This is a genomic window from Bacillus sp. BR3(2024) (assembly GCF_039134555.1).
In the GTDB taxonomy this organism is placed as follows: Bacteria; Bacillota; Bacilli; order Bacillales; family Bacillaceae_G; genus Bacillus_A; species Bacillus_A cereus.
On the sequence record NZ_CP152433.1, the window covers coordinates 527,501 to 642,843 of the forward strand.

Sequence of the window (115,343 nt, forward strand, 5' to 3'; positions counted from 1 at the left end):
CTCCTTTCTATGGAGAATTGATGAACGCTGTTCATCAATAAAGTTTCCGTGTTTCGTTTTGTTCAGTTTTGAGAGAACTATCTCTCATATATAAATGTATGTTCTTTGAAAACTAGATAACAGTGTAGCTCATATTTTTTAATTTTTAGTTTGGTTAAGTTAGAAAGGGCGCACGGTGGATGCCTTGACACTAGGAGTCGATGAAGGACGGGACTAACGCCGATATGCTTCGGGGAGCTGTAAGTAAGCTTTGATCCGAAGATTTCCGAATGGGGAAACCCACCATACGTAATGGTATGGTATCCTTATCTGAATACATAGGGTAAGGAAGACAGACCCAGGGAACTGAAACATCTAAGTACCTGGAGGAAGAGAAAGCAAATGCGATTTCCTGAGTAGCGGCGAGCGAAACGGAACATAGCCCAAACCAAGAGGCTTGCCTCTTGGGGTTGTAGGACATTCTATACGGAGTTACAAAGGAACGAGGTAGACGAAGCGACCTGGAAAGGTCCGTCGTAGAGGGTAACAACCCCGTAGTCGAAACTTCGTTCTCTCTTGAATGTATCCTGAGTACGGCGGAACACGTGAAATTCCGTCGGAATCTGGGAGGACCATCTCCCAAGGCTAAATACTCCCTAGTGATCGATAGTGAACCAGTACCGTGAGGGAAAGGTGAAAAGCACCCCGGAAGGGGAGTGAAAGAGATCCTGAAACCGTGTGCCTACAAATAGTCAGAGCCCGTTAACGGGTGATGGCGTGCCTTTTGTAGAATGAACCGGCGAGTTACGATCCCGTGCGAGGTTAAGCTGAAGAGGCGGAGCCGCAGCGAAAGCGAGTCTGAATAGGGCGTTTAGTACGTGGTCGTAGACCCGAAACCAGGTGATCTACCCATGTCCAGGGTGAAGTTCAGGTAACACTGAATGGAGGCCCGAACCCACGCACGTTGAAAAGTGCGGGGATGAGGTGTGGGTAGCGGAGAAATTCCAATCGAACCTGGAGATAGCTGGTTCTCCCCGAAATAGCTTTAGGGCTAGCCTTAAGTGTAAGAGTCTTGGAGGTAGAGCACTGATTGGACTAGGGGTCCTCATCGGATTACCGAATTCAGTCAAACTCCGAATGCCAATGACTTATCCTTAGGAGTCAGACTGCGAGTGATAAGATCCGTAGTCAAAAGGGAAACAGCCCAGACCGCCAGCTAAGGTCCCAAAGTGTGTATTAAGTGGAAAAGGATGTGGAGTTGCTTAGACAACTAGGATGTTGGCTTAGAAGCAGCCACCATTTAAAGAGTGCGTAATAGCTCACTAGTCGAGTGACTCTGCGCCGAAAATGTACCGGGGCTAAATACACCACCGAAGCTGCGGATTGATACCAATGGTATCAGTGGTAGGGGAGCGTTCTAAGGACAGTGAAGTCAGACCGGAAGGACTGGTGGAGTGCTTAGAAGTGAGAATGCCGGTATGAGTAGCGAAAGACGGGTGAGAATCCCGTCCACCGAATGCCTAAGGTTTCCTGAGGAAGGCTCGTCCGCTCAGGGTTAGTCAGGACCTAAGCCGAGGCCGACAGGCGTAGGCGATGGACAACAGGTTGATATTCCTGTACCACCTCTTTATCGTTTGAGCAATGGAGGGACGCAGAAGGATAGAAGAAGCGTGCGATTGGTTGTGCACGTCCAAGCAGTTAGGCTGATAAGTAGGCAAATCCGCTTATCGTAAAGGCTGAGCTGTGATGGGGAAGCTCCTTATGGAGCGAAGTCTTTGATTCCCCGCTGCCAAGAAAAGCTTCTAGCGAGATAAAAGGTGCCTGTACCGCAAACCGACACAGGTAGGCGAGGAGAGAATCCTAAGGTGTGCGAGAGAACTCTGGTTAAGGAACTCGGCAAAATGACCCCGTAACTTCGGGAGAAGGGGTGCTTTCTTAACGGAAAGCCGCAGTGAATAGGCCCAAGCGACTGTTTAGCAAAAACACAGCTCTCTGCGAAGCCGTAAGGCGAAGTATAGGGGGTGACACCTGCCCGGTGCTGGAAGGTTAAGGAGAGGGGTTAGCGTAAGCGAAGCTCTGAACTGAAGCCCCAGTAAACGGCGGCCGTAACTATAACGGTCCTAAGGTAGCGAAATTCCTTGTCGGGTAAGTTCCGACCCGCACGAAAGGTGTAACGATTTGGGCACTGTCTCAACCAGAGACTCGGTGAAATTATAGTACCTGTGAAGATGCAGGTTACCCGCGACAGGACGGAAAGACCCCGTGGAGCTTTACTGTAGCCTGATATTGAATTTTGGTACAGTTTGTACAGGATAGGCGGGAGCCATTGAAACCGGAGCGCTAGCTTCGGTGGAGGCGCTGGTGGGATACCGCCCTGACTGTATTGAAATTCTAACCTACGGGTCTTATCGACCCGGGAGACAGTGTCAGGTGGGCAGTTTGACTGGGGCGGTCGCCTCCTAAAGTGTAACGGAGGCGCCCAAAGGTTCCCTCAGAATGGTTGGAAATCATTCGTAGAGTGCAAAGGCATAAGGGAGCTTGACTGCGAGACCTACAAGTCGAGCAGGGACGAAAGTCGGGCTTAGTGATCCGGTGGTTCCGCATGGAAGGGCCATCGCTCAACGGATAAAAGCTACCCCGGGGATAACAGGCTTATCTCCCCCAAGAGTCCACATCGACGGGGAGGTTTGGCACCTCGATGTCGGCTCATCGCATCCTGGGGCTGTAGTCGGTCCCAAGGGTTGGGCTGTTCGCCCATTAAAGCGGTACGCGAGCTGGGTTCAGAACGTCGTGAGACAGTTCGGTCCCTATCCGTCGTGGGCGTAGGAAATTTGAGAGGAGCTGTCCTTAGTACGAGAGGACCGGGATGGACGCACCGCTGGTGTACCAGTTGTTCTGCCAAGGGCATAGCTGGGTAGCTATGTGCGGAAGGGATAAGTGCTGAAAGCATCTAAGCATGAAGCCCCCCTCAAGATGAGATTTCCCATAGCGTAAGCTAGTAAGATCCCTGAAAGATGATCAGGTTGATAGGTTCGAGGTGGAAGCATGGTGACATGTGGAGCTGACGAATACTAATAGATCGAGGACTTAACCATATAATATGTAGCAATGTTATCTAGTTTTGAGAGAACATAAAAAAACTTGTTGACTTTTAAAGTAAATAAGTTATAATAATGATTGTCTCAAAAGAATAATGTCTGGTAATGATGGCAGAGAGGTCACACCCGTTCCCATACCGAACACGGAAGTTAAGCTCTCTAGCGCCGATGGTAGTTGGGACCTTGTCCCTGTGAGAGTAGGACGTTGCCAGGCAATATTATTCCGCAGTAGCTCAGCGGTAGAGCTATCGGCTGTTAACCGATCGGTCGTAGGTTCGATTCCTACCTGCGGAGCCATTGGAGAGCTGTCCGAGTTGGCCGAAGGAGCACGATTGGAAATCGTGTATACGTCACAAGCGTATCAAGGGTTCGAATCCCTTGCTCTCCGCCATAGGATTTATAATATTTGGCCCGTTGGTCAAGTGGTTAAGACACCGCCCTTTCACGGCGGTAACACGGGTTCGAATCCCGTACGGGTCACCACTTTGGAGGATTAGCTCAGCTGGGAGAGCACCTGCCTTACAAGCAGGGGGTCGGCGGTTCGATCCCGTCATCCTCCACCATATAAATTTTATATGAATAGTATTATCGCGGGGTGGAGCAGCACGGTAGCTCGTCGGGCTCATAACCCGAAGGTCGCAGGTTCAAATCCTGTCCCCGCAACCAAATGGTCCCGTGGTGTAGTGGTTAACATGCCTGCCTGTCACGCAGGAGATCGCCGGTTCGACCCCGGTCGGGACCGCCATTTTAATAAGGCTCGGTAGCTCAGTCGGTAGAGCAGAGGACTGAAAATCCTCGTGTCGGCGGTTCGATTCCGTCCCGAGCCACCATTTATTTTAATAAAATACGCCGGCTTAGCTCAATTGGTAGAGCAACTGACTTGTAATCAGTAGGTTGGGGGTTCAAGTCCTCTAGCCGGCACCATGTAAGTTTCGGAGGGGTAGCGAAGTGGCTAAACGCGGCGGACTGTAAATCCGCTCCTTCGGGTTCGGCAGTTCGAATCTGCCCCCCTCCACCATTTACATAGGGGCATAGTTTAAAGGTAGAACTGAGGTCTCCAAAACCTCCAGTGTGGGTTCGATTCCTACTGCCCCTGCCAAATATATTTACACAACATGGCGGTTGTGGCGAAGTGGTTAACGCACCGGATTGTGGCTCCGGCATTCGTGGGTTCGATTCCCATCAGTCGCCCCATTTTTATTTTAAAAATTACAAATAATCTAATGGATACTTACATATAATTAAGTAAGAATTCGATGGGCTATAGCCAAGCGGTAAGGCAACGGACTTTGACTCCGTCATGCGCTGGTTCGAATCCAGCTAGCCCAGCCATTTTTGCGGAAGTAGTTCAGTGGTAGAATACAACCTTGCCAAGGTTGGGGTCGCGGGTTCGAATCCCGTCTTCCGCTCCAATAAAATTTAATATGGCGGCATAGCCAAGTGGTAAGGCAGAGGTCTGCAAAACCTTTATCACCGGTTCAAATCCGGTTGCCGCCTTTTCTTTTGTGCCGATGTGGCGGAATTGGCAGACGCGCACGACTCAAAATCGTGTTCCTTCGGGAGTGTCGGTTCGACCCCGACCATCGGTATCATGAACGGCGTAATAAAAGACTCTACACCAAATGTGTAGAGTCTTTTTATGTTTTCATCACACTATAAAATAAGCAAAATGGTGTGTTGGTGAAATGGTTATAAATGATTAAGGTAAACTTATTCATTTAGTACATGCGATACAGTTGGGGAAAGCTACAAAACAATAAAGGGATAAATTTTTATCCCTTTATATAATTTCATTATTTTATAGAGAATTTCTCCAACCTGGTGACAGGAAGTTAAATCCGACGCCACCAGTAGATATTAGTACATGATCAGCTGTTAATTTCGTAATTTCTAAGAACTTCTTTTCAAACTCTTCTCTGTTGTATTTGTACATAGTTGAGTGGCATGACCACATGTGCGTTGAAGTACTCAACCAGTCTCCTAATTCCTTTAATTCAGGAAACGACTCAAATCGAATTGGTTCATCTAATTTCATGAATCTCACTTGATAGATAGTTGGGTTTAATTTTTCTCCTATTCCTTTAAAAGCATGTGATTTTTTGTCTTTTGAATGTGTCATAATTCACCCTCCATCTTTTCTTCAAATTTTTTCCTATTTTTATTATACAACAATAGAAAACAATTATGGAAATAATATGGAAATCTTTATTGGCAATATAAAAAGACTCTAACAGAAATGTTAGAGTCTTTTTGTTAAATTATACTATGTGCTTCTAAAATTCGTAATAAACGTAGGAATTCATGTATAATATAACTTGTCGAAAGAACAAAATGATAGTGATTTATATTATGTCTGTAATATGAATCAAAAATGAACTTTTTATATTTCTTTTAAAAATGTGTTGAACACACATTATATTTCATATTAATATTTTTATGTAGATTTAAAACGGGAAAGAGAGTGGAAAGTATGGGCCGTAAATGGAACAATATTAAAGACAAAAAAGCATCAAAAGATGCAAATACAAGCCGTATATACGCGAAATTTGGGCGTGAAATTTATGTGGCAGCAAAACAAGGCGAGCCAGATCCAGAATCAAACCAAGCACTAAGAGTTGTATTAGAGCGTGCGAAAACATACAATGTTCCAAGAACAATTATTGATCGTGCAGTTGAAAAAGCAAAAGGAGGTTCAGAAGAAAATTATGACGAGCTTCGTTATGAAGGATTCGGACCAAATGGAGCTATGGTTATTGTAGATACACTTACAAATAACGTAAACCGTACTGCAGCAGATGTACGAGCTGCATTTAGCAAAAACAGTGGTAATATGGGTGTGAACGGTTCTGTAGCTTACATGTTTGATGCGACAGCTGTTATCGGCCTTGAAGGTAAAACATCAGATGAAGTTCTTGAAATTTTAATGGAAGCAGATGTAGATGCACGTGACATTCTAGAAGAAGAAGATTCTGTTATCGTGTATGCTGAACCAGATCAATTTCATGCAGTACAATCTGCACTTAAAGGTGCTGGCGTTGAGGAGTTTACAGTTGCAGAATTAACAATGCTTGCACAAAGTGATGTAACACTTCCTGAAGATGCTCAAGCACAATTTGAGAAAATGGTTGATGCATTAGAAGATTTAGAAGATGTTCAACAAGTTTATCACAACGTAGACTTAGGAGAGTAATACGATAGATGACCCTTTTCGCTTAGCGGATAGGGTCTTTTTTATGAAGTTAATTAAGGTGATGAAGTATTAAAGGTATTTTGTTGTAGGTAGGGAATATGATTATAGGGATATATAAAATATTCATTATCTCTAGGAGGCTTAATATGGAACATAAGACACCAAAGCATATCGTTGCTGTAGCCGGTTATTTAACAAATGGAAAAAATGAAGTGTTATTAACAAAAGTGCACTGGCGAGCTGATACGTGGGAGTTGCCAGGAGGACAGGTAGAAGAAGGCGAAGCGCTCGATCAAGCTGTCTGTAGGGAAATAAAAGAGGAAACAGGGTTAACGGTGAAGCCTATCGGAATTACAGGCGTTTATTATAATACTTCTATGCATATTCTAGCTGTTGTTTTTAAAGTAGCATATATAAGTGGTGAAATAAAAATTCAACCTGAAGAAATACAAGAGGCTAAATTTGTTGATTTAAATGAAGAGAACATAGATGAGTATATAACGCGTCCTCATATGAAATCCAGAACGCTTGATGCAATGAGAGCAACACATTTTATTCCGTATGAAACGTGGGAAGTACAGCCGTATAATTTAATAGGAAGATTGTAAAGAAAAGAGTAGCCGATTTGAGATACATTCGAATCACTACTCTTTTTTTGTATACTGTTTAAGAAAAAGGTCAAAATAATAATAGCACTAGTATTGATTTTGGGAACGTTTGTTCTGTATAATAAATCTATATGTTATATACATTTAGATTACTAGATAGTCAAAAGTATATATATTTGTAGATGATATAATTAAAGTATAAAGTGAAAATATAATAGTCTTAAGGGTTTCTCTTTTATTGGTTATTCGTACTTTAACATAACCTATATTCAATATTTCAGATGAATAGTAGATAAAAAAAGACTGTGATACAATACTCTTTTATCCCACTATTTGCTGGGCAGTAAGCTTGATTAATGAGGACCGATTAAAGTTTCACTTTATACCTTACAATGATGTAAGGTACGTGTAAGAGAAATCGATGGGATATTTTTTTACAACAATGTATTCTTAAAGTAAGAGTTATATGCTGTGTGGAAAAGAGGTGTTCAAGATGAAAGAACGAGTATTATCTAGGGTGAACTATCATCAAAAAGTTGCATTAAATCCAATGACTAAACTTTTTTATAAAGCCATTATATTATTATTATTGTTAAGTTGTACGTTATTATTCATTGGAAATGTAATGATTGAGAAAAGTGATATTAGTAAATTACATGTACCGGCTAAGTTAGAGGTGCCAGAATCATTAACACATGCATTTATTGCGACAGAAGATAAAAGATTTTATCATCATAACGGTTTAGATTATATAGCAATTATTAGGGCCTCTGTTGAGAATATAAAGGCTGGTGGTGTCGTGCAAGGAGGAAGCACAATTACACAGCAGCTATCTAAAAATGCCTTTTTAACGAATGAACGTACATTTTCTCGGAAGTGGAAAGAGATTTTTTATACGAAAAAAATTGAACGCACATTTACGAAGGATGAAATATTAAAATTATATGTAAGTAATATTTATTATGGAGAAGGAGCATGGGGAATTGAAAAAGCAGCAAACCTTTACTTCGGTAAAAAGGTGAACCAATTAACGTTGGCTGAAAGTGCAATGATGGCTGCTGTAGTAAAAGCACCTGCTTATTACTCACCTGCCCAAAATTATGATAAAGCAGTAGAGAGACGTAATGTCGTTTTGAGACTAATGGAGAAAGAAGGCTATATAAGCCATGATGAGTATGTTCAAGCAGTTAGTGAGAAATTGGTAATTCGTCATGATATAAAAATAGAGCAGTCGATGTTAAATAGCGCGCGTAAAAAAGCAGTAAGTTAAGAGAAGTTCCTATAGAGGAGCTTCTTTTTTTGAATAAATTGTGACAAATTGTGACACAATATCGTCACAATTATTGTGTTTTTGTAATTTATGTGAGCGTGTTCATTGCGTGACGTATATAAGTGTTGATATTATGTGTATTGTGTACAAGGCTGTATACAGAATATGAATTTAAAGAGGAATGTATATGAAATCAAATAAACTCATGGCTCTTGGTATAGTTTTTTCTATCGCAGTATTGATTGTAATTGGAACAATTGCGTATAGCATCATAAATGACAAAAAAGATAAAGGGAATGAGATGTTTGCTTATTCTACGCAACAATCTTTAGGGAAAGATGATGCTCCAGTTAAGGTAGTTGAATTTGGAGACTTTAAATGTCCTGCTTGTCGTACTTGGGATGTAACAGTATTACCTCGATTAAAAGAAGAGTATATTGATAAAGGCAAAGTGCAGTTATATTTTATTAACTTCCCATTTATCGGAAAAGACTCAGATTTAGGTGCAGCAGCTGGTGAAGCAATTTATAAACAAGATAAAGATTCATTCTGGATTTTCTATGATGAGATTTATCAAAATCAAAAGAAAGATACGGAAGAATGGATTACAGAAGATTTGCTTCTTAGCATTGTGAAAGAGAAACTTCCAAAAGTTGATGTAGAGCAATTTAAGAAAGACTTACACAGTAAAGAAATTACAGAAAAAGTACGTAAAGATTCAGATCGTGCTCAAAAATTAAAAGTTCAAGGTGCCCCTTCTGTATATGTAAACGGAAATCTTGCAAATCCTGATTTTGATAGTATGAAGAAGGCAATTGATAAAGAATTGAAAAAGTGATGAGGTCTCTCATCACTTTTTCGACTTTTTTCGATAAAATTCTTGCCTCTACTTTTTTCACATGCTATACTATTTTACATAAGTTATTCTAATATCTTATATGTAATTCATATTTGCGGGTGTAGTTTAGTGGTAAAACAAGAGCCTTCCAAGCTCTGGTCGAGAGTTCGATTCTCTTCACCCGCTCCAAATTTTATTAAATGTTTTTCTATAAATTGTGATCAACGCAGTGTTTCGTTTCCGAGATAAACGAGGCATTGCGTTTTTTAATGTTTGAAAAATATAATTACATGCGAAAATAGAAGTAAATAATAGTATTCCAAACGTGAATTACTAACCAATAGAGTGGTTACATAAGGGGATGGATTCATCTGAGGAGGCGATTAAGAGTGGATTTTGAACAATTAAAGCAAGATGTAATTGCGTATAGTAAAACAATTGGCATAGATAAAATAGGCTTTGCGAGCGCTTCTCCTTTTGAGGAATTAAAGCAGCGCTTAATCCAGCAACAACAATTAAATTATCAATCTGGATTTGAAGAGCCTGATATAGAGAAGAGAACGAATCCGCAACTGTTATTACCGGGTGCTAAATCAATTATTGCGATTGCTTTAGCATATCCTTCAAAATTAAAAAATGCACCATTAAGTAAGCGTGGAGAACGCCGTGGGATTTTTTGTCGTGCTTCTTGGGGACAAGATTATCATCTTGTTTTACGAGATCGTTTGCAAAAATTAGAGGCATATTTAATTGAAAAACTTCCCGATATAGAAGTGAAGTCCATGGTTGATACAGGTGAATTAAGTGATCGAGCTGTATCAGAGCGTGCTGGTATTGGATGGAGCGGTAAAAACTGCTCTATTATTACACCTGAATTTGGTTCGTACGTATACTTAGGGGAAATGATTACAAATGTTCCATTCCCGCCAGATAAGCCGATAGAAGATCAATGCGGAGGCTGTACGAAATGTATCGATATTTGCCCTACCGGTGCTTTAATACAGGGGGGACAGTTAGATTCGAAGAAGTGCATTGCGTTTTTAACACAAACGAAAGGATTCCTACCTGAAGAATATCGCGATAAAATTGGAAATCGCATATATGGATGTGATACGTGTCAGACTGTTTGTCCGAAAAACAAAGGAATGGATTTTCATAATCATCCTGAGATGGAGCCGGATCCTGAGCTAGTTAAACCATTATTAACGCCACTTTTAACAATTAGTAATCGTGATTTTAAAGAGAAATATGGGATTATGTCAGGGTCATGGAGAGGGAAAAAGCCACTGCAAAGAAATGCGATTTTAGCATTAGCACATTTTAAAGAAGCATCGGCAATTCCAGATTTAATTGGTGTTATGAAAGATGACCCAAGACCGGTACTACGCGGAACGGCAGCATGGGCACTTGGGAAAATTGGCGGAGATGGAGTAGGCGAAGCGATTGAGAAAGCGATGGAACGTGAGAAAGATGAAGAAGTGCTTCATGAAATGAATCGCGGGCTTGAATTGTTAGCACAGAAAAAAGAGTAGATAATATTTCCCTTTTTCATATTGTAATATGGGAGGGAGACAGAATGGTTGTAAAAACGAAGATTGAAAACCAAGTACAACAATTTTTAGCATATATAACGGAGAAAAGAACGAATGTGGATGGTATTGCTGAGGATTTACTACAAATGGCACTGAGAAAGAAACAATTGTTTCAAAGGCGTAGTGCACATATAGTGAAAGCAACTGCGGATGTTTCTTTCATTAGACAATTAAATAGTAATGACCATCAAGAAATTGATTATCAAATACATTTTAAATATTTAATTAAGCATAAAGAATTATTTTATATTGAAGAGGAACAATTAAAACGAAGAGTTTGTTTAAATAATAGTCGAATTATAGGCGATTCTGCTATTGAAGTGTCAGAAGAAATTAGAATGGGTGAGACATTAGAAAGGGATATTACGAAAGAGAAGTACGGTTCTTATCAGTATAATCGTTTAGAGGCAGTGAAATATGCAGAGCGTTGGTGGGATGACCGGAATCCTATGTATCGTAATTTCCCTGATAATTGTACGAATTTCATTTCTCAATGTCTTCATACTGGAGAAGTACCTATGAACGGGTATCCTAATATTCGTAAAGGATGGTGGCAAAGGGAGAATCAGTGGAGTTGGAGCTGGGCTGTTGCACATTCTTTTTATTGGTATTTGTCAGGTGCTACAACAGGACTTCGAGCAGAGGCGGTAGAGAGGCCAGAAGAACTTATTCTTGGAGATGTCATTGCTTATGATTTCGAGGATGACGGAAGATGGAATCATACGACGATTGTAGTAGCAAAAGATGCAGATGGTATGCCGCTTGTAAATGCACATTCAGCGAATAGCCGTCGACGTTATTGGAACTATGAAGACTCTAGTAAATATACACCACAAATGAAATATAAATTCTTTCATATTATTAATGGGTAGAGATTTTTCGCTCAAGTGGTATAATACGTAGTAGACAAAAAACAGAGGTGAATATCGCGTGGGAGTACATGTTGTTTTATATCAGCCAGAAATTCCAGCAAATACAGGGAATATTGCTCGTACTTGTGCAGCAACTGGAACAGAATTACATTTGATTAGACCGCTTGGATTTTCAACGGATGATAAAATGTTAAAGCGTGCAGGATTAGATTATTGGCAGCACGTAAAAATTACGTATTATGATTCAATTGAAGAATTTTATGAAAAAAATAAAGACGGTGAATTCTTCTATTTAACAAAGTATGGCGAGAAAGCTCATACAGCGTTTGACTATAGCAAGCGTGAGAAGGATTACTATTTTGTATTTGGAAGAGAAACAAACGGCTTACCAGCTAATGTAATCGAAGAAAACTTTGATCATTGTTTACGTATTCCAATGACAGATAAAGTACGTTCATTAAATTTATCTAATACAGCAGCAATTTTAATTTATGAAGCGTTCCGTCAACAAAATTACCCTGGATTAGATTTAGAAATCGTTTATTAAAAGTCGCCATATGGCGACTTTTTTTTATAAAATAAAAATAATATATAATCATACATTTAAAAGAGAGGACATAATCATATAGAATGGGATATATGATTAAAAATAGATAAGACGGGTTGAGATAAATATGAAGGAAGAATATAGCAATCAAAATACCTTTTTAAGTATGATAGATATGGATTTAATTAGACAAGGATTATTACATGCTATTCAAGATTTAGTATTCATATTGAAAGTTATTGATAATGAAACGTTTCAATATATGTATGTGAATAAAATAGGAATGGATTATGCTAGGTTAAGCGAAGAGTGCTATGGAAAAACTTTTGCAGAAGTATTACCAAAAGATATAGCGGGGATATTGCAAAGGCAATATGCAAAAGTAGTGAGAGAAGCGAAAGCACACACCTTTTGTGATGTAGTCAATTTACCAAAAGGTGAGATACATTATGAATCTTCACTTAATCCTGTCTGCGACGAAGAAGGAATATGTCAATTTGTTATTTGCATTACAAGAGATATTACAGCTCAAATTGAGGAGAAGACAAAGATAGAGGAAAAACAAATGTTATTTAAGTCGTTACTGGAATATAATAATGACTCAATTATATCTATAGATTCTATAGGGAGAGTTACATATGCAAATCCGGCAACGTATGAAATATTTGGATACCGGTATGAGGAATTAAATAATAAATTTATTTTTGAATTCATTAATAAAGAATATGAAAAAGATTTTCAAATTATATTTAAGAGATCGATGCAAGGAAAAGCAAAACAAATTGTTTCAAAGAAATATGTTCATAAAGAAGGGTACGAGCTATATATTTCTTTGAGAACTATCCCGATTATTGTGAACGGTGAAATTGTTGGGATTTATATTGTTACGAGAGATGTTACAAGGCAAGTATTAAACGAAATGCGAACAGAATATTTAGCTTACTATGACCAGTTAACGGGATTAATGAATAGAATTTCATGTACAAATAAGTTAAATACTTTTTTAAATGAGAGTGTAAATTTTGCGCTTGTATTTATAGATTTAGATGAGTTTCATCGTATTAATGATACATTTGGTCATAAAGAGGGAGATAAAGTATTACAAAAAGTTACAGAATGTTTAAGCAATCTAAAAATAGAAGGTATGCACTTATTTAGAGAACACGATGATCAATTTGTTATGTTGATAGAAAATATAAAGAAAGAATATGTAGAGGAAGTTGCAAAAAGCATACTGAAAAATATTAGTGAATATTTTGTAATCGAAGAAGAAGATGTATATTTAAGTGCATCAATTGGAATTGTAATGGCTCCAGCAGATGGAGAAGATGAAAAAATACTATTTCAGAGGGTCGATGCTGCTTTAGAAAAAGCAAAAGAAAAAGGAAAAGGACATTATCATTTTTATTGTAGTGGATTAGACTGTGAGCGTGAACAAAGGTTTATAATAGAAAACCAGTTACATCGTGCTATAGAAAAAAATGAATTTTTCTTATATTATCAGCCACAAATTAATATTGAAACGAAAAAAATAGCTAGTATGGAAGCTTTAATAAGGTGGGAGAATAAGGAATTAGGATTTGTTTCTCCAAACCAATTTATTCCGTTGGCAGAAAGAACAGGATTTATTATTAAGCTCGATGAATGGGTAGTAAATCAAGTGTGTCAGCAACTGCGCGAATGGTTAAATAAAGGATATGAAGTGGTCCCAATTGCGGTTAATATTTCAGCTAGACACTTTCGTTCTATTACATTAATAGAGATGATTACACGGGCTTTAAATAAGTACAATGTATCAGCTCATTTATTAGCGATAGAGGTTACAGAAGGAGCTCTTATACATAAAGATATATCAAAGAGAGTGTTACTACAATTAAAAGAACAAAATTTAAAGATTCATTTAGATGATTTTGGAACAGGCTATTCATCTTTAAGTTATTTAAAAACATATCCAATTGATACTTTAAAAATTGATCGTTCTTTTATGGAAGGTATACATATAGATGAACGTGATACGAATATTACAGCTGCAATTATTCATTTAGCTCATACTTTAGAATTGAATATAATTGCAGAAGGAGTAGAAAAAAAGGAGCAAATACAGTTTTTGAAAGAAAAGAATGTGAAGCTTGTACAAGGTTATTATTATAGCCGACCACTATCCAAATATGATATGGAAAATATGTATTATAAATAAAAAAATGATGTGCTAAAAGCACATCATTTTTTATGTGTACCTGGTTTGTCATTGTAACCGGATGTAAAAATAGCTGTAAGAAATGTGAGTGATACACCTAAAATTAATAATAATTTCATACTAATATCCTCCTTACTGTTTTCGGTTTATGAGTTTTATTTATTATCCAAAATGTATGTAAGGTTCTTAGAAGAAAAGAATTTATTTATAATGAATAGCAGTGTAAAAATGTTAATACCTATATTATACAGAATTTTCTTTGAATTTTGGAGAGAATTTTAGCGTGCTAGTATATATTTCGTTTTGATTTAAAGAATGTTTAAGGACATCCTAGCATACCTTTTATAATAATCCGATTGAACAAGGAGATGGGGGAGGAGCTATAATGGATATTCTAAAAAAGATTGAACAGCATCGAGCAGCAGAAGAACGTTTACAATGGGAAGGTACGTTTGCGGAGTATTTGGAGCTTGTGAAAGAAAGACCATGGGTGGCTCAAACAGCACACTCTCGCATTTACAATATGATAAAAGACGCTGGAATTGAAGAAGTTGATGGTAGAAGAAAGTATAACTTCTTTAGTAATCAGCTCTTTGGATTAGAGGATGCTCTAGAACGTCTTGTAGAGGAATATTTTCATCCATCTGCAAAACGATTAGATGTTAGAAAAAGAATTTTATTATTAATGGGTCCTGTTAGTGGAGGGAAATCAACGTTAGTTACAATGTTGAAACGAGGATTAGAAACATATTCAAGAACAGATCGCGGAGCAATTTTTGCAATTAAAGGATGCCCAATGCACGAGGATCCACTGCATTTAATTCCACATCATTTACGAGATGATTTCTTTAATGAGTATGGGGTTAGAATTGAAGGGAATTTATCACCACTAAATGTCATGCGTTTAGAGCAAGAATACGGATCAAGAATTGAGGATGTAGTTGTAGAGCGTATTTTCTTCTCTGAAGATCGCCGTACAGGGATTGGTACATTTAGCCCGTCTGATCCAAAATCACAGGATATTGCAGATTTAACAGGTAGTCTGGACTTTTCTACGATTGCAGAATATGGTTCAGAATCAGATCCGCGTGCGTATCGATTTGATGGAGAATTAAATAAGGCAAACCGAGGAATGATGGAGTTCCAAGAGATGTTAAAATGCGATGAGAAGTTTTTATGGCACTTATTATCGCTTACGCAAGAAGGGAATTTCAAAGCGGGAAGATTTGCGCTTATTTCAGCAGATGAATTAATTGTAGCGCATACGAATGAAACAGAGTATCGCTCATTTATAGCAAATAAGAAAAATGAAGCATTGCACTCAAGAATTATTGTAATGCCAGTTCCTTATAATTTACGAGTAAGTGAAGAAGAACATATTTATGAAAAAATGATTCGTGAAAGTGATGTATCGAATGTTCACATTGCACCACACACACTTCGCGTTGCAGCAATGTTCACTATTTTAACTCGTTTAAAAGATCCGAAGCGTCCGGATATTGATTTAATTAAAAAGATGCGTTTGTATGATGGAGAAACGGTAGAAGGTTATAATGCGATTGATGTAGAAGAATTACAACGCGAATATCAAGATGAAGGTATGAAGGGTATTGATCCTCGTTATGTCATTAACCGAATTTCGTCTACAATCATTCGAAAAGAGGTACCATCTATTAACGCGTTAGATGTACTTAGATCTTTAAAAGATGGGCTAGATCAGCATCCATCCATTAGTAATGAAGACCGTGAACGTTACATGAACTTCATCTCATTAGCGAGAAAAGAATACGATGAAATCGCGAAGAAAGAAGTACAAAAAGCGTTTGTTTATTCATATGAAGAATCAGCTAAGACGCTTATGGATAATTACTTAGATAACGTTGAGGCGTACTGCAATAAATCGAAATTACGTGATCCGTTAACAGGAGAAGAAATGAGTCCAGATGAAAAATTAATGCGCTCAATTGAAGAGCAAATTGGAATTTCAGAAAATGCTAAGAAAGCGTTCCGTGAAGAGATTTTAATTCGCATTTCTGCTTATGCCCGTAAAGGAAAACGCTTTGATTATAATTCACATGAACGTCTTCGTGAAGCGATTCAGAAAAAACTATTTGCTGATTTAAAAGATATAGTGAAAATTACAACATCAACGAAAACGCCGGACGAAAATCAGCTTAAGAAAATCAATGATGTTGTTGCGCGTTTAATTGATGAGCATGGTTATAATTCTTCTTCAGCAAATGAATTACTACGCTATGTAGGTAGCTTGTTAAACAGATAGTTTGATAACAAAACGCTGTCTCTTGTATTTTGCGGGACAGCGTTTTATTATCCGTTCATATGTGTATAAAGTGTCATACCTTGTCCAAATGTAATAAATTAAGATGCAATTTTATGAATTTATTGTCAATTATTTTTACAATATGCATATGATAGAGTAACCAACCATTCATACGAAAAAAGCCAACACAATACAATATGTTGCAAAGTAAAAATGTGTGCAACAATGCATTGTGTTTCTTTCTTATCAGTGGCTGAATATTTCTTTCTATTTATGTGAGTGGCAAAATTTTGTTTAGGATGCTCGGGGTATTGTATGAAAAACGTTATAAATGTTTATGGGATGATTTTCTGTGGGCAGTTACCTTTCAAATATTCTAGCTTGCATATTACAGAACAAAATTTATAGATTGCTGTTCATACAGGAAGACAATTACAGTAAGGAGGGAAAGGAATGGGCGAAGAAAATCAACCAAATTATACGATTTCACAGGAAAACTGGTCCCTCCATCGCAAAGGATATGACGACCAACAGCGCCATCAAGAAAAAGTACAAGAGGCAATTAAGAATAATTTACCCGATCTTGTAACAGAAGAAAGTATAGTTATGTCTAATGGCAAGGATGTTGTAAAAATACCAATTCGTTCTCTAGATGAATATAAGATTAGATACAATTATGATAAAAATAAACATGTTGGGCAAGGAAACGGTGACAGCAAAGTTGGTGATGTCGTTGCGAGAGATGGATCAGGTGGTCAAAAACAAAAAGGGCCAGGAAAAGGGCAAGGAGCAGGAGATGCAGCTGGGGAAGATTACTATGAAGCTGAAGTCTCTATTTTAGAATTAGAGCAAGCGTTTTTCAGAGAGTTAGAACTGCCTAATTTAAAGAGAAAAGAAATGGATGAAAACCGGATTGAACATGTTGAATTTAATGACATTAGAAAAACAGGATTATGGGGAAATATCGATAAGAAACGAACAATGATATCCGCATATAAACGAAATGCGATGGGTGGTAAAGCATCTTTTCATCCAATTCATCAAGAAGACTTAAAGTTCCGCACTTGGAATGAAGTATTAAAGCCAGATTCAAAAGCTGTTGTATTAGCGATGATGGATACGAGTGGATCGATGGGAATATGGGAGAAATATATGGCACGTAGCTTCTTTTTCTGGATGACAAGATTTTTACGCACAAAGTATGAAACAGTTGATATTGAATTTATTGCTCATCATACAGAAGCGAAAGTCGTTACAGAAGAAGAATTTTTCTCAAAAGGAGAAAGTGGCGGAACAATATGTTCTTCCGTATATAAAAAAGCATTAGAACTTATCGATAATAAATATTCACCTGACCGCTATAATATTTATCCATTCCATTTTTCAGATGGTGATAATTTAACATCAGATAATGCTAGATGTGTAAAACTTGTTGAAGAGCTAATGAAGAAGTGTAATATGTTTGGGTATGGGGAAGTGAACCAGTACAACCGCCACAGTACACTCATGTCAGCCTATAAAAATATTAAAGATGAAAACTTTAGATACTATATTTTAAAGCAAAAAGCAGACGTATTTCATGCGATGAAAAGCTTTTTTAGAGAAGAATCAGGTGAGAAAATGGCATAACCTCTTTTAAAGAGGTTCTTTTTTTGTAAACTTTTTATTTTTTCAGTTGACAATGATAATGAAAATCATTATCATTTATTCGAGAAATGATTACATTTTGAATTATATATTTCGGAGGAGATGTAAAGTTGAAACAAAATAAAAGAAAACGTATAAATGCAATGATTATAGCGGCGGCGTTATCACTTCCGTTTGCTGTGTATTCAACACCTGCTTTAGCGGCAGTAGCAATTGAGGCGAATAAAACTGGACAAGGTTTAGAAGATGGTACATATGACGCTGTTATTAAAGCGTATAAAGATAAAACGAATGAAGAGTCTATGGCAGCTGTTTATATAAAGGATCCGAAATTAACAATTGAGAATGGAAAGAAAATTGTAACAGCAACGTTAAGTGATAGTGATTTCTTTCAATACTTGAAGACAGAGGATATTCACACTCCAGGTGTGTTTCATGATGTGAAAGTAATATCAGAAGACAAAAAGAAAAATGGAACGAAAGTGATTCAGTTTGAAGTAGGGGAATTAGGAAAAAGGTATAATATGCGAATGCATATTTATATTCCAACAATGGCCTATGACAATAAGTACCAAGTACAGTTTGAAGTAAATACATTGAATTTAGAGAACAATGTTCCAGAAAAACAAAAGGAAAATAAAGAGGAGCAACAAGATGAAAACGGAAATGTAATATTAGATAAGCAATTACAAAAATATATTAATAAATATAACTTAAATAGAGATAATGTAGATGCGCCAATCACAAAGAAAGATTTATTACAAATTAAAACTTTATCCATTTATTCAGGTAAAGGAATAAATAAAATAACTGGTTTAGAGTATATGACAAACTTAGAGAAGTTGACGTTACGAGAGTCTAATGTAAAAGACATATCAGCCATCTCGAAGTTGAGAGGTTTGAAGTACGTTGATTTAACGTCTAATTCAATTGAAAGTATTCACCCAATTGAGCAGTTAGAGAATATTAATATGCTTTTTTTAAGAGATAATAAAATTTCTGATCTTACACCATTAAGTAAAATGAAAAAAATTAAAACATTAGATTTAATCGGTAATAACATTAAAGATATCCAGCCATTATTTACATTATCAACTATGAAACAATTATACTTAGCAAATAATCAAATCAGTGATCTTACGGGAATTGATCGATTAAATAATGTGGAACTATTATGGATAGGGAACAATAAAATTAATAATGTTGAATCTATTAGTAAAATGAGTAATCTTATTGAACTAGAAATTTCTGATAGTGAAATAAAAGATATATCACCATTATCTCAATTAGGAAATTTACAAGTGCTGAATTTAGAAGAGAATTATATCTCTGATATATCGCCGTTGAGCACTTTAACAAATTTACATGAGATAAATCTTGGAGCTAATGAAATTTTTGACGTAAGGCCTGTTGAGGAATTAGGTAAGCGAATTTCAATTGACATTCAAAGACAAAAAATCTTTTTAAATGAAGCAAGTGTAGATGAAGAAATAAAAATCCCAGTATACAACCTTAAAGGAGAGCCACTTCAAAATATTAATCTACAAAGTGAGGGGGCTACTCTGAATAACGGATTTATAAAATGGAATAGTCCTGGAGAAAAAATATATGAATTTAAACTAGATACTAATTCTACTGAAAGTAAAATAAGATTTAATGGCACGGTTATACAGAATATAGTTGAAAAACAAAAAGAAAGTCAAAATGTAATTCTCGATAAAACTTTACAACAACATATTAATAAAGAGAATTTAGGTAGAGAGAATGTAAACGCTCCTATCACAAAAGAAGATTTATTACAGATTAAAAAATTAGAGATACTTAAAGAAAAAGGAAATGAGATAAAAGATATAACAGGTTTAGAATACATGACGAATTTAGAAAAACTTACTTTAGAAGGAGTAGGCCTGAAAAATATTGAGTTCATCTCAAACTTGAAACAATTGAATAATGTGAATGTATCTCATAATCAAATTGAAGATATAACACCACTATCTTCATTGGAAAATTTACAGTGGTTAAATCTTGCGGACAATCATATTAAAGATGTAACGGTTATTGGTTCCATGCTAAACTTATTTAGCTTAAATTTAGCTGGAAATGAGATTCGTGATGTAAGGCCGTTAATACAATTAGGTCAGTGGTTTACAATTGATGTTGGAAGACAAAATATCATTTTAAATGATGCAAAAATAAACGAAGAAATTCAAGTTCCTGTATATGATTTAGAAGGAGAAAGTATTGAAAATATTCAATTGGTAAGTGAGGGAGGGACGTTTAATAACGGAGTAATAAAATGGAGTACCCCAGGTGAAAAGGTGTATAAATTTGATTTAGATTCTGATGAAATTAGCATAAGGTTTAACGGAACGGTAATCCAAAATATAGTTGAAAAAGAAGAAGTGACAGAACCAACAAAAGAAGTTGAAGAAGCGAAAGAAGAAGTAAAAGAGCCAACAAAAAAAGTTGAAGAAACGAAAGAAGAAGTAAAAGAACCGGTAAAAGAAGTTGAAGAAACGAAAGAAGAAGTAAAAGAACCGGTAAAAGAAGTTGAAGGTACAAAAGAAGAAGTGAAAGAACCGGTAAAAGAAGTAAAAGAGGAAGTAAAAGAGCCAACGAAAGAAGTTGAAGAAGCGAAAGAGGAAGTGGACGAGCCAACAACAGGAGTTGAAGGATCGAAAGCGGAGGTAAAAGAAACAGGAAAAGAAATTGAAGGTTCAAAAGACGCGGTAAATCAATCAGCAGTAGTCCAAGAACAAAACGTGAATAATCAAGTTGTGAAAGAAAATAAACCAGCTGTTAATAAGCAAGAAGAAAGTAAGAAATCATTAGGAGCGACAGGTGGACAAGAGAATACATCAACATTACTTTCAGGCATAGCGTTAGTTCTTTCAGCACTGAGTATGTTTGTATTTAGAAAGAGATTATTTAAGAAATAAAAAACGTTTTATCTTATTATAACGTAAGATGATTATATGAGTTTTGAGAAGACATTATCATGGCGATTTCATTTTGAAATATGCTTATGGTGATGTCTTTTTTAGAAGGATATAAATGGAAAAGGTGTGAATATATTAGTGAAGGAGGAGAGGTTATGTATGTCAGTTCTATTTTGAAAATTGAAGAGGTGGCAGCATTTATTGCGAATATGAATAAAGATGCTACTCATCATGTTGGCTATTGTGGAGATGAGAAAGAGGAGTTGTTACAGACAATTATTCATGATTTTTCAGATATAGGCTGGGAACAATCTTTTGTTGCTACTTATGAGAATAATAATTTAATAGGTTTATTAGGATTTGATGTGGATGAAGTAAAGAAATGTGCAGAGATATGGGGGCCGTTTATTATCGCAGAGAATTGGGAAGAAGTTGCTTTACATATGTGGAAGGAACTTATAGAAAAGGTGCCTTTTCATATTGAGAGATTTTATGGTTTTTATCATGTGGAAAATAATAATTGTGCCCGTTTAATGAGGAATTTACATGCAAAAGAACAAGGGCGACATAGTATTCTCGTTTTAAATAATATTGTGGAGCACCGTATTATATGTAATGTAGAAGAGGCTTTATCACAAGTGTTTGAGCAGTTTATCGCTTTACACAATCATGTGTTTTCTAATACGTATTATGACGGAAACGAAATTATTGAACGTTTAAGTAATACGAATAAATTATTTGTAAGTATGAAGAATGATAAGTTAGAAGGTTATGTATATGTGGAAGTAAATCCAGAGTTTCAAGAGGCGAATATCGAATTTATTGCAACCGCTGAAAATAGTAGAAGAAAAGGTGTCGGAGAGCGGTTATTACAAAAGGCAATTCAGTATATTATTTCCTTCCAAGGAATGAAGGAGATAGAATTATGTTTGAATACGAATAATGATCGTGCGATGAAATTGTACAAGAAAGTAGGATTTGAGGAGAAGGCATGTTTACAACACTATATAATAGAGTGAAAACCCATTCGTATGAAAATTATATTTCATACGAATGGGTTTTATTAATCTACTTTTCCCTCAGTTGTTACGGATTCAGAAGTAATTTGAGGTGCTAATCGTTACATAACCTTTTTTATTTTTTGAGATACTTCTTTTGTTTGCAAATTAACATCTTCTTTTCGCAGCTCCTTAAAGAGCGAAATGACCATAAGAACGACTACGATAGAAAATGGTAGTGCTGCGATGATAGCTGCGATTTGTAGTGCATTTAATCCTCCAGCTTGTAATAAAATAGCGGCAATTATCGCGATTGTTAATCCCCATATAAGTTTTAAACTATTTTTCGGTGATAAGCTTCCGTTACTCGTTTGCATTGAAACAACAAATGTTGCTGAATCGGCAGAAGTAACGAAAAATGTGGCTACTAAAATTAACCCGATAATCGTTAAAAATGTAGAGAATGGTAGATGTGAAATAACAGCAAATAATCCAATCGCTGTACCATTTTTTGCAATTTCATCAGCTATTCCAAGCGATTGGAACATTTCCATATGAATTGCGGTACCACCAAATACTGCAAACCAAAATGTACAGATAAGGGTTGGGACTAATACAACTCCAAAAATAAATTCTTTTATTGTGCGTCCTTTAGAAATACGAGCGATGAATGTACCGACGAATGGAGACCAAGAGATCCACCATCCCCAATAGAAAATAGTCCAGTTTTCAATCCAAGCAGAAGATTTTTCATTAAATGCTCCTAAATTTAATCCCATACTAGGTAAAGCGCCGATATAAGAACCGAGTGTAGATGTGAAATATTTCATAATAAATACAGTTGGTCCTAAAAGTAAGAAAGAGATGAGTAAAATACCTGCAAGAGAGAAATTCAAGTTACTCAAATATTTAATCCCACGATCTAAGCCAGTTTGTGCACTTGTTAAATATAAAACAGCGAAGATAGCTATAAGTACGAGCTGAGTAAGTAAAGTGTTATGAATGGAAGGGAATAAATAGCTTAATCCTCCAGCAATTTGTTGAGCACCAATCCCAACAGATGGTACAATGCCAAACACTGTGGCTAAAACAGCTAAAATATCAACTGTTTTTCCGATACGGGAATTTTTCGATCGATTAAATAATGGAGTAACTGTAGCCCCGATAGTGCTACCTTTTTGTTTGCGGAATGTGAAATATGCAATTGTTAAAGCGACCATTGCGTATAGTGACCACGGAAAGAGTCCCCAGTGGAAAAATGAATATTGCATAGCGAGTTTGGCGCTTTCTTCTGTACCTGCTTTTCCTGTTAACGGATCTGTAAAATGTGAAATCGGTTCAGCGATTCCATAAAAGAGGAGTCCAATTCCCATTCCTGCCCCAAACAACATGGATAGCCAAGATGGATAATTATATTTTGGCTTTTCTCCATCTTTACCAAGACGAATAGAACCGTACTTGGAAAATGCTAAATAAGCAGCCAAAATAATCATTGTAGTCATAAGTAGAGAGTAAAACCATCCAAATTTATTGAGGATAAATGAGTTTAAAGAAGATGTAACACTTTGTAAATCGTAGCCTTGTATCCAACTTGCTGGGGTAATTCCCCATATAATGAATAATGTTGTTAGCAAGAAGGAGATATAAAATACACTGTTTTCTTTTTTTATCATAGAATCCCACCCTTATTTAATAAAGTTAACAATTATAATAATCATAACAATTAAGTTTTTAATTGTCAAAAAATTCCCTTTTTATAATGTGAAAGGATGCAATTTGTTTTAGGGAGGTAAAGAGCAATGCGTTCACGATATGTACAAATTATAGGAAGAAATAATATGAAATATTGCATTTTATATTGTTACATCCTGATTTTATGTTAAATTCTTGAATGGAATATTAAAATAGGGGGTCAGGATATGAACAAGAAATCAAAGATCAATAAAGTGATGCTTAGCATTAGTACAATGGCTTTATCGTTAGGCGCACTTCAAACTCATGCAGCAGCGGAAGAAAAAGTACCGTATAACGTGTTAAAAACGAAACCGGTTGGAATTGAAAAGTCGGTAGATGAAGTTGGACATATTTCAAAAGGTGATGAAACTTTATCATTTCAAGAACGTTTAAAAGTAGGAGATTTTTCACAGCGACCAGCATCTATTACGAAGAAAACTGCAGTAAAGCAGGTTAAAGAAAGCTATTCAATGGCTGATTTAAACAAAATGAATGACCAAGAATTAGTTGAAACGTTAGGCAGTATTAAATGGCACCAAATTACAGACTTATTCCAGTTTAATGAAGATGCAAAGGCTTTTTATAAAGATAAAGGAAAAATGCAAGTCATTATAGATGAATTAGCTCATAGAGGTAGTACATTTACGAAAGATGATTCAAAAGGAATTCAAACGTTTACTGAAGTGCTGCGTTCAGCTTTTTATCTTGCATTTTATAATAGTGAATTAAGCGACTTAAATGAAAGAAGCTTCCAGGATAAATGTTTACCTGCTTTAAAAGCAATCGCAAAAAATCCAAACTTTAAGCTTGGTACAGTTGAACAAGATACAGTCGTATCTGCGTACGGTAAATTAATTAGTAATGCTTCAAGCGATGTTGAAACGGTTCAATATGCATCGAATATTTTAAAGCAATACAATGATAATTATACTACTTATGTAAATGATCGAATGAAGGGACAAGCAATATACGATATTATGCAAGGTATTGACTATGATATACAGTCGTACTTAACTGAGGCTCGTAAAGAAGCGAATGAAACGATGTGGTATGGAAAAGTAGATGGGTTTATTAATGAAATAAATCGTATTGCTCTTCTAAATGAAGTAACGCCAGAAAATAAATGGCTCGTTAATAATGGCATTTATTTTGCTAGCCGTTTAGGGAAGTTTCATATCAATCCAAATAAAGGATTAGAGGTTGTTACACAAGCGATGCATATGTACCCGCGCTTAAGTGAACCGTATTTTGTTGCGGTAGAACAAATTACAACAAATTATAATGGTAAAGATTATAGCGGGAATACAGTAGATTTAGAGAAAATACGTAAAGAAGGAAAAGAGCAATACTTACCAAAAACGTATACATTCGACGATGGATCAATTGTGTTCAAAACAGGAGATAAAGTATCAGAAGAAAAAATTAAGAGACTATATTGGGCTGCGAAGGAAGTAAAGGCACAGTATCACCGTGTAATTGGAAATGACAAAGCGTTAGAGCCAGGAAATGCGGATGATGTATTAACGATCGTAATTTATAATAGTCCAGATGAATATCAGTTAAATAGACAATTGTATGGATATGAAACAAACAACGGTGGAATTTATATTGAAGAGACAGGTACATTCTTTACATATGAGCGTACACCAGAGCAAAGTATTTATAGTTTAGAAGAGTTATTCCGTCATGAATTTACTCATTACCTGCAAGGTAGATATGAAGTACCAGGTCTATTTGGAAGAGGAGATATGTATCAAAATGAAAGGTTAACTTGGTTCCAAGAAGGAAATGCAGAGTTTTTCGCAGGATCTACTCGTACGAATAACGTTGTACCAAGAAAGAGTATAATTAGCGGATTATCATCTGATCCTGCAAGCCGTTATACAGCAGAGCGTACACTATTTGCTAAATACGGTTCTTGGGATTTCTATAATTACTCGTTCGCATTGCAGTCTTACTTATATACGCATCAGTTTGAAACATTTGATAAAATTCAAGATTTGATTCGTGCGAATGACGTGAAAAATTATGATGCATATCGTGAAAATCTAAGTAAAGATCCTAAGTTAAATAAAGAGTATCAAGAGTATATGCAGCAGTTAATTGATAATCAAGATACATACACTGTACCAGAAGTAGCTGATGATTATTTAGCTGAACATGAAACGAAGTCATTAGCAGCGGTGAAGAAAGAAATTAGTGATACGTTGCCTATGAAAGATACAAAAATGACAAAACATAATTCTCAATTCTTTAATACATTTACATTAGAAGGTACGTATACAGGTAGTGTCACAAAAGGTGAATCAGAAGATTGGAAAGAAATGAGTAAAAGAGTAAATGAATCTTTAGAACAATTGGCGCAAAAAGAATGGAGTGGCTACAAAACTGTTACAGCATACTTCGTCAATTATCGTGTGAATAGCTCAAATGAATTTGAATATGATGTAGTCTTCCATGGAATCGCAAAAGATGATGGAGAAAATAAAGCTCCAACGGTTAATATAAATGGCCCTTATAGTGGTCTTGTAAAAGAGGGAATTCAATTTAAAAGTGATGGCTCAAACGATGAAGATGGAAAAATTGCTTCTTATTTATGGGAATTTGGAGATGGAAGCACAAGTGCAGAAGTGAATCCAGTACATGTATATGAAAGAGAAGGTTCTTATAAAGTATCGTTAAGAGTAAAAGATGATAAGGGAAAAGAGAGCAGAAGCGAAACAACTGTTACGATTAAAAATGGAAGTTTAACAGAATCAGAACCAAATAATCGTCCAGAGGAAGCAAATCGTATCGGGCTAAATAGTACTATAAAAGGTAGTCTTATTGGCGGGGACCACACTGATGTTTATACATTTAATGTAGCATCAGCGAAAGATATCGACATTTCTGTTTTAAATGAGTATGGAATTGGGATGACATGGGTACTTCACCATGAATCAGATATGCAAAATTATGCGGCTTACGGTCAAGCTAATGGGAATCATATAGAAGCAAAATTTAATGTAAAACCAGGTAAGTATTACTTGTATGTATATAAATATGATAATGGCGATGGAACATACGAATTGTCAGTAAAATAAGTGCTTTTCCAATGTATGTTTAACTTTACTTTTTGTGGAAAATAGTATATTATATAGATATATAATATATCGGTTATTTTCTAGGAGGAGCCTGTCACAATAGGTTTCTCCTGTTCTTTTTTAGAGGCCTGTCTTACAGGCTTTTATTTAAAAGATAAATGACTGAAAATTAAGAACAATAATCTTTGAAAGAGGTGGGGCATACACATAACAAAAAAGGGATTGTTTAAGAAAGGGGGATAAGAAATGGTCTTGTTTGGTTATCCACTTGAAACAATTTATTTATATGGATTTATTATTGCTACTATACTCACTGTTATTTATATCTTCTTTGGAGATATATTTGAATCGATATTTAGTTTTGGGGGCGGATCTGTATCCGTTGTTACTTTATTACTTAGTTTCTTCGCCATGTTATGTGGGCTTAGTTATATAGGAGAGTACTTATTTTCCTTTAATAGTATTACTATTTTCGGGGCTGCATTTGCTATATCTTTTATCGGTGTTTTCATCATGAAAATACTAATTTTAAAACCGATTGCAGAAGCAGAACAAAATACCGTACAACGTATGGATGAATTTATCGGTTGCAAAGGAGAAGTCATTACGACAATTCCTACAGAAGGATTTGGTGAAGTATTAATTTTATCCCAATTTGGAAGTAATGCAATCCCAGCTAAAACTGTTGGAAAAAAAGATATTTCGCAAGGAACAGAGGTTATTATCGAGGGAGTCCAAGATGGTGTTTTACTTGTACAAAACATCGCTTATTCTTTAAAAAAACCAAAATTATAAGGGGGAATTTACATGACGATTCCATTAATTATCGGTGGAGTTTTACTGGCAATTTTAATTCTACTCATTTTAGTATTCATTACGAAGTATCGTACGGTTGGTCCAGATGAAGCGTTAATTGTTACAGGGAACTGGCTTGGTGGAGGAAAGAATGTTGTTACCACTGATGATGGAAAGAAGATTAAGATTATCCGCGGGGGCGGTACTTTCGTAGTTCCAATTATGCAAAGAGCAGAGCCTTTAAGCCTATTAAACTACAAATTAGAAGTTGGTACACGTGATACGTATACGAAGCAAGGTGTTCCAGTTACAGTAAATGGTGTTTCTATTATTAAAGTAGGTTCTACAATTGAAGAAGTATCTACTGCAGCTGAGCAATATTTAGGAAAAGAAACAGAAGAGTTAAAAGTAGAAGCAAAAGAGGTTTTAGAAGGTCACTTACGTGCAATCTTATCTTCTATGACAGTAGAGGATGCGTATAGTAATAGAGAGCAATTTGCTCAAAAGGTACATGAAGTAGCTTCTACAGATTTAAAGAAGATGGGACTTCGCATTGTTTCTTTCACAATTAAAGAAATAATGGATAAAAACGGATACTTAGATGCGCTTGGTCAGCCGCAAATTGCGACAGTTAAGCGTGATGCAACAATTGCAAATGCAGAGCGTGAAAAAGAAGCACGTATTGAAAAAGCACGTGCTGAAAAAGAGGCAAAAGAAGCAGAATATCAACGTGATGCACAAATCGCTGAAGCTGAAAAACATAAAGAATTAAAAGTACAGTCCTATAAGAGAGAACAAGAGCAAGCACGTGCAGATGCGGATCTTTCTTACGAATTACAACAAGCGAAAGCACAACAAGGTGTTACAGAAGAGCAAATGCGCGTTAAAATCATTGAGCGTGAAAAGCAAATCGAGTTAGAAGAAAAAGAGATTGCGCGTCGTGAAAAGCAATACGATGCAGAAGTTAAGAAAAAAGCAGATGCAGATCGTTATGCTGTTGAGCAATCAGCAGAAGCAGAAAAAGTAAAACAAATTAAAAAGGCAGATGCGGATCAATATAAGATTGAAGCTGAAGCGAGAGCTCGTGCGGAAGAAGTACGTGTGGAAGGTTTAGCGAAGGCGGAAATCGAAAAAGCGCAAGGTCAAGCGAAAGCGGAAGTACAAAAAGCGCAAGGTACAGCAGAAGCAGATGTTATTAGATTAAAAGGTTTAGCAGAAGCAGAAGCGAAACAAAAAATTGCTGAAGCATTTGAATTATATGGTCAAGCGGCAATTATGGATATGGTTCTTAAAATGCTTCCAAGTTATGCGAAGGAAGTTGCAAGTCCGCTTAGTAATATTGATAAAATCACAGTTGTCGATACAGGCGGCGGTGGTAAAAATAGCGGGGCCGGAAAAGTTGCGGGCTATGCGACTGATTTAATGGCAACGATGCAAGAAACGTTAAAGGCTTCTTCTGGAATTGACTTAAAAGAGCTATTAGAAGGATTTGCAGGAAAAGGAGCAGTGCAACAATTATCAAGTGATAAACCTGTTGTATCTGTAGTAGAAGATAAGAAAAAAGAAGTAGAAAAAGATAAAGAATAATAAGGTGGAAAGAACCTCTAGTAAGTGAAATACTAGAGGTTCTCCTATGAATTATAATATTTCGAATAATATACATTTTTATACATTGTTTTAATTATTTAATTTATATAGAATGAAAAAGATATGTATCAATTCTTTAGATGTATAAAAAGATAGAGAGTCTCATTGATACATTTAAATCGTATTATTTTTATAGAAAGATTAAATGTTAATTAATTACATTTAAAACGGTATGGAGGGGTAGAAGTATGTTTCAAGGGAAATTAAGGAGTAGTAGTTTAAAAACAAAGTTACTTGTATCATTTATTATTATTTTAATTCTTCCAAGTATTGTAATTGGTTGGACGTCTTATCAACAGGCGAAGACGAATTTTAATGAAACGATTTTAAACTCGGCGAAAGATAATATAAAAATTTTGGATAATGTAATTAATAAAGAATTGGATAGTAAAAAAGTAGATGCAACTTATTTTACGAAATTATTCACACAATCAAGTTACCAAGCAGATCAAATTCAAAACATACAAAATAAACTAGAAGAATACAATAAACTGCATCCAGAAATGGAAGCAATCTATACAGGATCTAGTAATGGACAGTTCATTCAATCACCAGCTATTCAGATGCCAGATGGATATAATCCTACAGAAAGAGATTGGTATAAAGAGGCCGTGAAGAAAAGTGGAGAGGTAATTGTAACTGCTCCATATAAGTCAAAAACGACAGGGAATATTGTTATTACACTAGCAAAACAAAACGAGGATAAAAGTGGAGTTCTTGGGATTGACTTAATCATTAATAATATTGTTACTACTTCCAAGATGGTTAATATTGGTAAGGAAGGATATGTAGCGATATTTGATCAAGATAAAAATGTAGTAGCGCACCCGAAAATGAAGCCAGGAGAGAAATTAGAAGAGAAACTTAGTAAAGAATTGTATAAACAGGAAGCTGGGGATTTTCATTATTCATTAGATGGTGAAGATCGCAATATCACTTTTAAAACGAATAAGAAAACTGGGTGGAAAATAGCAGGAATTATGCCTTCCAAAGAAATTATCGAAGCGGCTGAACCTATTTTCTATAAAACAATAACTGTTCTTGGAATTTCACTAATAATCGGTGGGATTGTAATTTACTTCATAATTGCGTCTATTATTAAACCGTTAAAACAACTTGTCATATCATCGAAGAAGATTAGTGAAGGTGATTTAACAGAATCAATTACAGTTCATTCTAAAGATGAAATTGGACAGCTAGGAGAAAGTTTTAACGAGATGGCTGCATCGTTACAAAGTGTCATTTCCAATATAAACACTTCAGCAAGTCATGTAGCGGCATCTTCAGAAGAATTAACAGCTAGTATGAAGCAGACAAGCGAAGCAACGGAACAAATTACACAGGCGATAGAGCAAGTATCAAGTGGTGCAGAAATACAAACGAAAGAAGTTGAAGAAGGAGCAACATTGTTAGAAGAAGTTACAGAAGGAATTCAGCGTGTTGCAGATAGTTCTTCATTAGTATCTACAGCCTCTATGTATACGAAGAAAAAAGCTGAAAATGGTGGGAAGTTAGTTGAACAAACTGTGAATCAAATGCAATTAATTCATGAGTCTGTTTCACAGTCAGACAAAATCATTGGTTTGTTAGACGATAAGTCGAAACAAATTGGAGCAATCCTTGAAGTGATTCAACATATTGCAGAACAGACAAATTTATTAGCGTTAAATGCGGCAATTGAGGCTGCGAGAGCTGGAGAGCAAGGAAGAGGATTTGCAATTGTAGCAGATGAAGTGCGAAAGCTAGCAGAACAATCAGGACAGTCTTCTACGGAAATTGGGAAACTAGTGAAAGAGATTCAATTTGATATAAAAGAAACAGTAAGCTCTATGAATCAAGTTGGAGCAGAAGTACAATCAGGACTTGTAGTTGCAAATGAAACGAAGCAAAGCTTTGCCGAAATATTGAAGTCTACAAATGATACAGTTGTACAAATTGATAGCATGGTAGATGTAGCAAAACAAATGACGGTAGATGCAAAACAAGTAAGTGCATCTATTAATGAAATTGCAGCCACAATTGAAGAAAATGCAGCAAGCGTTCAAAATATTGCTGGTTCTTCAGAAGAACAATTAGCTTCAGTAGATGAAATAAATGCAGCAGCAGTCCATTTATCACAAATGGCAGAAGAATTACAAGAGATGATTAGTAAGTTTAAAGTGTAATAACAAATATTAAGAAACGAGGTAATAATTTTACTTCGTTTCTTTTTTTATGAAGAGAAAAAGAAAGAAATATAGAGTAACCGTGTTATGATTAAGTATAATTAAAGAGACTGTATATTCTTTAAATTCTATCTTTAATCATGTTAGGGGAATGGTTTTGAAATTAAAAAAATTAAAACTCCAACCGAGAATTACATTAACTATTAGTACACTTATTTTAGTGGTACTTCTGCTAACGAGTTATTTATTTTATTACATATTATCTGAAACGGTAGAAGAGCAAATTGGGAAACGGGCTTTGCATGTTGCGAAAACAGTTGCCGCGATACCAGAAATTCAGGAAGCTTTTCAAAAAGAAAATCCAGCTTCTATTATTCAGCCAATCGCAGAAAAAATTCGAATGGATACAGAGGCTGACTTCATTGTAGTTGGAAACAAAGAGGGGATTCGTTATGCGCATCCTGAGCGAGATAAAATAGGAGAAAAAATGGTTGGCGGAGATAATAAAGGCGTTTTATTAGAAGGAAAATCATATGTTTCGAAAGCAACTGGATCATTAGGCCCTTCATTACGCGGAAAAGTTCCAATCCGTAATCAGGAAAATGAAATCATTGGTGTGGTGTCTGTTGGATTTTCAATGGCTGATATTCATGGAGCGGTAGAAGTGTATGGAAAGCGTGTATTTTGGATTACAATAATAGGGCTATTAATTGGAGTAATCGGCTCTATATATTTAGCGGCAAGTATAAAAAGAATGATGTTCGGGATGGAACCAGAAGAAATTTCATCTTTATATGAAGAGCATAGTACAGTGATTCAATCTGTACGTGAAGGGATTATTGTAATCGATAAAAATGGCATGATTAGTTTAGTCAATCAAGCAGCTTATGATATTCTTTCGCTAGATAAACAACAAAATATTATTGGGGAATTTATTTTAAATGTAATTCCTAATTCAACGATACTAGATGTACTTCAAACTGGTGAAGAACAGTTTGATCGCCAATTAAATATAAAAGGACAGGCTGTTATTGCGAACCGTCTACCTATTAAAGTAAAGAATAAAGTAACTGGTGTTGTATCGAGCTTACGTTTGAAATCTGAAATGGATCAGTTAACAGCAGAATTATCTCAGACGAAGCAATATACAGAGGCATTACGAGCGCAAGCGCACGAATATAATAATTTATTGTATACGCTTTCAGGTCTTATTCAATTAGAATCATACGAAGATGCTTTAGAGCTTATTCATAAGGAAACAGCGGTATATCAAGATTTTGTTCAATTTATTATGAAGCGGATTCAAAATCCATGGCTAGGTGGAATTTTAATTGGATTTTATAATAGAGCACGAGAGTTGAAGATTGATTTTATGCTAGATAGAGAAAGTGGTTTAGAAAAATTAAGTCCACATATTGAGAGTAATTATGTCGTTTCTATTTTAGGAAATTTAATTACGAATGCATTTGAAGCAATTGAAAAAAATGAAGAGAATGATAAGAAAGTAAGGATGTTTGTAACTGATATTGGAGAAGAAATATTAATTGAAGTGGAAGATTCAGGGCAAGGGATTCATGATGAAATAATTACTAGCATATTCTATAAAGGCTTTTCGACGAAAGAAGGAGGAGAGCGAGGATATGGATTAGCAAAAGTGAAAGAGTTAGTAGAAGATTTAAATGGAAGTATTGCAATTGAAAAAGGGGATTTAGGTGGTGCGTTATTTATTATTGCACTACCGAAAGAGAGAGGCGAATAGTAATGGGTGAGGAGATTGAAGTATTAATTGTAGAAGATGATATTCGGATTGCTGACATTCATCGTCGTTTTACTGAGAAAATTGAGGGATTTAAAGTAATTGGAACGGCAACGACTGGAGAACAAGCGAAAGAATGGCTAGAGCTTGTGAAGCCACAGCTTGTTTTATTAGATGTGTACTTACCTGATATGCAAGGAACGGAACTTGTCACATATATTAGGCATCATTTGCACGATACAGATATTATTATGATTACAGCGGCATCGGAAACAGATGTAGTGAGGCACGCCCTGCGGGGCGGAGTAACAGATTATATCGTAAAGCCACTAATGTTTGATCGATTTAAAGCAAGTCTGGAAGGCTATCAAAAAAAGATTATACAGTTAAAGAAAAATAATCAATTATCTACGGAGCAAATTGAATATTTATGGTCTCAAAGAGGGGTGAAGGGAGATCAAATAGAATATGCCCCGAAAGGGATAGATCCTTTAACTTTAGCGAAAATAAAAAAGCATATGTTAACAGTTAATGAAGAAGGGATTACAGCAGAGGTGCTAAGTTCAATGGTAGGCGTAAGCCGATCAACGGCAAGGCGTTATTTAGAGTATTTGATATCTGGGAAGAAAGTCCACGCAGAGCTAATATATGGAAGTGTTGGGAGACCCGAGAGACGTTATTTTCTTGTTTCTTCATAATAAAAAACAGTAGAGGATTTTATTCCTTCTACTGTTTTTTTTGCATCTTATATTGGAATAATCCCAATTACAATTCCGGTAATTAACATAACCATTGTCGTTCCAACGGCCCACAATAAAGTGAAGCGTTGATGTTCACCGAAATCAACTTTTGCCATTCCGACCAATAAATAAGTGGAAGCGACAAGAGGACTTAATAAGTGAACGGGTTGCCCAAGTAAGGAAGCGCGTCCCATTTCAGCTGCACTAATTCCGTAAGTAGCAGCAGCTTTCGTCAAAATAGGTAATACCCCGAAGTAAAATGCATCATTAGACATGAAAAATGTGAATGGCATACTGAGAAGTGCTGTAATAATTGGCAATTGTGGTCCAAGTGCATCTGGTATAAGAGTTACTACACTGTTAGCCATTGCATCTACCATTTTTGTTCCAGATAAAATACCAGTGAAAATACCGGCAGCAAATACGAGAGAAACAACTGCTAATACATTCCCAGCATGAGAAGCAATACGTTCTTTCTGTTGCTCTAAGTTTGGATAGTTAATCATAACAGCGATAGCAAAAGCGACTGTAAATAAAACAGGTAATGGCATAACTTCTAGTATGAGACAGACAAGTAATGTGGCGGTTAATAAAAAGTTAATCCATAGAAGTTTAGGGCGTTTATGCACTGCTGCTTCGACAGTTGCAGCTTGCTCATCCATTGTTTGCATTTGTTTTAAATACTGTACATCCATAATTCCTAAACGTTTTCTTTCTTTTTTTCCAAGATAGTAGGCAACGAAAACAACCCAAATTGCACCAGCAATCATTCCTGGAATAAGAGGTGTAAATAATTCGGAAGCCTCAAGCCCAAGTGCGCTCATAACACGAGCTGTGGGTCCACCCCAAGGTGTAAGATTTGTTACCCCTGCCCCTAACATAACAACTCCAGCTAATATGAGGGGGTTCATTCCAAGGCGCTTATATAGTGGATACATTGCGGAAACTGTAATCATGTATGTTGTTGTACCATCACCATCTAGAGAAACGATAATAGTCAATATAGCCGTTCCGACAACGATTTTTAAAGGATCTCCTTTTACAAATTTTAAAATCTTACTAATGACAGGATCGAATAAACCGCTATCAATCATAATCCCAAAATATAAAATAGCGAACATAAGCATAATACCAGTAGGTGCTAATTTTTGGATCCCCTCTAACATCATAGGTCCCATATCGGCATAGAATCCGCCAATTAATGCAAAAACACTCGGAATTAATATTAATGCTACTAGCGCTGACATACGTTTCGTCATAATTAAAAACATAAAGACAAATACCATCGCAAATCCAAGTAGTGCTAACATGTAATTTCCCCCTCAAAAGAATGATTGCGCTTTCAAAATAGAATAAAAATTCAGAAAAAGGTTTTTTATTTATAATAAAAGCATCTATTCAAATGGTAAATAATTTGAAAAATAACATCATTAGAAGCATAATTTTTATTTTGTTCATTTTGTTCACGGTAGTTAATTTGAATTTTTAAAAAGTAAGCTGCTTCTCGTAAGAATGGTAGAATAAGATGAAAATAGTGAAGTGTGAAATAGGGAGTAGATGTTATATGAAAACGAGAATTGAAGAGATTTATAGCTCTTATGAAGGAAAAGTAGAGGAGATTTTTATTAATGAATCTTCTTACGTATATGAATGGGAAAAATTACTGATGATCCGAAAAAATGACGGTGAGCTTAAAAAAATTGCAGTCGGGATTAGTGGAAATATAAGATTGGTAAATGTAGAAGTTGGACAGGAAATTAGTGCGGATACATTATTAGTTAAATTAGAAGATGATTTGTTAATTACAGGTTGCGAGTGATGAGAGATGTGTAGAAATAACTACACATCTTTTTTTGTTTCCTATATTACAAAAAGCACATTGTTTTTTCACAAATCTCACACAACCTTTTGGTATTCTTTTCGTGGAGTATACGGTTTCTAGGGAGGAATATTGATGAAAGTAAAACATGTCGTACTTGCTATATGTTTATGTTTCGTATTTACGGTAGTCGGGTGTGGGAAAAAGGAAACAGCAGCTGTTGCCATTGATGAGAAACATGATAAATGTGATATTTGCCAAATTGGGGTAACAGATAATCAATTTGCAACAGAAATTATTTTAGAAAATGGAAAAGCGTTAAAGTTTGATGATATCGGTTGTATGTATAAATGGATGGAGATCAACTCAGATGAAAAGACGAAAGAGAAATTTGTCCGAGATTATGATTCGAAAGATTGGATTTCGTTAGAAGACGCTACTTACGTATATGATAAAACAATAACGACACCGATGGCTTATAATGTCATTTCATTTAAAAATAAAAAAGATGCAGAGAGCTTTGTATCTAACTATAAGGGGAAAGTTCTTTCGTATAAAGAGCTAGCAGAGCATAAATGGGAAATGAATAAAGAGATGATGGGGAAACCGAAAGCAGGAAATCATGGTGGACATCATTAATAGAAAAAGACAACTATGTAGTTGTCTTTTTCTATTATTACTCAGGTGCAAATATAGAAAAGGTGTAAAATTTTTAGCAGAACGGTTACAATGGAATATAGTAACCTAAAGCAATCATTTATGTACTTTTTAGAAATGTATACAAATGCGGTAAAAACGTGCTAAACTAATTGCTTCATAATGTTAATGATGGGGCCATCAGGCGTATCATTTCAATAGGTTGAGAAACATAGTATAAGCTTAAGATAATCCGATTAAAGAAGGAATCTAAAGGGCTTATGGATAAATGTACTCAAGAAGAGTTATTGTATGTGATGGAGGAATGGTTAAGAAAACATTATCTTTCATAGGAGCTGTAGTTGTGAGAAAACAAAAAATTTTATTATGTATTTTATTAGGACTTTTAATGACGGTAGTGGCTTGCGATAAGCAAGAAGAACCAGAATCGAAACCGGTTCATGTGAAAAATGAGAAGAAAAAAGAGAAGCATAAAGAACAGGAAGAATCTAAAGAAGAGAAAAGTATAAATTTAATGGACAAACAGTTGTTACTTTCAGCTACTCTTGGAGACACAGAGACAGCTATGAAGTTGATTCAGGATGGAGCGAATATAAACGTAGAAGGTGACAACGGAGAAACGCCTGTCCTTGCAGCGACCTACCAAAATCATGTAGAGACAGTTAAAGCATTAATTGGTGCAGGTGCTAATATTGAAATTAAAGATGAGAAAAAAAGTAATCCACTTCTTTATGCAAGTAGAGAAGGATATACGGATATTGTAAAAGTATTAATTAATGCAGGAGTTAATACGAAAGAAACGACTAGGTCAGGTGGGACAGCACTTATTTCTGCATCTGAGCGTGGCCATGTAGAGGTTGTTAAAGAATTATTAGAGCATACAGATATTGATGTGAATTATAAAAATGAACGTGGTGGAACAGCGTTATTAGAAGCAATTGTATTAGGAAATGGTAGTGAAAACCATAAGAAAGTAATTCAATTACTTATTGATCACGGTGCAGATGTAAACATGGCTAACAAGGAACATCTGACGCCACTGCAATACGCTGAAAAAAGAGGTTTTAAAGATATTGTAAATATGTTGAGGGTAGCTGGAGCGAATGAAGTAGTACAGCCACAACAACCAGTAGAGTAAAAAACGAAAAATAATCCCATTTAGATAGACAGAATGAAGAAATCAGTTAGTATGATGGATTCAGTAATGTGTATTTGAATGGGATTTTTATTTTGAACATGAAAAATAGATTATGAATGGATGGTAAATGGAGTAAATAAGGAGGCAACCTTATTTGGCAATTGTAAAAAATGAAAAAGTAGTTTCTGTTTGTTGCAGTGCCAGAAGTACGCCCGTAGCTGCTGAGGCAAGTGTGGAAACTTTAGCGGAGTTTCAAGGGAACGGATATGGTACTGATGTTGTTACAGCCTGGGCCATATCAATACAAGAGAAAAGGCGCATTCCACTTTATAGTACTGCTTGGGATAACTTTAGTTTGCAAGCAGTGGCAAGCAAACTAAAAATCATTAACTATGGAATGAATTTACATATTGATTGAATTTTAAGTATTGTTTCGTTCTATTTATTTATATTTTAATATCTAGATTAATGTAAATAATGATATGGTGAATATTAACATTCGATTAACACCTAATTAACAATCTATCAAAACTGACTTAATAAATGCGTAATATAGTAAAGGTAACAAAATAACTAGGGTAGAGAACATTTGAGAACACCCACTTACATATAATGTGCCACTTTCTTAGGTGTGCTCTATTCCCTAGAGTTCAAATAAGGAGAAAGGCGTTCTATGTAAGTAGGTGTTTTTAGTTTGGATAAAAATAGAACAGTTAGGTGGAATAAATGTTTAAAGAACCTTATATTGCGATGATAAAGGATTGGAAAGGATACAAAGCATACAAAAAATTGCCGAAAACAGTTTTTCTTATGACTGGTTCAATGCTGGAATTACCAGAGCGTGTATATGAATTGCAGAAACATGGACATGATGTATTTCTTCATTGTGATTTTATACAAGGCTTAAATACGAATACAGAGGAAGCGCTTTTGTATATTCAAGATGTTATCGGGGCACAAGGTATTATTTCAACAAAGGGTTCAACAATTTGAAATGCTAATAAAATTGGATTGAAAACAATTCAACGTATTTTTATTGTAGATACTTTATCTCTTACTAAATCAATTGAAAATTGTAAAACGACTAAACCAAATGCAGTAGAGATTATGCCTTCTATTATTAAGCAGCTAGTAGAGGAAATAGAGTTTCCTATTATTGCAGGAGGGCTGATTCAAACGCGAGAAGATGCGGAAATTGCAATTCGTGCAGGAGCAAGTGCGATTTCAACAAGTCATTATGAAGTATGGATACAAGAAGAAAAAAGGAGTGCAACCTTGTGATTGAATTGAAAAATGTTTCAAAGGTATATAAAAATGCAGAAGAGACAGCGGTTAAAGGCGTATCGGTTCATATTAAGAAGGGTGAATTTTTTGTTTTAGTTGGACCTTCGGGATGCGGGAAAAGCACATTATTACGAATGATCGCTGGCTTAGAAGAGATTTCTTCAGGAGATTTAATTATTAATGAACGTGTTGCAAATGATCTAGAGCCGAAAGACCGTAATCTATCAATGGTATTTCAAAATTATGCATTATATCCACACTTATCTGTAGAAGAAAATATTTTATTTGGACTTAAGGTAAGAAAAGTACAAAAAGAAGAGCGACAAAAGCGATTAATGGAAGCTATTGAAATGGTAGGACTGAAAGAGTATGTGAAAATGAAACCAGGCCAATTATCAGGCGGACAAAGACAGCGTGTTGCACTTGCCAGGGCAATTGTGAGTCAAGCGTCAATCTGTTTAATGGATGAACCACTTTCGAATTTGGATGCGAAATTACGTGCGCAAATGAGAATTGAAATTAGAGAAATTCAGCAGCGATTAGGAATTACGATGATTTACGTTACCCACGATCAAATAGAAGCGATGACTATGGGTGATCGTATCATGGTTTTAAATAAAGGAAGTATACAGCAAGTTGGAACACCACTTAACATATATAACGAACCAGCAAACGAATTTGTTGCAAGCTTTATAGGTTCTCCTTCTATGAATATAAATGATGGGGAAGTAAATAAAGAAAAAGGTGTATTACATATAGGACAATTGCAAATTCCATTATCTATTAGACAGTTAAAGCAATTACCAGAAGGAACAATTCGCATAGGCATGCGCCCTGAGCATATTGCACTGTCTGAGGAGGGACAAGAAGTGACGTTGCAATCTGTAGAAGTATTAGGGAATGAATCTATATTGAACTTTGCGGTAAATGGAACAACTTGGAGTGCGAAAGTTATCGGACAGTTACTCCTGAACAAAGGTGACAAAGTAAAATTATTATTCTCGCAAGAAAAGTTATGCTTCTTTAACGAAAACACGAATGAACGCTTAAAAGTGGTAGGTGAAGAAGAGTTGAAAGTGGTGGCGAAATAATGATCGAAGTAAGTAAGTTACCAGTTCAAACAAAGGTGTCAAAAAAGAAAAAATTATGGGAGAGAACGAAAGATTTAAGAATAGGATTATTGTTTTTGGCGCCATCTATTTTGCTATTTTCGATTTTTCTGTTCTATCCATTGTTTAGGACGATTTATTATAGTTTTTATTTAACCGATATACATGGAGAAGCTAATCTTTTCGTTGGCTTAGAAAATTATCAATATTTATTCTCTGATCCAGCCTTCTACAAAAGTATAAAATCAACTTTATTATTTGTTTTATATACAGTTCCTACGAGTATTATATTTGCTTTGTTTCTTGCATTGATTGCAAATGGAAAGGTAAGAGGTATTGGGTTATTCCGAGTTCTGTTTTCTTCGACGATGGGAATATCAGTAGCTGCTAGTGCAGTGATTTGGCTATTTTTATTTCATCCAAGTGTAGGATTATTTAATAATATATTAGCCTCTATGAACCTTCCTGCAATCGCATGGTTAACGAGTCCGGACTGGGCACTATTCTCTGTATCAGTTACAACAGTTTGGGTGAATACAGGTTTTGCATTTTTAGTTATATTAGGTGGTTTACAAAATATTGATACGTCTTTATATGAGAGTGCATCTATAGATGGTGCTAGTTATTTATATAAGCTTCGCCGTGTTACATTACCGATGCTATCACCAACTTTATTCTTTATTGTAACAGTAACATTAATTAGTGCGTTCCAAAGCTTTGGACAAATTGATATTTTAACGCACGGTGGACCAAATGATGCAACGAATTTAATTGTGTACTCGATTTACAAAGAGGCGTTTGTGAATCATCAATTTGGAACAGCAAGTGCACAAGCGATGGTATTATTTGTTTTCATTTTCGTTGCTACATTACTTCAATTTAAGTTTGCTGAGAGAAAGGTGCATTATAAATGATTGTTAAACAGTGGAAACAAAATTTCCTATTATACATGCTACTCATTATTAGTGCAGTGATGGTATTTTTTCCTGTACTGTATGCATTTTTAATAAGCTTTATGACACCAGACGATATTCAAATGAGAAGGTTATTTCCGACCCAGTTTACTTTTGATAATTTCATTAATATTTTTCAAAAAGTACCGCTTTTTACATACTTATATAACAGTTTAATTGTATCGACAGTCGTTATGATTGGACAACTTATCGTATCAAGTTTAGCAGCTTATGCTTTTGTTTTTCTTCAGTTTAAAGGGAGAAACTTAATTTTCTTCCTGTTTATTTCAACGATGCTTATTCCGTGGGAAGCAACGATGGTGCCTAACTTTTTAACGATTCAAAACTTTGGCTGGATCAATAGTTTCGCCGGGATGACAGTGCCGTTTTTTGCAACAGCTTTCGGTATTTTCTTGTTACGTCAACATTTTATGACACTCCCGAATGAACTGAAAGAAGCTGCTTTTATTGAAGGGATTGGAAATATAAGATTTTTATTCAGCGTTGTAATACCGTATTGTAAAACGAGTTTTATTACGCTTGGAGTATATAGCTTTTTAACAACATGGAATATGTATTTATGGCCACTTTTAGTGACCACTGATGAAAAAGTAAGAACAGTGCAAATCGGTGTAAAGCAGCTTCAGTCTCAAGAAGTTGCAACTGATTGGGGAAGCGTAATGGCCGGTGTTACGGTTATCGTTATTCCAACATTGATTTTACTATTTTTAGGGCAAAAGCAATTACAACAAGGATTAACAAAAGGTGCAATTAAATAACTAAGAGAAGGTGAGATTTAAATGAGTCTAGTTAAAAAAGGTGCTGCTCTATTAATGGTAGCAACAATGGCATTATCTAGTGCAGCTTGTTCAAATAGTAAAACAGAGGGAAAACCTGAAGTACAGGCAAAAGTAGCACCAGTTGAAAAAAATGGTGATAAAACTGTAATTCGCTTCTGGCATGCGATGGGTGGAAAAACACAAGGAGTATTAGATGGTCTTGTTGCAGACTATAATAAGTCGCAAAATAAATATGAGATAAAGGCAGAGTTCCAAGGGACATATGAAGAGTCTTTAACGAAATTTAGAACGATGTCTGCAACGAAAGAAGCGCCAGCTCTTGTTCAATCGAGTGAAATTACAACGAAATATATGATTGATAGCAAAAAAATCACACCAATTGATAGCTGGATAAAAAAAGATAAGTACGATACGTCAAAATTAGAAAAAGCAATTACAAATTATTATTCAGTTGATGGAAAAATGTATTCTATGCCATTTAATTCATCTACACCAGTATTAATTTATAATAAAGATGCTTTTGCAAAGGCGGGCTTAGATCCAGAGAAAGCTCCAAAAACATATGCGGAATTACAAGAAGCAGCGAAAAAGTTAACGATTAAAGAAGGCGGAAATGTAAAACAATATGGATTCTCCATGCTTAACTACGGTTGGTTCTTTGAAGAATTGTTAGCGACACAAGGTGCTTTATATGTAGATAACGAAAACGGCCGTAAAGATGCTGCAAAGAAGGCGGTATTTAACGGTAAAGAAGGACAGAAAGTATTTGGAATGTTAGATGATTTAAATAAAGCTGGCGCACTTGGAAAGTATGGAGCAAGTTGGGATGATATTCGTGCCGCGTTCCAATCTGGACAAGTTGCTATGTATTTAGATTCTTCAGCAGGTGTTCGTGATTTAATCGATGCATCTAAGTTTAATGTAGGTGTTTCATATATTCCGTATCCTGAGGATTCGAAACAAAATGGTGTTGTTATTGGTGGAGCATCATTATGGATGACGAATATGGTTTCAGAAGAAACGCAACAAGGTGCTTGGGACTTTATGAAATATTTAACGAAGCCAGACGTACAAGCAAAATGGCATACTGCAACAGGTTATTTCTCAATTAATCCAGATGCATATAATGAGCCATTAGTAAAAGAGCAATATGAAAAATATCCACAGTTGAAAGTAACAGTAGATCAATTGCAAGCGACGAAGCAATCTCCAGCAACACAAGGGGCTTTAATTAGTGTATTCCCAGAATCACGAGATGCAGTTGTAAAAGCATTAGAAGCGATGTATGACGGGAAGAATAGTAAAGAAGCGTTAGATGAAGCTGCCAAAGCAACAGATAGAGCAATTAGCATTTCAGCTCGTACGAGTCAAAAATAAGAGAAAGCCGTATCCTTAAAAGGGATACGGCTTTCTTTATAGGGAGATAAGGGATCAAAGAAATGATGAAGTCTTATCTCTTTTATATGAGTAAAGGGTCTAGAGTGAATGTTGTCCTTTTCATTATTTATTTAACTCCATTGCGACTTGTTTACCATTTACGAAAACCTCTACTACCGCTACTACAACTTCCATTACTTTTTTCATCTCTCATCTCTCCTTATTTTTTGTTTCATTTCTTACTCTCAGTATAAGGAAATACAGTAATTACAACTATCGAATTGGATGACAAGAGACTTACATTGTTGTAAGGATAATAGTTTAGTTTGTAATAAAGTGAAACTGTAATCAGTGGGGGGCTTACTGCCCGTTAATGCGGGATTTCAATTCTGAACTTTCTGTCGTTTTGAACTATAATTAGAAAGAGGGGGGATAATATGAAAAGAATTCTTGTTATTAGTGATATTCATGGAGAGATAGAAAAGTTCGAACATTTATTGGAAGAAGCTCAATATGATGCGAAACAGGATCAATTAATCTTACTGGGAGATTATGTAGATCGTGGTCCAAATGCGCGTGCTGTAATTGAAAAGGTAAGAGAATTGAAAAAAGATGGAGCACTCATTTTAAAAGGAAATCATGAAGATATGATGATTAAGGCGTTAACGACAAATGAGGAACGTTCATGGAACCATTGGGTAAAAAGAAATGGTGGAGATAAGACATTATATAGCTATGGATTTGTAGAAGAAGATATTGCGGTTAATGAGAAAGACTTCCAAAAACCGATTTTACACTCTCGTGTATTAGAGGAACATATAAAGTTTATTCAAGAATTAGATCATTACATTGAAACAGAAGAGTATATATTTGTACATGCTGGGGTTGAACCGATGAAACGAGTTTCTGAATCTGAACCATATACATTAATGTGGATCCGTAATGAATTTCATAATGGATATAGCGGTGAAAAGGTTATTGTATTTGGGCATACGGAAACAAAAACGCTTCATGGTAGTGAGGATTGCGGAGTGTATTTTGGTAGTAATCGTATTATTGGGATTGATGGCGGGGCTGTGTATGGCGGTCAGCTAAATTGTTTAGAGTTGCCGAGTAAAAAGGTATATGTAATAAAAAATTGAAAGAGATAAGAGGAATCTTATTTCTTTCAATTTTTTATTAAGCTAAATTTAAGACAAAGTTTTTATAATAAAACTTCAAAATTTTAGAAGGAAATAGTTAAAAATGAAATTACGTAATGTAACTACATTCTTTTGTTATGAAGAGAAGAAATGTAATAATAAATAGAATTGAACTATTTGATGGAAGGTGAGAGCATGCGTTTACTTGTAGTAGAAGATAATGCTTCGTTATTAGAGTCTATCGTACAAATTTTACGTGATGAATTTGAAGTAGATACGGCAATAAATGGAGAAGATGGATTGTTTTTAGCTCTTCAAAATATATATGATGCAATTTTGCTGGATGTGATGATGCCAGGGATGGACGGATTTGAAGTGATTCAAAAAATACGAGATGAAAAGATTGAAACACCAGTCCTGTTTTTGACAGCGAGAGATTCTTTAGAAGATCGGGTGAAGGGATTGGACTTTGGTGGAGATGACTATATTGTTAAGCCATTTCAGGCCCCTGAATTAAAAGCGAGAATTCGTGCTTTACTACGCAGAAGTGGTAGTTTAACAACGCAGCAAACAATTCGCTATAAAGGCATTGAATTGTTCGGAAAAGATAAAGATGTTCAAGTAGATGGAAAAGGTATGAAGTTATCATTAAAACAATATGAGCTTCTAGAGTACCTTGTTCAAAATAGCGGAAAGATTTTAATGCGTGAACAAATTTTTGATCGTGTTTGGGGATTTGATTCAGATACTACAGTAGCGATTGTAGAAGTGTATGTGCATCATTTACGTAAAAAATTAGAGCCATTCGGTTATCAGAAAGATATTCAAACCGTTCGAGGTATTGGATATATATTAAAAGAACAATGAAAAAAGGAAGTATGTTTCAAAAAACACGCATTCGTTTGACTATAGTGAACTCATTAGTATTTATTCTATTAATAGGTATATTAGGCAGTATTATTTATTCGTACACATACAAGCGTATTTATAGTGAAGTAGATCAATCTATAAAAATGATAGCTCAGTATAGAGAAAAATTAGATGTTAAAGTACCACCAAGAAAACGCATGGAGAATATCCAAATTGGAGATCCGCGAGTAACTAGAATAACTTGGAATGGGAAAATAGTGAAAATAGAGGGCGATAACCGTAAATTCCGTTCTATTTTTGAAGAGAATTTGGAAAGTTTTTCTCCCGAAAAATTAGAGGAGTTACAAGATATTGAAGTACAAGGACGATATTTTAGAGCATTTTCGCTTCAAAAAGATGGAGAAATAGTTCAAATCGTGCGAGATATAACAGCGGAAGAAGGAATGTTAAATACTTTATTTTTAATTCTCGTTATAGGTTGTAGCATAGGAAGCCTCTGTGCGATAGGTATTGGCTTTTTCCTAGCTGGTAGAGCACTCGTACCTATTCAAAGTTCATGGGAGAAACAGCAACAATTCGTTTCTGATGCATCACATGAACTCAGGACACCACTTGCAGTTATTCAATCAAAAACGGATGTTTTATTCCAGTCACCATCCGCTACGATAGAAGAAAAAGCGATGGATATTTCTACAATTTCAAAAGAATGTAGGCGGTTATCGAAACTCGTTAGTAATTTATTATTGCTAGCACGTTCTGATTCTAATCAAATTGAGATGGATAAGAAAACATTTGAACTTGATAAATTGTTAGAAGAAATAGTAGCTCCATATAAAGAGATTGCTTCTTATCAAGAAAAAGAAATGATGCTAAAAGTAGAACGTGGTGTATCTTTTATGGGGGATAGAGAGCGGATTCATCAAATGATGGTCATACTGTTAGATAATGCGATGAAATATACAAACGAAGGTGGGCATATTCAAATTGATTGCACGCAAACGAGTAGTTCAATTCGCATACAGGTGAAAGATGACGGGATAGGAGTGAAAGAAGAAGATATTCCGAAATTATTTGATCGTTTTTATCAAGGGGATAAAGCAAGAAGTACGTCAGAAGGAGCTGGATTAGGTCTTTCAATCGCAAATTGGATTGTAGAAAAGCATTACGGAAAAATATCAGTAGAGAGCAAATGGGGAGATGGCACTTGTTTTGAAGTGATTTTCCCTAAAAACCAAAAAATATAAGTAAGAAGACGACCTTGTTTTTACAAGGTCGTCTTTTTTTAAGGGAAAGTTAAGAAACTATTTATATTATGTATGGCATAAAGAAAGTTCGTTACATGAAGAAGAGACTAGGTGTATGTGAGTGGGGTTTATCAATCATAATGTTATCTCAAGCAGCGATGAGATGTATGTATAGTATTAAAAAAACTAGGGGAATGATGGGAAAGAAAGTATAAGAGGGAGGAATTAATTTTGAAAAAGAAAATGATGACGGTATTCACTATTGGAGTAATGAGTTTAAGTATATTAGGGGGTGCCTCTCCTTCTGAAACACAAAAAGGAAAGACAGATTACACGCAGCGCAGTAAAGAACAATTGAACAATGGTAAGATACATGCAGTGCATACAGAAGAAAAAGCAGAGAAACTAGGTATTGAAACGGAAGGAAAAGAACAAATTATACTAGAAAAAGAAATTCATGAAACAGAAGTAGGAAGGGAAGCAGAGCAGTTAGGCATATCGGTTGAAGGAAAAGATGTTGGGACGCTGTCAGAAGAAATCTATGAAACAAAAGTAAAGCAAGAAGCGTTAAAGCTAGGTATATCTATAGAGAATACATCAATTGTAGATTTAATTACTCAAATTAATGCGATTAAAATTAAAGATGAAGCAGATAAATTAGGTATTTCGACAGACGGAAAAGAAATCGAAGACATCGCGGAAGAAATCTACGGAAAGAAAGTAAGAGAAGAAGCAGAAAAGCTAGACATTTCTCAAAAAGGAAAAGAAATTGAAGAGTTAGCACAAGAAGTGTACGAACAAAAAGTACAAGAAGAAGCAAAAAAACATCATATTGATTTGTATGGTAAAGATATATATCAAATATTAAGAGAAATTAATGAACAAAAGGTGCTACAAATGGCAGATGAGCTTAATATGGATAAAATGAATATGAATATTCAAGAGTTAGCGGAAAAGATAAAAAAAGATCAGCCTGAAAAAGGAAAAGAACTAAATTTTGTACCGATGGTACGAACGGATGCTGACGCATTTTATTCTTATTTAACGAATTAATAAGGGTGTGAAAGCGATAAGAAAATTGAAGTGGTATATATGTACAGCTTTACTAGGTGCAGCAATATGGAGTGTATATACAAATGGAATTCCAAAGTATGTAGAGAAGTTAACATTCTCAAATATACAAAGAGGAAAAGAAACGGAGTTTAGTAATAACGATGAAAAAGTCATCTTATCAAATGTTCCCTTAATTCAGCAGTTACCAGAATTGGATAGAGGCTGTGAAGTGACGAGTTTAGCGATGATGTTACAATACGCTGGTGTTTCAGTGGATAAGATGACATTAGCAAATGAAATAAAAAAAGTTGATTTTATAGACGATGGTGTGCGCGGGAATCCAAATGAAGGATTTGTAGGTAATATTTATACATTTTCTGAATCGGGATATGGTGTATATCATGGGCCACTCTTTCAGTTAGCGGAAAAATATTTACCTAATAAAGCTGTAGACTTAACAGGGAAGAATATAGAAGAAATTTATAAGAGTATAAAAGCAGGGCAACCTGTAGTCATGATCACAAATGCAACATTTGCACCATTAGATGCAGATGAATTTACTACATGGGAAACAAATAGTGGAGATGTTTCTATTACGTATAATGAACATTGTATTGTACTTATCGGGTATGATCAGGAATCTGTATATATTCGAGATCCACTTGAGGGTAGCTTAGATGTAAAAGTACCGAGAGAAACCTTTGAACAGGCATGGGCGCAAATGGGAAGTCAGGCAATTAGTTATGTAAAGAGCGTCAAATAAATTAGGACGAAGAGTTTTAGTAATATGACTATAAGGCGAAGGATAAAGATTTGAGGATTATAAGAGAAGTTTTATAGAGTATAAGCTGTTAAGAAATAAGAGAACTTTAGTATATATAATGCTAAAGTTCTCTTATTTTTATGATTAAAATACGTATAAGGAGTGAATATGCAAAAATGCATAATTGACGAAAAATTTACATGTTATCATTATATATTGTTTTATATATGTTAATTGTATAAAATGACACAAGTATCCACATTACATAAAGGAGGCTTATTATGCAAAAAATATTTAACTGGGTTAAATGTATGAGTATCAATAAAAAATTAATCATTTCATTTTTTATTATTTTAACTATACCAGGAATTATTATCGGTGGTGTTTCATATCAAACTGCCAAAACAAATTTTGAGCATCAAATGACAGATAAGGCAAAGGAGAATATTTCGATTTTAAATACTGTTATTTCTCAAAATATAGAAGAGAAATTTGTTGATGCGACGTACTTTGCAGACATCTTAACAGAGGATACATATCTAAATGGACAAGAAGAAATAGTAAGAACGAAGTTAGCACAATATATAAAGCTTCATCCAGAAGTAGAAGGTATTTATATTGGAACAGAGACGGGAAAGTTTATAAGAGAACCATTTATTCAAATGGCTGATGGGTATAATCCAACAGATAGATCTTGGTATAAAGAAGCACATGAAAATAAAGGGAAAGTAATTGTTACTGCGCCATATCAGTCAGCATCTACAAAAAATATGGTAGTGACGATTGCGAAAGAAGTAAAAGATGGTAAAGGTGTTATAGGAATTAATTTAAATTTAGATAACATCTTAAAAATTTCCAAAATGATTAACATTGGTGAAAAAGGTTATGCAGTTATTTTAGATCAAAATAAGCAAATTGTTAGTCATCCATCTAGAAAACCAGGTGCAAAAGTTACTGATCCTTGGATTAAACCAATTTATGAAGATAAACAAGGAAATGTGTCTTATACAGAACAAGATGATAAAAAGAATTTAATCTTTGCAACAAATGAGAAAACGGGCTGGAAAGTAGTTGGCGTTATGTTTGATGAAGAAATTACCCAAGCTGCGAATCCAGTATTTTACAAGACTTTTATTGTTATTGCTATCGCTATTGCATTTGGTAGTGTATTAATTTATTTCATTACAAAGTCTATTACAAGGCCATTACGAAAAATAGCCGAATCGGCATATAAAATTAGTAAGGGAGATTTAACAGAGAAAATTACAATCCATTCCAAGGATGACATAGGGAAATTAGGGAATTCATTTAATGAAATGTCTACGTCTTTACAAGATGTTATTACCCAAATTAGCTTTTCAGCAGAACATGTTGCAGCATCGGCAGAAGAGTTAACAGCGAGCGTACAGCAAGCAAATGATGCGACAGATCAAATTACAATTGCAATGGAACAAGTATCAGGTGGGGCTGAATCACAAAGTCAAGGTGTTGAAGAAGGTGCGGCTACATTGCAACAAGTAAATACAGCAATTCAAGATGTAACTGGAAGCGCAGAGTCAATTTCTATTTCTTCATTACATGCGCGAGAAAGAGCTGAAGAGGGAGAAGATTTAGTTGAACAAACTGCAAAACAAATGCAGTCTATTTCTAGGTCGGTATCCGAGTCAGATGCTATTATTAAACTGCTTGATGAGAAATCAAAGCAAGTAGGAACTATTTCTGAAGCAATTCAAAACATCGCAACTCAAACAAACTTATTAGCTTTAAATGCGGCTATTGAAGCAGCAAGAGCAGGTGAACAGGGACGAGGATTTGCTATTGTAGCAGATGAGGTTAGAAAATTAGCAGAGCAATCAGGAGAGTCATCTGGAGAGATTGCAAATTTAATTGCAGAAATTAAGGCGGATATTGAACATACTGTTAAGGCAATGGATAATGTGAATGGAGAAGTTCAACAAGGCCTTGATGTTGTAACAAAAACGAAAGTAAGTTTTACGGAAATTTTAAGTTCTACTACACATATTGTTTCTCAAGTTAATCAAATGGTAGAAACAACGAAGAGAATTGCTGGAGATGCAAATGAAGTGACAAATGCTATTGATGAAATTGCAGCTGCTGCAGAAGAAAATACAGCTAGTATGCAAAGTGTTGCAGCTTCAACAGAAGAACAGGTTAATTCCATGGAGGAAATTAGTTCAGCTTCGCAAAACTTAGCTGAGATGGCAGAAGAACTACAAGCGATGACTAGTAAATTTAAAGTATAATAACAGCAGATAAGTAAGGTGAAAATAATATCACCTTACTTATTTTTCTATTCAGCAATTAGGGGAGTCATTAACGGGATGAAAAAAAGAAGAAGACTATGGAATTTATGGAAAACGATTACATTGTTAGTTTGTACAGTTGTAATTTTTTCTTTACTTGTGACAGATATATTAATTAGTCATAATGTAGAACGGACGACGGAGGATAGCCAAGCAGAGAAGGCAAAAACAATTGCACACATTGTGGCGAATGATTCGATTGTAATCGATGGTTTGGTTGGGAAAGCAGATACCTCTGCAATCCAAACGTATACAAATAGAATATTACAAAACACAGGTGTTCAGTTTATTGTAGTTATGGACATGAATGGAATAAGAAAGTCACATCCAAATCCTCAAAAAATAGGGCATCATTTTATTGGGGGAGATGAAGGGCCTGCATTGAAAGGAAAAGAACATGTATCGTTAGCAGAAGGAACTTTAGGTATTTCCATGCGAGTGTTTGTACCAATATTTTCTGAAACAGGTGAACAACTTGGAGCTGTGGCTGTTGGTATTTCAGCAGATAATGTAAAAGAAAGAGTTAAGGAAAGTAGACATATCATTTATATTGGTGTCGGAGTTGGTGTATTAGTCGGAATTATAGGAGCAATATTGCTAGCTAGACATATAAAGAAAAGTTTATTCGGTCTTGAGCCGCACAGGATAGCAAAAATTCTTGAAGAAAGAAATACGATGCTACAATCTGTAAAGGAAGGTATTATTGCTGTAGATAAAGAGGCTAGAGTAACATTAATTAATAATGAAGCGAAACGTCTATTTAAAAAAAGCGGACTTGAAGAAGATTTTATCGGTAAAGATGTTGAGTTGTATATGCCAAATTCACGTATAAAAGAAGTATTGCAAACGGGAGAAGTACAATTAAACGAAGAACAAAATATTTATGGAATTACGATTGTGACGAATCGAGTTCCTTTATATGTAAAAGGAGAAATAGTTGGTGCAATTGCAACATTTCGTGATAAAACAGAGATTAGAAAACTAGCAGAGGAACTAACTGGTATTAGACTATATGCAGAAGCATTACGGGCACAATCTCATGAGTTTATGAATAAGATGCATGTCGTATTAGGGCTTACACATATGAAGCAGTATGAAGAATTACAGAAGTATATAAGCGGCATGGTATCAGAGCATCAATATGAAATTGGTGGAGTTATGAAAAGAATAAAAAGTCCAGTATTTGCTGGTTTTTTACTAGGTAAGCTCAGCTATGCTAGAGAGAAAAATATAAAATTAATTATAAGTGAAGATTCTTATATGCCGGAAATAGATGATGAAAGTATTACTCATGAACTTATTACGATTGTCGGAAATTTAATTGATAATGCATTAGAGGCAGTTACGAATTGTGAAAAGAAGCAAGTTGAAGTTAAGATACAACATGGGGATATACTAACTATTACAGTACAAGATACGGGAAAAGGTATACAAGAAAAAGAAATAGAGCAATTATTTACGAAAGGTTATTCCACAAAGGGAGATAACCGCGGTTATGGTTTGTATCTTGTAAAAGAAAGTATACAGCGAATAAATGGGGAAATTCATATGCATTCATTAGTAGGTAAGGGAACAACGATAACAATTGAAATACCTAAAGGTAGGGATGAGAGGCAAATATGATTAAAGTTTTAATTGTAGAAGATGACCCGATGGTAGCAATGCTAAATACGCATTATTTAGAGCAAGTAGGAGGATTTGAACTTGTTCAAGCAGTTAACTCAGTAAAGTCGGCGATCGAAATATTAGAGAAATCACGAGTAGATTTAGTATTACTTGATATTTTTATGCCTGAAGAGACTGGTTTTGAGCTTTTAATGTATATCCGGAACCAAGAAAAAGAAATTGATATTATAATGATTTCAGCTGTACATGATATGGGAAGTATTAAAAAAGCATTACAATATGGTGTAGTAGATTATTTAATTAAACCATTTACATTTGAACGATTTAAAGAGGCATTAACTATATATCGAGAAAAACTTACTTTCATGAAAGAACAACAAAAAATTAGTCAATCGGAATTAGATTCGTTAATTTTACAAAAAGAAAAAAGGGAGCCTACTGTCACGAAAGAGCTTCCGAAAGGGTTAACGAAGCAAACGTTGCAATTAATTTGGCAGAAGATCGAGTCGTTGAATGGAAGAGTGTTTACAACAGATGAAATGGCACAATTAGTTGGAATTTCAAGAGTTTCTATTCGAAAATATGTAATGTTTTTGACTGACATTGGAGTGTTAGAAAACGAAATGATGTACCAACATGTGGGCAGACCTGTAAGTAAATTAAGATGTGTTGATCAAAAGAAAATAGAGTTTTACGTATAAGCGACTTAATATAAGTCGCTTATACTTTTTTTAATTACAAAATCAATTACAAAACTTACAAAAACTATTTTTACTATTGAAAGCGTTTTAATATTGTTATTAAGAAAACGAGGGGGTGCCATATGGGAATTCAAAAGAATGTGGAAGCGGTATCATTTTCTGAAGGAAATGAAGTACAAAGAGAATCTTTCGCTTCTAAAATTATGAATGTAAAAATCGGTGTTATACCTTTACCGTTATATGTAGTATTGGCTGCTATTATTTATGGGGCATCTGTATATAATAAATTGCCAGCAGATATGATTGGTGGATTTGCAGTTATTATGATCATGGGGATTTTCTTAGGCGATATTGGGATGAGAATTCCAATTTTAAAAAATATCGGCGGTCCAGCAATACTTTCGTTATTTATTCCATCATTACTTGTATTTTTTAACTGGATGAATCCAGCTTCAATGGAAGCTGCGACTATGTTAATGAAAAAATCGAACTTTTTATATTTATATATTTCTTGTTTAGTAGTCGGAAGTATTTTAGGAATGAACCGTAAAGTGTTAGTACAAGGTTTCGTTCGCATGTTTATTCCTTTAGTAGTAGGGACGTTAGCTTCTGTAGCAGTAGGGTTATTGGTCGGTTCATTATTTGGATTTGAAATGAAGCACACATTCTTCTTTATCATCGTACCAATTGTGAGTGGTGGTATCGGGGAAGGGATTTTACCATTGTCGCTAGCTTATAGTGATATTTTAAATGAATCATCAGCGACGTTTGTATCACAGCTTATTCCAGCAGCTATTATTGGAAATATGTTCGCAATTGTAAGTGCAGGGTATATGAAGCGTTTAGGTGAGAAGAAACCGGAGCTTAGTGGTAACGGTGTATTAGTGAAAACAGACAATCAAGCAGAATTATTAAAAGAACAAAATACAGAGAAGCCAATTGACTTCTCATTAATGGGAGCAGGTTTATTAATTGCGTGTACGTTCTTCATCTTTGGAGGATTTGCTTCTAAGTTCATCGGTATTCCTGGGGCAATCATTATGATTTTTTCAGCAGCACTTGTGAAATACTTTAAATTAATGCCAGCAAAAATGGAGCAAGGAGCATTCCATTTATATAAATTTATTTCGAAGAATTTAACTTGGCCTTTAATGGTTGGATTAGGATTGCTATATATTCCGTTAAAAGACGTAGCAGCAGTTCTTTCAGTAGGATATGTTGTTGTGTGCGCATCGGTTGTTCTTACAATGGTAGCATCAGGTTTTCTTGTAGGGAAAGTGATGAAGATGTATCCAGTTGAATCGGCGATTGTAACTGGATGTCATAGCGGTTTAGGCGGAACTGGAGATGTTGCTATTTTATCGGCTTCAAATCGTATGGAATTAATGCCGTTCGCGCAAATTTCAACTCGTTTAGGCGGGGCGGCAATGGTTGTAACGGCGACAATATTATTAAAAATGTTTTCATGATCAAACAAGCTAGCTATATTCGTATAGCTAGCTTGTCAAATTAAGGGGAGATTATAAGTATGTTAGCAAATGAAATTAATGAAAGATCATTGTTATTGCATAAAGAATTAGTAGGAAAAATTGAAATTACAAGTAAAGTGGAGGTAAATTCAGCGGATGATTTAAGCCTGACGTATACACCAGGTGTAGCGGAGTCGTGTAAAGCGATTGCGGCAGATGAAGAAACAGTGTATGACTATACAGCACGTGGCAATATGGTGGCAGTTGTTTCAGATGGAACAGCGGTACTCGGTTTAGGAAACATTGGACCGAAAGCCGCTATGCCTGTTATGGAAGGAAAAAGTATTTTGTTTAAGAAGTTTGCGAATGTAGATGCTTTCCCATTATGTTTAGGCACAACGGATGTAGATGAAATCGTTACCCTTGTAAAAAATTTAGAGCCTACATTTGCAGGGATTAATTTAGAAGATATTGCAGCACCGCGTTGTTTTGAAATTGAAAAACGATTAAAAGAAGAAACGAATATTCCTGTATTCCATGATGATCAACATGGAACAGCTATTGTCGTTTTAGCAGCTGTTATTAATGCATTAAAAGTTGTTAGCAAACAAATGGATAATGTGAAAATCGTTATTAACGGTGCGGGTTCGGCAGGAATTGCAATTGGAAAATTATTATTAAAGGCTGGTGCAAAGCACATTACGCTAGTTAGCCTAGAAGGTATTGTTTGTGAAGGTGAAACATGGATGAACGAAGCACAAATTGAAGTTTCAAAAAAGACAAATCGTGAACATGTGCGTGGAACGTTAAAAGAAGCAATTCACCAAGCTGATATTTTTATTGGCGTATCTGCTCCTAACGTATTAACGAAAGAACTTGTACAGACGATGAATGAGAAAGCAATTGTGTTTGCAATGGCGAATCCAATTCCAGAAATCTTCCCTGAGGATGCATTAGAGGCTGGGGCAGCTGTAGTAGGAACTGGACGCTCGGATTATGCGAATCAAGTAAATAATGTATTGGCGTTTCCCGGAATATTCCGCGGTGCGTTAGATGTGCGCGCAACTGATATTACAGAAGAGATGAAATTAGCGGCAGCATATGGGATCGCTAACATCATTACTGATGAAGAACGTAATGCGAATTATGTAATCCCGAATCCATTAGATAAAAGAGTTGTTCCAAGTGTTGCAGAAGCAGTAGCGAAAGCAGCTATTGATTCAGGCGTGGCACAAATTACGAAAATACCACGTTATTAATAGCGAAAAGCAGTGCCTAAAAGGCACTGCTTTTTTGAGATAAGAAATCAAAATAATGAAGAAGTGTAGAATTATTTATGTTTCTTCACTATTTATTTAATTCCATTGCAACTTGTTTACCATTCACTAAAACCTCAGTTACTGCTACGATCACTTCTATCATTTTTTTCATCTCTCATCTCTCCTCGTTTCATTTCTTACTTTAAGTATAAGAGAAGAGAGATAATTCAACTATCGAAGTACATGACGTAGAAATTACATTGTTGTAAGAAAGTGGTTTATTTTTGTCACTTTACTCAGCAGTGATTACAAACTGATCATAATATTTTTCATTCACATATATATTTAATAACCATAATCCAGATGAAGGTAGTGACATAGTGAGAGGGAGTTCGTTTGTAGTAGAATCGATTGTATTTGAAGTAGTCCAAGTTTGTTTGGAAGTTTCTTTTTGAAAGAGTACTTGTGTCGGAGTTACAGATCCTTGTTTTAGCGCAATAATAGACAATTTTCCAGTTGGTATTTCAGAATCTAGAAAGTGCCACATTATTTCATTTTGTTCATTTGCGATAATAGGACTATCAGCCATTGCGACTTTACCTTCGATGCCTTTTAAAGGCATTTTTCCTTCTACGAAAGAAGGTGTTTCTTCCCAATTTACATCTTTTAAAACACTAAGGTGAAAGAAGGAAGGTGCGTTCACTTGAGTGGATGACGTTGCTATTACGTCTTTTTTTTGTTCTTTTGAATCCGGTTGCGTTTGTGTGCATCCAGTGATGAGGAAGGAGAGAAGTAGCATAGTTCCGATTTTTTTCATGGTGCCACACTCCTAGTTTTTATTGTTAGTGTAATTGTATTTGCTAGAAGGCGGGACAATTCCTTTAAAGTATAAAAAGAGGTCGTAAGTTTTGTACGACCTCTTTTGACATTTTTATCCCGTAAAAGCCCGATTGGTGTAGGTTAATAATTAGTGGGAGATAGTCCCCACTAATTAAAGTTTCATTTTATATTTGTTCCGTTGTATAGGTTGGTTCGGTTTCTTTTTGAGGCATCGTCAAAAAAATAACGGACAGAACGATACATACGCCGCCTAATAATTGATATGTTCCAAAAGATTCATTTAGCCAAGTGATTGAAACGATGGCAGCTACAAGGGGTTCAATGCTAGATAAAATGCTTGTTTCTGTTGCTGCTAAATATTTAAGACTACCGATATATAGAAGGAAAGAAAGGGTACCACTAATAATGATAAGAATAAGCATAGAAAAAGTTTTTAGTGTAAGGGTTTGTGAAAATTGATTCCACCCGAATGAACGATTATAAATAAGTAGTGCAATTCCTCCGATTAACATCCCCCAACCAATTACTACAGTTGTCCCGCATTCTTTAATGAGAGAAGCCGGATGAAGGGTATAAAATGCAAATCCGATTGCTGTTAATAGTCCAAAAATAATAGCTTCTTTGGATAAAACAATATTTTCAATTGAGCCATTTGTAATAATAAAGTATGTTCCTATTAGCGCGGCTATAATTGCGAATAGTTGCATGGAAGCAGGGAATTTTCTTTGTTCAAATGCAACATACATGGTAATAAGAACAGGACCTAGAAATTGAAATAGCGTTGCTGTGACTGCATTACTAATATGAACCGTTTCGATAAAGGCGTATTGCGCACCGAGCATGCCGAGAATAGAGAAAATAATAAGTTGTATAGAATATCTAGGGTGTTTCCAAATTTGAAATATGTTTTGTTTCTTTATAAGTAAGAAAGACAAAATAAATATTCCTGCAAGCAACAATCGAATTGTTAAAAAATCAATTGAGGATACATTAGTATGTTGAAATAGCCACTGAATCATTGGACCAGATAATCCCCATAATGTAGCCCCTGTAATAATCATAATGAGTCCGATACGTCTACCATTGTTCATTATCATGTTTCTCCTCTCCAGTATTTGATTTTTTATGTGTGACATGATAAAAGGAATTATATATAACTTCTGGTACTGTAAAAAGTATCAGATTTTAGTTTTATTAAGGGGTCAGATATTATGTTAGAATTAACGCCTAATTTAAATGTGAATAGTAAAAAGGCATTGTATGTGCAATTGTATGAGTATATAAAAAAAGAAATTAAAGATGGATCGATTGTCCCTTTTACGAAATTACCGGCTAAGCGAAAGTTAGCGATACATTTACAAGTAAGTAAAAATACAGTAGAGGCAGCGTACGAACAATTACTTGCAGAAGGTTATATTGAGTCGATATCGAGAAAAGGTTATTTTGTATGCAAGATTGAGCAAATGGTTCATATAGAGGATAGCGGAGATAGAATAGAAGAAGTACCGTTTCAGGAGAAGAGTTATAAATTTGATTTTACACAAACAGGAATTGATACAAATGCTTTTCCATTCAATATGTATCGGAAAATTGTAAATGAAATATGGCAGCCGCATAATAACGAACTTCTCTTTCTAGGACACCCTCAAGGAGAAGCGAGCTTAAGAGAAGAGATTACGAATTATTTGTATGAATCTAGAGGTGTACGTTGTTCAGCTAGTCAAATTGTATTAGGAGCGGGAACACAAATATTAGTGAAACTATTGTTTCAATTGTTAAAGGGAAGCAATTATGCAGTTGAAAACCCAGGATATCATAGAAAGATGGTTGTTTTTGAACAGGGAGAAGCAAGAGTCCAAATGTTATCTTTAGATAGAGATGGAATTTGTATTGCAGATTTAGAAAATAGCAATGCGAATGTTGTATTTGTTACACCTTCCCATCAGTTTCCATATGGAATGATTATGCCTATTACGAGAAGGATGCAGCTTTTACAATGGGCAAAGAAAGAAGAGAGCAGGTATATTATTGAAGATGATTACGATAGTGAATTTCGCTATTCTGGAAAGCCTATACCGGCGCTGCAAGGGTTAGATACAGAGGGGAAAGTTATTTATATGGGGACGCTATCTAAAGCATTATTGCCATCGCTACGGATGAGCTATATGGTGTTGCCGAAGAAATTAATTAAAAAGTATCAACAGCAATATTTATTTTATACACAAAGTGTTTCAAGAATGGACCAAGAAGTGATTAGAAGATTTTTAAATGAAGGCTATTGGGAAAAACATATTCATAAAATGCGTGTCGTCTACCGAAAGAAGAGAGATCGACTTGTTTTTGAAATAGAGAAATATTTCTCTAATCGTGTTGAAGTGATAGGAGAAGATTCGGGATTACACATTTTATTAAAAGTGCATAATAGAATGCGGGAAGAAGAATTAATTCAAGAAGCTGCGAAACATAGTATCAAAATATATCCTGTGTCTACGTACTATAAAGACGGTACGGCGCCTGAGAATGTAGTTTTACTTGGGTTTGCGATATTATCAGAGGAAGAAATTGCGAAAGCGATTCAATTATTACACACGGCATGGTTTACAAGAAAGTAAAAAACATCCTCCAAACATGAGGATGTTTTTTATTATTTATTTTCATCTAAGAATAAGACCATATGCTCTTCGTCCCAATATTGTCCGTTATATTTTAATGAACGTTCTTGTACACCGAATGTTTTAAAACCTAATGATTCATAAAGTTTTTTCGCTCCATCGTTGCCAACAACAACATCAAGCATAACTTGTTCTACTTCTAAAGATTTAGCAAGCTCAAGACATTCTTTAATAAGTGCTTTTCCTGCTCCAAGTCCGCGCGCTTTTGGAGATACATATACAGAACCGATTTTAGCTTTATGTTCTTGTTTTACATATGGTTTCGTTTCCAGTGTTGCAACCCCGATTAATTTTCCATCTTTAAATGCACCTAGCGTATAGTTTTCATCTTGTGCTAATTTTTGTGCTTTATATTCAATCGCACACTCTTTATTAATAATATCTTCATAAGAAGAGCTGAATGCTTCAGGGTTTTGCTTTAATCCTTCTACGCGAAGTTCTAAGTAAATTTCTGCTTCGTCTTTTGTTAATACATGGATATCCAATTATATCACCCTCCAAATCTTTGCAAATGTACCTTTATTTTATATTGAAATAAGAATAATTTCAAAAGCTTAGCTTATATGAGCTGTTTTTATGAACAAAATAACACCAGTAGTGTTTACTACTACTGGTGTTTTCACACGCATATTATTCAAAAGGTAGCTCGATTATAAAGTTTGTTCCCGCTCCTAATTGGCTTGTTACTAGAATAGAACCGTTATGCAATTCTACAATTTCCTTTGCAACAGCTAGCCCGATACCTTTTCCGCCTGTAGCTCGTGTTCTAGATTTATCGACACGATAAAAACGGTCAAATATATGCGGGATATCTTCTTCAGGAATACCTTCACCTTCATCTTGTACACTTATTGTAAAAGAATCTGTTTTTGTAAGTACACGTATCGTAATGGCTGTGTTTTCTGGCGAATGTTGATAAGCGTTGTGTAATAAATTTAACATAACTTGTTCCATACGTCTTTCGTCTATACAAACTTCTAAATCATCTTTGCAATATACATGAAGTTGCATTTGCTTATTTGTTAATGTTGTTTTTGTTTTTTCTACCATTCGTTCTAAAAATGGCTGAAGAAGCACTTTTTGTTTTTTTATAACAAATTGGTGTTGTTCTAATTGTACAAGCATAAATAAATCTTGGACGAGATCGGTTACACTATCCGTTTCATCCTCAATAATTTGTAAGTATTCTTCTCGCTCCTCTTTGGTTAAAGAGTCTCTCTTTGCTACCTTCGCATAACCTTTCATATAGGTCAATGGAGTTAATAGTTCATGAGCGACACTAGCGAGAAATTCATTGCGCTCTTTTTTCATATACGTAAGTTCACTCGATAAATCTTCAATTGTTTTTGCTAAACTTCCGAGTTCATCATTTCGTTTAATACCTAATTGAATTGGCTTGTTTAATTTTGACATTTTTTCTGTCGCTCTCTTCATTTTTACAAGTGGTTCTGTAATAACGCGTGAAAAAACAAAGACAGAAATTGTTGTTAAAATAATTGTTAAAACGCTAATGATAAGAAATTGGTTCATGAGTTTAAGTAACATATTTTCTAGGAAAGATGTTTTTAATAACATATATAGCTTTCCTTGAAACTTTGTTGTGTTAAGTGGGCTTACTGTTGTGATGAACTTTGATTTTTTCCAGTTCCTTTCAACGACCAATCCGCCGTCTGGGACAGTTTCTGTTTTACAAGTAAGTTGTTTTTGCATATCTTTTGTTACGGGTTCTGAGGTGGAAATAATTTTGCCGTTATGGTCAGTAATAATGATAGCTATATCGGAGTTAGAAATTGATTCCGATTCAACTAAGTGTGCAGCCTCATTCGTAATATCGAACTCAGGGTACACAGGACGTTTAGGATTTTTATTATGTTCAGCGTGTTTCATTTCTTTATAATATTCATCCCGTCTCTCGCGGCTTTTAATTTTTTTACTATAGCGATTACCTTTCTCTAAAAGAGCATCTGTTTCCTCTACAATACGCATTTTTGAAAGGCTTTTATAAAAAGATACGAAAGCAATTGTTTCAATACATAAAGCTAATATTAAAAAGTATGTCCCAATTTTAAGGGAAAGTTTACTCATTTTTTCACCATACCTTATTCATAATAAAGAGTCAGTGGTATACGATTTCCCACTGACCGAAGTAATTATTCACTTTTCCATTTATATCCGACTTTATAGACCGTTTCTAGGTAATCTTCAATCGGAAATCCTTTTTTGCGTAGTTTATCACGGATATTACGAATGTGTGAGTCAATTGTTCTATATTCGATATCTGTTTCATAGCCCCAAATTTTTTCGATTAAATCATCTCGGCTATAAGCGCGGTTTGTATTTTGTAAAAATAGTCCGAGTAACGAAAATTCGATAGGAGTTAATGAGATTTTTTCATCATAAACTGTGACAGTATGTTTCGTTTTATCCCACTCAATACCATTGAAACTAACAAAGCCATCTTTTTTTGTACGGCGTAATATAGCCTCGATTCGTGCGACTAATACATGCTCATCAAATGGTTTTGTAATATAATCATCTGCGCCCATCGTGAGGCCTTTCACCATATCGTAGTTTTGGTTGCGAGCTGTTAACATAATGATAGGAACGTTGGAAATTTGACGAATTTGATAGCAAGTATCCCATCCATCCATACTTGGCATCATAACATCTAATAAAATAATATCGAATTCTTTTTGTTCGATTAATTTTAGTGCTTCAAGGCCAGAGGTAGCTTTCATACAAAAATAGCCGCGAGGGCTTAAGAACAGATCTAATAATCGTAACATACGTTCTTCATCGTCTACTAATAAAATTTTTACCATAATCTTGTGCACCCCAAACTGTTCATTCTACTTGTATAGTTTACATGAAAATAATAAAAAACTCTTTTTATGTGATTGAATGGAGGGCTGATTTTTTCGCTCAGAGTAATTGACATAAAAAATGCACTAGTTTTGCACAACTATTTTTTATAATAGAAAACGTAGCGACACAAAATACCCTATGTTGCGACATAACGTCATGTCATTTTATTTATAAAATGACAATTCCATTCTATTGTGTATGTGAGATAGAGAGGGTTTTCGTATTCACCTCGCATCGGATAAGAAAAATTTCCTATCTCACACTTTTTTTAAAAGGAGATCATACACATGAATTCAAAAGAAGAAATTTCAAAAAAAGAAAAGCAAGATCGTAATACGGTTGTCATGTGCGTTGCCGTATCTATGGTTATTATTATAAGTTGCGTAAATAAAATTTTGGGGATTTTATAATATAAAAAAAGCTGATTGCTTCTTAAGAAGCAATCAGCTTTTTTCATTGTTAGGGGGAGTGTTCATATAATAAACCAAGGTAAAATTGCTAATCCAGAAGTTACAATTGCTGTAGTAAATATTAAAAGCATAGCTCGTTTGTTTTGTTTCATGTCACATTCTCCTCTACATATCAAGTACATGCGATCAGCGTGGGATGTAGTTCCACACTGAGTAAAGTTTCACTTTATATTTTTAGTATAATGAATGGAAAGGTTTGGTACGATCGATAAAGGTGACATGAAGATTACATTGTTGTAATGAAAAAAGCATCTTTCTTAATAAAAAGATGCTTTTGGAAAACTATATTGAAGTATTAATCATTTAAGAACAGAACCATATGTTCCTCGTCCCAATATTGACCGTTATGTTTTAATGAACGCTCTTGTACGCCGTAAGTTTGGAAACCTAATGACTCATATAATTTTTTTGCTGCATCGTTACCAACTACAACATCGAGCATAAGTTGTTCTACATGTAATTTATCGGCATTTTCAATAATTGCTTTAATTAGAGCTCGTCCTGCTCCAAGGCCACGCGCTTTTGGGGAAACAAAAACGGAGCCAATTTTTGCTTTATGTTCTTGTTTAATGAAAGGCTTTGTTTCTAAAGTAGCGATACCAATTAAATCGTTATCTTTGAAGACCCCTAGAGTATACTTATCCGGATTGCTTAATCGTTTTGCCATAGCAGCTACAGGATCCTCATGTTTCAAAACATCTTCATAGGAAGAGCTAAAAGCTTCCGGGTTCTTCGTTAAACCTTCCATACAAACTTTTAAATATATTTCTGCGTCCTCTGTCGTTAATAAGCGAATTTCCATAGTTGTAACCTCCTTGGTCGATTTCAAATAAAATAAATCCATTACTTTTATAAGAGTGTGTATGTGTTTTGTTAGCAGTCTCTTTTAATTTGTAAAAGAATGAAAAGATATATGCTACAATGTTTTGTTTTTTAATATGTAATGAAATTATATATTAACTTTATTAACTATTCAAGTCTTTAATATATTACATTTTCATAACTAAAATAACTCCTCAATTGAGGAGTTATTTTAGTTATTCGATTGATAACCATCAATTCGATGTGGATGTGTGTAAATATTGCAGGATTCATTTCTGATAAATCCTACGACTGTAATGCCTAAATCGTGAGCGAGTTGCAATGCTAGTTTTGTTGGGGCAGATTTAGATAGAACAATTTCACATCCGATTTTTGAAACTTTGAGTAAAATTTCAGATGAAATACGTCCGCTAAATGCGATAATTTTTCCTTTAACAGATATATCGTTGCGTAAACAATGACCATATATTTTATCTAATGCATTATGTCTGCCAATATCCATTCTTGATAGGAGGATTTTGTTTCGATCACAGAGCGCGGTATTGTGAACACCGCCGGTTTGGCGAAAGGTAGTGGAAGATTGTTGTAACGTATTCATTAAGTAAAAACATTCTTCAGGAGTAATTTTTACATGTATATCATGTAAGTCTTTTGCTTTTGCTGCATCGTTTACGAAAATAAAACCTTGTCTACCTTTTCCGCAGCAAGAAGTGACGTATCGTTTATTATATAAAGTTTGATAGAGCGGATTCACTTTTGATGATTTTACATGGACAATTCCGTTATCTTTTTGAACCCATAGTTCTTCAACATCGTTATAGGAAGAAATAATCCCCTCAGAAATTAAAAAACCAATTACCATATCTTCAATATAATTTGGTGTGCATACGACTGTTACATATTCTTCACCATTCAATTTAATAGTAATAGGAGATTCTGTAACAATCTCATCAAGTTGTTTTGAAAATGTACCAGATTGATAACGTACAATTGTATAAGTCTCTTGCGTAGGCCCCATATTTAATTCCCCTTTTATATGTATTTCTCTCCCACATTTATCATAAAACAATGGGAAAAATAAAAACACCTATTAACAAGAAGATCACAGATTATTTTGGTTATTATTGTATATGTACGATATAATAGAACTGTAGAATAGTGATATTTTCAAGCTTTCGTAGTTATACCTTATAACATCTAGAATCGACTTCATAAGAAAGTATTTGGGTAGAGCGTTTCAAAAATATGTACAGTAATGCGATTTTGAAAACGGATTCATGATTGTGTTGTACAGTTGGTTGTAAGGAGAGGGGAAACTATGGCAGAACAGACAGTCCGTGTAACCGTCGATGGTAAAGAATTTTCTGCATCAGGTGAAAAGACGATACTACAATTATTTAACGAGAGTAATTTGGAACATCCTCAAATTTGTCATGTACCAGAAGTAGATCCAATTCAAACTTGTGATACGTGTATTGTAGAAGTAAATGGAAAGTTATTGCGTGCTTGTTCAACGAAATTAGAGAACGGTATGCATATCGAAAGACAGTCCCAGCGTGCAAAAGAGGCACAGACTGAGGCAATGGATCGAATATTAGAGAATCATCTACTGTATTGTACCGTTTGTGATAACAATAATGGTAACTGTAAAGTCCACAATACAGTACATATGATGGGAATTGAGGAACAGAAATATCCGTATGAGCCAAAAGTAAGTGCGTGTGAAGTGGATATGTCACATCCGTTTTATCGATATGATCCAAATCAATGTATTGCTTGTGGACAGTGTGTAGAAGTATGTCAAAACTTACAAGTGAATGAAACTATATCGATAGACTGGAGCTTAGACCGTCCACGTGTTATATGGGACAATGGTGTAAGTATAAATGACTCATCTTGTGTAAGTTGCGGGCAATGTGTAACAGTATGTCCATGTAATGCGTTGATGGAGAAATCAATGTTAGGTGAAGCTGGATTCATGACAGGATTGAAACCGGATGTGTTAGATCCGATGATTGATTTTGTAAAGGATGTAGAGCCGGGATATAGTAGTATTTTAGCAGTTTCAGAAGTAGAGGCTGCGATGCGTAAGACGAAAGTGAATAAAACAAAAACAGTTTGTACATTTTGTGGTGTAGGTTGTTCATTTGAAGTATGGACGAAAGACCGCCACATTTTGAAAGTGCAGCCTGTTTCAGATGCGCCGGTTAACGGTATTTCAACATGTGTAAAAGGCAAATTTGGATGGGATTTTGTAAACAGTGAAGATCGTATTACAAAGCCATTAATTCGCCAAGGGGATATGTTTGTTGAAGCTTCATGGGAAGAGGCTCTTGAAGTTGTTGCATCCAATATGCAGCATATTAAATCAGAATATGGAAGTGATGCATTTGGGTTTATTTCTTCTTCGAAAGTAACGAATGAAGAAAATTATCTTATGCAAAAACTAGCCCGTCAAATATATGGAACGAATAATGTAGACAACTGTTCCCGTTATTGTCAATCTCCAGCAACAGACGGTTTATTTAAAACTGTCGGTATGGGCGGGGACGCTGGAACAGTGAAAGATATTGCGGAAGCAGGCCTTGTCATTATCGTTGGAGCAAATCCGACAGAAGGACATCCTGTACTTGCAACGCGTGTAAAACGTGCTCATAAATTACATGACCAAAAATTAATTGTGGCGGATCTTCGTAAACATGAAATGGCAGAGCGTGCGGATTTATTCATTCATCCGCGCCAAGGAACTGATTATGTATGGCTCGCTGGTATTACGAAATATATTATTGATCAAGATTGGCACGATAAAAAGTTCATAGCTGAAAATGTGAAGAATTTTGATGAATATAGCAAAATGGTAGAAAAGTATACGCTTGATTATACAGAAGAAATTACGGGGATTTCGAAAGAAAATCTGAAAGAAATGGCTCGTATGGTATATGAAGCAGATGGTACTTGTGTACTTTGGGGAATGGGTGTAACGCAAAATACTGGAGGAAGTACAACTTCAGCAGCAATTTCAAATCTATTGCTTGTTACGGGTAATTATCGTCGTCCTGGTGCAGGAGCATATCCATTACGCGGACATAATAACGTACAAGGCGCTTGTGATATGGCAACATTACCAAACTGGCTTCCAGGTTACCAAGCGGTTTCAGATGATGCGCTCCGTGCGAAATTTGAAAAAGCATACGGTACTACAATTCCGAAAGCACCAGGCTTAAATAATATTGCAATGTTACTTGCGGCAGATGAAGGAAAACTGCGTGGTATGTATGTTATGGGTGAAGAAATGGCTTTAGTAGATTCGAATGCCAACCATGTACAACATATTTTAGCGAATTTAGATTTCCTTGTTGTTCAAGATATGTTCTTATCGAAAACAGCTCGTTTTGCTGATGTTATTTTACCGGCAGCACCAAGCTTAGAAAAAGAGGGAACATTTACGAATACAGAGCGCCGTATTCAAAGATTATATGAAGTATTGAAGCCGCTTGGTGATTCAAAGCCAGACTGGTGGATTTTACAAAAAGTAGCTCGTGCGCTTGGCGGGGACTGGAATTATGAAAGTCCAAGTGAAATCATGGATGAAATTGCATCGCTTGCACCTTTATATTCTCAGGCAACATACGATCGTTTAGAAGGATGGAATAGTTTATGTTGGGGTAGCCATGATGGTAGCGATACACCGCTATTATATGTGGACGGATTTAACTTCCCGGATAAACTAGCTCGTCTATCATTAGATGAATGGGTACCACCAGTTGTAGCGCCAGATGAGTATGATTTACTTTTAAATAATGGTCGTATGTTAGAACATTTCCACGAAGGGAATATGACGAATAAATCGGCTGGTATTTTATCTAAAGTATCTGAAGTGTTCGTTGAAATCTCGCCTGAACTTGCCCTAGAGCGCAATGTGAAAGATGGTGGCCTTGTAGAATTAGCATCACCATTTGGGAAAATTAAAGTACAGGCACTTGTTACAGATCGTGTAACGGGGAAAGAGCTATATTTACCGATGCATGCAACGGTAAATGAAGAGGCAATCAATATTTTAACTGGAACGGCGACAGATCTTTATACGTGTACACCAGCGTACAAACAAACGATGGTAAAGATGCGTGTACTACGTGAAAAAGGGAATCGTCCGTTACCATCTTCAAACCCGAGAGATAAAAAGCGTAATCCGCAAAACGGTGTTGAAATCCAGCAAAAATGGCAAAGAAAACAATACGTATCACTTGTGGACTAGGGGGCGGAGATAGTGGCGAAAGAAATTACTGTAATTAAAAAGAAAGTTGTAACAGAGGAAGAACAGAAACAGCAAGTAGCAGATGAACTTCTAAATGAGCTATCTAATAATCGTGAAGCAGTAGAAGAAACGATGCAGCTTTTAGCACAGTTGCAGAAGGCTGGTATATTAGATGCGGCAATTAGTTTACTTGCTGCGAAGGAAGATGTTTCAAAAATCGCTGTGGAGCAATTAAATCGTGAACCCGTTAAAAATGCGTTAAATAATATGATGGGGGCAGGAGAAGCGTTATCTTCAGTTGACCCAGAAATAACGAAGCAAATTACGTCAAGTTTAGTTACAGGATTGCAATTTGCAACAGATGAATTAAATAGTGGTAAAAAAACAAAAGTGATGGATTTCTTTAAAGTATTAAAAGATCCAGATATCAATAGAGCTATTACATTCGGTTTTAGCTTCTTGAAAGCATTTGGACAAGGGCTAGAGAAAAAATAGAATAAATGAAAAAGTGATGGGAAGTAGCCATCACTTTTTTCATTATATGTATAAGTGTGTTCATGTTAAGCGGAATATATTATTATTAAAAAGATGGATTAGAACTGGAAATATGGAATCCATCTCAAATACCGTTTTAGAATTTGGAGGAATATATGCAACACCGTAAAAAACTATCTATACCAGGAGTAATGAGACATTCCTTTCAAACAGTTAAATTTGCCTTTTGGAATGTATTAACTTTTCAACTTGCTTATAAATTATTAGCAGCGATTGTGTTTGTTCCGCTATTTGGAATCATTTTTAATAAGTTATTGTATTTTGGTGGTTATGCAAATGCGACAAATGATGAATTATTAGCGTTTTTAAAGACGCCTTATGGCATCTTAGCAATCGTAATTTTATCATTGTTAGCACTGTTTCTTATCTTTACAGAATTTGCGGTGCTTATTATTATTTCGTATTTCGCTCATAAAAGACAGAAGGTGAAATTACGTCCGATTTTATATAAAACGGTAACGTATTTACCTACTCTTTTCACATATTGCTTACCAGGATTTATTTTATATGCTGTCGTATTGTTGCCTCTTTTAAATATGGGATATGAAACGGCATTAATCCCGCAAATTCAAATTCCTAACTTTATTACAGGAGAGCTGTTTAAGACAACGATGGGACAAGTTGGTTATTACACGTTCTTTGCTGTAGTCGCATATTTGAATCTTAGATGGATTTTCGTTCTACCTATTGTTGTTTTAGAGCAAAAACCATTTCGCGTGGCAGCACGTAAAAGTGCAACTTTAGTAAAGGAAAGCTTTTTTAAAGTACTATTCTTTTTAGTAGGATTTTTTATTTCAATTGGAATTGTATATGTCATGTTTTTGGGAATGTATTTATTGTGCCTATGGGGGATTTATGAATTTACAAGCCCGAAAGGAACATTTGCATTATTAGCTGAATCAACGATTTCTGTATTTTTAACGAGCACATTGTATTTATTCAGCTTTATCGTGACGCCATTTTATATTATGGCGATTACGCGATTATACTTACAAAAGGTACCGGTTGAAGATGTTTTATTAGAAGAAGGATTAGATTATTCGAAAACGAAAGCAGATAAATGCTTTTTCCAAAAACATCGTTGGAAATTCATTGGCGTATACATTGTAGGGATTATTACTGCGGGAATGGTCGTTGCCTTCATTGTAACGTTTATTTCAAATTCGTATAAAGAACCGATTATTATGGCGCACCGCGGGTATATATCAAAAGGCGTAGAAAATACGAAAGAAGCTGTGCAAGGTGCTATTGATGCAAAAGCAGACTACGCTGAAATAGATGTATTACAAACGAAAGACGGTGAGCTAGCGGTTATACATGATTTGAAGCTGAAACGTCTCGCAAATGCCAATGTACATGTGTCAGATTTAACGATGGCTGAGTTAAGGCAGCTTACCCTTAGTCAAGATGGACTTTCAGGACAAATAAGTACACTTGATGAAATCATTAAGCTAGCAAATGGCAAAATCAAACTTAATATAGAAGTGAAGCTTCATGGGGGCGAAAAAGATTTTGTAAACAAAGTCTTAAAAACGATTAAAGATAATGAATTTGAGAAGCAATGTGTAATTCAAACGTTACACTATCCACTTATTAAAGAGTTTAAGCGTGCAAATCCAGATATAAAAGTAGGGTATATACTGTATGCAAGTAGAGCTAACTTAAAGAATGTGAAGGCTGACTTTTACGTAGCAGAAGAATATATGTTAAATAAGAAATTAGTAAAAGAAGCAAGGAAGTTAAACAAACCAATTTACGTATGGACAGTAAATGATATGGAAAATTTAAAGGCATATTATAAGTTAAACGTAGATGGTATTATAACCGATTACCCTGAAGATGCACGTGAAACAATTAAGATGTTAAAAGAGCAAGAAGCGGAAGAAAGTGATCTGTTTGATAAAATTACTGAAACGACAGATGATTTATTTTCTAAGTTATTTATAAGTTACCCAGCTGCTAGCTAAATGCTAGCAGCTGTTTTTTTGTGAAAAGAATATATCTCTAAAGTATTGAGTAAAGTAATAACTGTATATGTATACGTTATCGCTTAGGTTTCTTACATTGTTAAATTATTGTCAAATAATAAATGATTGCTGTTTATTTTGAAGCAGTATAATAAAAATAGAGTGAAAGATAATGGAATGACACGAAACCCCTAATAGAATCAATGTTTTATATATTTACACTATTCTAAATATAAAAACTTTAGGAAAATGATATGTTAGCGTTTTCATAACTTTTAAGTTATGCTAGAATAAGGATATAAGTTATTAATTATTACAAAAAGAAAAAAGAATCTCTTTTTTCTGTTAATTATAAGGGGGCATTTCATTATGCGTATTGGGGTACCAGCAGAAATTAAAAACAACGAAAACCGTGTGGCAATGACACCAGCAGGTGTTGTACATTTAATTCGTAACAATCACGAAGTATTCATTCAAAAGGGTGCAGGTTTAGGGTCTGGTTTCACAGATGCTCAGTATGTTGAAGCGGGAGCAAAAATTGTTGATACAGCTGAAGAAGCTTGGAATATGGAAATGGTTATGAAAGTTAAGGAACCAATTGAAAGCGAATACAAACACTTCAGTGAAGGCTTAATCTTGTTCACATACTTACACTTAGCTCCAGAGCCAGAATTAACAAAAGCTTTAATCGAGAAAAAAGTTGTTTCTATCGCATATGAAACAGTACAATTAGAAAACCGTTCATTACCATTACTTGCACCTATGAGTGAAGTAGCTGGTCGTATGGCTGCACAAATTGGTGCACAATTCCTTGAGAAAAACAAAGGCGGTAAAGGTATCTTACTTGCAGGTGTTCCAGGGGTTAAACGTGGTAAAGTAACAATCATCGGTGGTGGACAAGCTGGTACAAATGCTGCTAAAATTGCAGTTGGACTAGGTGCGGATGTAACAATCATCGACTTAAGCGCAGAACGTCTTCGTCAATTAGATGACATTTTCGGAAACCAAGTAAAAACTTTAATGTCTAATCCTTACAATATTGCAGAAGCTGTTAAAGAGTCTGATCTTGTAATCGGTGCAGTATTAATCCCAGGTGCAAAAGCTCCAAAACTTGTAACAGAAGAAATGATTAAATCAATGGAACCAGGTTCTGTTGTTGTAGATATCGCGATTGACCAAGGTGGTATTTTCGAAACAACTGACCGTATTACAACTCATGATAACCCAACTTACGAAAAACACGGCGTTGTTCATTATGCAGTTGCAAACATGCCAGGTGCGGTTCCACGTACATCAACTCTTGCATTAACAAACGTAACAGTACCATATGCAGTACAAATTGCTAACAAAGGCTACAAAGAAGCTTGCCTAGGCAACTCTGCATTACTAAAAGGTATTAACACATTAGATGGCTATGTAACATTCGAAGCAGTTGCAGAAGCTCACGGTGTAGAGTACAAAGGTGCTAAAGAATTATTAGAAGCAGAAACAGTATCTTGCTAATAGAAGCATTATACAAAACAAAATCGAACAATATATAAAACAACATGATAAGAGCTAAGAGTGAAGATCTCTTAGCTCTTCTTGGCAAAAGGGGGCATACATCGTGGCCAACCTATTTAAAAAGAAATCCGTTACGCAATTGTTAGGGGAAAGTAAAAGTAAAACTTTGACGAAAACGCTAGGGGCATTTGACCTAACAATGCTAGGGATTGGTGCGATAATTGGTACAGGAGTTCTAGTATTAACTGGATTAGTAGCAGCAAGAGATGCTGGTCCAGCAGTTATTTTTTCATTCATGATTGCAGCCATCGTTTGTGGATTTGCAGCATTATGTTACGCAGAGGTTGCTTCTACACTTCCTGTTTCAGGTAGTGTGTACACATACTCATATGCAACAATTGGTGAGTTTGTAGCTCATTTAATGGGATGGACATTACTATCTGTATATGTTGTAACGACTGCCGCAGTAGCTGGCGGATGGACTGGTTACTTCCATAACTTAGTGAGTGGATTAGGGCTTGAAATTCCAAAAGCACTGCTAACGATTCCGTCTCAAGGTGGTATGGTGAATTTACCAGCAGTTATCGTTACATTAGTTATAACTTGGTTATTATCAAGAGGTACGAAAGAAAGTAAACGCGTGAATAACATAATGGTATTAATTAAAATTGGTATCGTTGTTTTATTCATTGCAGTTGGTGTATTCTACGTGAAACCAGAAAACTGGATACCATTTGCACCGTACGGTTTAAGTGGAGTTTTCGCGGGGGGAGCAGCAGTATTCTTTGCTTTCTTAGGATTTGATGCATTAGCAACTTCTGCTGAAGAGGTAAAAAATCCGCAACGTGATCTACCGATTGGTATTATCGCTTCGTTAGTCATTTGTACAATCATTTATGTTGTAGTTTGTCTCGTTATGACGGGTATGGTTTCTTATAAAGAATTAGATGTACCAGAAGCTATGGCATATGTGTTAGAAGTTGTAGGACAAGATAAAGTAGCAGGTGTAATCGCAATTGGAGCTGTAATTGGTATTATGGCAGTAATTTTTGCTTACATTTATGCAACGACACGTGTATTCTTTGCGATGAGCCGTGACGGTTTATTGCCAGAATCTTTCGCGAAAATTAATAAAAAGACAGAAGCGCCAACATTTACAGTTTGGTTAACAGGAATTGGTAGTGCTTTAATTGCTGGATTTATCGATTTAAAAGAATTGTCGAATTTAGCGAATATTGGAGCGTTGTTAACATTTGCGATGGTTGGTGTGTCAGTTATTATTCTTCGTAAAACACATCCAAAATTACAACGTGGATTTATGGTACCACTTGTACCGATCTTGCCGATTATTTCGATTGCATGTTGTCTATTCTTAATGGTAAATCTACCATTAAAAACATGGATGTACTTCGGTGCTTGGTTAGCAATTGGAGTAGTTGTATACTTTGTTTATTCGAAAAAACATAGTCATTTAAAAGACGATGGAAGTTCGCAGGATAATTTAGAACAAGCTAATTAAAAGCTTAATTAAAAGGGATATAAGTATAGTAAGCCTTGTGCGTCTAGGGAGCGCGCAAGGCTTTTTCTTTTGTTGAAATAAAGGGAATATATATTACTTTGTTGAATTTTTATGTCGGAATATGAAAAAAGGGTGTGAGCAAAATGGAAGAAACAAAAGTTGTAGTTGGAGCAGAGGGTTATAATAATAACCCTGGTTGGTTACATACGAATGAAGAAGAATTAAATTTATTACGGAGAGAAACTTGGCTTGATAAATTTCAACCTAATTCTTTATCAGTAATTTTGGCAGAACATGTATGGGAGCATTTATCATATGAAGAAGGAATTGAAGCTGCAAAAATTTGTTATGAGTTTTTAATGGAGAATGGATATATTCGTTGTGCAGTACCAGATGCATTTTTTCCAGATGAAGAATATCAGCAAGGGGTACAAGTAGGTGGACCTGGTCCATTAGATCATCCTGCAGCAAGCCATAAAATTGTTCATAACTATAAAACAATCACGTCCATGTTTGAATCAGCAGGTTTTCAAGTGAGGCTCTTAGAATACTGTGATGAGAATGGTAAGTTTCACTATAATGATTGGAATGAGAAAGATGGATTTATTTATCGTTCGAAACGTTTTGACCATAGAAATCGGGATAATCAGTTAGGATTTGTTTCTTTAATTGTGGATGCGGTGAAAATGAAAAGTAAGTAAAAAGGGGTGTGCGAATTGTGCATCCTTTTTTGTATGAGAATATAGAGGATGCGAAAAATATGTATATGACTTATTAAAATGTGAACGGAAAGTTCATAAAAAAAAATCAGATTTCATTGACACATATGAGTAGGCGCTCATATAATAAGAGTATAAGATATATGAATGATTGTTCATATGTTCAATTAAAGAGGTGAGCTATAATGGGTGGAAATAAAGTAGAAACACCACAAGAGACATGTTCTCAAACGATAATTCATGAAGAAGTTGTAGAGCAAGTAAAACAAACAATTCCAACTGATGAAAGTTTAAGTAAAGTAGCAGAACTATTTAAAGTGTTAGGTGACCGTACACGTACGAGAATATTACATGCGCTATTTGAAGCTGAAATGTGCGTTTGTGATTTAGCTTATTTATTAGGAATGACACAATCATCTATTTCGCATCAGCTTCGTGTGTTAAAGCAAGCGAAACTTGTGAAGAATCGTAAAGAAGGAAAGGTTGTTTATTATTCGTTAGCTGACCAGCACGTAATTCATATCTTCGAGCAAGCGTTTGAACACGTAAACGAAGAAGAATAAAAAGAACGCGAGGAGGGAGAACGATGGCTGAAGCGTTAGTGAAAAAGAAACTGATGTTAGAAGGTTTAGATTGTGCAAACTGTGCAATGAAAATTGAAAAAGGTGTTGGGAGTATAGAAGGAGTAAATTCTTGCTCTGTAAACTTTGCAACAAAGACAATGATTTTAGAAACGGCACAAAATAAAGAAAACGAAGTTGTTACGGAAGCAAAACAACTCGTTACAAAATTAGAACCGCATATTAAAGTGCAAGAAGAACAAAAAAATAAAATTGCTAAAGAAGTATTTATATTAGAAGGTTTAGATTGCGCGAACTGTGCAATGAAAATTGAAAATAAAGTGAAGGAAATGCCAGCTGTCTCAGAAGCAACTGTTGATTTCGTATCGAAGAAACTACGAGTAGAAGTTGCGAATAAAAGAGAACTAGAAGCGACTGTAGCAAATATAACAAATGTCGTTCAAAAGTTAGAGCCAGACGTGAAAGTTGTTCGTGAAGAGAAGAACGGTCATGACCACGGGCATAGTCATGATCATGGTGAAGCAAATGTGAAAAAGATGGTAGGGAGATTAGTGGTCGGCGGAATTTTGACAGCAATTGCTGCATTAGCGGGCTTACCACAAATGGTAACAATTCCGTTATTCGTCCTTGCTTATTTATTAATAGGTGGAGATATCGTTTGGAGAGCGGTAAGAAACATAACTCGTGGCCAAGTATTTGATGAAAACTTCTTAATGGCAATTGCAACTGTAGGAGCTTTTGCAATTCAACAATACTCAGAAGCTGTAGCAGTAATGCTATTTTATCAAGTAGGAGAACTATTCCAAAGCATTGCGGTAAACCGCTCTCGAAAATCAATTACTTCATTAATGGATATTCGTCCTGATTATGCGAATGTAAAGGTTGGAAATGAAACGAAACAAGTATCACCAGAAGATGTACAAATTGGCGATTATATTATCGTTAAGCCAGGTGAGAAAGTGCCGTTAGACGGAAAAGTAATTGAAGGAACATCAATGGTAGATACTTCAGCATTAACAGGTGAATCTGTACCACGTGAAGTTGAAGTTGGAAATGATGTATTAAGTGGCTTTGTGAACCAAAACGGTGTGTTGACAATTGAAGTTACAAAAGAATTCGGTGAATCAACTGTATCGAAAATTTTAGATTTAGTTCAAAATGCAAGCAGTAAAAAAGCACCAACGGAAAACTTTATTACGAAGTTTGCACGTTACTACACTCCAGTTGTAGTTATTACAGCGGCAATCATGGCGTTTATTCCACCACTTATTTTAGAAGGAGCTACATTCTCTGAGTGGATTTATAGAGCTTTAGTGTTCTTAGTAATCTCTTGTCCATGTGCGTTAGTTGTATCCATTCCTCTTGGATTCTTTGGAGGTATTGGTGGTGCATCTAAAAGTGGTGTGTTAGTAAAAGGTAGTAACTATTTAGAAGCTTTAAATGATGTGAAATATATTGTTTTTGACAAAACAGGAACATTAACAAAAGGTGTTTTCAAAGTTACAAAAATGGAACCGAGCGAAGGTACTACAAGTGAAGAGTTATTAGAGTATGCGGCATTTGCTGAAGTATATTCTAACCATCCAATTGCCCAATCTATTCGAAAGGCATATGGAAAATCAATTGATGAAAAAATAATCGATGATTATAACGAAATTTCTGGTCACGGTACAGTCGTAAAAGTACAAGGAAAAGAAATTTTTGCAGGTAATGCAAAATTAATGAGAAAAGAAAATATTGAATTTAAGCAACCAGAAACAGTAGGTACATTAGTTCACGTTGCTGTAGATGGAAGATATGCAGGTTATATTGTTATCTCTGATGAGGTAAAAGAGGATTCGAAGCAAGCGATTCAAAAGTTAAAAGAACTAGGTATTAAAAAGACAGTAATGTTAACTGGTGATGCAAAACCAGTTGGTGAAGCTGTTGGTAAAGAATTAGGCTTAGATGAAGTTCATGCGGAATTACTACCGCAACAAAAAGTAGAAGAGATTGAAAAAATTGATGCAGCGAAGCACGGAAAAGAAAAAATTGCCTTCGTTGGTGACGGTATTAACGATACACCAGTATTAGCCCGTGCAGACGTTGGTATTGCGATGGGTGGTTTAGGGTCAGATGCAGCAATTGAAGCGGCAGACATCGTTATTATGACTGATGAGCCTTTAAAAATTGCGACAGCTGTAAAAATTGCAAAACGCACAAGAAGTATAGTGTGGCAAAATATCATCTTTGCTCTAGGTGTAAAAGGGATCGTTTTATTACTTGGTGCCTTTGGTATTGCAACAATGTGGGAAGCTGTTTTCTCAGATGTTGGTGTGACACTACTTGCAGTGTTAAATGCAATGCGTGTATTACGAGTGAAAGATTTATAAAAAAGAGGACGCGAACCGCGTCCTCTTTTTTATTGGTGATTTTGTTGAAATTGACTCAATAAAATAATATCAAATACTATTTTACTTTAAAATAGTATAATATTAAAATTTAAAAATAAAATACATTCGTCTTATTATTTTAATATATTTTTTACAAATATCCATATAGTATTGAAAAAACAGAGAAGGGGAAACTTCTCTGTTTACTTTTGTATGTTTTTTTCAACTTGTTCTCGAACTGTTTGAATGTAATTCATTTTATGATCCCAGCACTCTTGGCTTAAATCGACAGGGTATTCTTCAGGGTTTAAAGTTCGCATATATTCTTCCCAAAATAGAGAGAGGCTCTGTTCATTATATTTTTGAATATCTAATATACTTGGTAGTTCATATGTTCTTTCACCGTTAACGAAAATGTCTTTATGCAGTTCACGGGCTTCAAAGTTTGTTACGAATTTACTTATATATGTGTGAACTGGATGGAACATTTTTAAGCGCTCTTCTTTTCCTGGTTCTTCAGAATCTAACGCAATATAATCGCCTTCTGCATGATCGTTAACCCGATTGATAATACGATAAATTCGTTTCAGTCCTGGAGTGGTAATTTTTTCAGGGTTAGATGAAATTTTAATTGTATCATTTAATTTTCCGTCAGTATCTTCAATCGCAACGAGTTTGTAAACAGCCCCCAATGCAGGTTGCTCAAAGGACGTAATTAATTTCGTTCCAACGCCCCATACGTCAATTTTTGCTCCTTGAGATTTAAGGTGCATAATTGTGTATTCATCTAAATCGCTAGAAGCGATAATTTTTGTATTTGTAAACCCTGCTTCATCTAGTAGTTTTCGTGCCTTTTTCGATAAATAAGCCATATCACCACTATCAAGACGTATGCCATAGAAATCAATACGATCCCCAAATTCTTTTGCAACACGAATCGCATTTGGAACACCAGATTTCAATGTGTCATATGTATCAACGAGAAAGACGCACTTTTTATGAGTTTCAGCGTATTTTTTAAACGCGACGTATTCATCGCGATATGCTTGAACGAAAGAGTGAGCGTGTGTGCCAGCTACAGGAATCCCAAAGCGTTTCCCAGCACGAACGTTGCTTGTAGAGGAGAAACCACCAATAAAGGCAGCACGCGTCCCCCAAAGGGCAGCATCGAACTCATGGGCACGTCTTGTGCCGAACTCTAAAAGCTCATCATTACTTGCAGCATGTTTCATACGTGCTGCTTTTGTGGCAATTAATGTTTGGTAATTCACAATATTTAAGAGGGCAGTCTCAATAATTTGTGCTTCACCAAGTGGTGCATCAACACGTAATAAAGGCTCGTTATTAAATACAACTTCACCTTCTTGCATACTGCGAATCGTCCCAGTGAATTTCATATTTTGTAAATAATGAAGGAATTCTTCTTCGAATTGTAATTCTGCTAAGTAAGCGATATCGCTTTCAGTAAAACTGAAATTTTCTATGTACTCTACAATTTTCTCAAGGCCAGCAAAAACAGCGTAGCCGTTCTCAAATGGAAGCTTTCGAAAATATAAATCAAAAACAGAACGGCGATTATGAATACCATCTTTCCAATATGTATAAGCCATGTTGATTTGATATAGGTCTGTATGTAAGGCATAACTATCGTCTTTATAATGAGTCATCGCGAGAACACCTCCATAATTTGGTTATAGTATACCAATTTTTCACCATTCGTAGCAAAGAAGAGATATTGATGTGAAGTCAAGAGAGAAAAAAATGAAATTATGCATATTTTTTAGAAAATTTATATTTATCAATTTATATTTCTCCAAATTTTATGTATTATTAGAGTAATGGGGGTAATGAGAATGGAGGAGGACAATGCAACAAACATTAGAAAAAATAGGCAAACAAGTCTTTTATAAACGGCTCCAGCAAAAAATGACACAAGAAGAATTATGTCAGGGCATTTGTTCTGTCTCATACTTAAGTAAGATCGAAAATGGAAAGATCGAAGCATCAGAAGAAATTCTACAATTGCTCTGCACAAGACTAGAAATTGCTGTGACGGATTTGAGAGATGTAGAAGAAGATGTGAAGGGGAAGCTAGATGAATGGTTAAATGCACTAGTTCATTTAGACAAGCAACAAGTAGAACGTATATATGAAGAGTTGCAAGGTGAAATGAAGCATGTGTTGGATTTTGAAATTATAAATTATTATAAACTGCTGTATACACGTTATTTAATTATGAAAAGGGATATTTCTGCACTCGAAGAAGAATTAGATAAGTTGAAGAAGGTATATAAAAAATATTCTCCATTTCAGAAGTTGTTATATATGTATAGTAGAGGATTATTGTGCTGTTTACAGTATAGATGGAAGGATGGGCTAGATTACTTATTAAAAACAGAAGTAATGGCCAAAGAACAAGGGTATCATGAAACAGGCTTGTATTATAATATAGCGCTTGCATATACTCATTTAGATATTCATCATCTTGCAATTCATTTTGTAAATATGGCATTAGAAGGATTTCGTAGTGAATATAAGTTTAGAAATATAATTAATTGCCAAATCCTTATTGCGGTAAGTTATACAGAAAAAGGTCAGTATGAAGAAGCTTTAAAAATGTATGAGAGTATATTGAGAGAGGCCACATCTTTTGCTGATAAGGATGTACTATTAGCTATTACTTTAAGTAATATGGGAAGTATCTATTATAAAAAAGGTAAATATCAGCAAGCGAAAAAATATTATTTAGATAGTCTACAACTTCAAAAACAAATAGATTTAAACTATTTAGATACAATATACGAAATGGCATTAGTATGCATTAAATTAGAAGAATTGGAAGAGGCAAGGACATTAATTGATAAGGGAATTGATGCAGCAAAACAGGAAGAGAGATTTAATGCAAAATTATATTTGCTTTTAATGCTTAGATATAAATATTTTGAAGAAGCAAAAGATTATAAAGCATTTTTGGAAAATGAGGCTATCCCGTTGTATAAATCTGCAGGAAATAAAATAGAATTAAAGAAAGTATACGTTGAACTAGCAGAACATTTTTCCAGTTTATCGAGATTTGAAGAAAGTAATCGATATTATAGGTTAGTTATTGATTTAATGAATGATAATAAGGAGGAATAAACATGAAAAAGATGGTATTTGGAGTATTGGCGTTTATATTGACTCTTACAGTTGCTGGAGGAATACATCAATATAGCAGTAAACCTGATATTGTTGGTCAACAAGCTAAAACTGTTGAACAAGTTAATTTATAATCTCCACCCTTTCCAATCGGAAAGGGTTTTTTCAATATTTGTTCCTCAAAATTCTACAAAACTTGAGAAAATAATTATTTGAATTTTTAGTATATTAATAGTGGAAACATAATGCTAATATAAAACTACTCTTTTTCAAAAAAAATTTTTATTAGGGGGAAGGTTCATGAAAAAGAAAAGTTTAGCGTTAGTGTTAGCGACAGGAATGGCAGTTACAACATTTGGAGGGACAGGCTCTGCATTTGCGGATTCTAAAAATGTACTCTCTACGAAGAAGTACAATGAGACAGTACAGTCACCTGAGTTTATTTCTGGTGATCTAACTGGAGCGACTGGTAAGAAAGCGGAATCTGTTGTGTTTGATTACTTAAATGCAGCAAAAGGTGATTACAAGCTAGGGGAAAAGAGTGCGCAAGATTCTTTCAAAGTGAAACAAGTGAAGAAAGATGCTGTAACTGATTCAACAGTAGTACGTATGCAACAAGTTTACGAAGGAGTGCCTGTATGGGGTTCTACTCAAGTGGCTCACGTAAGTAAAGACGGTTCTTTAAAAGTATTGTCTGGAACAGTTGCACCTGATTTAGACAAAAAGGAAAAGTTGAAAAATAAAAATAAGATTGAAGGCGCAAAAGCAATTGAAATCGCGCAACAAGATTTAGGGGTAACACCGAAATATGAGGTAGAACCAAAAGCGGACTTATATGTATATCAAAATGGTGAAGAAACAATATATGCATACGTTGTAAATCTAAACTTCTTAGATCCAAGTCCAGGAAACTACTACTATTTCATTGAAGCAGACAGCGGTAAAGTATTAAATAAATATAATAAATTGGATCATGTAACAAATGAAGATAAATCACCAGTTAAGCATGAGGCTCCTAAACAGGATGCGAAAGCAGTAGTAAAACCTGTAACAGGAACAAATAAAGTAGGGACTGGTAAAGGTGTATTAGGAGATACGAAATCACTTAATACAACGTTATCTGGTTCATCTTACTACTTACAAGATAATACGCGCGGGGCAACAATTTTCACATATGATGCGAAAAATCGTACTACATTGCCAGGAACTTTATGGGTAGATGCAGATAATGTTTTTAATGCAGCGTATGATGCAGCAGCAGTAGATGCTCATTACTATGCAGGTAGAACATATGATTATTATAAAGCTACATTTAACAGAAACTCTATTAATGATGCAGGAGCTCCGTTAAAATCGACAGTTCATTACGGAAGTAAGTATAATAATGCATTCTGGAATGGCTCACAAATGGTATACGGAGATGGTGATGGTGTAACATTCACTTCATTATCTGGTGGAATTGATGTAATTGGTCACGAATTAACGCATGCTGTTACTGAAAATAGCTCGGACTTAATTTATCAAAATGAATCAGGAGCGCTAAATGAAGCAATTTCTGATATTTTTGGTACTTTAGTAGAATTCTATGATAACCGTAACCCGGATTGGGAGATTGGTGAAGATATTTATACGCCTGGTAAAGCAGGAGATGCGCTTCGCTCTATGAGTGATCCAGCGAAATACGGTGATCCAGACCATTATTCTAAGCGTTACACTGGTACTAGTGATAACGGTGGGGTTCATACAAACAGTGGTATCATTAACAAACAAGCTTATTTATTAGCAAATGGTGGTACGCATTCGGGTGTAACTGTAACGGGCATTGGTAAAGATAAGTTAGGTGCAATTTATTACCGTGCAAACACACAATATTTCACGCAATCTACTACATTTAGCCAAGCTCGTGCTGGTGCAGTACAAGCTGCAGCTGATTTATATGGTGCGACTTCTGCGGAAGTAGCAGCAGTTAAGCAATCATTTAGTGCTGTTGGTATTAACTAAGGATTTAAAGGATAGCTATTAATAAAATACCTCAAAAATAAAGAAGGAGCCTATGCTCCTTCTTTATTTTTTTCTCCATTTTTTCCACAAATAATATAATCCGATACAACCTGCAATTGTCACAATCCACTTTGCTTCATTTGTTCCGTTCATGACATGATAGGCAGAATATACTTCGATTAACAATGCCGGTATTTTCCCTATTGTGCTGGCAATACTGAAGGAGAGTAATGACATCTTACCTAGAGCCGCAAATAAAGTCACGATACTTGATGGGATGAAAGGTATCAAGCGAAACGATAGAACGAGTAGAAAGGCCTCTCTACCTTCTACATAAAGAAGACGCTCTACCTTTGGGTATTTATTTACTTTATCGTGAGTGAACTTTTGAAGGCCCATGCGGTAAATATAAAACGAGATAATAGCCCCTAATGCTTCGCCTGCGATCGAAATAACAGTACCATTTGTTACGCCAAAGAGCTGTATATTAATGGCGGTTAAAAAAATACTAGGGATAAAACCTAAAAGACTAATGATGATGTTAATTAAGATACTAAGTGGAATTGCGATTGAATAGTATTCTGTTAAGAAATTTTGAATCGTTTCAGCCATTGTTTAAAATCCTTTATCTTTTTTTGCATTACACCACATTTCGTTTGTATAGGCAAGGGTAAATTTACATAATGTAGAAAAACGTTGATAAGAAGGCATCTTTATACCTTATATGGGTATTGGGTATATGAAAATAGGGGTATTTTAAGATATTTTTAAAAATACTATAAAAACCTTTGTATAAAAGAGTTTTATAGTTATGTTATCTGTGATTTTATCTGGGAAATAATCGAAAAATATAGGGGGTATATATTATAAAAGGCAAAAAATAGAGGGTTGATGAAATTGCTGGGGTAAATATGGAAAAATAGATAAAAAAAATGAAAACTGATAGATTTTTTCGTTGTGAAATTGACTTTTAGTGAAGTTGCGATAATAATCATGGAAGAGGTGATATGATGAAACGAATAAGTAGTCTTTTCTTCAGTAGTTTATTGGCATTAATGCTGATCTTAAGTGGATGTGCAGGAAAAGAACAAAAAACAGAGAAACAGACAGGGAATCAAGCTACATCGGTAGAAAAAATTAGTGATAATATTTTAGATGAAATGGAAGGACCACCTAAAAATGGTCATACGATTGAAAGACATGTAGGCAAGTCAGAAGAGGATTTGAAGAATCGCTTGAAGACAGATAAAGTGTCAGCCGCAAGTACATACTATGATAAAGAAACAGCGACGAAAGCTGTAAAAGATAGCTTGAAGCAACATGACAAGGAAATTCAAGATTGGTTAAAAAATTCTAAAGAGGCTCGTCTCGTATTAAATACAACTCATTCATTTCCTGTTGGAAAAACGGTAATAAAGAAAAATATGAGTGTAAAAGACAAGTTAGTAAAAACTGTTACTGTTTTAGCAAGAGATAAGTCAGGAGAATTAGGGTTTAAGATTATTACTTCTTATCCATCTGATAAATAAGAAGGGGGAGTACATTATGTATACGACATTACAATACTTTCTTAAATCGTACTGTACGTTAAGTATTCATGAGGATGAAATAGTAAGCGTGATGGAAGAGTTTATTGAACAAGAAGACGAAGAAATTGTTTTGAAATTACGTGATGAATTAATAAATATGAAGAAAAAGAACGCGTGGGAAGAGGCGTGTGTATTAGCTGCGAAGCAAGGAAATCGTATGTGGTCTTTAGAAGAAACGAAAGACCATCTTGAAACTTTTTTACTATTACTGCAAAAGAAAAAGGCGTGATTAAATCACGCCTTTTTCTTTATGCTATTCGGTTGATATTATCTATTCTTTTGGAGCGCTTTTATATACGCTTTTTGAAATTTGTCCATTTGATATTACTTCCCCGTTTTGTGTTACTTTTTTATACGTAACCGCGGTGATTTTATCACTAGTTCTACTAATTACTTGAGAAGAAACTTCAACATTTTTACCAGTATTTGTACCGAAAATGCGTGTAGTAATACTACCTCCATTTGAAAATGCTTGAATATAAATATGATTGCCTGTATTATTTTTAAATTTTAAATCTGGACCATAATCTGCTACTGCTGCATCTTGCCCAAGTGGTAAATAATTTACTGGCATAGAATGATTGCTTCGAGAAACAATGCCTAAATCTGCCCTTAAAGCTGCACTGTATAATGTACTACTGACTTGGCAAACTCCTCCGCCTGCACTTTGTATTACTTTACCTTGTGAATATACTGCTGCAGATTTATAACCATGTGCAGCATCAGTTACGCCAACGCGACCGTTAAAACTAAATGTTTCATCAGGTGCGACAATAACCCCACTTAAAGTATTAGCTGACTTATTTACGTTAAATGATTGATTTCCGTTACGGCCAGCCATTGGAGTAGAATATTCAGCAATGACTTCTTTAATACCCATTTTCTGTATGTCTTCTGTAGAACGTTCTGGTTTTATGAATGTAACTGGTAATGTAACATCTGATTTACCAGTAGTAATAGCTTCATTTGTTAAACCGCTTAGTTTCCCTTTATCAATTTTTTCTCCGTTTTGGCTTTGACTAATATTTACTGTTGAGCCTTCAATACTTAATTCTGCGTTAACAGGATTTTTTAATGTTTCATTATATTTATCTTTTATAAAGGTTTCATAAGCTGTTGCATTTAATTGTGGTGTTAATTTATAGTCACGTTTTAATTCACCGTTTTCAGCTTGCTTACGCATTTTGTAACGATTCATTACGTTTCCTTCTTGTTCTTTGAAGATTTTGTCAATAATATCTTTCTCTTTATAATTTATCCCTAAATCTTTCCATGTGTAAGTTTGTTTATCGTTTTGGAATATGTAGGTAAGGGATTTTTGATCTAACTCAGTTACCTTTTGATTAATAATTGCTTGAATATCCTTCTTATTTTTTCCGTCGAGAGAAATACCTTCAAATGTAGTATTTGGTAATGCAGTAGTATCTAATTGATTATTTAATTTGGATACATATTGATATCCCCCAACACCGCCTACACAAAGTAATATGCCCCCAGCAATTGCAGAACCAATCAGTATTTTACTTAGCTTCATTTATTTCCCCCCAGAAATTTATGTATAAATATATGTATTACATTTTTTGTATAAAAATGATGAAAATAACATTATGTACGTACTAGTATACTATTATTTTCACTGTGTGTGTAATGTTTTCATAAAAAATGTTACACCGCTGTAATAATTGTCACTTCTTGTCACAATGTGTATGAAAAATATGTTGAAAAATATAATAAAAAGGCTGTCTAGAAAGATCTAGCAGCCTTTTTATTATAATTTTTTATGTTCATTTTTATTCGTAACACCGAGATGTTTTTGAAGGGTAGTTGAAATAGTATCGACGCTTTTTTCATTTGGAACGTAATAATAAATACCACCTATATATTTATCTGTACCCTCTACTTGCATTTTTTCCATTTTTAAATTTGAATCCATTGAATTTTTTGTAATTGTCATCATATCATCAAAAGTTAAATTAGTTTTTAAATCTTTATCGACAGCGTCTAGTAGGCCACCGATTTTATTAATGGAATTAAGAGATAGTGCCTTTTCAGCAATGGCCTCTAATACAAGCTGTTGACGTTGACCACGCATATAATCACTATCGATATGACGAGTTCTAGCTAGTGCCAGTGCCTCTTCTCCATTTAAATGTTGACGTCCTTTTTTTAGATGAATGGCATCTGCTTCATCTTTACTATTTTGCTCTGTGAACTCAACTGGAACGTCTACAGTAATACCACCAAGAGAATCAACAATTTTAATAAAGGATTTAAAATTGAATTTTACATAGTAGTCAACTGGAACATCTAAAAAGTTCTCTACCGTATCAATTGTGCTGTCTACACCACCGAATACGTGCGCATGTGTGATTTTATCGTATTTATCACGTGATTTAATGTAGACGCGTGAGTCACGTGGAATGCTTACAAGTTTAACGGATTTATCGTTTTTATTAATTGTTGCAAGTAATAACGCATCTGTTCGAGTTGCTTTTCCATAACCTTTTTCCCTAATATCACTTTCATCAACACCCATAATTAGTACGGAAATATTGTCGGTCATAGGTTTAACAGCTTTTTCACGTTTACTGGACTTATCTCCTCGACCTAGTTCAGCATAAGCATTATTTAAGACGGACTTTGCTTTACTGTATATATGGAAGGAGTAGCCTCCTGCTCCAAGTGCTACAATTAGTAATGGAATAAGAAGGAACCAAAGTAGGCGTTTTTTCTTTGAGCGTCCTTTTTTGGCTCGCGTATTGTTGTTCGTGTCGGATTTCATCATTTTTTCTCCTTTAAAACTATCAAAGTGTATACATTTAGAAGTGTATTCAAACACATAAAAAATATTTTACGCTAAATAAAAGCGATTGTACATGTATAAAAAATAGATGTCTTGATTATTTATAAGACACCTATTCGTTATTGTATACAAAAGATAGGGATAAGAAAATGATAAAATTTTACCTAATTACAACATAATGCTTACGATAATTGCAGATAAAATACTAACGAGAGTAGCTCCATATAGTAATTTAAGGCCAAACCTCGCAACAACGTTTCCTTGTTCTTCGTTTAGTCCTTTTACCGCACCTGAAATAATACCAATGGAAGAAAAATTGGCAAAAGATACAAGGAAAACAGAAATAATACCAACTGTACGGGGAGAAAGGCTATTAGAAATTTTACTAAGGTCCATCATTGCGACAAATTCATTCGTTACAAGCTTCGTTGCCATAATGCTGCCAGCCGCGACAATTTCAGAACTGGGTACACCGATAAGGAATGCGATAGGTGCAAATACATAGCCGATTAATTGTTGGAACGTAATACCGAATATAATGAGGAACAGGTCATTAATACAACTAATTAATGCGACGAATCCGATGAGCATAGCGCCGACAACAATGGCTACACGAAAACCATCAAGAATGTATTCTCCAAGCATTTCAAAAAAGCTTTGTTTTTCACCTTTGATTTCTAAAATATCTTCGTCATCTTTAACGTCGTAAGGGTTAATGATGAGTATGATAATAAAACCGCTAAATAAATTGAGAACGAGTGCAGTTACTACATATTTAGGTTCAATCATTGTCATATAGGCACCTACGATAGACATAGATACGGTTGACATAGCAGAGGCACAAAGTGTATAAAGACGGTGTTTTGGAATTTGAGCTAATTGTTTTTTCACTGTAATAAAAACTTCTGATTGGCCGACAATGGCAGAGGCGATAGCGTTGTAAGATTCTAATTTACCAAGACCATTTATTTTACTAAGAAAGTACCCGATCCAACGAATAAAGAATGGTAATATTTTGAAATGTTGTAATATACCAATTAAAACAGAAATAAAGACGATTGGTAATAATACAGTAAGGAAAAATGGCATTTCACCTTTATTTGCAAGACCACCAAATACGAAATTTATTCCATCAGCAGCATACTCGAGTAGCTTGGTAAACAAACTGGAAATGATTCTAATAAGTATGAGGCCGATTTCTGTATTTAATAGTAAATAGGTTAAAATTAACTGTATAATAAGCATGATAAAAATTGGTTTAAATTTAATATGCTTCTTATTATTGCTAGCAATATAAGCGAGCAAGAAAACAACAATTAGTCCGACGAAAAAAGTAATGAATTTCATGGTAAGCCCCCTAAAAGAGATATTCTGCTATATATGTTTTTCATTTCAAGGGAGAATATGCATCTTTGGTAAAGAAAGGAATAGAGAGAGCATGAATATATGTAGAGTGCATCACGTTGCAATTATTTGTTCGAATTATGAGACGTCAAAGGATTTTTATACTAGGATATTAGGGTTTAAAGAGATAAATGAAGTATATAGAAAGGAACGAGATTCTTATAAATTAGATTTATGTGTAGGAGAAGAGTATCAAATCGAATTATTTTCATTTCCAAATCCGCCTGAGCGTAAAAGTTTTCCAGAAGCAGCCGGTCTTAGACATTTAGCATTTGCTGTTACAAATATAGAAGAAGCTGTGAAGCATTTAAACCAATGTGGTGTTGAGACGGACCCGATCCGTATTGATGAAATAACGGGGAAGAAATTCGTCTTTTTCCAAGATCCTGATGGTTTACCTTTAGAATTGTATGAGGTTTGAAAATTGGTGGATTTTATATAGAGTTGCTTTCCAATAATTGAAGAAACTAAAGTGAAACTTCTTTTTAAAAGGAGGTGTAACTTTAGCTAAGAAAGCTAAAGAGCATATGTGGATATTTTAAAATTATTGATGGTAGTCATTCTTATTGGGTTAACAGCATTTTTTGTGGCTGTTGAATTTGCAATTATTAAGGTACGTAGCAGTCGTATTGATCAACTCGTTAGCGAAAAAAGACGAGGTGCACTGGCAGCTAAAAAGGTAACTTCAAATTTAGATGAATATTTATCGGCCTGTCAGCTAGGTATTACAATTACTGCTTTAGGGCTTGGGTGGTTAGGGGAACCAACCATTAAACATTTACTCGAGCCGTTGTTTTTAAAATTAAAATTCTCACCTGCAATTTCCAGTACAGTTTCATTTATTATTGCCTTTGCAGTAATTACATTTTTACATGTTGTCATTGGGGAACTTGCTCCAAAGACATTTGCTATACAAAAAGCAGAACAAGTTAGCTTATTGTTATCGAAACCACTTATTTATTTTTACCGAGTTATGTATCCGTTTATTTGGGCTTTGAATGGTTCAGCGAGGGTTGTAACTGGTTTATTCGGATTACATCCAGCTTCTGAACATGAAGTAGCTCATTCAGAAGAAGAATTAAGGTTAATCTTATCTGAGAGCTATGAGAGCGGAGAGATTAACCAAAGGGAATTTAAATATGTAAATAATATTTTTGAATTTGATAATAGAGTAGCAAAAGAAATTATGGTACCTCGTACGGAAGTTGTAGGCTTATATGAGGACGAACCATTTGAAACACATATTAAAGTAATCGCGCAAGAAAAGTACACGAGATATCCTGTATTTGGTGAAGATAAAGATGAAATTATTGGGATGGTTAATGTAAAAGATTTATTTATTCGTTATATGGATGGTAATCGGGATGAGGAGTGCTCGATTATGCCATATACAAGACCAGTTATTGAAGTGCTAGAAAATATTCCAATTCATGATTTACTATTACAAATGCAAAGAAAACACATTCCATTAGCTGTATTGTATGATGAATATGGTGGTACAGCTGGGATTGTTACACTAGAAGATATTTTAGAAGAAATTGTTGGAGAAATTCGAGATGAATACGATGAAGATGAGAATCCTCCTATAGAGCATGTAAGTGAAGGTTATAAAATCGTAGAGGGAAAAGTGCTTATTAGTGAAGTAAATGATTTGCTTGGCATACATTTAATTGCTGATGATGTAGATACAATTGGTGGCTGGATTATGGTACAAAAACAAATCGTTGCTGAAGGAGATATTATTGAGAAACACGGTTTTTATTTTAAAGTCCTTGAAAAGGATATGCATCAAATTAAACGAGTGGAAATAAGGAAAGTAGAAGAATGATTTTCTATAAACTTTAATAAAAAGGATATACAGAAAAATAAATGTTTGCGCTTTCAAAAAAGGTGCTATATAGTGAAGGTGGATACTGAAAAATTCTTCTGAATGATACTCGTGTTTTTAGAGGGCGGATTTTTTGGATAAGGATTTAGAATGAAAAAGTATAGGTGATAAAAATGATAGCAACGAAGGATATACGTATAGAAAAAGATTTTTTAGGTGAAAAAGAAGTACCAAGTGTAGCTTATTATGGTGTACAAACATTACGTGCCGTAGAAAACTTCCCAATTACAGGATATCGCATTCATCCATCACTCATTACAGCAATGGCAATTGTGAAAAAAGCGGCGGCGCTTGCGAATATAGATACTGGTTACTTAGCTAAAGACATTGGACATGAAATTGCAGAAGCAGCGCAAGAAATTGTTGATGGAAAGTTTCATGATCAATTTATCGTGGACCCTATTCAAGGTGGAGCCGGAACTTCTATTAATATGAATACAAATGAAGTAATTGCGAATAGAGCATTAGAACGTATGGGATATGAAAAAGGGGCGTATGTGAAAATTAGCCCAAACACTCATGTGAACATGGCCCAATCAACGAACGATGCGTTTCCAACAGGGATTCATATTGCAACTCTTATGATGTTAGAAAAGCTTCTTATTACAATGGAAGAACTTCATTCTGCTTTTCGTAAAAAAGCAAAAGAGTTTGATCATGTTATTAAAATGGGACGCACACATTTACAAGATGCAGTTCCAATTCGCCTTGGACAAGAATTTGAAGCGTATAGCCGAGTGCTTGCGCGTGATATAAAAAGAATTAAACAGTCTCGTCAACATTTATATGAAGTGAATATGGGCGCGACAGCTGTTGGTACAGGATTAAATGCAAATCCTATGTATATTGAACAAGTGGTAAAACATTTAAGAACGTTTAGTGGATTCCCACTTGTTGGTGCAGAGCATTTAGTTGATGCAACGCAAAATACAGATGCATACACAGAGGTATCTGCAGCACTTAAAGTATGTATGATGAACATGTCTAAAATTGCAAACGATCTTCGTATTATGGCGTCTGGTCCACGTGTTGGGTTAGCTGAAATTCAATTGCCAGCACGTCAGCCAGGTTCATCGATTATGCCAGGAAAAGTAAATCCAGTTATGGCAGAAGTGATTAACCAAGTCGCATTCCAAGTAATCGGAAACGATCATACAATTTGCTTAGCATCAGAAGCAGGACAATTAGAGTTAAACGTAATGGAGCCTGTGCTTGTATTTAATTTAATTCAATCTATTAGTATTATGAATAATGGATTCCGTGTATTCCGTGAATATTGTATTGAAGGAATTACGGCAAATGAAGAATTGCTGAAGCAATATGTTGAGAAAAGTGTTGGAATTATTACAGCAGTTAATCCTCATATTGGTTATGAAGTAGCATCTCGTATTGCACGTGAAGCAATTGAAACAGGGAAATCTGTTAGGGAGTTATGTTTAGAACATGGTGTACTGACAGAAGAGGAATTGGATATTATTTTAGATCCATTCGAAATGACTCACCCTGAAATTGCTGGAGCTTCTTTATTAAAAAATAAAAAAATGTAATGTGAAAAACACCGATCCACTTGGATCGGTGTTTTATTTTTAAAAGATATTAAATACAGCGTTTAATTGAAGTAAGCTAATAACAGCTAAGAAGATTAAACTGTATTTCATTGCTGTTTTAAATAGAGCAGATTCTTTACCAACTAGTCCAACTGCGGCACAAGCAACTGCTACAGATTGTGGTGAAACCATTTTTGCCATTGTACCACCTACTACGTTTAAGGCAACGAGTGTAGAAGGAACGATGTTTAACTGGTCTGCTGTTACTGCTTGAAGTGGTGCGAATAAAGAACCACTTGAAACTACTGAACCTGTAATGAATACGCCAATCCATCCTAAGATTGGAGAAAGAACTGGGAATGCATTACCAGTAGAAGAGAATGCAAGTCCAAGTGTAGATGACATACCAGAGTAGTTTTCTACGTAAGCTAAAGCGATAACGCTACAAATTGTATATACTGGAGCTTTTAATTCTTTCATTGTTTCAATCATTAATTCTTTAACAATTTTACCTTTTACGCGGTAAACGATAAGTGAAACGATAATTGCTAGTACAATCGCAGTAGTTGTAGAAGAGAATACATCAAATTTGAAAACAGCTGCGAAAGGTGTATCAGCTTTTGTAATTGGTGTAGTTTTCATAACAGCATTATGAAGACCAGGGAACTGAATGTTAAATACTAAGTTTGCTAACGCACCATCTGGAGCAAATAAAGCTTTAATCGGTTTTAAGTTAAAGATTGTTACAAATGCAGTTAAGAATACGAATGGAGACCAAGCGTATAAAATTTGATTGAATGTATGTGATACTTTAGTTTCTTGTTTTTCTTCTTTAGTAGAAGATTTTGGTTGCCAAACACGTAAGAATAATGCAAGAGCAATCATACTTACAACTGCTGCGAAAATATTAGTAAGTTCTGCACCTAAGAAGTAAGTCACAGCGAATTGAGTAATAGCGAAAGAAACACCACTTACAAGAATACCTTGCCAAGTTTCTTTAATACCTTTAATTCCATCGACCATTGAAACAAGTAAGAAAGGTAAAATAATACTAATGAAAGGTAAAATAAGAACAGTTTGACGACCAATAGTTAATGCGTCAAGTTGAGTTAATTGTGCTGGCACTGTAACTGGAATACCCATAGCACCCATAGCACCACCAGCAATATTAGCTACTAAACAAATACCTGCTGCTTTTAATGGATTAAAGCCCATACCTACAAGTAGTGCGGCTGTAATAGCAACTGGAACCCCTAGACCAGCTGCACCTTCTAAGAAAGCACCGAAAGAATAAGCGATTAATAATACTTGTAAACGTTGATCATTTGTAATGCTTGAAATACTATCGCGAATAATATTGAATTGCTCTGTTTTAACAGTTAATTTGTAAAGGAAAATTGCGGCGATAACGATAGTACAAATTGGATAAAATCCAGATAAAACACCGAATCCAGCAGATGCTACAGCTACTGTTGCTGGCATTTTATAAACAAATATTGCAAGGATAATAGCGACAATCACACTATAAAGACCAGCCATGTAACTTTTCATTTTGAATCCCATTAAACAAATGATGAAACAAAAGATTGGAAGTGCTGCGATTAGTGCAGATAACCAAATATTGTTTAATGGGTCATAAATTTGTGTCCAAGTACTCATAATAATGACAACTCCTATCTATTATATGTGAAGAAATTCACATTATTTGTGAAATTATTCACAATCAACTTACATGCTTAGTATATTCTCCTTCAACACTATTGTCAACGTAAAAAAGTATAATTATTCCATAATAGTGTTAAAAGAAAAGCTTTGTTCATAAAGTAGACAAAAAACACACTCAAATGAATTTAAGTGTGCTGTATAAACTATTTGCATATTATTTTGCTTATTCAGATGGCGTGTTTCCTATAAGTGTATACTAGATGCCGTCTTTTATATCGAGTATAAAGTTTAATATATGCACCTATCTGTCCTATTTGATCTAGTGTGAGGGAGGATTGGTGAGTGGATTTAAATAGGAAGTTTTGCACAACAGTCCAACCGCTTGCAATACGAATAAAAAATTAGAAACAAATTTTTAATATCACATCATCTCTTTTTACTGAAAATTCCTTTTAGCGTAACAAAAAGGTTAATTATAGTTCAACTACATTACGATAGGTTATCAATTATAGACGGTATTTTACAATACCGTTACTGTGCGTTTCAATGAGGTGAAAATATAACAAAAAGCTTGATAAAACAACGTTTGCAAGCAAAGTATTCGTAGGCCATTATTTTGCTTTTTCGTTATATCATATAGTATAATATTCAAAATCAGCAAGGATTTTTTCCTGAATTTTTGCTGATAAAGATGGAAAAATTTTTCGGCTTTATAGGTTGATAAAGTTATGTCGTAACAGGAAATATAAGAACAGATATATAAATAAATAAAAAGAACATAAAAACGCAAATAAAAACGAAAATGAGGGGAACTTTATGAGCCAAAATCAATTCGAATGTCGTATTTCAGAAGAAGATGTACAAATGTTAAGAGCGTTAGCTCACCCACTTCGTCTACGTCTAGTAATGGAACTTATGCAAAGAGGAACATGTAATGTAACACAACTACAGGAAGTATTAGAAATTCCGCAATCAACGGTTTCACAACATTTAACGAAGTTAAAGCAAAATAAAGTAGTGCGCTTTGAAAGACGAGGATTAGAAGTGTATTATCAAATCCATAATGATAAAGTAAGTGCGGTAGTAAAAACATTATTTTCTTAAAATTTGAATATTATGGAAAAAGACGTATGGAATATACGTCTTTTTTTATTTGTCAGAAAGGTAGCGAGAGAGTAAATATTAGCATGTGAGGAAGAAATGACTATCAATCAACATGCTGCCTTACGGAATATATTCTAAAAGGAAAAGAAAAAATAGAAAGGAGTGTAGTAAGCAAAAGGAGGGATAGTAGTATGGATGTGAAACGTGTGAAACAAATTTTATCTTCTTCAAGTAGAATTGACGTTACATATGAGGGCGTACCAGTATGGATTGAGAGCTGTGATGAGCAGAAGGGGAGTGCTCAAGTGTATGATGTATCTAATCCTGGTGAGAGCGTTCATGTGGACGTGACAGCTTTAGAGGAGAAGTAATAGAAAAGACGCTTCTGATTTTAGAAGCGTCTTTTTTTGTATTATTCCATCATACTCGCAACTTTTTTAGAGAAGAGAAGGAGTACAAGTCCTAAGACGATAACGATAATGCCAATACTTGCAAATACTTCAAGGTATCCTAATGATTGTGTAAAGGAAGCAAGTTTACCAGCTAACCAGTTAGCCATACCTGAACCAGCTAACCATACACCCATTAGTAATGATGCTAATTTAACAGGTGCAATTGCACTTACCATTGATAGACCGATTGGTGATAAGAATAGTTCTCCAATTGTATGGAACATATAAGTGATAACGATGAATAATAAGTTTGCTTTAACAGTTATATCAGCTTCACTACTTCCGGTTTTTAGAACCGCTAATGTTAAAACCAGGTAACCTATACCTAGTAAAATCATACCAAATGCCATTTTTGTTGGTATTTTTAAATCGCCACGCTTTGATTTAGAAAGTTTTAACCATAGCATAGATACGAATGGTGCAAGGAGTACGATGAACGCTGGATTAACGGATTGGAACCAAGATGTTGGAACTTCCCATCCAAAAATTGTACGATCAACAAATTTATCTGTATAAAGTGTTAAAGAACTACCAGCTTGTTCAAAGCCTGCCCAGAAGAATACTACGAAACAAGTTAAAATTACAATTGCCCAAGTGCGATTTTTTTCTTGTTTTGTTAAAGGTTTCTTTTCGATTGCAGGTTGATTTTTTGTTTTTTTACCAACAATTGTTGTTCCTGCTGTACCAAGGTAGCGAGGAGCTAATAAGTTGAAAACAATTTGTCCAATAATCATACCGATACAAGCTGCTAAGAATCCGTATTTATATCCCATAACCATAACGCCATCAACGCTTGTTTTAAAGAAATCTTCTGCTAAAAATCCACAAATAAGTGGAGCGAAGAAAGCACCTACGTTAATACCCATATAGAAGATAGTAAATGCACTGTCACGACGCGAATCATTTTCACCATACAATTCACCTAACAGTGTAGAAATATTTGGTTTAAAGAACCCATTACCAATAACTAATAGTATTAATCCTAGAAATAGTCCTGTTTTTGTATTCATTGAGAATAGTACAAAGTTGCCGATTGCCATAATAATTCCGCCGAGAGTAATGGCATGACGTCTTGTAATATAATGATCTGTTAGCCATCCACCTATAATTGGCATGAAATATACTGCCGCTGTAAAAGTACCATATAATTGCACTGCAAACGCCTTATCAAATCCTAACCCGCCACTAACCGCAGCAGTCGTTAAATAAAGAACTAAAAGGCCGCGCATTCCATAATAACTAAATCTTTCCCACATTTCTGTTAAGAACAACAAGTACAACCCTGGTGGATGTTTTTTTGGTGATTGTTGCTCTCCAGCTTTGTCTAATTTTAAAGCTGCATCCATTTTTGTTTCCCCCTAATCCTGTATAACGGATATTTATGTAATCATTTTAATTTACAAAATATTTAGAAGTCAATAGAATTATATGGAAATAGAAAGAAAATTTCTAAAAAAATTCTATTTTTCTTCAACCGTTACTGTATTTTGCCCTGAAAACGAGATGATAAGCGCTTTCAAATGTAATAATTGAATTCTAAAAGAAAATAAAATAGTGATTAATCAGAAAATTTAGAATAAAATATTTATTCTGATATAGAGAAAATATATTCTATTTACTTTTATAATATAACATATTGGGAATAAAAATACAAAATGAAATAATGTGACACTTCAGTGAAATAGAAAATAGCCAGCACCATAGGAGGGTGCTGGCTAGAGGTGTATTATTTAACAAAGCGCTTTTCGATGTCATCTAGTAATAGGTTAGCAGCAATTACACCGCCAGCTGTATTCCAAATAACATCGTCGACTTTGTATGCTTTACCATTCTTTACAGCATTTAAATTTTTAAATAGAGGATCGTTTATATATTCTTTTTCTAGTTCAGATCCTTTTTTCTCATTTCCTTTATCGAATGTGAAGTAGAATAATACGTCACCATCCATAGCAGAAATACGCTCTTTAGATACGTTACGCTCTGCAAAATCATCTTTGTTTTGATCTCCAGGACGTTTAAATCCAAGTTCTTTTAAAATAACACCAGAGAATGTATCGCCATGATAAATACGAACATCACCAGGCATGAAACGAACCATAGAGATTTCTTGATTTACTTTATCGCCAAGTTTGCCTTTTAAATCTTTCATACGTGATTCGTAATCAGCTACAACTTTTTGACCTTCTTTTTCTTTATTTAATGCTTTTGCATAAAATTTGAAGTTATCTTTCCATTCACCACGTAATGTTTCTGAGAACACAGTAGGTGCAATTGCTTTTAATTGTTCGTACACTTTTTCGTGGCGCATTTTGTTACCGATAATTAAGTCTGGTTTTAAAGAAGCGATTGTTTCAACGTTAACTTGTCCTTCATCACCAACAACTTTTACATCTTTCATTTTATCCTTAATATGTGGATACCAAGGGTCACCAGTCCAAGACTTTACAGCACCAACTGGTTTCACACCTAACTCAAGTAAAGCTTCAGTTCCTTCATTTGTTAAGATAACTACACGTTTTGGATTAGCAGGAACTTCTGTTTTACCCATTGCATGTTCTACAGTAACCACTTCTTTTTTATTATCTTCTTTTGTAGATTCTTCTTTGTTATTTGATTTTCCACAAGCGCTTAAAAGCATTGAAAATGCTAGTAAAAATACAAATACTGTAAACGATTTCTTCCGCATGAAATTCATTATGTACCCCCTACATGTTGAGAATATTTTTCAATAGCAAGCATGATATTAAGCTTTTATCTTTTGATTGTCAATACATATGGGTGAAAATAATTCTCATTTCCGTTGACAATGAGAATTAAGTTGAAATACACTAACAACGTATCATTATACATTGAAGGGGAAACGCTGCATGTTATTAAAAACAAATCGAGCAAAATGGATTGGATTATTTGTTGGAATCATTGCAGTCGTTATTTGTATTTGGGGAAGTATTATTTTCGGATATACAAATACGAGTTGGAAACTAGCATTGGATGCTTTTTTCCATTTTAACGGTTCCAATGAACATATTATTATTCAAAATGTACGTCTGCCTAGGGCGTTAATTGCAGCTAGTGTTGGTGCTAGTTTAGCCATTGCTGGTTGTCTTATGCAAACTTTAACTAAGAATCCACTTGCTTCTCCAGATTTTATTGGATTAAATTCAGGTGCTGCGTTCTTTATAGTTGTAGCAATTGTAATCTTTTCAGTAACATCATTATCAGCTTTCACATGGATTGCCTTTTTAGGAGCGGCGGTTGCAGCTGTACTTGTATTTGCTTCTAGTTCTTTAGGAAAAGAAGGGACTACTCCTCTTAAGTTAACGTTAGCAGGGGTCGCAATTAGTGCATTATTTTCATCATTAACACAAGGATTACTTGTGTTAAATGAAAAAGCACTTGAAGAGGTATTATTTTGGCTTGCTGGATCTGTGCAAGGGAGAAAGTTAGAAATTTTACAATCTGTATTCCCATATTTATTAATAGGATGGATTGCATCTCTTATGATGGCAGGGAAAGTAAATACATTGATGATGGGAGAAGACGTCGCGAAAGGACTTGGACAACGAACAATTTTAATGAAATCATTCGTGTTACTTATTATTGTACTATTGTCTGGTGGTTCAGTTGCGGTTGCTGGCCCAATTGGATTTATTGGAATTATTACTCCGCATTTTGCGAGATTTCTTGTTGGAGTTGACCACAGATGGAGAGTACCTTATAGCGGATTGTTAGGTGCAATACTACTAATATTGGCTGATATAGCAGCAAGATATGTCATTATGCCACAAGAAGTACCAGTAGGAGTTATGACAGCATTTATTGGAGCTCCATTCTTTATTTATATTGCACGTAAGAGAGGGCTTAGCAAATGAAGAAATATATTCCGTTTCGTATAGGAAAAGGTGAGCTCTCGTTTTTAATGTATAAACGAGCTTGTCTCGTCTTGTTAAGTTTACTAGTTGTTTTAATAGGATTATTCTTTGCGAGCGCAGGTATGGGAGACATGAAAATTGCTCCTTATGACGTATGGCAAGCAATTACTGGAAATGGCGATGCGATGTCAAATATGGTTGTGAATAAGTTTCGTATGCCACGTATTTTAATTGCTATCCTCGTAGGAATTGCGCTTGCAGTAGCGGGCTGTATTTTACAAGGGCTCGTTCGAAATCCACTTGCTTCTCCTGATATCATCGGGATTACGGGCGGGGCAAGTGTCGCAGTTGTATTATTTTTAGCGCTATTTAGTGATAAAAATAATGCACTAACGGTAAGTATTCATTATATGCCGCTCGCAGCTTTTGTAGGCGCAACGATTGTAGCGGTTTTTGTATACTTATTTGCATGGAAAAATGATGGATTATCACCAATTAGTCTCGTTTTAATTGGTGTTGGATTTTGGGCATTAACGAAGGCGGCAACAACATTATTTATGTTGTTAGCACCAATTTATCAAGCGAGCCAAGCGAATGTATGGATTACGGGTACCGTTTACGGCTCTTCTTGGCAAAATGTTATGGTACTTGCACCTTGGGTTCTCATTTTAACAGTAATATCATTTATCGCAGCTAGGCATTTAAATGCACAAGAGCTAGGGGATGATATAGCGGTAGGACTTGGGGTTCCTTTAACAAAGTCGCGTGTATTTATGTTATTACTTAGTACAGCTTTAATTGGTGGTGCGGTAGCTTTTGCCGGAGGGATTGGATTTGTCGGTTTAATGGCACCACATATTTCACGAAGATTAGTTGGTTCTTTATACGGTGCATTGCTCCCAGTTGCAGCTATTGTCGGTGCAATTCTAGTACTTGCTGCAGATTTAATAGGGCGTACAATTTTCACACCACTTGAAATTCCAGCAGGGGTATTTACATCAGCAATTGGTGCACCTTATTTTATTTATTTACTTTATAAAAGTCGGAATTCATAAAGGGAGATGAATATGCAAAAAGCATTGGAGACGAAACGCTTGACGTTGTCTTATGGTGAAACAATTATTATTGATGAGCTGAACTTAGAAATTCCAAATGGAGAAATTACAATTTTTATTGGTTCTAACGGTTGCGGGAAATCAACTTTATTACGTTCACTAGCCAGATTATTAAAGCCAACAAATGGTGATATTTTGTTAGATAATCAAGCAATTCAAAGTATGCAAACGAAGCAAATTGCTCGTCAAATGGCGATTTTACCGCAAGGACCACAAGCACCAGAAGGACTTACAGTATTACAACTTGTAAAGCAAGGGCGTTATCCATATCAAACATGGCTGAAGCAATGGTCAGAAAAAGACGAGGAAATGGTACAGAAGGCACTTGCAGCAACAGGTATGACAGAATTTGCTGAGCGTGATGTGCATGCCCTTTCAGGTGGACAACGTCAACGTGCTTGGATCGCAATGACACTTGCACAAGATACAGATATTATTTTACTGGATGAGCCTACTACATATTTAGATATGACTCACCAAATTGAAGTGCTAGATTTATTATTCGAATTAAATGAAATAGAACAAAGAACAATTGTTATGGTATTACATGATCTAAATTTAGCATGCCGCTATGCAGATAACATTGTAGCCATTCAAGATAAACAAATATATGCACAAGGTAAACCTGAAGAAGTGGTAGATGAGAAACTAGTACGTGATGTATTCCGAATGGAGTGCCAAATTAGTACGGATCCGTTGTTTGGAACACCACTTTGTATCCCGCACGGAAGAGGAAGACGTGTAGTTAAAGAAGTTGCTCAGGCAATGAGATAAAAAACGATGAGTGATTCATCGTTTTTTTTATTTGGTACAAGAAAATAAGAGGAAGAGAGGAATACGTAAGCGACGTTTATACTCTTCTTCATCTTGAAAATAGGTTGGATTTGGTGTAGCTTCTTTTAATGATGTAATGGTAAATCCGGCTTGCTGTAATAATGTGAAATAATCTTCCGTTGTACGATGATATTTAATAACTTCTTGGTCAATCCATGGTTCAACCCGTTTGCCTAGTTTAAAGTAATCATCGACGAGCCAACTCGTTCTTTTACCACTCGTTTGTAAGCTTTCAAATGAAGAAGTAATAACGGGATGTTGAACGCTAAAGGTAAAGGTGCCATTTGTTTTTAAAGTTTGAAATACATTTTGAAAAATGGTATCAAGATGTTCAATATAATGTAAGGCGAGTCTAGATGTTACTAAATCAAAAGTGGAAGAGGGGTAGGTATAATCTTTGAGGTTTAAAAAATGAACAGATCCATTTTTATTTTCTAGTTGTTTTTTAGCTTTTTCATACATAAGTTCGGAGCCTTCAATGCCGGTGTAAGAGTAGCAACCCTTTTCTAATAATTCCGCGCCAAACTTAGCATCACCACAGCCTAAATCGAGAATTTGTTTTCCTCGTACATGACCAATGAGCTGAATGAATACTGGTTTTTCAATGGATTCATTTGGGCTATTTTCTCGGTATCTTCGTTTCATATATTGTTCGAAAAATGCTGTGTTATTGTATACATCAGATTCTGTAAATGCCATGTTTGAAACCTCCGGAAATATTTTTTTAATTCTATCAAATATGAAAAGTAAATGATAGATTTATTGTAATGAATCATATATAATCTAAAATTGTAAGCGGTTACTTTAAACTATTTTTCTATAATAAATTCTGAAAACGTGTTAAGCTAGTAGAGGGATTATTAGAACTATTAAGACAATAATCCGCTTACATGAACGATGGGAGGCTTCACGATGTCTAGTAAAACACTTGCGAAATTTTTAGAAGAAAATTTAGAGGATTTAAAATCAAAGGGGCTTTATAACGTAATTGATCCGCTTGAGAGTTCAAATGGACCAATCATTACAATTGGCGGAAAAGAATATATTAACTTATCTTCAAACAACTATCTTGGATTAGCAACAGATAGCCGTTTGCAAGAAGCAGCAATTGGTGCTATTCATAAGTACGGTGTTGGAGCAGGGGCTGTTCGTACAATTAACGGTACTTTAGATTTGCATATTAATTTAGAAGAAACAATTGCAAAGTTTAAACATACAGAAGCAGCAATTGCTTATCAATCAGGATTTAACTGTAATATGGCAGCGATTTCAGCTGTTATGGATAAAAATGATGCGATTCTTTCAGACGAATTAAATCATGCATCTATTATTGACGGTAGTCGTTTATCAAAAGCAAAAATTATTGTTTATAAACATTCTGATATGGAAGATTTACGCCAAAAAGCAATCGCGGCGAAAGAATCAGGTCTTTACAATAAATTAATGGTAATTACAGATGGTGTCTTTTCGATGGATGGAGATGTTGCAAAACTACCAGAAATTGTTGAGATTGCAGAAGAGTTAGATTTAATGACATACGTAGATGATGCACACGGTTCAGGTGTACTTGGAAAAGGTGCAGGAACTGTAAAGCACTTCGGTCTTTCTGATAAAGTTGATTTCCAAATTGGTACATTATCAAAAGCAATTGGGGTAATTGGTGGGTATGTAGCAGGGAAACAAAACTTAATTGACTGGTTAAAAGTTCGTTCACGTCCATTCCTATTCTCTACAGCATTAACACCAGCTGATGCAGCAGCTTGCATGAGATCAATTGAAATCTTAATGGAAAGCACAGAGTTACACGATCGTTTATGGGAAAATGGACGCTACTTGAAACAAGGATTAAAAGAACTTGGCTTTAACATTGGGGAAAGTGAAACGCCAATTACACCTTGTATCATTGGGGACGAAGTATTAACACAAGAATTTAGTAAACGTCTAAATGAAGAAGGTGTATACGCAAAATCTATCGTGTTCCCAACTGTAGCAAAAGGAACAGGGCGCGTTCGTAATATGCCTACAGCAGCTCATACGAAAGAAATGTTAGATGAAGCAATTCTTAAGTATGAAAAAGTAGGAAAAGAAATGGGCATCATTTAAGTAACGACATCTTTTGAATAGCTTGCAAATGAGGAGTGGGGAAAATGAAAAAAATTCTAGTAACCGGTTCTTTAGGGCAAATTGGTTCTGAACTAGTAATGAAACTTCGTGATGTATACGGCGCATCAAATGTTATTGCAACAGATATTCGTGAAACAGATAGTGAAGTAGTAACGTCTGGTCCATTTGAAACGTTAGATGTAACAGAGGGACAAAAACTACATGATATCGCAAAGCGTAATGAAGTAGATACAATTATTCATTTAGCAGCTTTACTTTCAGCAACAGCAGAAAAAAATCCGTTATTTGCATGGAATTTAAATATGGGTGGACTTGTAAATGCTCTAGAAGCAGCTCGTGAATTAAACTGTAAGTTCTTCACGCCAAGTTCTATCGGTGCATTCGGTCCATCGACGCCAAAAGATAATACACCGCAAGATACAATTCAGCGTCCTACTACGATGTATGGGGTAAACAAAGTAGCAGGAGAATTACTGTGTGATTATTATCATCAAAAATTTGGCGTAGATACGCGCGGTGTCCGTTTCCCAGGTTTAATTTCTTACGTAGCTCCTCCAGGAGGCGGAACAACTGATTATGCAGTTGAAATTTATTATGAGGCGATTAAAAAAGGTGCATACACCTCATACATTGCTGAAGGAACGTACATGGACATGATGTATATGCCTGATGCTTTACAAGCGATCATTTCATTAATGGAAGCTGATCCAAGTAAGCTAGTGCATAGAAATGCATTTAACATTACAGCAATGAGCTTCGAGCCAGAGCAAATTGCAGCGTCAATTCGTAAAAACATTCCGACGTTTACAATGGATTATGCAGTAGATCCAGCTCGTCAAACAATCGCTGATAGCTGGCCAAACTCTATTGATGCAACAGCAGCAATGAAAGAGTGGGGCTTTAAAGCAGAATACGATTTAGACAAAATGACAACTGACATGCTGGCTAAGTTAAAAAAAAAGCTCACAGCTGAGTTAGTGATGAATTAATAGGAAGAGTCGATTTTTAGGAATCGGCTCTTCCTCATTTTTGGAAGGAGAGAAGTCTTATGCAAAGAGTTGATGTCGTATATGCACTAATACATGACGAAGAAACAGATAAAATATTAATGGTACATAATGTAGAACAAAACGTTTGGTCATTGCCAGGCGGGGCTGTGGAAAAAGGTGAAATATTAGAGGAAGCACTAATAAGAGAAGTGAAAGAAGAGACAGGTTTAACTGCTACGTTAGGTGGACTTGTTGCGATCAATGAAAAATTCTTTGAAGAATCAGGGAATCATGCGCTATTTTTTACATTCCGAGCGAATGTAGAAAAAGGTGAACTTATTGCGGAAGATGAAGGTGAAATTTCTGCAGTAGAGTGGATGGATCGAACAATTGCGAATGAGCGCTTCCCATACTATGACGGAGGATTTGAATATTTGTTAGAAATAGCCATTCCATACAAGTTTCAACCAGAAACAAAGTAATTGAACGAAAAAACAGGAGCCACAAGGCTCCTATTTTCTATTCAATCGTCTTCAGTAATAATTTTTTTAGTAATGGTTTAATCTTCAGTCGTAAATCTTCAGCGTGATTTGCAACTAAGAAGTGATGGTTATAAATGTTTTTCATCAATTGATAAGTTGCTTCTTTCGCTTCGCCTTCTTCGATGAAGATACCGATTACTTCCATACCACTTTTACGCGCGAGTTTAACAGCTTCATGCGTATCTAAAATTCCGTCTTGTTGATAGTCTAGCGCAGAAGGCTCACCGTCTGTGAAGACTAGTAAGAATTTATGTTTCTCAGGTCTTTTGGCAAGCTTTTCAGAAACGATACGAATAATATATCCGTCGCGGTTATCTTCTTCTTCACGAAGTTGCATAATTTCTGGACCAACGTTTGGTAACGTTGAGTTTTTATAATTTACAACTTCATGGATAACGTTCGGCTTATCTTCAGGTTTAGCGCTAGAGGCATCTTCCCAAAATCCGCTAATAGCGTGCGGGATTTTTAAAGATTTTAAAGCTTCATGGAATAGTACAACACTCTTCTTCGTTTCTTCCATTTTGTTATACATAGAACCAGAACAGTCAACTAACAGTTGGAATGCAACGTCGAGCTCTTGTGATTCTTGCCCTTTTTTATAAAACATGCGAGGCTGCTTTTCAGTATAAATACGAAGGAATTTCTTACGAAGTCTTCCGTAATATTTATCACTATTTGCATTCGTTTTATTTTCAATCGTTTTTTCGATAATTTTCTTTAATTCTTTTACATCTTTATTAACGACTGATTTGATAGCTTGGTAATCTTTTTTCTCATCTGAGTTTGGTTTGCGAGCTTCTTTAAATGTATGAGAAGCACCTACATTATACTTACCGTATGCACCGTCGTGCTGGCTAGAAGCGTGTGAAGCCCTTGCTTCTTCTGTATCAGCGCCATCAAAGTTGGATTGTGTACTTTTTTGTGAAGTACCTTGTACAGAACCAAGTGCTTGGTCGCCATCTTCTGATTCACGAGCAGTATCGCCCATCATGTTTGTTTTTGTTCCGCTTTCTAATTCAAAGCGTAAAAAGTTCTCGTTTTCGTTATTTTTATTTTCACGATGCCATGTGGAGAAACTTTCATCCATTTTGTTTTTATTTTCATCGTCATCTATAAGCTGCGTATCATCATTTGCTAAATCTTCGACGCGACAGTTCTTTTCGTCTGCAAGGACAGATAAGTAAAGTGGGGCATGTCCGAAATAGTTGTTAAGCATATCACTTTCAAGAAGCGCCTCTAAGCGATAGCGAATTTTCTCAACGATATACATAATATCTTCTGTATTACGTGCTTGGAATGTTTCATGTAAAATCGCTTCAATTTGCTCAAAATATTCATTATTAAACATTTCATATTTATCACTCGTTAATGAAAGATAGCATAGGCAAAATAGACGATCGCCGTGATAATTACGAACGCGGTTTATTTCATTTTGAGAGCCGAAATAGTTGCGGTACATTTCTTTTCGACGTTTAAAAACATGCTTCGTGCCAGGACGTAAGTTCTTTACGATTTCCTCAACGCGTAAATCTTCTAATAGAACAAATAATTGTGTTAAAAACTTTTTTAGGGGCGATTCTTGCAATTCAATCGCATAAGAACGAATTAAAGTCATGTCCGAGTAATGTTTATTACCAAGTGCTTTTAAGAACACTTCGCTTTTTAATCCGATTACTGTATCTTCTTCTTTTCGATCATCCCAAAAGTGACTAATGACAACTTTCTTTTCAATTTCGTCGTAGTATGCTTTATAGCCATATTCAAGATAGGCATCGTCTTCTTTTAGAAGGGCATACATTAAGTTTTCCATTTGTAGAAACAGCGACGCATCAATTTTTTTGTCACTAAAAATTTGTCTCATAAATTATCCCTCAAAGAAATAACTTTCTGCTAATTCACGGACAGTCATTTGTTCTGTTTCATCACTAAGTTTTGCAATTATGCTTCGTTCAATCGCTCGCATAACAGGAATATATACACCTAAATCACATGCGTCGATAATGCCACGAATACTTGCTGCTTCTTCACTTACACGTCCATCGCGAGCTAAAGGCATAAGGTCGCTTGCAAAGGCAACAAACTTTTCAATTGTTGCAACATCATTTAATTTTGATTCTGCTAATAATAGTTCTTTTAATGTGTCACCTTGAATGTAAGGAACTTCAATAATAACGAAACGGTTTTTTAACGCTTCATTTAGTTCACTTGTTCCAACGTAACCTTCGTTAATCGCAGCAATTACACGGTATTCGTCATCACCGTATACGACCTCTTGTGTAAATGGGTTTGTGATCATTTTACGGTAATCTAATGCGCCGTGAAGTAGCGGTAAAGTTTCAGGTTTTGCCATATTGATTTCGTCAATATATAGGAAGTGACCGTTCTTCATTGCTTTCATAAGAGGACCGTTAACGAATGAAACTTCAGATGCACCATCTTTCGTTTGTAGTGTGTTGTATCCTAAAATACCCTCTACATCTAAGTCGACAGAGCAGTTAATGCTATGCATTGGTTTTTGGAATAAAGAAGAAAGAGTTTCCGCTAGTACTGTTTTACCACTACCAGTCGGTCCTTTTAATAGAATGTTCTTGCCAAGAAGAAGTGCTGTAATTGCATCTTCAATAATGCTATTATCAGAAGCTTTATATATTTTCGTTCCGATTAAATGTGCATTTTCACCAGCTTCTTGTTTATTCTTTTCATGAATCGTAGAAAGCTGTTGTTTTAAATCAGCATGTATATGAAATTGTTCTAACATGTATTTCCCACCTAACATTATTTTCATAAAGTAATACATCTTATGATAACTTGTTTTAATATGGTATGCAAAGAAAAGGAAGGAGGATAAAGGGAAAAGAAAAAGCAATCAAGATGAAGTTGATTGCCTACAGTAAAGGAGAAATGAGCCTCATGAAAGACTCCAATATGCGTTTTTTTATACTTCTTTTTTGGAAAGAGTTCCATTTAATTTCAGTCGAATGTTTAAAATCTTCTTCAAAATCACGTTTAATATCGTGAACTGTTTTTGATTCATAAAGTACGCTAATAATTTCGTAATTCAATTTAAAGCTACGTACATCCATGTTCGCTGTTCCAATAGTTGCAATTGTATCATCAACGAGTACAATTTTTGCATGCATAAAACCATCTTTATAACTGTAAATAGAAGCACCAGCTTTTAAAAGCGGAGTGAAATAGGATTGAGATGCTTGATCACTAATGATGCTATCACTTTTACCTGGATATAAAATCCGTACATCTATTCCGGCAATTGCACTTAAGCGTAATAATGTTAAAGTTTCTTGATCTGGAATAAAGTAGGGTGTAGCGATCCAAATGGATTTTTTTGCAGAGCCCATAACAGCTAATAATGTATTACGAATACTTTTATCATCGGAGCTTGGTCCGCTTGCTACGATTTGAACAGCACCTTCTGCATTTGAAATCTCTTTACCTGGGAAGTATTGTCTATTCATGAATTGATCCCAGGAATAAGTATTTAAACCACTAGAGGCATAGAGCCAGTCTTCTAGAAAGATTGCTTGTAATTTATATAATGCTTTTCCTTCTATTTTTAAATGACTATCACGCCAAACAGGAAATTTCTTTGAACGGCCAAGATATTCATCACCGACATTGAGTCCTCCGGTAAAACCAATTTCGCCATCTACAATAACAATTTTTCGATGGTTACGATAATTGACAGTTTCAAGTAACCAAGCTGAAAAAATAGGGTCAAATTCTACAATTTCAATCCCAGCTTCTTTCATAGGTTGTAAAAATCGTCTTCTTAACGTATTACTTCCAAGGCCATCATAAAGGAAGCGTACAATAACACCATCTTTTGCTTTTTGTATTAAAGCATCTCGAACTTTTGTACCAATTTCATCAGATTTATAAATGTAGTATTGAATATGTATATGATGTTTTGCTTGCTCTATAGCTCGCAAAATTTCTGAAAATGTTTGATCTCCGTTTGTTAAAAGTTTTGTAGTTGTTCTATCTGCGGCAGGACCGCCTCCAAATTTTTGTATGACTTCTGTTAAATGTATGGAACGTTCATTTAGTGGGACTGTGAGTAATAACTCTAGTCTTCTTCCTTCTAATATTTCACGGAATAATTTTCTTTGTTCTTCTGAACGATGGAGATGTTTTTTTCTTCTCCAGCGGCTGCGTCCGAAAATAGCGTATAAAAGCACACCTATAATAGGAAGAAGTGCTAATACTAAAAACCATGCTAATGTACTTTGTGGAGATCTATTTTCTATAAAAATAACGAATGAAATTCCTACGATTGTGATGGACCATAGAGCACCGACAAATGTATATAACGAGATATACGATGTATTTAATAGGAACAGAACGATAGATACAATTGTAAATATTAATAGTAATTGAACGATAGGCTTCTTCATTTCTATATAATTCCCCTAATCTTTTTTCAATATAGACTTCTTAAATAGAAGATGTAATATGACATCTTTATTATAAGGTGTTTTGCTTTTTTTACAAAATATAGACATTTCACCTATACTTTCCGCATTTGTCCTACATACAGTGTACTATCCCATTTTTTATCCCACTCTTAACGCATATGAAAATGAAAAAATCGAAAAGGAGCGGAGAAACATGAATTATATAGAAAATAATGGATTGTATTATCGAAATCATCATGGAGGACACAATCATGGTGGGCACAATCATAACGGTGGACATCATCACCATGGAGGACACAATCACTATGATCACCATCATCATCACGGAGGCGGATGGGGCTGGGGTGGTGGGGTAGTTCATGGGGAGGCGGATTTTTCCCTGGAAGCTTTGCAGGAGGAGTGTTAGGCGGACTGACAGCTGGTGCATTAACAGGTGCAACAAGTGGAGGGTATTATCCCGCTCCATATCCAGTAGCTTATCCATCACCATACCCTGTAACGTATCCAATGCCATACCCAGGTTATCAGCAAATACCATATTCGTATTAAACTAAAAAAGAGGCTATCCTCTTTTTTAGTTTAATACGGTATTTATTTATAAAATACTTCCAAAATTAAGGTAAAAATATGTTAATATTTTGTTATTGTAATTCAAAAACATATACATTGATGTAGAGTTTTATATTATTATTCGTGAATAGTTATGTAGTATGCTCTAATTTCTATTTCGTTATTAAAAACAAAGAGATCAGATGTGAGTGGTATTAGTTGGAAATAAGGCTTGCATAGAGACACTTAAAGGGATTGCAGTATAATAAGGCGCGAAATAATTAGGGAGATGAGAAGCTACTATTTATAATTAGAACGGTATAATATTGCTTTTTATTACAAATAATATTATGTTATTTTAATCGGTCTATTCAAAAAGATAATTTATGTAATGGGCTAGTATTAGAAAATGAAATATCTCTATTTCTATGAAGAGAAACAGGTTGTGTTTTAGTCAGATAGAAGCAAGGAGAGATGCGCATGCTAGAACAGAGAGGTCATGCATTATATGACTCTTCATTGCGAGATTTAAAGTTAGCATTAGATGAGTCTTCAATTGTTGCAATTACAGATCGAAAAGGTCTTATTACATATGTAAATGATAAATTTTGTGAAATCTCTAAATACAAAAGAGAAGAATTAATTGGAAAAGATCACCGTATTTTAAATTCAGGACATCATCCAAAAACCTTTTTTCAAGATTTATGGAAACGTATTTTGAATGGGAAAGTATGGACAGGTGAGATTCGGAATCGAGCAAAAGATGGTACATATTATTGGGTCAAAACAACAATTGTTCCATTTTTAAATGAAAAAGGAGAGCCATACCAATTTATCGCAATTCGAAATGATATTAGTAGTAGAAAAGAAGCGGAACATAGATTGCGGCTAAGTGAAAGTCGTTATAGGGAACTTGCCTATCATGATGCTTTAACGAGTTTGCCTAACCGTTTACAATTAATAACGACCGTTAACGAATTGATTGCAGATAAAAAAGAATTTGGTATGATTTACTTTGATTTGGACCGTTTTAAATTAGTAAATGATACATTAGGTCATATGATAGGGGATTTACTTTTAAGTGAAGTTGCTTCAAGGTTGCATTATGTACTAGGAGAGAAAGATGTTCTGGCTAGGCTAGGTGGCGACGAATTTGTGCTGTTAACAAAAAATCATAGACAAGATGATATGAGTCAGTTAGCGACATCTGTATTGTCATGTTTTCAGGCACCATTTATGCTGGAAGGCCATGAAGTATACATTTCAGCTAGTCTAGGACTTTGTTCTTATCCACAAGACGGACAAGATGTGGAAACGTTATTGAAAAACTCTGACTTAGCTATGTATAGTGCAAAAGAACAGGGGAGAAACGCTGCGTGTTTCTTTACAGATGAGCTACGCGCGAAAATAAATCGTAGAATGAAAGTTGAGTTTGCTTTGCAAAAGGCAATTCGTGATGAAGAGTTAGATGTAGCATTGCAGCCTATTATTGATTTGAAAACGAAGAGATATTCTGGTATAGAAGCTCTAGTACGTTGTATGACAGAAGACGGACCTATTTCACCAAGCGAATTTATCCCTGTAGCTGAAGAGTCTGGACTTATTATAAAACTAGGAGACTGGGTATTAGAAAAATCATGTCGCTTGTTTAAAACATTGCCGAATTATCAAGAAGGACTAAAGTTATCTGTGAATTTATCTATACAACAATTAATGCAGAAACGTTTTATTTTATCAGTACGTAGCATTTTAAAGAGAACTGGCTTTCCTCCGAACCGTTTAATATTAGAAATAACGGAAAGCATTGCAGTCCGTCATTTTGATTATATTATTGCTACATTACAAGAATTAAGAAATATGGGTGTTTTAATTGCTTTGGATGATTTCGGGACTGGCTATTCTTCCTTATATTATTTAAAACAACTACCACTGGATATTGTAAAAATTGATCGTAATTTTATTCGTGAATTTCATTATGATCACGCACAACCAGAACGAACGATTGTAAAATCCGTTATTGAAATTGCTCATAGTTTAAATTTAGCAGTAGTTGCTGAAGGAGTAGAAACAGTAGAGCAAGAGAGTTTGTTACAATCAATGAGCTGTGATTATGTACAGGGATTTTATTATGCGAAACCTTTATCTGTAGGAGAGCTAAAAGAACAGTTAATTACAGATTTTTAATAAAAAAGAGAAGCCAGCAGCTTCTCTTTATTTAATCCGTTTTTTGTGAGTCTTTCATTAGTACTGGATAAAGAATAAGACCTAATACGAACAATCCAATTCCTAAGAAGAATGTTTTTAAATCAGCAGTTCCCGTTTTGATAACCCAAATGGAGTATATCAACGCTAATGTCGTAATGATTCCATCTTTTACTCGAGATCCTGGCAGTATATCATACGTTTCTCCTGTAATAACTAATTTTAATTGGTACAAGGTAGAAACAAGGTATGGGATTAAATAGGCTAATGTTGCTACGACGATAGCGAAACTATACGCTTCTGAAACAGTACCAGAAATCGTTGAAAATAAGAAAATTTGCGTCATTACATTTGTAATCAATAGTGATTTTGAAGGACTACCTTTTTTATTTGTTTTCCCGAAAAACTTAGGGAAAAGTCCATTTTTTGCTGCCTGGTAAGGTACTTCTGAACTAACAACAATCCAGCCAACTGTAGATCCAAATAAAGATATAAGAGCGAGTAAAGCCATTATATATGCACCTTTATTTCCAATTGCTAAATTTAATGCGTCTACTAATGGTTTTTGAGACTCTTTTAAAGCATCTTGCGGAAGAGCTCCCATTGTAAGTAAAGTAATTGACATGTAAATAAGAAGAGCGATAATTAATCCGAAAATCGTAGCTTTTTTTACATCGCGCTGTGATTTTGCACGATTAGAAAGCATAACTGCTGATTCAATACCGATAAATGCCCAGAGTGTTGCAATAGCAGCTGAATTGATTTGTCCACCTAATGAGATTGATTGTCCTGCTTCATTCATAAAGGTTTGACCGTCTCCGAAATTAGAGGCGTTGAAAATGAATAATGTAATTACAATAAACATTGTAAATCCAATAATTTTTGCAATGGTAGCAAGTAGATTCATGTTTCCAGCTCGATCAATATTTTGAGAAAGAATATATTGAATTCCCCACAGCATAAGGCTACATACGAGGAAAGTTAATCCTTTTCCGAGTTCCAGTGAAAATCCATTTATTGAAAAAAGAATTTGCTTACTTTGTAAAACTGGAAAGAATGTTGATAAATATCCAGCAAAGGAAATAATAACAGATGCTGTTGCAGCCCAGTTAGCAGCCCAATATCCCCATGCCATACTATATCCTGCAACTTTACCAGCTTTTTTTGAAGGAAACATCGCTTGAGCATAGCTTTGTGGTCCAGCTTTTAATTCTGGTTTCCGAATCGCTAAATTTCCAAATACAAGTGCAATCATAAATACGCCAAGGCCTGTAATACTCCATGCGAGTGTAGAACCCATTGGCCCTGATACTTGTGCTAAATTTGCTGGAAGCATAAATACGCCACCGCCAACCATATTCCCGATAACAAATGCTGTTAAAACCCATAATCCCCATTTTTTCGTTTCCATTTTTGTTAACTCCTTTGTAGTAAGTTTTGCTTAAACATCATTTTTTACTAGCTTTTTGACAATAAAAAAAGAGCCATGTAGATAAAAAAATACCTACATGGCTCTTTCGCCAAAGCGTAGGTACAACGGGAATAACCCTTGTACCTACGCGTAATTTTTCCGCTAGGTTTCAAGGGTTACGTATGATGATGATGTTTTTGTGCAAATGTAACTACAGTTGTTGTATAAGTAAGCATAGTTCTTTGCTCCCTTTCTCCTCTGATTTTGAAGTTAGTATACTACATGTTTTTTTGAATGAAAAGAAAAATATAAAAATTTTTATAAAAATACGTTTTAAAGATTAAATATTTACCTATATTTTTCTTGTACTGGAAAATAAGTGAGAGATTGGCAGAAGAGTGAAGCATGTTATAATACATATAGAATTAGAAGGTGACAAGGGGCTATTGTAGATGATGAGTAAGTATGAACAAATTTATACAGAAATCAGTAAATCTATTGATAATAAACAATTAAAAGAGGGATGCAAAATCCCATCAGAAACAGAATTAATGAAGCAGTATGAGGCAAGCCGAGGCACGGTAAGAAAAGCTGTAGATTTACTGCAAGAGCGTGGATATGTGCAAAAAATTCATGGAAAAGGTGTTTTTGTTTTAAAGCGAAAAAATATTGAATTTAATTTTGGCGGTATTGTAAGTTTCCAAGAAGAAAATGAACGTTTGGGACGTCATTGTATTACGGAAGTTGTGGAAATGGACAAAGAAAAAGCCACAAAAGAAATTGCGAAATTATTAAATGTAAAAGAAAAAACAGAGATTGACCATATTAAACGTGTACGAAATATTGATGGAGAAAAAGTAATTTTAGATATAAATCATTTTGTATCTGAGTTTATTCCAGGATTAACGAAAGAAATTGCAACTGCATCGATTTATAAATACATCGAGAAAGAGCTTGGGCTACATATTAGTTATTCGCAGAGGGTAATAGAAGTACAGCCATGTACAGAGGATGACAGAAAGTATTTAGATTTAAATGGAACAGACTATGTTGTCGTTGTGAAAAACTTTACACATTTGTATGATGGAAGTCAGTTTGAATATACAGAATCACGCCACCGTTTAGATATTTTTCACTTTTCGGATGTGGCACGCAGGAAGTAAAGAGGTGGAACAAAATATTGTTTCATCTCTTTTTTTTATAAAAAAAACACAAACTCGTATATACGAGTGTTGACTAACTTATATATACGAGTTAATATGTAATTGTAAACGGTATCAAAAAAAGAAAAGAGGGACGGGAATATGGGGAAAGACTATCGTAAAACAGCAGAGGAAGTGTTGCAGTATATTGGTGGGAAAGACAATATTGAACAAGCTGCACATTGTGTGACGAGGCTCCGTATCGCTTTAAAAGATGAAAGTAAAATAGATAATGATAAATTACAGTCTGTTTCATTAGTGAAAGGAGCGTTTCATAACGCTGGTATATTTCAAATTGTAATTGGTCCAGGGGATGTAGATCGTGTTTACGCTGAATTGATAACGCTTGCAGGTATGAAAGAATCGACTGTAGCGGACGTAAAAGACTCTGGAAATCAGAAGTTAAATCCAGCTCAAAAGTTTGTGAAAATATTTTCGGATGTATTTATGCCGATATTACCAGCGATCGTAACAGCTGGTTTACTAATGGGTATTAACAATCTATTAGGCGCAAAGGACTTATTTTTTGATGGGAAAAATTTATTAGATGTTTATCCGAACTTAGGCGGGCTTTGGGATTTAATTAATATGATGGCCAATACAGCATTCGTATTCTTACCAGCACTTGTCGGTTGGTCAGCAACGAAGCGTTTTGGTGGTAGTCCAATACTAGGGATTGTTATGGGATTAATGCTTGTGCACCCGGCCTTATTAAACGCTTGGGACTATGGAAAAGCAGCGACTGGTTTAGAGGGGCAAAAGATTGAGTACTTCAATATTTTAGGACTATTCCAAATTGAGAAGGTAGGATATCAAGGACAAATTTTACCTGTTTTAGTAGCAGCATTTGTATTAAGTAAAGTGGAAATTTTCTTAAAGAAACATGTACCAAATGCAATTCAATTATTAGTTGTACCAATTACAACAATCGTTGTGACAGGTGTGTTAGCACTAGGAATTATCGGTCCGGTTACACGTCATATTGGAGATTTATTAACAGTAGGATTAGTAGGTGTATATGAAACAGTACCAGTAGTTGGAGCAGTATTATTTGGAGCGTTATATGCACCGCTTGTAATTACAGGTATGCATCATATGTTTATTGCAATTGATTTACAATTGATTGCACAACATGGCGGGACATTTATTTGGCCGATGATCGCTCTTTCTAACATTGCGCAAGGTAGTGCGGCACTTGCGATGTTCTGGATTTCTAAAAATCAAAATGATAAAAGTATGGCATCAACATCAGCCATTTCAGCATACTTCGGTATTACAGAACCAGCGATGTTTGGGGTGAATTTACGAAATAAGTTCCCGTTCTATGCAGCGATTATAGGATCTGCTGTGGCAGCGATATTCATTACATTAAATGGTGTATTAGCGCCTGCTATCGGAATTGGCGGATTGCCAGCATTTATTTCTATCATTCCGAAATCGATTCCAATGTTTATTGTAGGAATGATTATTGCAGTTGTAATCCCGTTTACTTTAACATGGTTATTTGCAAAAAGAGTCAAACAGAAGTAGGAGGAAGTTAAACATGAAGGATTGGCATAAAAGTGTAGTCTATCAAATTTATCCGAAGAGCTTTAATAGTTATTACAATAGAGAAACCGGGGATATAAAAGGTGTTACAGAGAAACTAGATTATTTAAAAGAACTCGGAGTGGATTATATATGGTTAACACCGATATACCAATCACCACAAAATGATAATGGATATGATGTAAGTGATTACTACAGCATTGATCCATCTTACGGAACGATGG

General features: G+C 35.2%; 88 protein-coding genes, 16 tRNA genes, 3 rRNA genes and 3 pseudogenes (2 of these 110 running past the window's edge). 87 read left to right on the forward strand and 23 right to left on the reverse strand.

Annotated elements, in window-relative coordinates:
- From V7S45_RS02725 to V7S45_RS02810, 18 genes are all read left to right on the forward strand, one after another.
- Positions 1–7, forward strand: a 16S ribosomal RNA gene (locus V7S45_RS02725) (it extends 1,545 nt beyond the left edge of the window).
- A 145-nt stretch (positions 8–152) separates the two neighbouring features.
- Positions 153–3,074: ribosomal RNA gene (locus V7S45_RS02730) — 23S ribosomal RNA — on the forward strand.
- 101 nt (positions 3,075–3,175) lie between these two features.
- Positions 3,176–3,291, forward strand: a 5S ribosomal RNA gene (rrf, locus tag V7S45_RS02735).
- The 16S, 23S and 5S rRNA genes sit together here with 15 tRNA genes alongside, the layout of an rRNA operon.
- 8 nt (positions 3,292–3,299) lie before the next feature.
- Positions 3,300–3,374 (forward strand) — tRNA-Asn (locus tag V7S45_RS02740).
- A gap of 2 nt (positions 3,375–3,376) precedes the next feature.
- A tRNA-Ser gene (locus V7S45_RS02745) sits at positions 3,377–3,468 on the forward strand.
- 17 nt (positions 3,469–3,485) lie between these two features.
- Positions 3,486–3,560: transfer RNA gene (locus tag V7S45_RS02750), tRNA-Glu, on the forward strand.
- A gap of 4 nt (positions 3,561–3,564) precedes the next feature.
- Positions 3,565–3,640: transfer RNA gene (locus tag V7S45_RS02755), tRNA-Val, on the forward strand.
- Positions 3,641–3,666: 26 nt separating this feature from the next.
- A tRNA-Met gene (locus V7S45_RS02760) sits at positions 3,667–3,743 on the forward strand.
- Positions 3,744–3,746: 3 nt separating this feature from the next.
- Positions 3,747–3,822 (forward strand) — tRNA-Asp (locus V7S45_RS02765).
- A 9-nt stretch (positions 3,823–3,831) separates the two neighbouring features.
- Positions 3,832–3,907, forward strand: a tRNA-Phe gene (locus tag V7S45_RS02770).
- A gap of 18 nt (positions 3,908–3,925) precedes the next feature.
- Positions 3,926–4,001: transfer RNA gene (locus V7S45_RS02775), tRNA-Thr, on the forward strand.
- A gap of 10 nt (positions 4,002–4,011) precedes the next feature.
- Positions 4,012–4,095 (forward strand) — tRNA-Tyr (locus V7S45_RS02780).
- 7 nt (positions 4,096–4,102) lie between these two features.
- Positions 4,103–4,176: transfer RNA gene (locus V7S45_RS02785), tRNA-Trp, on the forward strand.
- A 19-nt stretch (positions 4,177–4,195) separates the two neighbouring features.
- Positions 4,196–4,271 (forward strand) — tRNA-His (locus V7S45_RS02790).
- A gap of 63 nt (positions 4,272–4,334) precedes the next feature.
- Positions 4,335–4,409: transfer RNA gene (locus V7S45_RS02795), tRNA-Gln, on the forward strand.
- A 5-nt stretch (positions 4,410–4,414) separates the two neighbouring features.
- Positions 4,415–4,489, forward strand: a tRNA-Gly gene (locus tag V7S45_RS02800).
- A gap of 14 nt (positions 4,490–4,503) precedes the next feature.
- Positions 4,504–4,574: transfer RNA gene (locus V7S45_RS02805), tRNA-Cys, on the forward strand.
- Positions 4,575–4,584: 10 nt separating this feature from the next.
- Positions 4,585–4,666 (forward strand) — tRNA-Leu (locus V7S45_RS02810).
- A 209-nt stretch (positions 4,667–4,875) separates the two neighbouring features.
- On the opposite strand, the gene V7S45_RS02815 is transcribed toward V7S45_RS02810, so the two are convergent.
- A complete protein-coding gene (locus V7S45_RS02815) occupies positions 4,876–5,196 on the reverse strand; it encodes a DUF3884 family protein (protein ID WP_025690149.1) in 321 nt (106 codons plus the stop codon).
- 351 nt (positions 5,197–5,547) lie between these two features.
- On the opposite strand from V7S45_RS02815, the gene V7S45_RS02820 reads away from it, so the two are divergent.
- The 13 genes from V7S45_RS02820 to V7S45_RS02880 all read left to right on the forward strand — a co-directional run bounded on the left by V7S45_RS02820 (position 5,548) and on the right by V7S45_RS02880 (position 22,077).
- On the forward strand, positions 5,548–6,267 hold the full coding sequence (locus V7S45_RS02820) for a YebC/PmpR family DNA-binding transcriptional regulator (protein ID WP_000532952.1): 720 nt from the start codon (positions 5,548–5,550) through the stop codon (positions 6,265–6,267).
- A 146-nt stretch (positions 6,268–6,413) separates the two neighbouring features.
- Positions 6,414–6,875, forward strand: coding sequence for an NUDIX hydrolase (locus V7S45_RS02825; RefSeq protein WP_000400469.1), 462 nt, complete (start codon positions 6,414–6,416; stop codon positions 6,873–6,875).
- A 493-nt stretch (positions 6,876–7,368) separates the two neighbouring features.
- Positions 7,369–8,145: a transglycosylase domain-containing protein gene (locus V7S45_RS02830; RefSeq protein ID WP_000664715.1), complete on the forward strand. Its 777-nt coding sequence runs from the start codon at positions 7,369–7,371 to the stop codon at positions 8,143–8,145.
- A gap of 187 nt (positions 8,146–8,332) precedes the next feature.
- On the forward strand, positions 8,333–8,983 hold the full coding sequence (locus V7S45_RS02835; protein ID WP_000841308.1) for a thioredoxin domain-containing protein: 651 nt from the start codon (positions 8,333–8,335) through the stop codon (positions 8,981–8,983).
- A gap of 115 nt (positions 8,984–9,098) precedes the next feature.
- A tRNA-Gly gene (locus tag V7S45_RS02840) sits at positions 9,099–9,172 on the forward strand.
- 200 nt (positions 9,173–9,372) lie between these two features.
- Complete coding sequence (queG, locus tag V7S45_RS02845; RefSeq protein WP_000345215.1) at positions 9,373–10,515, forward strand: tRNA epoxyqueuosine(34) reductase QueG; 1,143 nt, start codon at positions 9,373–9,375, stop codon at positions 10,513–10,515.
- A 44-nt stretch (positions 10,516–10,559) separates the two neighbouring features.
- Complete coding sequence (locus V7S45_RS02850; protein WP_000260591.1) at positions 10,560–11,447, forward strand: amidase domain-containing protein; 888 nt, start codon at positions 10,560–10,562, stop codon at positions 11,445–11,447.
- 58 nt (positions 11,448–11,505) lie between these two features.
- Complete coding sequence (trmL, locus tag V7S45_RS02855) at positions 11,506–11,994, forward strand: tRNA (uridine(34)/cytosine(34)/5-carboxymethylaminomethyluridine(34)-2'-O)-methyltransferase TrmL (RefSeq protein WP_000538147.1); 489 nt, start codon at positions 11,506–11,508, stop codon at positions 11,992–11,994.
- 127 nt (positions 11,995–12,121) lie between these two features.
- Entirely contained in the window at positions 12,122–14,191 is a 2,070-nt protein-coding gene (locus V7S45_RS02860; protein ID WP_025689772.1) for an EAL domain-containing protein, read from the forward strand.
- Positions 14,192–14,576: 385 nt separating this feature from the next.
- The gene (locus V7S45_RS02865) at positions 14,577–16,472 is read left to right on the forward strand and encodes a PrkA family serine protein kinase (RefSeq protein ID WP_006925087.1); all 1,896 of its coding nucleotides are present in this window, start codon (positions 14,577–14,579) and stop codon (positions 16,470–16,472) included.
- A 453-nt stretch (positions 16,473–16,925) separates the two neighbouring features.
- On the forward strand, positions 16,926–18,101 hold the full coding sequence (gene yhbH / locus V7S45_RS02870) for a sporulation protein YhbH (RefSeq protein ID WP_000503517.1): 1,176 nt from the start codon (positions 16,926–16,928) through the stop codon (positions 18,099–18,101).
- Between the two features lie 128 nt (positions 18,102–18,229).
- Positions 18,230–21,058, forward strand: a complete 2,829-nt coding sequence (locus tag V7S45_RS02875) for a leucine-rich repeat domain-containing protein (protein WP_342761645.1) — start codon at positions 18,230–18,232, stop codon at positions 21,056–21,058.
- A 155-nt stretch (positions 21,059–21,213) separates the two neighbouring features.
- Entirely contained in the window at positions 21,214–22,077 is an 864-nt protein-coding gene (locus V7S45_RS02880) for a GNAT family N-acetyltransferase (RefSeq protein ID WP_025687703.1), read from the forward strand.
- A 101-nt stretch (positions 22,078–22,178) separates the two neighbouring features.
- Here V7S45_RS02880 and opuD read toward each other — a convergent pair whose 3' ends face one another.
- The gene (gene opuD, locus V7S45_RS02885) at positions 22,179–23,729 is read right to left on the reverse strand and encodes a glycine betaine transporter OpuD (RefSeq protein ID WP_025687702.1); all 1,551 of its coding nucleotides are present in this window, start codon (positions 23,727–23,729) and stop codon (positions 22,179–22,181) included.
- Between the two features lie 246 nt (positions 23,730–23,975).
- Between opuD and colA the strand changes: the two genes are divergently transcribed.
- From colA to V7S45_RS02915, 6 genes are all read left to right on the forward strand, one after another.
- Positions 23,976–26,873 carry a collagenase ColA gene (colA, locus tag V7S45_RS02890; protein ID WP_025687701.1) on the forward strand — a complete coding sequence of 966 codons (2,898 nt, stop codon included), beginning with the start codon at positions 23,976–23,978 and terminating at the stop codon, positions 26,871–26,873.
- Between the two features lie 246 nt (positions 26,874–27,119).
- Positions 27,120–27,668, forward strand: coding sequence for an NfeD family protein (locus V7S45_RS02895; protein ID WP_000242445.1), 549 nt, complete (start codon positions 27,120–27,122; stop codon positions 27,666–27,668).
- Between the two features lie 12 nt (positions 27,669–27,680).
- Positions 27,681–29,255 (forward strand): flotillin family protein, encoded by a 1,575-nt coding sequence (locus V7S45_RS02900; RefSeq protein ID WP_000155021.1) that lies wholly within the window; start codon positions 27,681–27,683, stop codon positions 29,253–29,255.
- A 248-nt stretch (positions 29,256–29,503) separates the two neighbouring features.
- Positions 29,504–31,480, forward strand: coding sequence for a methyl-accepting chemotaxis protein (locus V7S45_RS02905; RefSeq protein WP_025687619.1), 1,977 nt, complete (start codon positions 29,504–29,506; stop codon positions 31,478–31,480).
- Between the two features lie 151 nt (positions 31,481–31,631).
- The gene (locus V7S45_RS02910; RefSeq protein WP_002025277.1) at positions 31,632–33,239 is read left to right on the forward strand and encodes a sensor histidine kinase; all 1,608 of its coding nucleotides are present in this window, start codon (positions 31,632–31,634) and stop codon (positions 33,237–33,239) included.
- 2 nt (positions 33,240–33,241) lie between these two features.
- The gene (locus V7S45_RS02915; RefSeq protein ID WP_000503461.1) at positions 33,242–33,934 is read left to right on the forward strand and encodes a response regulator; all 693 of its coding nucleotides are present in this window, start codon (positions 33,242–33,244) and stop codon (positions 33,932–33,934) included.
- 47 nt (positions 33,935–33,981) lie between these two features.
- On the opposite strand, the gene V7S45_RS02920 is transcribed toward V7S45_RS02915, so the two are convergent.
- Positions 33,982–35,286, reverse strand: a complete 1,305-nt coding sequence (locus tag V7S45_RS02920; RefSeq protein WP_000880464.1) for a CitMHS family transporter — start codon at positions 35,284–35,286, stop codon at positions 33,982–33,984.
- A gap of 254 nt (positions 35,287–35,540) precedes the next feature.
- On the opposite strand from V7S45_RS02920, the gene V7S45_RS02925 reads away from it, so the two are divergent.
- The 19 genes and pseudogenes from V7S45_RS02925 (at position 35,541) to V7S45_RS03015 (ending at position 55,564) form a co-directional block, all read left to right on the forward strand.
- Positions 35,541–35,795 carry a hypothetical protein gene (locus V7S45_RS02925; protein WP_000857376.1) on the forward strand — a complete coding sequence of 85 codons (255 nt, stop codon included), beginning with the start codon at positions 35,541–35,543 and terminating at the stop codon, positions 35,793–35,795.
- 135 nt (positions 35,796–35,930) lie between these two features.
- The gene (locus V7S45_RS02930; RefSeq protein WP_025687620.1) at positions 35,931–36,434 is read left to right on the forward strand and encodes a nitrous oxide reductase accessory protein NosL; all 504 of its coding nucleotides are present in this window, start codon (positions 35,931–35,933) and stop codon (positions 36,432–36,434) included.
- Between the two features lie 286 nt (positions 36,435–36,720).
- Positions 36,721–37,590 carry an ankyrin repeat domain-containing protein gene (locus V7S45_RS02935; protein WP_000287336.1) on the forward strand — a complete coding sequence of 290 codons (870 nt, stop codon included), beginning with the start codon at positions 36,721–36,723 and terminating at the stop codon, positions 37,588–37,590.
- 142 nt (positions 37,591–37,732) lie between these two features.
- Positions 37,733–38,008 (forward strand): annotated as a pseudogene (locus tag V7S45_RS02940) (GNAT family N-acetyltransferase); the annotation flags it as partial.
- Between the two features lie 308 nt (positions 38,009–38,316).
- Positions 38,317–38,871 (forward strand): annotated as a pseudogene (locus tag V7S45_RS02945) (glycerol-3-phosphate responsive antiterminator).
- Positions 38,868–39,965 (forward strand): sn-glycerol-3-phosphate ABC transporter ATP-binding protein UgpC, encoded by a 1,098-nt coding sequence (gene ugpC, locus V7S45_RS02950; RefSeq protein WP_025687621.1) that lies wholly within the window; start codon positions 38,868–38,870, stop codon positions 39,963–39,965. The pseudogene V7S45_RS02945 and the gene ugpC overlap by 4 nt, the downstream one beginning before the upstream one ends.
- Positions 39,965–40,897 carry a sugar ABC transporter permease gene (locus tag V7S45_RS02955; RefSeq protein ID WP_000573797.1) on the forward strand — a complete coding sequence of 311 codons (933 nt, stop codon included), beginning with the start codon at positions 39,965–39,967 and terminating at the stop codon, positions 40,895–40,897. The genes ugpC and V7S45_RS02955 overlap by 1 nt, the downstream gene beginning before the upstream one ends.
- Positions 40,894–41,715 carry a carbohydrate ABC transporter permease gene (locus V7S45_RS02960; RefSeq protein ID WP_000635946.1) on the forward strand — a complete coding sequence of 274 codons (822 nt, stop codon included), beginning with the start codon at positions 40,894–40,896 and terminating at the stop codon, positions 41,713–41,715. The genes V7S45_RS02955 and V7S45_RS02960 overlap by 4 nt, the downstream gene beginning before the upstream one ends.
- Positions 41,716–41,736: 21 nt before the next feature.
- Positions 41,737–43,113 (forward strand): ABC transporter substrate-binding protein, encoded by a 1,377-nt coding sequence (locus V7S45_RS02965; RefSeq protein ID WP_000060609.1) that lies wholly within the window; start codon positions 41,737–41,739, stop codon positions 43,111–43,113.
- 437 nt (positions 43,114–43,550) lie between these two features.
- Positions 43,551–44,255: a metallophosphoesterase family protein gene (locus V7S45_RS02970; RefSeq protein ID WP_000821949.1), complete on the forward strand. Its 705-nt coding sequence runs from the start codon at positions 43,551–43,553 to the stop codon at positions 44,253–44,255.
- A gap of 195 nt (positions 44,256–44,450) precedes the next feature.
- Positions 44,451–45,122: a response regulator transcription factor gene (locus V7S45_RS02975; RefSeq protein ID WP_001238621.1), complete on the forward strand. Its 672-nt coding sequence runs from the start codon at positions 44,451–44,453 to the stop codon at positions 45,120–45,122.
- Positions 45,119–46,369, forward strand: a complete 1,251-nt coding sequence (locus V7S45_RS02980) for a HAMP domain-containing sensor histidine kinase (RefSeq protein ID WP_086404038.1) — start codon at positions 45,119–45,121, stop codon at positions 46,367–46,369. The genes V7S45_RS02975 and V7S45_RS02980 overlap by 4 nt, the downstream gene beginning before the upstream one ends.
- A gap of 231 nt (positions 46,370–46,600) precedes the next feature.
- Complete coding sequence (locus tag V7S45_RS02985; protein ID WP_025687624.1) at positions 46,601–47,422, forward strand: hypothetical protein; 822 nt, start codon at positions 46,601–46,603, stop codon at positions 47,420–47,422.
- A 7-nt stretch (positions 47,423–47,429) separates the two neighbouring features.
- Complete coding sequence (locus tag V7S45_RS02990; RefSeq protein WP_002023225.1) at positions 47,430–48,185, forward strand: C39 family peptidase; 756 nt, start codon at positions 47,430–47,432, stop codon at positions 48,183–48,185.
- Between the two features lie 281 nt (positions 48,186–48,466).
- On the forward strand, positions 48,467–50,449 hold the full coding sequence (locus V7S45_RS02995) for a methyl-accepting chemotaxis protein (RefSeq protein ID WP_025687625.1): 1,983 nt from the start codon (positions 48,467–48,469) through the stop codon (positions 50,447–50,449).
- 78 nt (positions 50,450–50,527) lie between these two features.
- Entirely contained in the window at positions 50,528–52,132 is a 1,605-nt protein-coding gene (locus V7S45_RS03000) for a sensor histidine kinase (RefSeq protein ID WP_025687626.1), read from the forward strand.
- Positions 52,129–52,836, forward strand: coding sequence for a response regulator (locus V7S45_RS03005; RefSeq protein WP_000598666.1), 708 nt, complete (start codon positions 52,129–52,131; stop codon positions 52,834–52,836). Before V7S45_RS03000 ends, V7S45_RS03005 begins: the two co-directional genes overlap by 4 nt.
- A 122-nt stretch (positions 52,837–52,958) precedes the next feature.
- Positions 52,959–54,305, forward strand: a complete 1,347-nt coding sequence (locus V7S45_RS03010) for a 2-hydroxycarboxylate transporter family protein (RefSeq protein WP_000512722.1) — start codon at positions 52,959–52,961, stop codon at positions 54,303–54,305.
- A 59-nt stretch (positions 54,306–54,364) separates the two neighbouring features.
- Entirely contained in the window at positions 54,365–55,564 is a 1,200-nt protein-coding gene (locus V7S45_RS03015) for a malic enzyme-like NAD(P)-binding protein (protein ID WP_025687627.1), read from the forward strand.
- Between the two features lie 292 nt (positions 55,565–55,856).
- Here V7S45_RS03015 and V7S45_RS03020 read toward each other — a convergent pair whose 3' ends face one another.
- Both V7S45_RS03020 and V7S45_RS03025 read right to left on the reverse strand, forming a co-directional pair.
- Positions 55,857–56,381 (reverse strand): DUF4871 domain-containing protein, encoded by a 525-nt coding sequence (locus V7S45_RS03020; RefSeq protein WP_000719692.1) that lies wholly within the window; start codon positions 56,379–56,381, stop codon positions 55,857–55,859.
- Between the two features lie 187 nt (positions 56,382–56,568).
- Positions 56,569–57,495 carry a DMT family transporter gene (locus V7S45_RS03025; protein WP_001059054.1) on the reverse strand — a complete coding sequence of 309 codons (927 nt, stop codon included), beginning with the start codon at positions 57,493–57,495 and terminating at the stop codon, positions 56,569–56,571.
- Between the two features lie 120 nt (positions 57,496–57,615).
- Between V7S45_RS03025 and V7S45_RS03030 the strand changes: the two genes are divergently transcribed.
- Positions 57,616–59,016, forward strand: a complete 1,401-nt coding sequence (locus V7S45_RS03030; protein WP_000891920.1) for a PLP-dependent aminotransferase family protein — start codon at positions 57,616–57,618, stop codon at positions 59,014–59,016.
- A 32-nt stretch (positions 59,017–59,048) separates the two neighbouring features.
- Here the strand turns inward: V7S45_RS03030 and V7S45_RS03035 are convergent, their stop codons facing one another.
- The 3 genes from V7S45_RS03035 to V7S45_RS03045 form a co-directional block, all read right to left on the reverse strand.
- Positions 59,049–59,561 carry a GNAT family N-acetyltransferase gene (locus tag V7S45_RS03035; RefSeq protein WP_000351212.1) on the reverse strand — a complete coding sequence of 171 codons (513 nt, stop codon included), beginning with the start codon at positions 59,559–59,561 and terminating at the stop codon, positions 59,049–59,051.
- Between the two features lie 145 nt (positions 59,562–59,706).
- Positions 59,707–61,161, reverse strand: coding sequence for a HAMP domain-containing sensor histidine kinase (locus V7S45_RS03040; RefSeq protein WP_000041023.1), 1,455 nt, complete (start codon positions 61,159–61,161; stop codon positions 59,707–59,709).
- 65 nt (positions 61,162–61,226) lie between these two features.
- Complete coding sequence (locus V7S45_RS03045; protein WP_000238957.1) at positions 61,227–61,898, reverse strand: response regulator transcription factor; 672 nt, start codon at positions 61,896–61,898, stop codon at positions 61,227–61,229.
- A gap of 330 nt (positions 61,899–62,228) precedes the next feature.
- On the opposite strand from V7S45_RS03045, the gene V7S45_RS03050 reads away from it, so the two are divergent.
- Complete coding sequence (locus V7S45_RS03050; RefSeq protein WP_001085006.1) at positions 62,229–62,351, forward strand: hypothetical protein; 123 nt, start codon at positions 62,229–62,231, stop codon at positions 62,349–62,351.
- A 355-nt stretch (positions 62,352–62,706) separates the two neighbouring features.
- On the opposite strand, the gene V7S45_RS03055 is transcribed toward V7S45_RS03050, so the two are convergent.
- Positions 62,707–63,213 carry a GNAT family N-acetyltransferase gene (locus tag V7S45_RS03055; protein WP_000405875.1) on the reverse strand — a complete coding sequence of 169 codons (507 nt, stop codon included), beginning with the start codon at positions 63,211–63,213 and terminating at the stop codon, positions 62,707–62,709.
- A gap of 231 nt (positions 63,214–63,444) precedes the next feature.
- A complete protein-coding gene (gene fdhD / locus V7S45_RS03060; RefSeq protein WP_000529239.1) occupies positions 63,445–64,251 on the reverse strand; it encodes a formate dehydrogenase accessory sulfurtransferase FdhD in 807 nt (268 codons plus the stop codon).
- Positions 64,252–64,551: 300 nt separating this feature from the next.
- Between fdhD and fdhF the strand changes: the two genes are divergently transcribed.
- The 8 genes from fdhF (at position 64,552) to V7S45_RS03100 (ending at position 76,704) form a co-directional block, all read left to right on the forward strand.
- Complete coding sequence (gene fdhF, locus V7S45_RS03065; protein ID WP_000840663.1) at positions 64,552–67,488, forward strand: formate dehydrogenase subunit alpha; 2,937 nt, start codon at positions 64,552–64,554, stop codon at positions 67,486–67,488.
- Positions 67,489–67,500: 12 nt separating this feature from the next.
- Positions 67,501–67,983: a DUF1641 domain-containing protein gene (locus V7S45_RS03070; protein ID WP_001040540.1), complete on the forward strand. Its 483-nt coding sequence runs from the start codon at positions 67,501–67,503 to the stop codon at positions 67,981–67,983.
- A 155-nt stretch (positions 67,984–68,138) separates the two neighbouring features.
- Complete coding sequence (locus V7S45_RS03075; protein ID WP_001164714.1) at positions 68,139–70,010, forward strand: glycerophosphoryl diester phosphodiesterase membrane domain-containing protein; 1,872 nt, start codon at positions 68,139–68,141, stop codon at positions 70,008–70,010.
- A 369-nt stretch (positions 70,011–70,379) separates the two neighbouring features.
- Positions 70,380–71,513 (forward strand): alanine dehydrogenase, encoded by a 1,134-nt coding sequence (gene ald, locus V7S45_RS03080; RefSeq protein WP_001219742.1) that lies wholly within the window; start codon positions 70,380–70,382, stop codon positions 71,511–71,513.
- Between the two features lie 103 nt (positions 71,514–71,616).
- Entirely contained in the window at positions 71,617–73,032 is a 1,416-nt protein-coding gene (locus V7S45_RS03085; RefSeq protein WP_001284893.1) for an amino acid permease, read from the forward strand.
- A gap of 143 nt (positions 73,033–73,175) precedes the next feature.
- Entirely contained in the window at positions 73,176–73,733 is a 558-nt protein-coding gene (locus V7S45_RS03090; protein WP_000393177.1) for a hypothetical protein, read from the forward strand.
- Between the two features lie 203 nt (positions 73,734–73,936).
- A complete protein-coding gene (locus V7S45_RS03095; protein ID WP_025687631.1) occupies positions 73,937–74,314 on the forward strand; it encodes a metalloregulator ArsR/SmtB family transcription factor in 378 nt (125 codons plus the stop codon).
- Positions 74,315–74,337: 23 nt separating this feature from the next.
- Positions 74,338–76,704: a heavy metal translocating P-type ATPase gene (locus tag V7S45_RS03100; RefSeq protein WP_025687632.1), complete on the forward strand. Its 2,367-nt coding sequence runs from the start codon at positions 74,338–74,340 to the stop codon at positions 76,702–76,704.
- 203 nt (positions 76,705–76,907) lie between these two features.
- Here V7S45_RS03100 and V7S45_RS03105 read toward each other — a convergent pair whose 3' ends face one another.
- Positions 76,908–78,371, reverse strand: coding sequence for a nicotinate phosphoribosyltransferase (locus tag V7S45_RS03105; protein WP_000150184.1), 1,464 nt, complete (start codon positions 78,369–78,371; stop codon positions 76,908–76,910).
- 199 nt (positions 78,372–78,570) lie between these two features.
- On the opposite strand from V7S45_RS03105, the gene V7S45_RS03110 reads away from it, so the two are divergent.
- The 3 genes from V7S45_RS03110 to V7S45_RS03120 all read left to right on the forward strand — a co-directional run bounded on the left by V7S45_RS03110 (position 78,571) and on the right by V7S45_RS03120 (position 81,843).
- A complete protein-coding gene (locus tag V7S45_RS03110; protein ID WP_001187961.1) occupies positions 78,571–79,842 on the forward strand; it encodes a tetratricopeptide repeat protein in 1,272 nt (423 codons plus the stop codon).
- Between the two features lie 2 nt (positions 79,843–79,844).
- The gene (gene nprX, locus V7S45_RS03115; protein WP_000738910.1) at positions 79,845–79,976 is read left to right on the forward strand and encodes a quorum-signaling peptide NprX; all 132 of its coding nucleotides are present in this window, start codon (positions 79,845–79,847) and stop codon (positions 79,974–79,976) included.
- A 166-nt stretch (positions 79,977–80,142) separates the two neighbouring features.
- Positions 80,143–81,843, forward strand: coding sequence for a M4 family metallopeptidase (locus V7S45_RS03120; RefSeq protein ID WP_342761646.1), 1,701 nt, complete (start codon positions 80,143–80,145; stop codon positions 81,841–81,843).
- Between the two features lie 63 nt (positions 81,844–81,906).
- Here V7S45_RS03120 and V7S45_RS03125 read toward each other — a convergent pair whose 3' ends face one another.
- Complete coding sequence (locus V7S45_RS03125) at positions 81,907–82,455, reverse strand: VTT domain-containing protein (protein ID WP_000852222.1); 549 nt, start codon at positions 82,453–82,455, stop codon at positions 81,907–81,909.
- A 398-nt stretch (positions 82,456–82,853) separates the two neighbouring features.
- Here V7S45_RS03125 and V7S45_RS03130 point away from each other — a divergent pair, with 398 nt between their 5' ends.
- Together V7S45_RS03130 and V7S45_RS03135 are read left to right on the forward strand one after the other, a co-directional pair.
- The gene (locus V7S45_RS03130; protein WP_000822694.1) at positions 82,854–83,372 is read left to right on the forward strand and encodes an RNase A-like domain-containing lipoprotein; all 519 of its coding nucleotides are present in this window, start codon (positions 82,854–82,856) and stop codon (positions 83,370–83,372) included.
- A gap of 16 nt (positions 83,373–83,388) precedes the next feature.
- Entirely contained in the window at positions 83,389–83,661 is a 273-nt protein-coding gene (locus tag V7S45_RS03135) for a hypothetical protein (RefSeq protein WP_000288803.1), read from the forward strand.
- Positions 83,662–83,703: 42 nt separating this feature from the next.
- Here the strand turns inward: V7S45_RS03135 and V7S45_RS03140 are convergent, their stop codons facing one another.
- The 3 genes from V7S45_RS03140 to V7S45_RS03150 form a co-directional block, all read right to left on the reverse strand.
- Positions 83,704–84,966, reverse strand: coding sequence for a VanW family protein (locus V7S45_RS03140; RefSeq protein ID WP_000777355.1), 1,263 nt, complete (start codon positions 84,964–84,966; stop codon positions 83,704–83,706).
- 234 nt (positions 84,967–85,200) lie between these two features.
- Positions 85,201–86,217 carry an LCP family protein gene (locus V7S45_RS03145; RefSeq protein ID WP_002163841.1) on the reverse strand — a complete coding sequence of 339 codons (1,017 nt, stop codon included), beginning with the start codon at positions 86,215–86,217 and terminating at the stop codon, positions 85,201–85,203.
- Between the two features lie 186 nt (positions 86,218–86,403).
- The gene (locus tag V7S45_RS03150) at positions 86,404–87,582 is read right to left on the reverse strand and encodes a nucleoside transporter C-terminal domain-containing protein (protein WP_000668866.1); all 1,179 of its coding nucleotides are present in this window, start codon (positions 87,580–87,582) and stop codon (positions 86,404–86,406) included.
- Positions 87,583–87,673: 91 nt separating this feature from the next.
- Here V7S45_RS03150 and V7S45_RS03155 point away from each other — a divergent pair, with 91 nt between their 5' ends.
- The 3 genes from V7S45_RS03155 to aspA all read left to right on the forward strand — a co-directional run bounded on the left by V7S45_RS03155 (position 87,674) and on the right by aspA (position 91,074).
- Entirely contained in the window at positions 87,674–88,060 is a 387-nt protein-coding gene (locus V7S45_RS03155) for a VOC family protein (protein WP_342761647.1), read from the forward strand.
- A gap of 108 nt (positions 88,061–88,168) precedes the next feature.
- The gene (locus tag V7S45_RS03160; RefSeq protein ID WP_000353314.1) at positions 88,169–89,467 is read left to right on the forward strand and encodes a hemolysin family protein; all 1,299 of its coding nucleotides are present in this window, start codon (positions 88,169–88,171) and stop codon (positions 89,465–89,467) included.
- 173 nt (positions 89,468–89,640) lie between these two features.
- The gene (gene aspA, locus V7S45_RS03165) at positions 89,641–91,074 is read left to right on the forward strand and encodes an aspartate ammonia-lyase (protein ID WP_025687040.1); all 1,434 of its coding nucleotides are present in this window, start codon (positions 89,641–89,643) and stop codon (positions 91,072–91,074) included.
- Between the two features lie 39 nt (positions 91,075–91,113).
- Here aspA and V7S45_RS03170 read toward each other — a convergent pair whose 3' ends face one another.
- On the reverse strand, positions 91,114–92,733 hold the full coding sequence (locus V7S45_RS03170; RefSeq protein ID WP_342761648.1) for a lactate permease LctP family transporter: 1,620 nt from the start codon (positions 92,731–92,733) through the stop codon (positions 91,114–91,116).
- Positions 92,734–93,555: 822 nt separating this feature from the next.
- Here V7S45_RS03170 and V7S45_RS03175 point away from each other — a divergent pair.
- Positions 93,556–93,843 carry a metalloregulator ArsR/SmtB family transcription factor gene (locus tag V7S45_RS03175; RefSeq protein WP_000081428.1) on the forward strand — a complete coding sequence of 96 codons (288 nt, stop codon included), beginning with the start codon at positions 93,556–93,558 and terminating at the stop codon, positions 93,841–93,843.
- Between the two features lie 191 nt (positions 93,844–94,034).
- Positions 94,035–94,214 carry an acid-soluble spore protein H gene (locus tag V7S45_RS03180; protein WP_000382679.1) on the forward strand — a complete coding sequence of 60 codons (180 nt, stop codon included), beginning with the start codon at positions 94,035–94,037 and terminating at the stop codon, positions 94,212–94,214.
- Between the two features lie 41 nt (positions 94,215–94,255).
- On the opposite strand, the gene V7S45_RS03185 is transcribed toward V7S45_RS03180, so the two are convergent.
- Together V7S45_RS03185 and V7S45_RS03190 are read right to left on the reverse strand one after the other, a co-directional pair.
- Entirely contained in the window at positions 94,256–95,641 is a 1,386-nt protein-coding gene (locus V7S45_RS03185; protein ID WP_000338319.1) for a peptide MFS transporter, read from the reverse strand.
- Positions 95,642–96,021: 380 nt separating this feature from the next.
- Complete coding sequence (locus V7S45_RS03190) at positions 96,022–96,990, reverse strand: iron-siderophore ABC transporter substrate-binding protein (RefSeq protein ID WP_001010276.1); 969 nt, start codon at positions 96,988–96,990, stop codon at positions 96,022–96,024.
- 172 nt (positions 96,991–97,162) lie between these two features.
- On the opposite strand from V7S45_RS03190, the gene V7S45_RS03195 reads away from it, so the two are divergent.
- The 3 genes from V7S45_RS03195 to V7S45_RS03205 are packed head-to-tail and all read left to right on the forward strand — an operon-like array spanning position 97,163 to position 100,056.
- Positions 97,163–98,167, forward strand: a complete 1,005-nt coding sequence (locus tag V7S45_RS03195) for an iron ABC transporter permease (protein ID WP_000925232.1) — start codon at positions 97,163–97,165, stop codon at positions 98,165–98,167.
- The gene (locus tag V7S45_RS03200) at positions 98,164–99,222 is read left to right on the forward strand and encodes an iron ABC transporter permease (protein ID WP_025689429.1); all 1,059 of its coding nucleotides are present in this window, start codon (positions 98,164–98,166) and stop codon (positions 99,220–99,222) included. Before V7S45_RS03195 ends, V7S45_RS03200 begins: the two co-directional genes overlap by 4 nt.
- 12 nt (positions 99,223–99,234) lie before the next feature.
- Positions 99,235–100,056 carry an ABC transporter ATP-binding protein gene (locus tag V7S45_RS03205; RefSeq protein WP_025689430.1) on the forward strand — a complete coding sequence of 274 codons (822 nt, stop codon included), beginning with the start codon at positions 99,235–99,237 and terminating at the stop codon, positions 100,054–100,056.
- Between the two features lie 27 nt (positions 100,057–100,083).
- Here V7S45_RS03205 and V7S45_RS03210 read toward each other — a convergent pair whose 3' ends face one another.
- Positions 100,084–100,815, reverse strand: coding sequence for a class I SAM-dependent methyltransferase (locus V7S45_RS03210; RefSeq protein ID WP_342761649.1), 732 nt, complete (start codon positions 100,813–100,815; stop codon positions 100,084–100,086).
- A gap of 213 nt (positions 100,816–101,028) precedes the next feature.
- Between V7S45_RS03210 and V7S45_RS03215 the strand changes: the two genes are divergently transcribed.
- Genes V7S45_RS03215 through V7S45_RS03225 form a run of 3 tightly spaced genes read left to right on the forward strand, consistent with a single transcriptional unit; the run spans position 101,029 to position 103,711 of the window.
- The gene (locus V7S45_RS03215) at positions 101,029–102,219 is read left to right on the forward strand and encodes a glycine C-acetyltransferase (protein WP_025689433.1); all 1,191 of its coding nucleotides are present in this window, start codon (positions 101,029–101,031) and stop codon (positions 102,217–102,219) included.
- Between the two features lie 44 nt (positions 102,220–102,263).
- Positions 102,264–103,229 (forward strand): NAD-dependent epimerase/dehydratase family protein, encoded by a 966-nt coding sequence (locus V7S45_RS03220; protein ID WP_025689434.1) that lies wholly within the window; start codon positions 102,264–102,266, stop codon positions 103,227–103,229.
- Between the two features lie 59 nt (positions 103,230–103,288).
- Positions 103,289–103,711 (forward strand): NUDIX hydrolase, encoded by a 423-nt coding sequence (locus V7S45_RS03225; protein ID WP_342761650.1) that lies wholly within the window; start codon positions 103,289–103,291, stop codon positions 103,709–103,711.
- Between the two features lie 37 nt (positions 103,712–103,748).
- Here the strand turns inward: V7S45_RS03225 and V7S45_RS03230 are convergent, their stop codons facing one another.
- From V7S45_RS03230 to V7S45_RS03240, 3 genes are all read right to left on the reverse strand, one after another.
- A complete protein-coding gene (locus V7S45_RS03230; RefSeq protein WP_001248851.1) occupies positions 103,749–105,632 on the reverse strand; it encodes a VWA domain-containing protein in 1,884 nt (627 codons plus the stop codon).
- Positions 105,633–105,635: 3 nt separating this feature from the next.
- Positions 105,636–106,529 carry a MoxR family ATPase gene (locus V7S45_RS03235; RefSeq protein WP_025689437.1) on the reverse strand — a complete coding sequence of 298 codons (894 nt, stop codon included), beginning with the start codon at positions 106,527–106,529 and terminating at the stop codon, positions 105,636–105,638.
- 127 nt (positions 106,530–106,656) lie between these two features.
- Positions 106,657–108,186, reverse strand: coding sequence for a cardiolipin synthase (locus V7S45_RS03240; protein ID WP_025689438.1), 1,530 nt, complete (start codon positions 108,184–108,186; stop codon positions 106,657–106,659).
- 214 nt (positions 108,187–108,400) lie between these two features.
- On the opposite strand from V7S45_RS03240, the pseudogene V7S45_RS03245 reads away from it, so the two are divergent.
- Positions 108,401–108,756, forward strand: a pseudogene (locus tag V7S45_RS03245) (cobalt transporter).
- Positions 108,757–109,236: 480 nt separating this feature from the next.
- On the forward strand, positions 109,237–110,940 hold the full coding sequence (locus V7S45_RS03250; protein WP_025689439.1) for an EAL domain-containing protein: 1,704 nt from the start codon (positions 109,237–109,239) through the stop codon (positions 110,938–110,940).
- 31 nt (positions 110,941–110,971) lie between these two features.
- Here V7S45_RS03250 and V7S45_RS03255 read toward each other — a convergent pair whose 3' ends face one another.
- Positions 110,972–112,369 (reverse strand): amino acid permease, encoded by a 1,398-nt coding sequence (locus V7S45_RS03255; RefSeq protein WP_000448447.1) that lies wholly within the window; start codon positions 112,367–112,369, stop codon positions 110,972–110,974.
- Positions 112,370–112,821: 452 nt separating this feature from the next.
- Between V7S45_RS03255 and treR the strand changes: the two genes are divergently transcribed.
- From treR to treC, 3 genes are all read left to right on the forward strand, one after another.
- On the forward strand, positions 112,822–113,532 hold the full coding sequence (gene treR, locus V7S45_RS03260; protein WP_000987242.1) for a trehalose operon repressor: 711 nt from the start codon (positions 112,822–112,824) through the stop codon (positions 113,530–113,532).
- A 141-nt stretch (positions 113,533–113,673) separates the two neighbouring features.
- Positions 113,674–115,101, forward strand: coding sequence for a PTS system trehalose-specific EIIBC component (gene treP / locus V7S45_RS03265; RefSeq protein ID WP_000513935.1), 1,428 nt, complete (start codon positions 113,674–113,676; stop codon positions 115,099–115,101).
- A 13-nt stretch (positions 115,102–115,114) separates the two neighbouring features.
- Positions 115,115–115,343: the start of an alpha,alpha-phosphotrehalase gene (gene treC / locus V7S45_RS03270; RefSeq protein ID WP_000656141.1), read on the forward strand. 1,433 nt of this gene lie beyond the right edge of the window; only the first 229 of its 1,662 coding nucleotides appear in the window; its start codon is at positions 115,115–115,117; the stop codon falls past the right edge of the window.

What these genes read in the sequence shown, in the direction of transcription:
- V7S45_RS02815 (WP_025690149.1), bottom strand. Translation starts at nt 5,196, where the DNA reads ATGACACATTCAAAAGACAAAAAATCACATGCTTTTAAAGGAATAGGA.
- V7S45_RS02820 (WP_000532952.1), top strand. Translation starts at nt 5,548, where the DNA reads ATGGGCCGTAAATGGAACAATATTAAAGACAAAAAAGCATCAAAAGAT.
- V7S45_RS02825 (WP_000400469.1), top strand. Translation starts at nt 6,414, where the DNA reads ATGGAACATAAGACACCAAAGCATATCGTTGCTGTAGCCGGTTATTTA.
- V7S45_RS02830 (WP_000664715.1), top strand. Translation starts at nt 7,369, where the DNA reads ATGAAAGAACGAGTATTATCTAGGGTGAACTATCATCAAAAAGTTGCA.
- V7S45_RS02835 (WP_000841308.1), top strand. Translation starts at nt 8,333, where the DNA reads ATGAAATCAAATAAACTCATGGCTCTTGGTATAGTTTTTTCTATCGCA.
- V7S45_RS02850 (WP_000260591.1), top strand. Translation starts at nt 10,560, where the DNA reads ATGGTTGTAAAAACGAAGATTGAAAACCAAGTACAACAATTTTTAGCA.
- V7S45_RS02860 (WP_025689772.1), top strand. Translation starts at nt 12,122, where the DNA reads ATGAAGGAAGAATATAGCAATCAAAATACCTTTTTAAGTATGATAGAT.
- V7S45_RS02865 (WP_006925087.1), top strand. Translation starts at nt 14,577, where the DNA reads ATGGATATTCTAAAAAAGATTGAACAGCATCGAGCAGCAGAAGAACGT.
- yhbH (WP_000503517.1), top strand. Translation starts at nt 16,926, where the DNA reads ATGGGCGAAGAAAATCAACCAAATTATACGATTTCACAGGAAAACTGG.
- V7S45_RS02880 (WP_025687703.1), top strand. Translation starts at nt 21,214, where the DNA reads ATGTATGTCAGTTCTATTTTGAAAATTGAAGAGGTGGCAGCATTTATT.
- opuD (WP_025687702.1), bottom strand. Translation starts at nt 23,729, where the DNA reads ATGATAAAAAAAGAAAACAGTGTATTTTATATCTCCTTCTTGCTAACA.
- colA (WP_025687701.1), top strand. Translation starts at nt 23,976, where the DNA reads ATGAACAAGAAATCAAAGATCAATAAAGTGATGCTTAGCATTAGTACA.
- V7S45_RS02895 (WP_000242445.1), top strand. Translation starts at nt 27,120, where the DNA reads ATGGTCTTGTTTGGTTATCCACTTGAAACAATTTATTTATATGGATTT.
- V7S45_RS02900 (WP_000155021.1), top strand. Translation starts at nt 27,681, where the DNA reads ATGACGATTCCATTAATTATCGGTGGAGTTTTACTGGCAATTTTAATT.
- V7S45_RS02905 (WP_025687619.1), top strand. Translation starts at nt 29,504, where the DNA reads ATGTTTCAAGGGAAATTAAGGAGTAGTAGTTTAAAAACAAAGTTACTT.
- V7S45_RS02910 (WP_002025277.1), top strand. Translation starts at nt 31,632, where the DNA reads ATGGTTTTGAAATTAAAAAAATTAAAACTCCAACCGAGAATTACATTA.
- V7S45_RS02915 (WP_000503461.1), top strand. Translation starts at nt 33,242, where the DNA reads ATGGGTGAGGAGATTGAAGTATTAATTGTAGAAGATGATATTCGGATT.
- V7S45_RS02920 (WP_000880464.1), bottom strand. Translation starts at nt 35,286, where the DNA reads ATGTTAGCACTACTTGGATTTGCGATGGTATTTGTCTTTATGTTTTTA.
- V7S45_RS02925 (WP_000857376.1), top strand. Translation starts at nt 35,541, where the DNA reads ATGAAAACGAGAATTGAAGAGATTTATAGCTCTTATGAAGGAAAAGTA.
- V7S45_RS02930 (WP_025687620.1), top strand. Translation starts at nt 35,931, where the DNA reads ATGAAAGTAAAACATGTCGTACTTGCTATATGTTTATGTTTCGTATTT.
- V7S45_RS02935 (WP_000287336.1), top strand. Translation starts at nt 36,721, where the DNA reads ATGTACTCAAGAAGAGTTATTGTATGTGATGGAGGAATGGTTAAGAAA.
- V7S45_RS02955 (WP_000573797.1), top strand. Translation starts at nt 39,965, where the DNA reads ATGATCGAAGTAAGTAAGTTACCAGTTCAAACAAAGGTGTCAAAAAAG.
- V7S45_RS02960 (WP_000635946.1), top strand. Translation starts at nt 40,894, where the DNA reads ATGATTGTTAAACAGTGGAAACAAAATTTCCTATTATACATGCTACTC.
- V7S45_RS02965 (WP_000060609.1), top strand. Translation starts at nt 41,737, where the DNA reads ATGAGTCTAGTTAAAAAAGGTGCTGCTCTATTAATGGTAGCAACAATG.
- V7S45_RS02970 (WP_000821949.1), top strand. Translation starts at nt 43,551, where the DNA reads ATGAAAAGAATTCTTGTTATTAGTGATATTCATGGAGAGATAGAAAAG.
- V7S45_RS02975 (WP_001238621.1), top strand. Translation starts at nt 44,451, where the DNA reads ATGCGTTTACTTGTAGTAGAAGATAATGCTTCGTTATTAGAGTCTATC.
- V7S45_RS02980 (WP_086404038.1), top strand. Translation starts at nt 45,119, where the DNA reads ATGAAAAAAGGAAGTATGTTTCAAAAAACACGCATTCGTTTGACTATA.
- V7S45_RS02995 (WP_025687625.1), top strand. Translation starts at nt 48,467, where the DNA reads ATGCAAAAAATATTTAACTGGGTTAAATGTATGAGTATCAATAAAAAA.
- V7S45_RS03000 (WP_025687626.1), top strand. Translation starts at nt 50,528, where the DNA reads ATGAAAAAAAGAAGAAGACTATGGAATTTATGGAAAACGATTACATTG.
- V7S45_RS03005 (WP_000598666.1), top strand. Translation starts at nt 52,129, where the DNA reads ATGATTAAAGTTTTAATTGTAGAAGATGACCCGATGGTAGCAATGCTA.
- V7S45_RS03010 (WP_000512722.1), top strand. Translation starts at nt 52,959, where the DNA reads ATGGGAATTCAAAAGAATGTGGAAGCGGTATCATTTTCTGAAGGAAAT.
- V7S45_RS03015 (WP_025687627.1), top strand. Translation starts at nt 54,365, where the DNA reads ATGTTAGCAAATGAAATTAATGAAAGATCATTGTTATTGCATAAAGAA.
- V7S45_RS03020 (WP_000719692.1), bottom strand. Translation starts at nt 56,381, where the DNA reads ATGAAAAAAATCGGAACTATGCTACTTCTCTCCTTCCTCATCACTGGA.
- V7S45_RS03025 (WP_001059054.1), bottom strand. Translation starts at nt 57,495, where the DNA reads ATGAACAATGGTAGACGTATCGGACTCATTATGATTATTACAGGGGCT.
- V7S45_RS03030 (WP_000891920.1), top strand. Translation starts at nt 57,616, where the DNA reads ATGTTAGAATTAACGCCTAATTTAAATGTGAATAGTAAAAAGGCATTG.
- V7S45_RS03040 (WP_000041023.1), bottom strand. Translation starts at nt 61,161, where the DNA reads ATGAGTAAACTTTCCCTTAAAATTGGGACATACTTTTTAATATTAGCT.
- V7S45_RS03045 (WP_000238957.1), bottom strand. Translation starts at nt 61,898, where the DNA reads ATGGTAAAAATTTTATTAGTAGACGATGAAGAACGTATGTTACGATTA.
- V7S45_RS03050 (WP_001085006.1), top strand. Translation starts at nt 62,229, where the DNA reads ATGAATTCAAAAGAAGAAATTTCAAAAAAAGAAAAGCAAGATCGTAAT.
- V7S45_RS03055 (WP_000405875.1), bottom strand. Translation starts at nt 63,213, where the DNA reads ATGGAAATTCGCTTATTAACGACAGAGGACGCAGAAATATATTTAAAA.
- fdhD (WP_000529239.1), bottom strand. Translation starts at nt 64,251, where the DNA reads ATGGGGCCTACGCAAGAGACTTATACAATTGTACGTTATCAATCTGGT.
- fdhF (WP_000840663.1), top strand. Translation starts at nt 64,552, where the DNA reads ATGGCAGAACAGACAGTCCGTGTAACCGTCGATGGTAAAGAATTTTCT.
- V7S45_RS03075 (WP_001164714.1), top strand. Translation starts at nt 68,139, where the DNA reads ATGCAACACCGTAAAAAACTATCTATACCAGGAGTAATGAGACATTCC.
- ald (WP_001219742.1), top strand. Translation starts at nt 70,380, where the DNA reads ATGCGTATTGGGGTACCAGCAGAAATTAAAAACAACGAAAACCGTGTG.
- V7S45_RS03090 (WP_000393177.1), top strand. Translation starts at nt 73,176, where the DNA reads ATGGAAGAAACAAAAGTTGTAGTTGGAGCAGAGGGTTATAATAATAAC.
- V7S45_RS03095 (WP_025687631.1), top strand. Translation starts at nt 73,937, where the DNA reads ATGGGTGGAAATAAAGTAGAAACACCACAAGAGACATGTTCTCAAACG.
- V7S45_RS03100 (WP_025687632.1), top strand. Translation starts at nt 74,338, where the DNA reads ATGGCTGAAGCGTTAGTGAAAAAGAAACTGATGTTAGAAGGTTTAGAT.
- V7S45_RS03105 (WP_000150184.1), bottom strand. Translation starts at nt 78,371, where the DNA reads ATGACTCATTATAAAGACGATAGTTATGCCTTACATACAGACCTATAT.
- V7S45_RS03110 (WP_001187961.1), top strand. Translation starts at nt 78,571, where the DNA reads ATGCAACAAACATTAGAAAAAATAGGCAAACAAGTCTTTTATAAACGG.
- nprX (WP_000738910.1), top strand. Translation starts at nt 79,845, where the DNA reads ATGAAAAAGATGGTATTTGGAGTATTGGCGTTTATATTGACTCTTACA.
- V7S45_RS03120 (WP_342761646.1), top strand. Translation starts at nt 80,143, where the DNA reads ATGAAAAAGAAAAGTTTAGCGTTAGTGTTAGCGACAGGAATGGCAGTT.
- V7S45_RS03125 (WP_000852222.1), bottom strand. Translation starts at nt 82,455, where the DNA reads ATGGCTGAAACGATTCAAAATTTCTTAACAGAATACTATTCAATCGCA.
- V7S45_RS03130 (WP_000822694.1), top strand. Translation starts at nt 82,854, where the DNA reads ATGAAACGAATAAGTAGTCTTTTCTTCAGTAGTTTATTGGCATTAATG.
- V7S45_RS03135 (WP_000288803.1), top strand. Translation starts at nt 83,389, where the DNA reads ATGTATACGACATTACAATACTTTCTTAAATCGTACTGTACGTTAAGT.
- V7S45_RS03140 (WP_000777355.1), bottom strand. Translation starts at nt 84,966, where the DNA reads ATGAAGCTAAGTAAAATACTGATTGGTTCTGCAATTGCTGGGGGCATA.
- V7S45_RS03145 (WP_002163841.1), bottom strand. Translation starts at nt 86,217, where the DNA reads ATGATGAAATCCGACACGAACAACAATACGCGAGCCAAAAAAGGACGC.
- V7S45_RS03150 (WP_000668866.1), bottom strand. Translation starts at nt 87,582, where the DNA reads ATGAAATTCATTACTTTTTTCGTCGGACTAATTGTTGTTTTCTTGCTC.
- V7S45_RS03155 (WP_342761647.1), top strand. Translation starts at nt 87,674, where the DNA reads ATGAATATATGTAGAGTGCATCACGTTGCAATTATTTGTTCGAATTAT.
- aspA (WP_025687040.1), top strand. Translation starts at nt 89,641, where the DNA reads ATGATAGCAACGAAGGATATACGTATAGAAAAAGATTTTTTAGGTGAA.
- V7S45_RS03170 (WP_342761648.1), bottom strand. Translation starts at nt 92,733, where the DNA reads ATGAGTACTTGGACACAAATTTATGACCCATTAAACAATATTTGGTTA.
- V7S45_RS03175 (WP_000081428.1), top strand. Translation starts at nt 93,556, where the DNA reads ATGAGCCAAAATCAATTCGAATGTCGTATTTCAGAAGAAGATGTACAA.
- V7S45_RS03180 (WP_000382679.1), top strand. Translation starts at nt 94,035, where the DNA reads ATGGATGTGAAACGTGTGAAACAAATTTTATCTTCTTCAAGTAGAATT.
- V7S45_RS03185 (WP_000338319.1), bottom strand. Translation starts at nt 95,641, where the DNA reads ATGGATGCAGCTTTAAAATTAGACAAAGCTGGAGAGCAACAATCACCA.
- V7S45_RS03190 (WP_001010276.1), bottom strand. Translation starts at nt 96,990, where the DNA reads ATGAATTTCATGCGGAAGAAATCGTTTACAGTATTTGTATTTTTACTA.
- V7S45_RS03195 (WP_000925232.1), top strand. Translation starts at nt 97,163, where the DNA reads ATGTTATTAAAAACAAATCGAGCAAAATGGATTGGATTATTTGTTGGA.
- V7S45_RS03200 (WP_025689429.1), top strand. Translation starts at nt 98,164, where the DNA reads ATGAAGAAATATATTCCGTTTCGTATAGGAAAAGGTGAGCTCTCGTTT.
- V7S45_RS03205 (WP_025689430.1), top strand. Translation starts at nt 99,235, where the DNA reads ATGCAAAAAGCATTGGAGACGAAACGCTTGACGTTGTCTTATGGTGAA.
- V7S45_RS03210 (WP_342761649.1), bottom strand. Translation starts at nt 100,815, where the DNA reads ATGGCATTTACAGAATCTGATGTATACAATAACACAGCATTTTTCGAA.
- V7S45_RS03215 (WP_025689433.1), top strand. Translation starts at nt 101,029, where the DNA reads ATGTCTAGTAAAACACTTGCGAAATTTTTAGAAGAAAATTTAGAGGAT.
- V7S45_RS03220 (WP_025689434.1), top strand. Translation starts at nt 102,264, where the DNA reads ATGAAAAAAATTCTAGTAACCGGTTCTTTAGGGCAAATTGGTTCTGAA.
- V7S45_RS03225 (WP_342761650.1), top strand. Translation starts at nt 103,289, where the DNA reads ATGCAAAGAGTTGATGTCGTATATGCACTAATACATGACGAAGAAACA.
- V7S45_RS03230 (WP_001248851.1), bottom strand. Translation starts at nt 105,632, where the DNA reads ATGAGACAAATTTTTAGTGACAAAAAAATTGATGCGTCGCTGTTTCTA.
- V7S45_RS03235 (WP_025689437.1), bottom strand. Translation starts at nt 106,529, where the DNA reads ATGTTAGAACAATTTCATATACATGCTGATTTAAAACAACAGCTTTCT.
- V7S45_RS03240 (WP_025689438.1), bottom strand. Translation starts at nt 108,186, where the DNA reads ATGAAGAAGCCTATCGTTCAATTACTATTAATATTTACAATTGTATCT.
- V7S45_RS03250 (WP_025689439.1), top strand. Translation starts at nt 109,237, where the DNA reads ATGCTAGAACAGAGAGGTCATGCATTATATGACTCTTCATTGCGAGAT.
- V7S45_RS03255 (WP_000448447.1), bottom strand. Translation starts at nt 112,369, where the DNA reads ATGGAAACGAAAAAATGGGGATTATGGGTTTTAACAGCATTTGTTATC.
- treR (WP_000987242.1), top strand. Translation starts at nt 112,822, where the DNA reads ATGATGAGTAAGTATGAACAAATTTATACAGAAATCAGTAAATCTATT.
- treP (WP_000513935.1), top strand. Translation starts at nt 113,674, where the DNA reads ATGGGGAAAGACTATCGTAAAACAGCAGAGGAAGTGTTGCAGTATATT.